This window comes from Nocardioides glacieisoli (genome assembly GCF_004137245.1).
In the GTDB taxonomy this organism is placed as follows: Bacteria; Actinomycetota; Actinomycetes; order Propionibacteriales; family Nocardioidaceae; genus Nocardioides; species Nocardioides glacieisoli.
Genome location: NZ_SDWS01000002.1, coordinates 55,832 through 168,066, shown reverse-complemented (window position 1 = coordinate 168,066; position 112,235 = coordinate 55,832). Strand labels below are relative to the sequence as shown.

Sequence of the window (112,235 nt, the reverse complement as noted above, 5' to 3'; positions counted from 1 at the left end):
ATCGTGGAGATGACGGCGGCCGCGACGACGAACGATGCGATGTCGACGAGCGCGACGACCCAGCCGCCCAGCCAGGCGAACAGGGCGGCACCCAGCAGCGGGCCGAAGAGGCGGTAGGACTCCTTGATCGTCTGGATGCTCGAGTTGGCGTCGACGAGCAGGTCGTCGGGCATCAGCTCCTTGAGCAGCCCGTTGATGCCGGCGGGCAGGACCACGAAGCTGATGCCGTAGACCCCGGCCACGGTCCAGATGATCCAGACGTCACCGGCGTCGCGGACCAGCAGCAGCGGCATCACGGCCACCGCGGACAGCAGGTTGCCCCACACGAGCATCGGCTTGCGCTTGATGCGGTCGATCCACACGCCCACCAGCGGCGCGAAGATCGCCGGGATGCACATGAAGAAGAAGGTGAAGCCCGCCATCGCGCTCGAGCCGGTCAGCGTCTTCACCCAGATGCTCAGGACGAGCAGCATGATCGAGTCGCCGAGTATCGACGTGGACAGTCCGGCGAAGAGTCGGCTGAAGCCCGGCTGGGCGAACGCCGCCTTCACCGGGTCACCTCGACAGCGGCGCCCCACGCGACGATCTCGCAGAGGCGGGCACCCTCGGGTCGTTCGCCGGTGGCGAGGCGCTCCGCATAGGTGCCGGCCACCTCCTGCAACCGGGTGGTCAGGTCGGCGAGCTCCTCGGCGGTGAGCCAGGCGACGTTCTGCGACATGCCGGCGCTTTCGCGCCACGTCGCGCTCTCCTCGCGCTCGCTGGCGTCGAGGAACCGGTCGACCCACCGCTCCATCAGCATCCGGCTCAGCGCCTGGCCGGCGCGCAGTTCATCGGGGGTGACGTCGTCGTCCTCGGCCCAGGACATGCCGATGTGCCGCATCTGCCACGGACGCTGCCGCCCGGCCCCGCCGGCCGCCTCCTCGATGAAGTCGTGCTCGGCGAGCTTGCGCAGGTGCCACGAGCAGTTCGCCGGCGACTCGTCGAGGCGGTCGGCGAGCTGGGTGGCCGTCATCGCGCCCTCGACCGACAGCAGCTCGATGATGGCCATGCGCACCGGGTGCGCGACGGCTTGCAGGGCACGGGGGTCACGCAGGCGACGGGGGGGACTCACCCGTCGAAAGTACTCTTTCGAAAGAAGTGTTGCAACAGTCTGTTCAGCCGCACCGTGAAGGCAGTTGGCGCCAGCGTCGGGTCGCGCTGAGCGTGCAACGCGTTCGCTCGGGCTCGAACTGCCTGCATGGTGCGCGACCTCGGGCGTGAGTCTCTCGGAGACTCAGGTGCCAGCGGAGCCGCAGTCGGCGCACTCACCGAAGATCGCGAGGTGGCCGACGTCGACGACGAACCCGTCGGCCGCGAGGGCATCGACCACGGGCTGCACGACAGCGGGGTCGTACGACCGCACCTTCTGGCAGCGGCGGCAGACCACGTGGACGTGCTCGTGCTCGAGGGCGGAGTGATAGGTCGGCGCCCGGTCGCTGAGGTGCGTGTGGCGCACCAGCCCGAGCTCCTCGAGCACCTCGAGCGTGCGGTAGACGGTCGAGGCGTTGACCGAGCTGACCTGGCTGCGCACGTGGGCGAGCACCTCGTCAGGCGTCGCGTGGCGCAGCTCCACGACCGCCCGCAGGATGAGCTGGCGCTGCGGGGTGAGCCGCAGGCCCTGCTCCCTCAGCCGGGTCGCGAGGTCGTCGTTCATGCCCTCTGCAGCCGTCCCCAGGTGTGCGGCTGGAGCTCCTGGCCGACAGCCGCCATGTCGTAGGCGTAGAGGAGGTCTCCCTCGACGTTGCCGTACATCCGCGACCCCGCGGTGACCTCCTTGGCGGTCTCGGTGAAGGAGACGCCGGCGGTGTGCATCTCGACCTTTCCGGCATCGGCCGCGCCGTACCAGATCTCCGAGAAGCCGATGTTGTGCGACAGCAGGAACTCGACCTTGCCGGGCTCGGGGCAGCGCAGGAAGCCCGTCTCCATCGCGGCGTCGCGGACGAACTCGCCGTCCTCGTCGACGATCCACGCGCGCGACATGTAGTGGAAGAACGGCCGGCCGTCGTGGGTGAAGATCAGCTCCTGGCCGAACTGGAAGGACTCGATCGTCGGGTACGCGCCGTGGCCGTTGCCGCGCCACGTGCCGAGGAGCCAGGCGACGGGGCCGCAGTTGGGGTGCAGGTTGTCCGGCAGCTCGAAAGGCATGGCAGCACTCTAGTGTTCGACCATGGCTCGCTCACTGGTCGTCAAGGTCACCTGCGGCGCCGAGGAGGCGGAGCGCCTCAACCAGGGATTCACCGTCGCCGCCGCGGCTGCCGCGGCGGGCGCGGAGGTCTCGCTGTGGCTGACCGGCGAGGCCGCCTGGTTCGGCGTCCCGGGGCGGGCCGAGGACTTCACCCTCGACCTCGCGACCCCGCTCGACCAGCTGCTGTCGGTCGTGCTCGACAGCGGGTCGGTGACGGTCTGCTCGCAGTGCGCCGCCCGGCGCGGGATCGTCGAGGCAGACCTGCGCGAGGGCGTCCGCATCGCGGGTGCGGCCGTGTTCGCCGAGCAGGTGCTCGGCGACGGCGTGCAGGCGCTCGTCTACTGACGCAGCACGCCTCGAAATACGTCATCCGGCGTTCACCTCCCGGTGCCACACTGGGCCCATGCCGGACCCCGCCACCCTCGCCAGCACCACCTCGCCGTCCGTCGACGAGGGTCCGGTCACGGAGCCCTTCGGCCACCCCACCGACACCTACGACGTCGAGCCGCCCTACACGCCCGACGCGGCCCAGATCGAGGCCGTGGAGAAGTTCGACGACCGCTTCATCGACCGCGAGGTCTCGTGGGTCCACTTCAACCAGCGGGTGCTCGAGCTGGCCGAGGACCCGCGGCTGCCGCTGCTCGAGCGGGTCCGGTTCCTCGCGATCTTCGCCAGCAACCTCGACGAGTTCTTCATGGTCCGCGTCGCCGGCCTCAAGCGCCGGATCGCCGCCGGTGTCGCCGTCCGCGCGGCCAGCGGGCTGATGCCGCGCGAGCAGATCGAGCAGCTGTGGTCGAGCAGCCGTGACCTGATGGAGCGGCACACCCGCGCCTTCGCCGACCTGCTCCCCGAGCTCGGCGCGCAGGGCATCGAGATCGTCCGCTGGGCCGAGCTCGACCGCGAGGAGCAGAAGGTCTGCAAGAAGCTCTTCAAGGACCGGATCTTCCCCGTCCTCACCCCGCTCGCCGTCGACCCCGCCCACCCCTTCCCCTACATCTCCGGTCTGTCGCTCAACCTCGCGGTCGTCGTACGACACCCCAAGACGGGCACCGAGCACTTCGCGCGGGTCAAGGTGCCGCCGACCTTCGGTCGGTTCATCGAGCTGGGCAACCAGCGTTTCGTGCCGATCGAGGACGTCATCGGCGAGCACCTCAAGAAGCTCTTCAACGGCATGGAGGTGCTCGGCGCGCACACCTTCCGGGTGACCCGCAACGAGGACCTCGAGGTCGAGGAGGACGACGCCGAGAACCTGCTGAAGGCGCTCGAGAAGGAGCTGCTGCGCCGCCGCTTCGGCGCGCCCGTGCGGCTCGAGGTCGAGGAGTCGATCGACCCGAAGGTCCTCGACCTGCTCGTCTCCGAGCTCGGCGTCGGCCGCGACGAGGTCGTCGCGCTGCCCGGTCCGCTCGACCTCACCGGGCTGCACTCGATCGCCGACCTGCCGCGCGACGACCTGAAGTACGCCGCCTTCCTCCCGTCGACGCACCCGAGCCTGGCGGAGGTCGAGTCCGCGTCCCCCGTCGACGTCTTCGACTCGGTGGCGCGCCACGACGTGCTGCTGCACCACCCCTACGACTCCTTCGCCACATCGGTGCAGCGCTTCCTCGAGCAGGCGGCCGCCGACCCGCACGTGCTGGCGATCAAGCAGACGCTCTACCGCACGTCGGGCGACAGCCCGATCATCGAGGCACTCATCGATGCCGCGCAGGCCGGCAAGCAGGTCCTCGTGATCGTCGAGATCAAGGCCCGCTTCGACGAGCAGGCCAACATCCGCTGGGCGCGCAAGCTCGAGCACGCCGGCTGCCACGTGGTCTACGGCCTGGTCGGCCTGAAGACCCACTGCAAGCTCTCGATGGTCGTGCGCGACGAGCCCGAGGGCATCCGCCGCTACGTCCACCTCGGCACCGGCAACTACAACCCGAAGACCGCGCGCATCTACGAGGACCTCGGCCTGCTGACCGCCGACCCGGAGATCGGCGAGGACGTCGCTCTGCTCTTCAACAACCTGTCGGGCATCAGCCGCAACCGCACCTACGACCACCTGCTCGTCGCGCCTCACAGCGTCCGCGACGGCCTGATCGCCCAGATCCACCAGGAGATCGCCCACCACCAGGCCGGCCGCGACGCCGGCATCCGGATCAAGGCGAACTCGGTCGTCGACGAGGCGGTCATCGATGCGCTCTACCTCGCCTCGCAGGAGGGCGTGCGGGTCGAGTTGATCATCCGCGGCATCTGCTCGCTGCGTCCCGGCGTGCCCGGCCTGTCGGAGACCATCCGGGTCCGGTCGGTCCTGGGCCGCTTCCTCGAGCACAGCCGGGTGTTCTGGTTCGAGAACGGTGGCGAGCCGGCTGCCTGGATCGGGTCGGCCGACATGATGCACCGCAACCTCGACCGCCGCGTCGAGGTGCTCGTACGCCTGCGCGACGAGCACGTGGTCGACGAGGTGCGCGCCCTCCTTGACCTGTCGCTCGACCCCGGGACGACCGCGTGGGACCTCGACTCGGAAGGCGAGTGGCACCTCCACACCGGCGAGCGGCACCTGCAGGACGAGCTCATCGCACGCCAGCGCCGACGCCGGCGCTGACCGGCGTCGAGGGTGGTGTCAGGGCAGGAAGATGCGGGCCACCCAGTAGCAGACCGCCGCGACGAACGCGGCAGCCGGGAAGGTCAGCACCCAGGCGGTGAGGATCGACTTCGCCACGCCCCAGCGCACGGCTGAGAGGCGCTTGGTCGCGCCAACTCCCATGACGGCTGACGTGATGGTGTGTGTGGTCGAGATGGGCGCCTCGAAGACGTAGGCCGTCGTGTAGAGCACCGAGGCCGCGACCGACTCGGCGGCGAATCCGCGGGGCGGGTCGAGGTGGATGATGCGTCGACCGAGCGTGCGCATGATGCGCCACCCGCCGGACCAGGTGCCCAAGGAGATGGCGGTCGCCGCCGCGATGATGACCCAGAGCGGGAGGCCGTCCGACTCGGCGACGTAGCCGCCGGTGAGCAGGGCCAGGAAGATCACGCCCATCGTCTTCTGCGCGTCCTGGAGACCGTGGCCCAGGGCCATCGCGGCGGCGGAGATGGTCTGCGCGACCTTGAAGCCGCGGTTGGCCTTGCTCGGGTTGGCGTTGCGGAACATCCACATGATCGCGACCATCAGGGCGAACCCGAGGCTGAAGGCAACGACCGGCGAGATGAACATCGGGAGGACGACCTTCTCCAGCACGACCGCCCAGTTGGCGGTAGCGCCCGCGGCCACGGCGGCGCCCACGAGGCCACCGATGAGTGCGTGCGAGGACGACGACGGCAGGCCGTAGTACCAGGTGATCATGTTCCACGAGATGGCACCGAGCAGGCCGCACATCACGATCACCAACCCGTGCGTGCCGGGGCCGGGGTCGATCGTGTCGGACACGGTCTGGGCGACCTTCTGGCCCAGGAACGCGCCGACGAAGTTCATGACGGCCGCCATGGCGAGGGCCACCCGCGGCTTGAGCGCGCCGGTGGAGACCGACGTGGCGATCGCGTTGGCAGCGTCGTGGAACCCGTTGGTGTAGTCGAACACCAGGGCCACGACGACCACCGCGATGATGATCGCGATTTCCATCGGGTCAGGACTCCTTGACGGCGATCTGCTCCACGATGTTGGCGACCTTCTCGAACGCGTCGATCGCCCCCTCGAGCGACTCCACGATGTCCTTGAGCTTCAGCACCTCGAGCGCCTCGAACTCGCCGCTGAACAGGTTGGCGAGGATGCGCCGGTAGGACTTGTCGCCGGTGTTCTCGAGCCGGTTGATCTCGATCCAGTACTCGTCGAGCGAGGCCATCGACTCCAGCGACGGCATCGCCGCTGCGGTCAGCTCGGCGCACCGCTGGAGCACCTCGACCTGCTGGGTCGTCTCGGGCGGCAGCGACGTGACCTCGTAGAGGAGGACGAGGTCGACGGCCTCGTCCATCATGTCCATCACGTCGTCGAGCGCCGAGGCGAGGTTGTAGATGTCCTCGCGGTCGAACGGCGTCACGAACGTGCTGTTGACGCGCCGCACGATCGAGTGGGTGGTCTCGTCGGCGGCGTGCTCGGCCTCGCGCATGCGCTGGGCGATGTCGGCCTTCGAGCTGCCGTCGGACAGCATCTCGCTGAGGAGCTGTGCTCCGACGACGAGGTGGTTGGCGGCTTCGCTGAACAGGTCGTAGAACGAGCTGTCGACAGGGCGGAACTTCAAACGCACGGTGAACTCCGGAGGGGGGACGGATGAACCGTGCTTCATGCTAGGGGGTGAACGACTCCGCGACGCAACTCCTGCCCGCCGTTCGGCGCGTGCCCGTCGTCACGGCCGCACCTCGTGCCCTTCCCGACGCGTGGGCGGATGCCCCGTGAGGAGCGGCTCCGAGAACCCCCGATCACGGAGCCGCCGTCACCGGGCACCCGCCCGCCGCGCTGAGAATGGCGAGGTGCGCCGCGCCGATCAGCCGAAACGACCGGAGATGTAGTCCTCGGTGCGCTTGTCACCCGGCGCCGAGAAGATCGTCGAGGTGAGGTCGTACTCGACGAGCAGGCCCGTCCGGTTGCCGGTGGTCTCGTCCGGTCGCGCGGTGAAGAACGCTGTCCGGTCGGACACACGCGCCGCCTGCTGCATGTTGTGGGTCACGACGATGATCGTGTACTCGTTGCGCAACGTGAGCATGAGGTCCTCGACGCGCGCGGTGGCGATCGGGTCGAGGGCCGAGCACGGCTCGTCCATGAGGATCACGTCGGGCTTGGTGGCGATGGTCCGGGCGATGCAGAGCCGCTGCTGCTGCCCGCCGGAGAGGCCGTACGCCGACTGCTTGAGCTTGTCCTTCACCTCGTCCCACAGGGCGGCACCGTTGAGGGCCTCCTCCACGAGGTCGTCCATGTTGTCGACCTTCATGCCGGTGACCCGGGGGCCGTAGGCGATGTTGTCGTAGATCGACTTGGGGAACGGATTGGGCTTCTGGAAGACCATCCCGATCTGGGTGCGTACGGCGATGGGGTCGACGCGCTTCTCGTAGATGTCCTGGCCGTGGTAGAGCACCTCACCGTCGACGCGGGCGCCGGGCACCAGGTCGTTCATCCGGTTGAGGCAGCGCAGCACGGTGGACTTGCCGCAGCCGGACGGGCCGATCATCGCGGTGATCTCGTGGCGACCGTAGGACAGGTTGACGTCGTGCACGGCGTGGAAGTCGCCGTAGAAGACGTTGAGGTCGCGCGTCTCCATCACCGGGTTGACCGGCTTCGCGGGAAGTCGGCGCTCGTTGTCGACGTGGGCCTCCCCGAGCGAGCTCATGTTGGGGAAGGTGTCGGCAGAAGTGGCTGAAGCCATGTCGGAAGTCTCTCTCACCAGGATCGCTGGAACTTGTTGCGGATGAAGATGGCCAGTGCGTTGAGGCCGAGGACCATCACCAGGAGCACGATGATCGCTGCAGACGCCGCCTGCTGGAGCTCTTCGCGCGAGTTGGACGTCAAGGAGTAGATCTGCATCGGCAGGGCCGTGATGCGGCTCATCACGCCCTCGGGGTCGAAGAGCACCGAGCCGGCGAGACCGACGACGACCAGCGGCGCGGCCTCACCGATGGCGCGGGACAGGCCGAGGATGGTGCCGGTCGCGATCCCCGGGATGGCTGAGGGCAGGGTCTGGCGCCACGTCGTCTGCCACACGGTGGCGCCGAGGGCGAGCGATCCCTGACGGATCTCCCGTGGCACTGCGCGCACCGCCTCGCGGGTCGTGATGATGATGACCGGCAGGATCAGCAGGGCGAGGGCCAGGGCGCCGCCGAGCACGATGCCGGCGTTCTGGAAGCCGAGCAGCGCCATGATCGCGACCGCCAGCAGCCCGTAGACGATGGCCGGGACGGCGGCCAGGTTCTGCAGGTTGACCTCGACGAACCGGTTCCACCGGGTGGTGGGGTCGGCGAACTCCTCGAGGTAGAGGGCTGCCGAGATGCCCAGCGGAACCGCCAGCAGGGCCGTGAACACCATCAACCACAGGCTGCCCAGGATGCCGGCGCGAAAGCCGGACGACTCCGGCCGCACGATCGAGGCGTAGTTGGTGAGCAGCTCGCTGTCGAAGCGGGTCGACCCGTCGATCGCGGTGTTGACGATCAGCGCCAGCAGCACCAGGACCCCGAAGAACATGGAGAACCACAGGGCGATCAGGAAGGCGAGCGAGACGGGTGTCTTGTCCTTGCTCTTGCCGGTGGCCAGGGTGACCTGGCGCGCGGTGGTGGCGGCGATGCTCATCAGTAGACCTGCCTGAAGCGACGGACGAAGCTGATGCTGACGAGGTTCAGCACCAAGGTGATGACGAAGAGCAGCATGCCGACGGCGAAGAGGTTGTTGTAGGCGACCGAGCCCACCGGGTTCTCGCCGCCCGCGGTGGTCGCCATGAAGCCGGTCATCGTCTGCATGCCGTCGCGGGGGTCGAGGCTGAACTGCTTCAGCGCTCCCGCGGCGAGCGTCACGATCATCGTCTCGCCGATGGCCCGAGACATGCCGAGCACGACGGCAGCCGCCACTCCGGACAGGGCCGCCGGGAAAACGACGCGCAGGCTGGTCTGCATGCGGTTGGCACCCATCGCCAGCGATCCCTGCCGCATCGCCTGCGGGACGGCCGAGAAGGCGTCCTCGGCCAGCGAGGCGATGGTCGGGATGATCATCACGCCGAGCACGAGGCCCGCCGCGAGCGCGTTGGTGAAGCCCACGTCGAGGGCAAGGATCTCCTGCAGGAGGGTCGGCGTGACGAAGGTGAGGGCGAAGAAGCCGTAGACCACCGACGGCACGCCCGCGAGGAGCTCGACGGTCGGCTTCAGGATCTTGCGCGCGCGCCGCGAGGCGTACTCCGACAGGTAGAGGGCCGCGCCGAGACCGAGCGGCACCGCGACCAGCAGGGCGATCAAGGTGACCATCAAGGTCGCCGTCACCAACGGGAGCACGGCATAGGTGCCGTCGAAGGCGAAGAAGTCGCCGAACGGGACCTCGCTGAAGAACTCGGTCACGGGCTGGATCAGCGCCGCGATGATCCCGAAGGTGATGGCGATCGAGGCGTAGGCCGAGAGCTGCAGGACGACGGTGATGACCCGCTCACCCGGCCGGGACTTGGGACTGAGGTCGACCGCGGCCGACAGGCCCGTCCCGGAGGACGGACCTGTCGGACCCGCGGTGGCGCTGGTGCTCATACGAGGGGTGTCAGGTCTGTTCAGGACCCGATGGACTCGAGAGTGGACTGCGTCTCGGAGTACAGCTCGTCGCTCAGCGGGATGTACTGACCGATCTCGGCGATGTCGGAGAGGTTCTCGATGTAGAAGTCGACGTAGGCCGCGACGGCCGCGTTGTCGGCGTAGGACGAGTTGCTCACGTAGATGAAGAGCGGACGGGCGAGGGGCGTGTACTCGCCGGCCTGGGCGGTCTCGGCGGAGGGAGCGACACAGCCGTTGCCGTCGTCGATCTGCAGGGCCTTCAGCGTGTCCTGGTTCTCCTCGTAGTAGGTGTAGCCGAAGAAGCCGACCGCACCCTCGGTGCCGGAGACACCCTGGACGAGCACGTTGTCGTCCTCGGAGGACTCGACGTCGTCACGCAGCACCTCGGACTCGTCACCGACGACGTCGGCGGCCATGTAGTCGTAGGTGCCGGAGTCGGTGCCCGGGAAGAAGAAGGAGATCTCCTGGTCGGGGAAGCTCGGGTCGATCTCGTTCCAGTTGGTCGCGGTGGCCTTCGGGCCGACGAGGTCGATCAGCTGGTCGGTGGTGAGGCAGTCGACGTCGAGGTCGGCGTTGACCGCGACGGTGAGGGCGTCGGTGGCGACCTGGAGCTCGGTGTACTCGACACCGTTCTCCTCGCACACGGCCATCTCGTCCTCCTCGATCGGACGGGAGGCGTCGGAGATGTCGGTGTCGCCGGTGCAGAAGACCTCGAACCCACCACCGGTGCCGGCCTCGCCGACGGTGACCTGGATGTCGGGGTTCTCCTCGTTGAGGAGCTCCTGGGCAGCGACGCTCATCGGGTAGACGGTCGACGATCCGTCGACGGCGACGGAGCCGCTGACGGCGCCGCTCTCGCTGTCACCGGAGCCGGTGTCGCTGCCGGCGTCGCCTCCGCCACAGGCGGCCAGGGTGAGGGCGAGGACGATCGCGCCGGACGCAGCGGCCCAGCGGTTGGAAGTGCGGTTCACTTCGGTGCTCCTGAAAGTCTGATGTGTGCTGACAGCCAGAAGGTAGGGACGTCAGGAGAACGACCACGCCGCCGTCGGTGAACGCAGCGTGAACTCGACCGGACCGGATGGCGTCGCCCTCGCGGGCGTGAGACGGCGATCACATGAACTCGGCCACGCACCCTTGACCCCACCTGTCCCGCGGGTCTATCAGGGCTGGCGGACCTCGGTGGCGACGACCCTGCCCCTGCGGTGGTGGACCACCAGGATCGCGCCCGGCTCGAGCTCGACGTCCCCGATCCCGAGCGCGTCGACGACGGTCGGCAGCACCGGGCGGTGGCTGCACAGCACGACCCCCTCGGAGCCGTGGAGCAGTGCGTCGACGATCTCGACGACTCCCTCGGCGCTCGCGTGCTCCTCGCTGAGCTCGTCGTAGATCTTGGTCGGCCACCCGGTCGTGTCGACGTAGGGCCTCACGGTCTGCAGGCACCGCACGCTCGACGAGGTGTGCGCCGAGGTCACGTCGAAGGCGGCGAGCAGCGGCACCAGCCGCTCGGCCTGCGCCTCGCCGAGCTGGACCAGGGGGCGCAGCCGGTCGTCCTTGCGCCAGCCCCCGCGCGAGCGGGCCTTGGCGTGCCGCAGCACCACGAGTGCGTGCGTACGCCGTCTCAGCGGGCGCGCCTCGGCGAGGGTCTCGCGGTCGTGGGGATAGGTCAGCCGGGTCATCGCGGCCTCCCACGGCGCCCACTCCACGACGTCGATCTCGGCGTTGGGGCGGTAGCCGCTGACGTCGTCGCTGCCGACGACCTTTGCGGTCCAGTAGTCGACGTGCTTCCAGCGGCCGTTGGACATCCGGTAGCGCTGCGCGGCGAGCGCCGGCCCCAGGCGGACGTCGAGCCCGGTCTCCTCGGCGACCTCCCGCACGGCTGCGGTGACCTCGTGCTCGCCCGGATCGAGCTTGCCCTTGGGGAAGGACCAGTCGTCGTACTTCGGGCGGTGCACGAGCAGCACCTCCCACTCCTTGCGACTCCCCCCGGTGGCCTTGCGCGTCACCACGGCACCGGCAGCACGCACGTCGCGGGGCTCACCCAGGGGCATGACCCGTAGTCTCACACCCACCCACCGTCCCTGAGGAGACCGTCCGTGTCGCGTCGTGCCGTCGTCACCGTCGCGGCCGTGCTCGCGGTCGTCGCCGCCGCGCTGGTGGCCTGGCGGGTGCTGACGCCGACGACGCCCCTGGCGGACGCGCTGACCTATGCCCCCGACGCCACGAGCCGCGCGACGTGGACCGACTGGGAGGGCGTACGCCGCGAGCTCGACGCGGACGTCGACGCCGGCTCGTCGGCCGAGGAGGTGGACGCGTTCGTCTCGGACGCCTTCGCCGCGGACCTGTCCGCGATGTCGGCCCTCGGCACGTCGGCCGGGACCATGCAGACCGAGCTCGGTTTCTCCCCCGCGACGCTGCTGTGGGAGCTGCTCGCACAGTCGCCCGCCGGGGCGGTCGAGGTGCTCGGCGTCGGCGCGGACACGTCGTTCGACGGCCTCGCCGAGCGGCTCACGGACGCCGGGTGGACCGAGCCGGAGGACGAGGACGGCGTCTGGATCGGCGGGCCGGACGTGGTGGCGAGGGTCGGCTCGCTCACCCCCGAGCTCCAGCACTTCGTCCTGCTGGCCGACCGCGGGGTCGTCCTGGCCTCCGACCAGGCGCCCTACCTCGAGCAGGTCCGCGAGGTGGTCGACGGCGACGCCGACGCGGCGGCCGGGCTCGGCGACCTCGCCTCGACGCTCGGAGAGCCGCTCGCCGCGGCGGTCTACGACGGCACGTATGCGTGCGAACGGCTCGCGATGGCCCAGGCCGACGAGGACGCCCAGGCCGAGGCGGACCAGCTGGTGGCCGCCGCCGGCGGCGTGCACCCGCTCACCGGGTTCGCGATGGGCGCGCTGGCCGGAGGCGAGCTGCGGGCCGTGCTGCAGGTCGAGGACGCCGACGACGCCCCGGGGGACGCGGACGCGCGGGCGCAGCTCGCGGCGGGGCCGGCACCGGGCCAGGGCGGAGACTTCACCGACCGGTTCTCGGTCGAGGCGGCCGGGTCGGACGGGCGCGAGATCACCCTCGACCTGCAGCCGGAGGAGGGGGCGTACGTACTCTCGGACCTGACGAGCGGTCCGGTGCTGTTCGCGACCTGCTGAGCGCGGGCTGGGGCCGGTGGATCAGGGGCGGCGCGGGTCGGGCGGGCGCGGGACGACGCCGAGCAGCTTGTCGATCTCGTCCTGGGAGAGGTGCTCCTCGGACTCGCTCGCAGCGATGATCAGCGTGGTCGTCAGCTCGACCTCGTTGAGCAGGTCGCCGTCCTCGAGGGTCACGTCGAACTGGTCGTGCACGTCACCCTCCTTCATCTGCCGGTCATCCGACTGTAAGCGTCTGGACCAATTGTGACGGACCGCACCGCCCGACGACATGGCCCGAAAGGGCCAGAGTTGCCCTTCCACGTGTTGCTCGGAGCAGTCTCTTCCACAAGCAGGTTCGGCCCCACCCCCCGAGGGGGATGGGGCCGATCCTCGATCAGATCTGGAACAGGTCCAGTCTCAGCCGATCAGAGCGGGCGGACGTTCTCCGCCTGCGGGCCCTTCGGGCCCTGGGTGACGTCGAACTCGACCTTCTGGTTCTCGTCCAGCGACTTGTAGCCGTTGGTCTGGATGGCCGAGTAGTGCACGAAGACGTCGTCGCCGCCGTCCTCCTGCGCAATGAAGCCGAAACCCTTCTCGGCGTTGAACCACTTCACGGTGCCTTGAGCCATGTGCTCGGTACTCCTGTTATCGGAACGAGAAGCCGCCACTTCGACGACTCCGCACCAAGTGCGGTGACACGTCGCTCCGACTCACAAGCTGGAAGGCCCGAAGAGGGAAACGCCGTTGGATCACAAACTCCGCTGGCGTCAACCTGCTGGAACTTGCACCTGTTGCACCACGAACCTTACCAACAAATCGAGCGACGTCACGGTCCGCACTCCACCTGTTCATGAACAGCGGGCCAACGGGTGCGCCGAGGGCCACGTCGGCGTCCCCTGACACCATCGTCGGGTGCCCCTCCCCCGCGTCGCCGTCTGCGGCATCAGCCTCGAGGCCTCCACCTTCTCCCCCGCCCTCACGACCGCAGCGATGCTGGCTCCGCGCCGCGGCCGCGAGGTGCTGGACGCGTGGGAGTTCTGGAGCGAGGGCGGCTCGCTCGCCGAACGCGCCGAGTGGATCGGCGTGCTCCAGGCGCGCAGCATCGCCGGGGGCGCCATCCCGGCCGACGACTACGCCCTCCTCAGGGCCGAGATCCTCGCCGGGCTCGTCGCGCTGGTGGCCCAGGCGCCGCTCGACGGCCTCGTCCTCGACCTCCACGGCGCGGCCAGCGTCGTCGGGATGGACGACATGGAGGGCGACCTCGCCGTCGCCGTACGGGCCGTGGTCGGGGCCGACTGCCTGATCAGCACCGGGATGGACCTCCACGGCAACGTCTCGCGGACGCTGGCCGAGACCGTCGACCTGCTGACGACCTACCGCACCGCGCCGCACGTCGACTGGCAGGAGACCAAGGAGCGCGCGGCGCGCAACCTCGTCGACCGGCTCGCCCTGCCGCTCGGGCAGCGGCGGCCGGCGAAGGCGTGGGTGCCCGTGCCGATCCTGCTCCCCGGCGAGATGACCAGCACCCGGCAGGAGCCCGCGACCGGCCTCTACGCCCGCGTGCCCGAGATCGAGGCGCTCGACGGGATCCTCGACGCGGGGATCTGGATCGGCTATCCGTGGGCCGACGAGCCGCGCAACTGCGCCGTCGTGATGGTGGTCGGCGACGACGCCGACCTGGCCCTCTCGTCGGCGACCGCACTGGCGGGCGAGCTGTGGGAGCGCCGCGAGGAGTTCGGCTTCGTGGCGCCGACCGGGACCTTCGACGAGGTGCTCGCCGCGGCGATCGCCTCGCCGGTCGCGCCCTACTTCGTCTCCGACTCGGGCGACAACCCCACCGCCGGAGGGGCCGGCGACGTGACCTGGACGCTCACGCAGCTGCTTGCGAACGAGGAGCTGGCGGCGAGCGGCAAGCGCGCGATCTACGCCTCGATCCCCGATGCGATGGGCGCTCTCGCCGCCGCCGAGGCCGGCGTCGGGGCGGACGTTCGCTTCACGCTCGGCGCCCGGGTCGACGACCGACCCGCGCCGCCCGTCGAGGTCTCGGGCCGGGTGGTCATGGTGGTGCCGAGCGAGGACAACCTCGAGATCGTCGTGCGCACGCCGGCGGTGGACGTCGTGCTGACCCGGCGGCGCCGGCCCTACCACCTGGAGTCCGACTTCACCCGGCTCGGCCTCGACCCCCGCCGGGCCGACGTCGTGGTCGTGAAGATCGGCTACCTCGAGCCCGAGCTCTTCGACATGGCCACCGACTGGATGCTCGCCCTCACGCCCGGCGGGGTCGACCAGGACCTGGCGCGGCTCGGCCACGAGCGCATCCAGCGGCCGATGTTCCCGCTGGACGACGTGTCCGCGGTCGACCCGCTGGCGGACGCGGTGCTGTTCCGCGGGGACCGCTAACGACCGAGCGCCGCCATCACCTGGCCGAGGACCTCGGCGCTGGTGACGCTGCGGCGGCCGTCGTCGTAGCCGGCCGACCTCCCGGCGGGCACGACGGTGCCGGGCGCGCGCAGGTGCACCTCGCGAGCGCCGGTCTCCTCAACGATCCGGGCCACGTTGGCCGGGCGGACACCGCCACCGACAGCGATCCGCAGGTCGTCGCCACCACGCTCGACGAGGCTCCTGAGCACCGGCAGGTGGTCCAGCGCCGGCCCGGGACCGCCAGAGGTGAGGACGCGGCTGATGCCGAGGTCGCCCAGGAGCGCCAGCGACGACGGCTTGTCCGGGACGGAGTCGAAGGCCTTGTGGAAGGTGACCGGGGCGTCCCCGGCCGCGTCGACGAGACGTCGTACGGCGTCGGGGTCGACGTCGCCCGCCTGGGTCAGCGTGCCGATCACGAAGCCGACCTCCACCGCAGCCGGCACGGCGGCGAGGACTGCCTCGATGTCGGCGGCCATCACGCCCACCTCGGCGGGAGAGTGCACGAAGTCGCCCGCGCGGGCGCGCAGCAGCACGCGGTGCTCGAGGTCGGGCGCGTGCTCGATGCAGTGGAGGACGAATCCGAGCGTCGGCGTCGTACCGCCGTCGGCGAGCCCGGCGCACACCTCGATCGCCTCCGCACCGGCGGCCGCGGCGATCGCCGCTCCCCCGACGTCCTCGAGGCAGACCTCGACCAGCGTCATCCGGGCACTCCGCGCAGCCGGACGGACAGGCAGGTCACGCAGCCCTCCATCTTCTCGAACTCGGAGATGTCGACTGTCACGACGTCGAGCCCGCGGTCCCGGAAGAGAGCGGCCGACGCGGGCGCGGACGAGGCCATCAGGACCGTGGAGCCGCCGAGCAGCACGACGTGGGCACCCGACTCCTCCGGCACGGCGAGGAAGTGCCCGGCCCACACGTCGGGGTCGTCGACGAGCGGGAGGTGCCCGACGACGGTGCCGTCGGGCAGCGCCGTGACCGCGGACTTGAGGTGCAGCACCTTCTCGATTGGTACGCCGACCACCTCGGCACCCGACGGTGCGAGGAGCTCGCGCAGCTGGTCGACGCCGGCCTGATTGGTCCGGCCCCCGAGGCCGACCCAGACCGTGCCGCCGTGCTTGAGCACGTCGCCGCCGTCCAGCGTCCCGGGGGCTTCGATGTGGGCGACGCGGTAGCCATGGGCGCGCACCGCGGCCTCGGCCGCCTCCGTCTCCCCGCGGCGCTCGTCGGCGCCGGGGCGGGCGATCACCGCAAGGTCGCCGAGGACGACCATCGTGTCCTCGACGAAGACAGCGTCGGGCAGCTCGTCGGCGGGGGCGACCTCGGTCGTGGTCCAGCCGGCCGCGTGCAGCGCGTCGACGTACGCCTCCCACTGGCACCGCGCGAGCTCGATGTCGACCTCGCTGCGCTCGATGTGGGTGACGAGTCCGTCGCCCAGCCGCGACGACGGGCGACGGACGAGGGCGTGGCGGGAGTCCATGCGCCGAAAGGTACAAGAGCGCTCGTGCCACGATGGTCGGCATGCAGCGCGAGGGGGAGGCATCGCACCCGGTGCGCGCGACGTGGCACCGGTGGCGGAGCACAGCAGCGTGCGTCGGCATCGGGGTGCTGAGCGTGGTGGCCCTCGTCTGGCTGGGCGACCGCAGCCAGCAGACCCGGCTCGGCCAGTCCCTGGACCAGGCCGGCATGGACGTGGTGGTCGGCGACCAGGCGGCGACGCGGGGCCTGGTGGGCGTGCTGGGCAACGTGTCCCTCGGCTCGATCGCCGTGGCCGTGCTGGTGCTGGTGGGCACCGCCGTGGTGCGTGAGAGGTACGCCGCAGCCGCGGCCGCCACCGTGCTGGTGATGGGTGCCAACGTGACGACCCAGGCGATGAAGGCGCTGACGGAACGGGCCGACCACGGCTACCTCACGGTCGAGAGCTTCCCCAGCGGCCACGCGACGGTCGTGGTGTCGCTGGTCTTCGCCGCGCTGGTGGTCGCTCCGGAGGCGGTGCGCACCACGATGTCGCTCATCGGTTCGGGTGCGATCACCGTCATCGCGGCCGCGACCCTGGTCGCCAGCTGGCACCGACCCTCGGACGTCATCGGCGCCCTGCTGGTCTCGCTCGCCTGGGGAACGGCCGTGCTTGCGACCTGGAGCCTGCTGCGCGGTGGGATGCCGGGTGTCGCGTCCGCGCGCCCGCACCGCATCTTCGCGACCACCGGCGTCGTGCTGGCGGTCGCCGGCCTCGTCGCGGGCGGCGTACGTCCCGGTCGTGGCTGGATCGACTTCCTGGACGCCGGTGTCGTCCTCGCCGGGATCGGGCTGGCGGCGGCCCTGGCCGTCACCACCTTCGCCCAGCTGGCCGGCCCCATGGCGACCGGCGCCGACACCGCGGGACCGACGCCCGGGGCCTGGCTGGGGCGCGTCAGGTCGTGGCGCGCTCCTCGACCGGGACCTCCGTGATGGTGCCGTTGCGGCGCCCCTCGCGGAACGACCGCAGCTCGTCGCGCACCTTGGGCAGCAGGAGGTAGCAGGCCAGGAGGTTGACGATCGCGCAGACGAAGAGCATCGAGTCGGCGAACGTGAGCACCGAGGTGAAGGTGATGACGCTGCCGATCACGGTGAACGTGCAGAACACGAGCTTGAAGATCGCCTCGCTCCGCTTCGAGCGGCCGAAGATCTCGGTCCAGGCCTTCATCGTGTAGTAGGACCACGTGATCAGCGTCGAGAAGGCGAAGAGCGCCACCGCGATCGCGAGGATCACCGGGAACTGGGGAAGGAACGTCTCGAACGCCCGCGAGGTCACCACCACGCCGTCGGGGGTGGGTCCGCCGCCGGCCACGACCTCGCGCTGCTCCGCGTAGTAGGGAGCGTCGGCGATCACGATCGTCAGCGCCGTCAGGGTGCAGATGATGACGGTGTCGATGAACGGCTCGAGCAGGGCGACGAAGCCCTCGCTCACGGGGTGCTTGGTCTTGACCGCGGCATGGGCGATCGGGGCCGACCCCACGCCGGCCTCGTTGGAGAAGGCCGCTCGCTGGAACCCGATGATCAGCACGCCGACCGCGCCGCCGGCGACACCCTCGGGGTCGAACGCACCCGAGACGATCTCGGCGATCGCGGCGGGCACGTTGCCGATGTTGCCGAAGATGACCAGCAGGCAGGTGACGAGGTAGAGGATTCCCATCGCCGGGACGAGCCGCGAGGTCACCTGGGCGATCGAGGTGATCCCGCCGATGATCACGGCGCCGACGAGGAACGCCAGCACGAGGCCGAAGATGAGGGCCGAACCGGACGAGCCGAGCAGGCCGTCGTCGCCGCCCGTGACCTCGCGCGCCTGGGCGAAGGTCTGGTTGGCCTGGAACATGTTGCCGCCGACGGCCCCGAAGAGGAACAGCGCCACGGCGAAGACGAGCGTCAGCGTGCGTGAGGCGCCGCTGCCGAAGCGTTCGAACGCCACTGGGAGGTAGCGGAAGGGTCCGCCGGTGACCGACCCGTCCTCGTGGACCTCGCGGTACTTCACACCGAGGGTGCACTCGACGAACTTGGTGCACATGCCCAGCAGCCCGGCGATGATCATCCAGAACGTCGCGCCGGGGCCACCGAGGGTGACTGCGGCGCCGACACCGGCGATGTTGCCCAGCCCGACCGTCCCGGACACCGCCGACGACAGCGCCTGGAAGTGGGTGACCTCGCCGGGGTCGCTCACTCGCGAGAACTTGCCGCGCACGAGGTCGAGGCTGGTGCGCCACGACACGAACTGGATGCCCTTGAAGTAGACCGTGAAGACCGCTGCCGCGACGACCAGCCACAGCACGATCAGTGGGAAGGTGACGCCGCCGATGGTGGGTGCGTAGAAGATCACGGAGGCCACCGCGGAGGCGATCGGGTCGAAGGCGGAGTTGATCGCCTCCTCGACGTCCGCGAGCCACTCCCACTGGCTGTCGGTCGCCATCAGCGTGCCCAACGCCGGTCGAGGAAGTACGGATCCGGGTAGCCGTCCTCCCAGAAGGGCGTGTAGCCGAAGTAGCTGTAGACGGGCCGGTAGTCGACGGGACCGGGCGGTTCCGGGTCGTAGTCGAAGCCCGACTCGACGTGCAGGTCGCTCCGTTCGAGCCGTACGGCGCCGTGCACACGCGACACGGCGTCCACGGGGACCAGCCGGTGGTGCTGCGCCAGCCCGAGGACCCCGCCGGAGGCGACGACGAGGAGCCGCGCGCGTCGCTGCTCGGGATCCACGAGGATCTCCTCGACCTCACCCACCCGGTGGTCGCGCACGTCCATCACGGGCATCCCCCGCACGTCGTCCTGGTCCTCGGCGAGCGTCAGCTCGCCGGTGCCGAGCGGCACGAGCTCGTGGGTCGTGGTCATCGGTCCTCCTGGCGACGTGGGTCGAGTGCACGAGGTTTGCAGGGGCAGATGACGGCGGGCCGATCACGCCCATTGCAGTTCCGTGACAATGCCTGGTCGACCCGCGCACGCACCCGGTCGTCGGCCACGATGGTTCGATGGATCCCATGACCACGCGCGTGCTGGTGCTCGAGGACGACGTCGCCCTGCGCACCTCGCTGCGCCTGGTCCTCGAGGACGACGGATACGAGGTCGCGGAGGCGGGCGACGCCGAGGCGGCCCTCGAGCTGGTGGGCGGGACGGACGTCGACGTGATGCTGGTCGACCTGATGCTCGGCGGCGTGGACGGGTTCACCTTCATCCGCCGCGCGCGCCCACTCACCGAGGCGCCCATCGTGGTCATCAGCGCCCGCGACGGCGTGGAGGACATCGTCTCGGCACTCGAGGCTGGGGCCGACGACTACGTCACCAAGCCCTTCGACGTCGCCGAGGTGCAGGCCCGCCTCCGCGCCCTGCTCCGTCGGCCGGCCCTGGCGCAGGCCGCGTCAGCGCCCGGGGAGCCGCAGGACGGCGCGGCCGCAGCCGAGGTGTGCGTGCTCGATGCGGAGGAGGGACCCCTGGTCTTCGACCGCGCGGCGGCCCACCTGCGACGCGGCGAGCGCGAGATCCACCTCACGATGACGGAGTACAAGCTGCTCATGGTCCTCTCGGAGAACGCGGGTCGTGTCCTCAGCCGCGCGGCGCTGCTCGACCACGTGTGGGACCGCGGCTTCTTCGGGGACGAGCGGATCGTGGACGTGCACGTGCGGCGGCTGCGCAAGAAGCTCGAGATCGACCCGGCCGAGCCCCGCACCCTCGTCACGGTCCGGGGGCTGGGCTACCGGCTCGACACCCGGTGATCGGTCGGCCGGCCCGTCCGGGCCTGCGCTCGTCGGTGACGGCAGCCTTCGCCCTGGGCGCGCTGCTGCTGTCGGTGCTGCTGTCCGTGGGGACGTACGTCTCCGCGCGACAGCTGCTGCTCGAGCAGCGGGAACGGACGGCTCTCCGGCAGGCCTACGCCGACGCGGCGCTCGTCCGGGACGGGCTGGCCACCTCCGGCACGAGCGTGAGCGAGGCCCTCGGCGCGGTGGCGCCGCCGGCGGGCGCATCGATGTACGTCCACCGGCGCGGCCAGTGGTACTCCTCGAGCCTCGACCAGCCCGGGGAGGCGCTCACCGCGGTCGTGCGCCCGACCGTGGACGGCGGGTCGGCCGGCCTGGGCTGGACGGGGCGAACCGATCCCCACGCGGTGGTGGTGGGCATCCCGCTGCCCTCCGTCGACGCGCAGTACTTCGAGGTCTCGGTCGCCGACGAGCTCGACGCGACCCTTCGCACCCTCGCCCTGGCGCTGGCGGTCTGCGCCGTGCTCACGACGCTCGCCGGCGCCGCCCTCGGACGCGCCGCGAGCGGGCGGGTGCTCTCCCCGCTGCGGGAGGTGACGGGGGCCGCCACGGACATCGCGGCCGGCGACCTGGGCCGTCGGCTCGCGGACACCGACGACCCGGACCTGTCGACGCTGGTGGCCTCCTTCAACCAGATGGTCGACGCGTTGCACGAGCGCATCGAGCGCGACGCCAGGTTCGCCGCGGACGTGAGCCACGAGCTGCGCACACCGCTGACCACGTTGACGACCAGCCTGGCGCTGCTGCAACGGGCGCGTGACCTCGGCCCACCGTCCCAGCGCGCCGTCGAGCTGATGGCCGACGAGCTGACCCGGTTCCGGCGTGCGCTGGAGGACCTGCTCGCGCTGGGTCGGCTCGAGTCCGGCATCGACGAGGCCGATCTCGTCGTCACCGAGGTCGACGAGCTGCTTCGCCACGCGCTTGCGACGAGCAGCAGCCCCGACCTGCTCCGCGACACCCCCGGCACCGGTCCGGGGACGAGCGTGCGCGTCGACCGACCACAGATGGTGCGTGCCCTGGTCAACCTCGTGCGCAACGCCGAGCTGCACGGAGGCGGGCTGGCCGACGTGCGCGCCGTCGCGGAGGGAGACCATGTCGACATCGTGGTCCGCGACAGGGGTCCGGGGGTGCCGCCGACCGAGCGCGAGCGCATCTTCGAGCGGTTCGCCCGTGCCGGCGGCACCAAGACCGGGACGGGCAGTGGTCTGGGGCTGAGCATCGTGGCCGAGACGGTGCACCGGCACGGCGGCAAGGTCTGGTGCGCCAGCGCGGACGGCGGCGGAGCGGAGTTCGTCGTACGCCTGCCGCTGTCGGACACCGGGGAGGTGCCCCCGTGAGCCCCGAACGTCCCCGCCCACGGATCGCGCTCGCGTCGGCAGTGGCGATGGCGCTGTCGGTGCTGGGTGGGTGCGGCCTGCCGGACGAGGAACGCACGCAGGTCGTGGAGGACGCGTCGGTCCCCTACGACCTGCTGGGCGAGGGGGAGGCCACGCCGAGTGCGCCGAGCGAGGATCCAGCGGTGCCGCGCGAGGTGCCGGTGGTGTTCTGGCTCGGCCCGGACGAGCGACTGGCTCCCTCGGCGGTCGACGTGTCGTGCGAGGGGTCGCCGGCGGACGTCGCACGAGAGGTGCTCGACGCGCTCGCCGGTGCGCCCAGCACCACCCAGAGGGACAGCGGCCTGGCGTCGGCCATCCCGTCGACGGCGAGGCTCGGGCTGGTGCGGGTCGAGGAAGGGGTGGCCGAGGTCGACCTCGACCCCGTGGCCATCGGTGACGCCGAGCGGCTGCCGCTTGCCGTCGGACAGGTCGTCCTGTCGGTGACGTCGGCGCCGGGTGTGGAAGCCGTCGAGCTGGTCACCTCGGGGCGGGCGGTCGACGTCCCGCTGCCCGGTGGCGCACTGGCGACCGGCGCCGTCACCGCGGACGACTACGCGGTCCTGCTGCCCCCGAGGCTCCGGTCCGCGGTCGCCGACTCGGGTGACATCGGCTGCCCCGATCCCCCCTCATGACGAACGTGTGACAGCTCGGCGACGGCCCGCCGACGGTCCGCTGCCACGTCTGCCACCTTCCTTGCCCCCTCACTGCCGGGCTGTCTTGATGGAGGTCACGCAGGGCATCACCGAGGTGCCGCACCGAGCGACAGGACAGACATGATCTCCATGACTCCCCGAGCACGACGCGTCGTCCGACAGGTGACGTCGCACCCGCGAGTGGGTCGTCACTCCGGCCTCCGCATCGCATCGCGCGGGGCGGACACCCGGGGTCTCGGTGTCGGCACCGTCGCAGGTCCGGAGCCCGGTGACCGCGTCATCGAGGACGACGAGACCCGTGTCTACCTCGACCGCGAGGCCGAGCCGCGGGTCGTCGGTCACCTCCTCGACGCCGTCACCGAGGAGAGCGGGCGGGTCCGGTTCGTCGTGAAGCCCCGCTGACTCGCCCGCACGCCCGCCGCAGCCGTGCCGGTCAGCCGTTGTCGACCTTCAGCGGCGCGAGCGTGCCCAGCGACTGGGCCACGACGACAGCGTCGTCGCCGGGCTCGAGGCGGAAGTCCGGGCCGGGGTTGACGAACGACGCGGCGTCACGGCCGACGGCGAGGAGCGTGGCGTTGTGGTCGCTGCGCAGCCGCGACGAGAGGTCGTCGACGGACAGGCCGATGTAGTGCTCGGGGAGGGTGACGCGGTAGAGCTCGGACCCATCGCCGCCGGACACGATGTCGGTGACGATGCCCGCGATGCCCGGGTAGAGCGACGACCGGGCGAGGAGCCGGGATGCGATGCGCGAGGTCACGACGATCTCGTCCGCACGCGCCCGCTTGAAGTGCTCGACGTGTGCCGGGTTGTTCGCCTCCACGACTGTGCGCACCTGCGGGGCGATCGTCTCGATCGCCATCACGGTGAGGATCGAGCGCATGTCCGCGTCGTTGCTGGCGTCTGCGGGGCAGATGATCGCCGCCATCGCCTCCTCGATGCCGGCCCGCCGGAGGTCGTCGGCGTTGGTGCAGTCGCCGCTGACGAAGTAGGCGAGGGCACCGGCCGGGTTCTTGTCCGAGTCGTGCACGACGACGACCTTGGGGGTGTACTCGTCGGTGGAGAGCTCGGTGATCAGCTCACGTGCGGTGGAGTTCCACCCACACACCACGATGTGGTCGCGGTAGCCCGATGCACCCATGCCCTGACCTTCTTTCAGCAGGAAGTCGATGACGAAGCCCACGAGCGCGCCCGTGATCGTCGCGACGATCGCGACACCGAAGAGCACGAGCAGCCAGCTCACGAGGTAGCCCGCCGGGGAGGTGACGTAGGAAGCGTCGCCCGCACCCATCACCGTCGTGACGCCCCAGTAGAAGGTCGCGCCGAACGACTCGGTGACGGACCCGACCGAGTCGCGATCGCCCTCGATGGCCGTGACGAGGACCGACGCGACGCCCACCACCGCGAACAGCCCCATCATCAGGCGGAGGAAGAAGCCGCGCTCCATGCCGGAGGTGAGCCGCTGGACGTGGAAGCCGATGCGGCGGAGCACGGGCGAGGAGAACATCCCGCTCAAGCGGTGTGCCAGCCGTCCCCTCATGGCATCCCTCGACCCCGTCGGCAGCGGCGCCTCCGCTGACGCTCGGATGCTGCCAGCAGTCCGGCGCCGCTGACTAGGTCACGCACAGGTGGTCCAGACCCGACCCCGACGACCTTCTGAGATGATCGACGCCGGCACGGAGACCGTGCCGAGGGCCTCTAGCTCAATGGGTAGAGCAGCGGACTTTTAATCCGTTGGTTCAGGGTTCGAGCCCCTGGAGGCCTACTGCACCGAGTGTATTGCTTCGCCTGATGGGTGACGTTCGGCCTTCGGTTGAGGCGTTACACATCTTCGGGTGATGGGTGACAGCTACTCCGGTTGATTGGTGACACTCCCTTGATGAGGGAGTTGAGCGTGGCAGAGCAGCGATATCGGGCCGTGCTGGCGGTGGTCAGTGACGGCGAGACGGTCTCGAGCGTGGCGGCCAGGTTCGGCGTGCACCGCAAGACGGTGCACGGCTGGCTGGCCAGGTACGAGGCTGAGGGCCTCGAGGGGCTGACGGACAGGTCGCACCGGCCGCGGTCGTGTCCGCACCAAACTGGTGCCGACGTCGAGGCGGTCATCGCCACGATGCGGTCCTCGCACCCGGGCTGGGGTCCACGCCGACTGGTGCACGAGCTGGCCAGGGCCGGTGTGGACCCGCTGCCGTCGGAGTCCGCGGTCTACCGGGCGCTGGTCCGGTTGAACCTGATCGACCCCTCGGGACGCCGGCGCCGTGACCGGAAGTGGAAACGGTGGGAACGCGGGCTGCCGATGGAGCTGTGGCAGATGGACGTCGTGGGCGGGTTCGTCCTGGCCGACGGACGCCGGGCCAAGGCGCTGACCGGCCTCGACGACCACTCCCGGTTCTGCGTCAGCGCGCACCTGATGCTGCGGGAAAGCTCCCCGAACGTGTGCGACGGCCTCGCTGCAGCCCTGCGTGCCCATGGGGTGCCCGGACAGATCCTGACCGACAACGGGAAGGTGTTCACCGGCCGGTTCAACCAGCCGCCGGTGGAGGTGTTGTTCGACCGGATCTGCCGCGAGAACGGCATCGAGCACCTCCACACCCAGCCCCGATCGCCCACCACGACGGGCAAGGTGGAGAGGTTCCACCGCGCGTTGCGCACCGAGTTCCGTACCGACCGCATCTTCACCGACCTCGCCACAGCGCAGGCCGAGCTCGACCAGTGGGTCCACGACTACAACCACGACCGCCCCCACCAAGCACTCGACATGGCCACCCCGGCTTCCCGGTTCCTCAGACCCGACACGGCACCCGTGACCCCGATCAGACCCACCACCCGGGTCGGTCGACCTGCCGAGGACCGCCACGACGGCACCTGGGTCACACGCCGTGCCAGCGCAGTCGGCGTGGTCTGCGTCAGCTGGCAACAGGTCTGCCTCGGCGTCGCCGCCGCAGGAAGGCCCATCGACGTGTGGGTCACCGACAACGTCCTGCAGTTCTACGACGGCGACCAGCTCCTACGCACCCACAAACGCGAGAGCACCGGGGAGGTGAGAGTCAAGCGATCCACAGCACCACAACGTCGATCTACAGTGACACCGAGTGTCACCGATCAACCGAACTAGATCTGTCACCCATCACCCGAAGGTCTTCAGGCCTACTGCACCGAGCTCCGGCCGTACGCCCTCGTCGACATGGCTCGGCTCACCCGGACCGGGTCGCCCGGCGTCGACCCAGCACCAGCGCCACAGCAACGCTGAGCAGGAGCACCACTGCGGGGATCGCGATCCCGGGACCGTCGTCCTCCGGCTCGGCGGCGGAGCGGGCCGGGGCGGGGGCCTGGTCGGCACCGGGGGCGAGGACCGAGAGCTCGCCGACCTCGAAGCGCACGTCACCGCGCACGTCGTGGCCGTCCTCGGACACGACGAAGTACGACATCGTGTAGTCGCCCGCAGGCCCGGACCAGAGGGTCTGTGTCACCTCGGGGCCGTTCGCCGTGGCCGTCCCGTTGGCCACGCTGCCGTCGGGACCGACGACCGCGATCTCCTTCACCTCCTTGACCGGCGCCGAGAACGTGAGGAAGGCGCGCGACGGCATCACCTCCACCAGGCCGTCAGCGGCCGGCTGTGACGAGACGAGCTGGCCGTGCGCACCCGCGGGCTGCGCCGGTGTCCAGCCGAGGAGGGCCGCTGCGAGCGTGGCGGCCAGCAGGAGGACGGCGCGGCGCTGCCCGAATGGAGCGACGGGCAGCCCGGCGTTGCGCCCGGGGTGGCTACTGGTCATGCGAGCTCAGGAAGTGGTCGAGAAGGCGGCGTCGAAGGCGGCGTCGGGTGCGTCGAACGCGAGGCGGCGGACGAACTCCAACGCCTCCGGGGCACCGACGAGGCGGTCCATCCCGGCGTCCTCCCACTCCACCGAGATCGGGCCGTCGTAACCGATCGTGTTGAGCATCCGGAACGACGCCTCCCACGGCACGTCACCGTGCCCGGTCGACACGAAGTCCCACCCACGACGCGGATCAGCCCACGGCAGGTGCGAACCCATCCGCCCGTTGCGGCCGTTGCCGACCTGCTTCTTCGCGTCCTTGCAGTCCACGTGGTAGATCCGGTCCTTGAAGTCCCACAAGAAACCCACCGGGTCCAGGTCCTGCCACACGAAGTGGCTCGGGTCCCAGTTCAACCCGAACGCCTCACGGTGGCCGATCGCCTCCATCGCCGCAACGGTGGTCCAGTAGTCGTAGGCGATCTCCGAGGGGTGCACCTCGTGGGCGAACTTCACACCCTCGCTGTCGAACACGTCGAGGATCGGGTTCCACCCTCCTCGCCGACGTACGGCTCCACGTGCTGGGCCACTGCGGGCACGTGCCCAGCCTCGAGCACCCCGAGGAGTTCCGCCGTGTCGTGTCGGCGTTCCTCCGCCACGGGCCCCGGTCCGGCGTCACCGCTCGCGACAGCTGAGGAGAGCGCGGCGTGCTCGAACGGCTGGGCCGGTGGGTGCACCGCCGGCGCGTCGCGGTCCTGTCCGTCTGGGCCGCCCTGGTCGTCGCCGGGGCGGTGCTCGGGGGCGCGGTCTTCGATCGCGCCGAGGACGTCGGCCTGCGGGCGGGTGCGGAGTCGACGACGGTCGACCAGCGGCTCGAGGCCCTCGACGCCGAGGGCCCGCAGGTGGTCGTGGTGCTCTCCGGTGCCGACCCCGTCGACGCGGTTGTCAGCGAGGCGACCAGCCAGGTGGTCTACGCGGTGCGCGAGCTCCCGGGCGTGGTCGACCTGCGCGATCCCTGGACGACCAGCTCCTACGACCTCGTCGCCGAGGACCGCAGCAGCGCCGTCGTGCAGGTGGAGCTCGACCCCGCGCTCACCGACGACCGGGCGCTCGACCTTGCGGACCGGATCACCGACGCCCTGCGCACGACGCCGTTCCCGGACGTCGCTGCAGGCGGCGACCTGCTGGCCGAACGCACCTTCACGGACCAGGCGGTGCAGGACGCCGCCCGCGGCGAGGGTGTCGCGCTGGTGGTCCTGACCCTCCTCCTCGTGCTGGCGCTGGGTGGCGTCGTCGCGGGGATCCTGCCCGTCGTGGCCGCGCTGGCGGCCGTCGCCGTGTCGCTCCTGGCCCTCCTCGGCGTGGCCGACCTGTGGTCGGTGAGCGACTTCGCCGTCAACGTCGTGACCGTGCTGGCGCTCGGTCTGGGCGTCGACTACTGCCTGCTCGTGCTCGCCCGGTTCCGCGAGGAGCGTGCCGCGCTCGGCGACCGGCCGGACTCGGCAGCCGTGCTCGGCCGCACGCTCGCGACTGCCGGGCACACCGTGCTCGTCTCCGGCGCCACGGTCGGCTGCTCGATCGCAGCGCTGCTGCTCCTCGGCGACCCGCTGCTGTCCGGCATGGCGGTGGGCGGCGTCGTCGCGGTGGTCGTGGTGACCGCGATCGGCCTGACGCTGGCACCGGCGCTCCTCGCCGTGTGCTCGCGGTGGATCCCACCGGCCGGTCGAGGCGCGCTCGGACGCCCCGCGCGCCCGCCCGAGCGGTCGGTGCTCGCTCGGCTGGCCCGCGTGGCCCAGGCCCGGCCCTGGCCCGTCCTCGTCGTCTCCGCCGGGCTGCTCCTCGCGCTGTCGGTCCCGCTGCTCGGTCTCCAGGTCGGCGCGTCCGACGCACGGTCGCTGCCACCGGGCAGTGCGGCGCGCGAGGTCGTCGAGGTGGTGGAGCGCGACTACCCCGACGTCCGGACCGCACCGGTCGAGGTGCTCGTGGACGCGCCGTCGGGGGACGAGCGGATGACCCGCCTGTCGGAGCAGGTGACCGCCCTCGCCGACGTGAAGGACGTCGTCCTGCGCGACGGTCTCCCCGACGGCTGGAGCCACCTCTCCCTCACCCCGCGCGGCACCACCAGCGGACCAGCGGCGCAGCGCGTCGTCGAGGACGTACGCGCCCTCGGTGACGACGTCGACCTCCAGGTCGGCGGCCCTGCGGCCGAGCTGGTGGACGCCCGCTCGGCACTCGCGGACCGGCTGCCCTGGGCCATCGCGACGGTGGTCCTCGTCGCCGGGCTCCTCCTGCTGCGCCTCACCGGCTCCCCCGTCATCGCGCTCAAGACGCTCCTGCTGAACCTGCTCTCGCTGACCGCGACCCTCGGCGTCGTGACGCTCGTGTTCCAGCACGGTTGGGGTGGGCCGCTGCTCGGCGGCACGGCGACCGGCACCCTGGACCTCACCTCGCCGCTGCTGCTGTTCATGTTCGCCTTCGGGCTCTCGATGGACTACCACCTCTTCCTCGTCGCGCGCATCAAGGAGGAGTGGGACGCCCGCGCGACACGGCCCGGCTCGCGCCAGGACAACGACGCCGCCGTCCTGGCCGGGATCACTGCCTCGGGTCCGGTGGTCACCCTCGCGGCACTGGCCATCTCGGTGGTGTTCATCGGCTTCGCGGCGGGCCAGCTGGTCGCCGTCAAGGAAGTGGGCGTCGGCATGACCGTGGCGATCCTGCTCGACGTCACGATCGTCCGGGGGCTGCTGCTCCCGGCGGCGATGACCTTGCTCGGCGAGCGCAACTGGTGGCGACCGCGTCTGGTCCTTCAGCGGACGGAGACCGAGCCCACGCGGTAGCTGCCCGACGAGGTCCGCCCGGCGTTGGCGAGGTACATCGGCGCGGAGTAGCCGGTCGGGTCGACGACGCTGACGGACACGTCGTACCTCCCCTTCCGCAGGCCCGGCACCGCGACGCGGGTCCGGCGGCGCGAGGAGTCGATGACACCGCGCAGCTGATCGCCCAGCGACACCGTGGTCGCCGTCCCGTTGCGCGTGAAGGTGAGGCGGACGTCCCAGCGGTCGTACGTCGGCGCGCTCCCCTGGTTGACCCACGAGGTCCGCACGGCGATGCGGTCACCGGCATCGATCGAGCGCGGGAGGGTGAGCGAGCGGAGGCGGAGGCGGTAGCCCGCGGTCGCGAGCGCCGTGGCGTACGCCGAGCGCTGACGGGCGTCGAGGGACGCGTGGTCCCACGGCATGTTGCCGGACGACAGCGTCGAGACGTGGAAGCGACGGACCTGCTGTGCGCCGAGCACCGGGTCGGCCCGGGTGCACCACTCGGAGAAGAACGGCCGGGTGCGCCAGGCCTTCTGCAGCCGCTTGTCGACGGCGACCATCGAGTACATGTCCGGGCAGCCGAGGCTGTCGGTGCGGAGGCCGAGGTTCGGGTTGGCCCTGAGCGCGGCCAGGGTGAACTCGACCGGCGTCATCGTGTTGATGAGGACGTGCTTGGTCGGGAACGCGTTCGTCACGGCCTCGACGACCGCGAGCCCGTTGGCGTCGGAGATCCGCGCACCGTCGCCGACGTGCCACTCGCCGTAGCTCCCGTAGCCGCCGACGTCGACGTAGCCCAGCCGCGGGTCGTCGCCGTAGCGACGCCCGAGCTCGGCCATCAGCTCCTGCCACTGGGCGAGGAAGGCGGGCGAGTTCCAGTCCGGGACGTCGGTGCCGGGCTGGAGCGCGACGAACGGCGGCGTGACCGCGGGGAAGTCCGCGCGGAAGTTCATCCAGCATCCCGGGCAGTAGGCCATCACCCGGAAGCCGAACTTGCCGCCGCGGGCGCCGGCATCGGCGAGCCCGGCGTCGATCAGGGAGAAGTCCCAGGCGTTGTCGGCCTTCTCGATCCGTCCCCAGTAGACCTGGTCGCGGTAGTAGACGTCGTTGGACGTGACCGTCGAGGGCGTGGGCTCGGCCCCGAACCAGCGGTACTGCCCACGCAGCGGGTTCGGCAGGTCGGCACCGGCGCCGGCCGGGGCCAGCGCGAAGGTGCGCTCGGACACCGGTGGTCGCCCGGTCGACGGCGACGCGGCCAGCGTGAGCGCGACGACGAGCGCCGCCGTGCTCGCCACGAGGGCACGCCAGGGCATCCTCGTCAGCCGGTCTCCGTCACGCGTACGCACGAGGGAGAGTCTGCAACGAATCCCGCAGAATTACCGAAGGAACCGTCAAGTCGCCACCCGGAGGCGGCTCAGGCGTCGGTGGCCACCCCGCGCACACCGGAGTCGGTGAGCTCCGCCTCGCGCGCCGCGGCCGTCTCCAGCTCCTGGCGGCGGGTCTCCTCCATCATCGCCCGCGTCGCGTCGTAGATGCCCGGGTCCGACACCAGGTCGGCCGCACCGCGACGCAGCCGGGCCAGCGCCGCACGGGCGAAGATCTGCTGCTCGGTGGTGGTCCGCTCGGAGCGGTTGTTGCTGATGAAGGTGATCGCCCAGCGCATCAGCGCCGAGACCTGGTTCTTGAAGCCGGTGAGGTAGACGAGGTGCACCCCGAGCCACATCAGCCAGGCGACGATGCCGGTGAGCCGGAGCTTGCCGACCATCGCGACGGCACGGAAGCGGCTGATGATCGCCATCGAGCCCTTGTCGAAGTACTTGAACGGCGGCTGCGGCGCCTTGCCCTCGAGCCGGTTGCGGATCTCCTTGGCGGCGTACTTCGCGCCCTGGATGGCGACCTGCGCGACGCCGGGCAGGTTGTCGAGGGCGATCATGTCGCCGACGACGAAGACCTCGGGGTGGCCGGGGAGCGTGAGGTCGGGGTTGACGCCGATCCGGCCGGCGCGGTCGAGCGGGGCGCCGGACTGCTCGGACAGGGTCTTGCCGAGGGGGTTGGCCTGCACGCCGGCGGCCCAGATCTTGGCGACGGAGTCGATGCGCTCGGTGCGGCCGTCCTTGAACTTCACCTCGAGGCCGCGCTCGTCGACCTCGGTGACCATGCCGCCGAGCATCACCTCGACGCCGAGCTTCTCGAGCTCCTTCTGCGCCTTCTCGCCCAGCTTGGCGCCGAAGGGCGGCAGCACCTGCGGCGCGGCGTCGACGAGGACGACGCGCGCCTTCCTGGTGTTGATGGCACGGAAGTCCTTGCGCAGCGTGTTGTGCGCCAGCTCGGCGATCTGGCCGGCCATCTCCACGCCCGTCGGACCGGCGCCGACGACGACGAAGGTCAGCAGGTGGTCGACGTCGTCACCGCGGGTGGCACCGAGCTCGGCCATCTCGAAGGCGCCGAAGATGCGGCCGCGGAGCTCGAGGGCGTCGTCGATGCTCTTCATGCCGGGTGCGAACTCGGCGAAGTGGTCGTTGCCGAAGTAGGACTGGCTGGCACCGGCTGCCACGAGCAGGGAGTCGTACGACGTGACGGTGTCGCGGCCCAGCACCTGCGAGGTGACCGTCCGGGCAGCGAGGTCGATGCCAGTGACCTCGCCCAGGATCACCCGGGCGTTGTCCTGACCGCTGAGGACCTCGCGGGTCGGCGGGGCGATCTCACCCTCGGAGAGGATGCCCGTCGCGACCTGGTAGAGCAGCGGCTGGAAGAGGTGGTGCGTGGTCTTCGCGATGACGGTGACGTCGACGTCGGCGCGGCGCAGGGCCTTCGTCCCGAAGAGCCCGCCGAAGCCGGAACCGATCACGACCACCCGGTGCCGCGGGGCCTGCGTCGTGCTCATCGGAGCTCCTTTTTCTCGGTGCGAGGTCGAGGGTCATTTACCTGATGCTGACGCTGTATCACCATTGTCCTCCCGGGGCCGACGAGCAGGCGAAACGCCGGACGCGTCTCGTTGCTCACATCCACTACCCAGAGTCGCGAGAAACTAGTGTGGTTGTCGAGGTTTGAACTACCCCTGGCTGGGGTAACCATCGCCCCACTGGACTGCCCACCCCCTCGAAAAGAGTCCCAGTGCCGCTGAGCTCCGAGTTGACCCTCGCGTCGTCGCCGCGCGCTGCGGCCGACGCCCGGCGCTGGGTCAGCGACGTCTTCGTGCGGCTCGAGCGCGACGACCTCGTGGAATGTGCCGAGCTCGGCGTCTCCGAGCTCGTGGCCAACGCCGTGCTGCACGCCAACGCGCCGTTCAAGGTGCGGGTGCGCGGCACGATCAGCCACCCGCGCATCGAGGTGATCGACGGCTCCACCAGCCCGCCCGTCCCGCCGGTCCCGCTCGCCGGTGACGACATCGACCTGCTGCTGACCTTCGGTCGCGGTCTGTCGATGGTGGCGCAGTGCGCGACCGCATGGGGCGCCACGATCGAGGCCGACAGCAAGATCGTCTGGTTCGAGCCGGCTGCCCAGATGAGCGACGAGGGTGGCGCGGAGTGGGTGATCGACGTCCACGACCAGAACCCCCCGGAGCCCGTCAGCGAAGACGCCGTCGAGATGCGGCTGCTCGCCCTCGACGTCCCGCTCTACTCGTCGTTGGCCCGGCAGTACCACGAGCTGCGCCGCGAGCTGCGGCTCCTGTCCCTCTCCCACCAGTCCGACTACCCGCTCGCCGGTGACCTCACCTCGATGTTCGCCACCTTCGAGCGCCAGTTCCCCGACACCTTCAGCGAGCAGATGCGGGCCGCCGAGCGCCAGGCCATGCCCCGCGTCGACCTGGTCTTCCCGATGGTGCGCGAGGCCGGCCCGATCTTCGTGACGATGACCGAGATGTTCGACGTCGCCGACGCGTTCTGCCGTGCGGAGCGCCTGCTGTCGATGGCCCGCACCCCGTCCCAGCGGGCCCTCCAGAACTGGTTGCTCACCGAGCTCGTGCAGCAGCTCGGCGGCGCCAGTGCACAGCCGTGGAACCCGCAGGCGCACACCAAGCCGTCGACCAGCCAGGTCGGGTGAGCGCGCGCCGCCCCGGCGCCACCGACCTCCTCGTCGTGTCGGTCGGCGGCGCCGCCGGCGCCGTCCTCCGGTTCGCGATCGACACCGCGGCTCCCGACTCGCTCTTCCCCTGGCCGACGCTCGCGATCAACGTTGTCGGGGCGTTCGTCCTCGGCGTGCTGCCCGCACTCGCCGTCGTACGCCGCTCGCGCAGGGTCGCGCTCGCCCTCGGCCCGGGCGTGCTGGGCGGGTTCACCACGGTGTCGGCGTGGGCCGGACAGGTCCGCGAGCTCGCGGACGACGGCCATGCCGGCCTGGCGGGTCTCTGCCTCCTGCTCACGTTGGCCGCCGGACTCGCAGCGGCCGCGCTGGGCCAGCACCTCGCCCGCCGCGCCGAGCCGGAAGCGACGATGGGGTGAGCGCCCTCCTCGTCGCGCTCGGCGCTGCCGTGGGGGCACCCCTGCGCTTCGCCCTCAGTCGCGCGCTGGACGGGCGGTTCCCCATGGGCATGCTGCTGGTCAACGTGCTGGGCTCGGGCCTGTTCGGGGTGTTCGCGGCGATGTCGCTGGGCGACGCCGGCTGGGCGCTGCTCGGCACCGGGTTCTGCGGCGGCTTCACGTCGTTCTCGACCTTCGCGGTGCAGTCCGTGGAGCGTCCGGCGCGCCCCGCGACGACGTACGTCGTGGCGACGGTCATGCTGTCCGTCGGCGCCTGTGCTGGCGGCTGGAGCCTCGTCAGCGCCCTGGGCTAGGCCAGTGGACGGCAAAAGTTCGTCCAACCCTCATGCGGGCGTCAGCCCCACCCGAGGTCGTGCAGCCGCGCGTCGTCGAGACCGAAGTGGTGGGCGACCTCGTGCACGACGGTGATCCGCACCTCCTCCTCGAGGTCCTCGACGGTGTCCGCCATGTCGAGGAGCGGTCCGCGGAAGAGCAGGATCCGGTCGGGCAGCATCCCGGCGTGGTTGGCCGGCCGCTCCGTCAGCGCCAGTCCGTCGTAGAGGCCGAGCAGGTCGGGGTCGTCCTCGGGGGCCTCGGCCTCGACGAGCACGACCACGTTGTCGACGAGCTGCGCGAGCTCGTCGGGAAGGCCGTCGAGGGCGCGACCGACCATGGCGTCGAACGCGGCGGGATCGAGGTCGATCGGCATGGGAACACCCTAGGAGCCGCAGGAAATCAGGTCAGGCACCCGAAATGCCGAACAGGCTGAGCCTGGTGGCTCAGCCTGCGTCGCATGCGATGGCGACCCCGACGGGACTCGAACCCGCGGCCTCCGCCGTGACAGGGCGGCGCGCTAACCAACTGCGCTACGGGGCCAGATGTGGTGCTGGGTGTACTGGTGAAGCGGGTGGAACTCTAACCCAAGGACTTCCGGGACCACCAATCGGCGTCCGACCTCGATCCTGGTCGCACCCCCAACCGGATTCGAACCGGCGCTACCGCCGTGAAAGGGCGACCCAGGGATCGTCGGACAATGTTGGAGATCAATGAACCCGCAGGTCGGAGCCGCAACCGACAATCGGTCGTCGTTGGCGGATTCTGCTTGTTTCTGGACCTCGTGTTGCCCCAGTCTTGCCCAGAAGCCACGAACTGTGGACCGTTGCTATAGCATCCACTGCTATAAGCGCAGCATGACCAGTCGCAGTGACGTGCTGCGCGAGGTGATGCGCGAGACAAGCACCACGCAGTCCGACCTGTCCAGGTTCAGCGGCGTGCGGCAACCGAGCATCAGCGGATTCCTCTCCGGCAAGGTCGACCTCAGCGACGGCCAGCTCGACCGTCTCTTGTCGTGCATGGGCTACCGCCTCGAGGTCGTGCGACGCTCCATCGTTCCCACGCTGACTCGCTCCGAACGCCGCTCGTGGCTCCTGCACCGGCGGCTCTCAACGCTCCTGAACCATCAGAGCTTCGGGGAGTGGTGCCCGACGCTCGAGCGCAACCTGGATCGCCTCCGCGACCGGGTCACGGGTCAGCCACACGTTCGCAACCTCGACCGCTGGCGACACTTGGTCAACCGCGGAGACCTCCCAAGCCTGCACCGCGTCCTGACCGGGCTCGATCGCGACTCGATCGAGATGCGGGAAGTCTCCCCTGTGACCGGACTGCTCCCGGACGAACAGCGCCGCGAAGTCCTGAAGATGGCGGGATGACGCGACGCGCGGCCACCAAGCCGTACTCCGCCAGCTCGAGAACCGCCTCGTCGGCATCCGCCACGGCTGCCTCAAGACCGACACCATCATGACGAAGTCTGGCCGGCATCAACGGCCGCTGCGGCTTGACGCCCCGCACGCCGTGAGATGTCTGGGCATCTGCGTCACTCAGGCGACAGCGCGAACCAGCTTGCGGTTGAGGAACTCCTCGATGCCGTAGCGGCCAAGTTCGCGTCCGAACCCGGAGCGCTTGATGCCACCGAAGGGCAACTCTGCGCCCTCGGCCCCGACGCCATTGATGAAACCATGCCGGCCTCGACCTGATCAGCGACCCGCACAGCTTGTTCGGGGGGAGTCGTGAAGAGGTAGGAGCCAAGGCCGTAGGGCGTGTCATTGGCGATCGCGACTGCCTCCACCTCGTCGCGAGCCTTGAACACCATGGCAACCGGACCAAAAAGCTCAGCCCAATATGCCTCGTGCGCGGGCTGCACGCCGGTGGGCACGCCTGGCGCGAACCAGGCACCCCGGCGCTCGCCGGCGCTCGCGAGCGAGGCTCCTGCGGCCACGGCGCTGGAGACCTGCGCCTCAAGCCTCTGCGCAGCGGTCTCCGACGACAGCGGGGCGGCCGCGTTGCCAGCATCCGCTCGGTGTACCGGGTGAGGAAGTCGTCGTACAGGCTCTCGTGGACGATCACCCGCTTGCCGGCATTGCAGGCCTGTCCAGTGTTGTCTAGCCGCGCGGCAACCGCAGCCTCGACGGTGGCGTCGAGGTCGTCGGTCGAGAGGACGATGAAGGGGTCCGAGCCACCCAGCTCGAGGACGACCTTCTTCAGGTGACGGCCCGCTACCTCGGCGACCGCGGCGTATGCCCGCTCCGAGCCTGTCAGCGACACGCTGGATGCGCGCGTCGGCGATGACCCGCTCGACCTGCTCGTTGCTGGCATAGATGTTGACGTATGCCGCTGCGGGAAAGCACGCGTCGGCGAAGATCTGCTCGAGCAGCGCTGCCGACCCTGGGCACTGCGGGGCGTGCTTCAGCAGGATAGTGTTGCCCGCCGCGAGGTTCGGCCCGGCGAACCGGGCAACCTGATAGGCCGGGGAGTTCCACGGCATGATGCCCAGGAGCACGCCCAGCGGACGCTTCTTCACCACGGCCGAGCCCGCGCCCTCGAGCAGCGCAATCGGCTCGTCCGCCAGAAAGGCCTCCGCGTTCTCGGCGTAGTAGGCGTAGATGGCGACATTGAAGTCGGCCTCGCCGAGCGCGTCCTCGGGAGGCTTGCCCACCTCGCGGACCATCGCCTCAGCCAGCTCCTGCCGGCGCTCAGTGTGCAGCTCGCCCACCCGGCCGACCAGTTCGGCCCGCTCGCCGACCGTGGTCGTACGCGCCAACGCCCGATAGGCCCCGTGAGCCCTCCCGACCGCGTCCAACACTTGCCCGTCTGTGTACGTGGGATACGTCTCGACCTGCTCGCCATTGGCAGGGTTCACGACGGCGTACTGAGTCATGGTTTCCTCCACCTTTGTGTTCAGGATCGTGCTGGGTGAAACCGGTCGCGGTTGTGCGCGCTGCAGAACGTTGGTCTGTACGCGGCGATCATCGGAAGACGACGGTCTTGGTGCCATCCAGGAGTACGCGGTGCTCCGCATGGGCAGTCACCGCACGCGCCAGGGCCAACGCCTCGAGGTCGCGCCCGATTGCGGTCAGGTCGCTCGCTGAGCGAGTGTGATCAACACGAGCGAAGTCCTGTTCGATGATGGGGCCCTCGTCCAGGTCGGCGGTCACGTAATGAGCGGTCGCGCCGATCACCTTCACGCCTCTGGCATGGGCCTGGAAGTACGGCCGGGCGCCCTTGAAGCTCGGCAACAGGCTGTGGTGAATGTTGATGGCCCGTCCTTCGAGCTCGCGGCAGAGGTCATTCGACAAGATCTGCATATAGCGCGCGAGCACGACAGAGTCGGCCTCGTACGTGGCGACCAGCTTCCGCAGCTCATCCTCGGCGGCCTGCTTGCTGTTGGCGGTGACCGGCACGTAGTGGAACGGAATGCCCTGCCATTCGACGAGGTCACGGAATGTCTCATGGTTGGACACGACGCCGACGATCGTGGCCGGCATAGAGCCGCTGCGGACCCGATGCAGGAGGTCGTTGAGGCAGTGGCCCTGCTTGGACACCATCACCAGCATCCGCAACGGGACAGACGGGTCGTGAATACGCGCTTCGGCAGCGAGAGGTGCTGCCACGCTGCTCTGCAGCTCCAGTTGGAGATCTGCGATGTCGAAGACCTCGTGGTTGGCCGCATGGACCCTCATGAAGAACAACCCGGTGTCGACGTCGCCGAACTGCTGACTGTCACGGATGGTAAAGCCTCGGTCGGCCAAGAAGCCGGCCACGAGCGCCACAATGCCGGGGCGGTCTTCGCACGACAGGGTAAGAACGATGTCATTCATCAGGATTTGGGCCTTTCAGACTTCGGGTCGTAGAGCGGACGTAGAGACGCCCGAGCGGGCACGCGGCGACCTGCGACTTCAACGGTGTAGGCGCCCTCTTCGAACCATCCGCGGGCCACTACCTCAGGAGCGGTCACCCAGCCGAGCGCTGTCGCACCCCCCAGCGTGTGGCCATACATGGCCGAGGCCACCCGTCCGACGAGGACGCCATCGCGGAAGATTGGCTCGTCGTGGAACAGAAGAGACTCCGGATCGTCGAGCACGAATTGAACGAGTCGCCGATCAACCCCAACCGCGCGGATCTTTTCCAAGGCTTCGCGCCCGATGAAGCCTCCCGGCTTGTCCCACTTGACCGTGAAGCTCAGACCAGCCTGGATCGGGTCGTCCCCGCTCGAGACGTCGTGACCCCAGCTGCGGTAACCCTTCTCGATGCGCAAAGAGTTCATAGCGTGGTACCCGACCGGTCTCAACCCGTGCGGCTCGCCCGCGGCGCCGAGGGTCTGCCAGATGTGATGTCCCATCTCGCTGGGGATGAGCAGTTCCCATCCGAGCTCGCCGACGTAAGTAACGCGAGTGGCACGAACGAAGCCGAACCCCAGGTCGATCTCGCGCGACGCGCCGAACGGAAACGCGGCATTGGACAGATCGGCGTCGGTGAGAGGCTGCAGCAGCTCGCGCGACTTCGGACCCATCACAGCGAGCATCGCCATGGTTCCGCTGACGTCGGCCACCGTGCAGAACTCCTCGTCGAGGATGTGGCGGCGCAGGTGTGCGAGGTCGCGATTCACCGTTGCGGGACCGGACAGGACCAGGAACTCGGTCTCGGCCACCCGGGTGACCGTGACATCTGCCTCGATGCCGCCCTCATCGTTGAGCCACTGCGTGTAGGTAATGGTGCCGATAGGGGTGTCGACGTTGTTGACCGAGACTCTGCTGAGGACCTGCACGGCGTCACGTCCTTGGACGAGCAGCTTGCCGAACGAGGACGTGTCGATCATCCCGACCGCTTCTCGGATGGCGCGATGCTCGTTGGCCGAGTACTCGAACCAGTTCGGTCGTTCGAAGGAGTACTCGTAGTGGCGGGCGACGCCGTCGGGGGCGTACCAGTTGGCGCGCTCCCATCCGGCGAGCTCACCGAACACTGCGCCGGCCTGCTGAGTCGCTGCGTACAACGGGCTCAAACGAAGGTTCCGCGCCGTCGCCCGCTGTTGGAATGGCCAGTGGACCTCATACGCCATGTCGAGCGATTCAACAACCCGCGCCTCGAGGAAGCGTCGATTCGTCTCGTGACGCTGCACGCGAGCGAGGTCGGCCTCGGGCAGGTCGACGGAGGAGCGTCCCTCGACGATGAGGTCGGCGAGAACCGAGCCAGAACCTGGACCGGAGAGAAACCCAACCGAGTTGAAGCCCGCGGCTACGAAGTAGTTTCGAAGCGCGGGCGCTTCACCCAAGTGGTACATGCCGTCAGGCGTGAAGGATTCGGGCCCGCTGAAGTGCAGCCGAATGCCTGCATCTGCGAGGACGGGCATCCGTTCGACCATCTTCTCGTAGAACGGACCCAAGTGGTCCCAGTCCTCCGGAAGTTGAATGAATCCTGTGTTAGGCGGGATTCTCACGGATGCCCAGGGGTAGCTGCCCGGCTCAAAGAATCCGACCATGAGGGCACCGGCCTCGTCCTTGACGTAGGCGTGCTCATCGCCGCTCTTGATCGTTGGCAAGTTGCGGGGCAGATCGGGGATCGCTTCGGTGACCACGTAGAAGTGCGCGAGGGCCTGGAGCGGGACTTCGACTCCGGCGGCGGCGCCGAACTCACGCCCCCACATGCCCGTTGCGTTGACGACGTACTCGGCTTCGATCGTTCCCGACGTCGTCTCGACACCGGTGACACGGCCGTGGGCGGTCGTGACGTCGGTGACAGTGACTCCCTCCACGATCCGCACGCCGCGGGCAGTCGCGCCCCTAGCCAGAGACATGGTTGTGTCGGTCGCGCTGCCGCGACCGTCTCGGGGAAAGTAGAGACTGCCCAGCACCCCTTCGGGATTGAGCAGAGGGTGTCGATCGATCGTCTGGTCGACATTGAGCAACTCCGTGTCGATGCCGTTGCCGCGCATCACGCTGGCTTGATGACGGAGCTCCTCGAGCCGCTCGGGAGACGTCGCGATGTTCATCGTCCCGGTCTGGACGAACCCGGTGGAGAACCCGGTATCGGACTCCAGGTCGCGGAAGATGTCCAGGCTGCGCTGTACCACCTCGCGCGTGCCCCAGGTGCCCCGCGCCTGCGTGATCAAACCGGCGGCGTGCCACGTCGTGCCGGAGGTCAGCGTGTTGCGCTCGAGGAGCACGACGTCGGTCCACCCGCGACGAGCCAAGCTGTAGGCCGTACTGGTCCCGATGATGCCGCCGCCCACGATCACGACCTGCGCCCGAGCCGGAAGCTGTTCTCCCATGGTCCACCCCTTCTTAGGCCTCCAGCGTGAGGCACCCGGCGTGGGCGCTCCATGCGTCGAAGGGCCGAGATGACGCAGATCACTTGTGCGATCGACCAAGTGCATCCCGTACCGTTCGCGGCCCAGGCCGTTCCTCCCAAGATCGGATGTCGGGGATTCGAGACACGAGATCCGGGTGTCGCACATCGCGCACTGAAGCAGTTGGCGCGACCTGTAGAACGAGCAGCGTCTTGAGCCTTCTGTGCGTCTCGTCTCCTTCGAGAGCAACCGTCGGAGCGACTAGACGATCGCTGAATCGGACGGGGTCGACTCGTGCGATCCGCCACTAACACCGGAGCCAGCGATGCGCGAGCCTCAGATGTCACATCAACAACCGCTGCCGCGCGCGCGGTTGACAGGAAGGGGACCTGATGGAGCACCGAGCGACCGTCATCGATGGCACCCGAGCCGCAGCCGCAGTGAAGGAGGGCCTGCGCGGCCGGGTCGAAGCTCTGACTGCCGCAGGTCGCCGTCCGGGACTGGGAACCATCCTCGTAGGTGAAGACGCAGGGTCGCAGTCGTATGTCGCAGGCAAGCACCGGGACTGTGCCGAGATCGGAATCGACTCCCTTCGAGTCCAGCTCCCCGCTTCAGCGTCACAGCGGGACGTGCTGACGGCGGTGCACAGTCTCAACGACAACCCCCGGTGTTCGGGATTCATCGTCCAACTCCCACTCCCCCCTCACATTGACACCCACGCAGTTCTTGGCGCGGTCGACCCGGACAAAGACGCCGACGGCCTTCACCCGACAAACCTCGGTCGTCTCGTGCTCGGGCAACCCGGCACCCTGCCGTGCACCCCCAGTGGAATTCTCGAACTACTGCGCGGTGCGGACGTAGCTATCACCGGTTCGCAGTTCTGCGTGATCGGGTGTGGCACCACCGTCGGCCGACCACTCGGACTCATGCTCACCCGTCCCAGCGAGCACGCGACAGTCACGATGTGCAACGAGGCGACGATCGACATCGCTGCGCACACGCGTGTGGCTGACGTCGTGATCGCCGCCGCTGGTGTAGCGCATCTGGTCCAGCCCTACTGGGTCAAGCCGGGCGCAACCGTGCTTTCGGTCGGCATCACCCGCACCGTCGAAGGAATTCTCGGAGATGTCCACCCTGACGTCGAGCAGGTTGCCGGTAAGTGGTCCCGTGCCACTGGCGGTGTGGGCCCGATGACGCGCGCGATGCTGCTCAAGAACGTGGTGGAATTGACAGAGCGGTCCGCCGGACAGATGACCAGCGTGCCGACCGCGTCATGACCGACCTGTAGGTAGATCCGCGACGGACCTGAGCGCGTACGAAGACCTGGCCGGTTTGAGCACTGGCCAGGTTCTTCGACATCGTTGAGACAGCGTGCGGGTCAGCGTGGCCACCATGCGGAGCGAGGTCGGCTCAGCCGCGTTGGCGGCCGGTGCTCACATCAGCAACGACGTCAAGGGACGAAACGATTCCGCCATCGTCGGGGTTGTCGGGGAGCTGCCAGCAATCTCTCGGCACTTCGCGCGCTCGGTCATCCCTGCACATCGAGTACCTCCCGAAAGCGCTTCTCGGCAACGGACGTTGAGACCGCTGTTGATCCGCGGGATGGCGACGACCTCACCCGATCACCTCTGCGCATGGGGCGGTGCAGGGCGTCGAGTACCTCCGGGTGCACGACGTGATCGCGAGCCAGCGAGCCCTTGCCGTGGTACGCGCTTGGCAGGCGCACACGCCCACGGCAGCGCGTCTGGCCTCCAGCTGAGGACTGCTAGCTGTGATGCCCAGGCCCGTCGGTCGAAGTCGTGCCACGACACGATCCCACTTGTAGATGGACCGAGTCGGCGTCGACGACAACGCCGTCAAGCCTCGGGAGTGAAGCTCTCCTCGTCGGAGTACGGGAACCACCAGAAGTCCTGCTCGGACGCGGCCGGATCGACCATGACCATCTTGGTGTGTCGGAATGTGTCGAGGCCCTCCGCGCCTAGCTGGCGGCCGAGCCCAGACATCTTGCGCCCACCGAAGGGTCCCGCGTCGTTGTCCAACAACGGCGCGTTGACCCACACCATGCCGGTGACGATCTCGTTGGTCGCGCGGTGCATCTCGACCGGGTCGCTGGTGTAGATCGTGGCGCCGAGACCAAATTGCGAGGAGTTCGTCAGCTCCAGTGCCTGGTCGAAGCTGTCGACCTTGCACAGCGGTGCCAGGGGACCGAAGATCTCTTCGGTCATGACGTCCATGTCGGGCGTGACCTCGGTGAGCACCGTCGGCTCATGGAAGAACCCCTGTTGCAGCTCGACCGGAAGGCCTTCGGGGCGGCCACCTCCCTGCACCACCTTTGCCCCCTGCTCGAGCGCCCGCGCGAGAACCTTCTCGAAACGCGCCAGCTCGCCGGCATGTTCCATCGGGCCTAGGTCAACCTTGCCGAGTCCGTTGCCGATCCGAAGCTTGCCGGTCTCCTCCACGACCATCGCCGCGAACTCGTCGTAGACCGCTTCGTGCACGAAGATCCGCTCTGCGGAGGTGCACACCTGACCACAGTTCAGGAAGGCCGCGAACGTGGCAGCGCGAGCCGCAGTTCGCAGCTGTGCAGAAGGCATCACGATGAAGGCATCGTTCCCAGACGCCTCCACTAGGCAAGGCTTGAACTGCTCTGCACACGCCTTGGCGATCGCCTGCCCGGTGGGAACGCTGCCGGTGAAACCGATCATGTGCGTTTCCGGGTGGGAGACCAGCTGCCTGCCGACCTCGCCGCCGCCCGTCACGCACTGGACGAGGCCGGCGGGGAGCGCCTCGAACGCCTCCATGAACTTGAGCGTCGTGAGCGAGGCGTATTCCGACGGCTTCACGATCACTGCATTGCCGGCGGCGAGTGCAGCAGCGGCCTCCCACATCAGCAAGAGCACCGGGAAGTTCGCCGGGAGAATGACCACTACAACCCCCATCGGCTCCTTGAGGGTGTAGTGCATTTGGCCGGCTACCGATGTGCCGATGACGGAACCGACGGAGTGCCGGCCGATCTCTGCGTAGTAATCGGTTGCGCTGACCGACCACATCATCTCGTCGGAGCTCTCCTTGAACGGCTTGCCGGTCTCTCGAGTCATGATCTCGGCGACCTCCGGGCTGATCCGCCGCATCGCCGAGGCGACCTCGTGGAGCAATTCGGAGCGGTGCAGCCCACTCTCGGCCCACCAGGCCTTCTGCGCCACGTTGGCGGCTCGGACGACATCACTGATCTCGGCAGCCGTGACATGCGGGAACGCACCGATCTCCTGGGCAGTTGCCGGGTCGACGACGGGCGTCGTGGTCCCGCTGACGCTGGCGACGAACTCGCCCTGCGTGAAGAAGACTCCGCTGAGTCGGTCGAGTTCTTCCTGTGCATCCATCGGTCTGCGCTCCGGAACTAGAAGGGTCGTCCGATCAAGCATGTGACCTGCACCATCCGGAACCAATTCGTTGGAGATACGAACAGTCGGCGCGCGTTCGTACGACGAGACAAGTCGCTTCCCGTCCATATGAGGGCCGCCGCCTGCGTATAAGCGATACTGGGAACGTGAGCCTCACCGTCGGTCAGCTCGTCGACATACCGTCTCTGCGCACTCGCGTGCTCGCGGGGGACTCTGGTTCCGGCCGTCCGGTCCTCTGGGCGCATACATGCGAGCTCCCCGACCCCTGGAACTGGCTCGGCACGGGTGAACTACTCCTTACCGACGGCTACAACTTCCCGGTAGACGGCCCGAGCCAGATCGAATACATCACCCATCTGGCTCACGCCAACCTGTCTGGCGTCGCGCTGGCGGAGGGTCTACACGCCGCCCCGCTGACCCCTGAGGCCGCGAAGGCAGCTGACGATCTAGCCTTCCCGGTCCTGGAGACGGCCTACGCCGTCCCGTTCGTCACCGTGGCCCGCACCGTCGCCGAGAGCAACAGCGAAGTGGCCAGCGGCAGGCTCGTACGCATATTGCGTGTCTACGATGTGTTGCGACGGTCGAGCCAGGCGAGCACCCACCAGAACGACTTGCTCGACGCCCTTGGGCGTGAGTGCGGTGCGGACCTGCACGTCCTCGACGTGCGACAGGGACGGTCTCTGCTGGCGGCGTCGACGCCTCTCGAGGAGGAGATCCGAACCTCGCTCGTCCGGGCCCTCGAGTCGCACACCGGACCGCTGCCCGCGTTCGTACGCGTGCCCCATGCCTCAGGGTCTCTGCTGGGCCTACCCGTCGACACGTACGGTCGAGCACTTCTGCTGGCGATTCCGGCCGCCGAAACGGACGTTGACCTAGTCGTCCTCCAACACGTGGCGACCATCGCTGGCCTCGAGGTGGACCGGCGCGCGGCTGCCGCGCTGCGCCGGCGCGAGAATGGCGCGCGCTTCTTCCAGCGGCTCCTGGATTCAGCGGTCGACGTCAACACGGCGGCCGAGCGCCTCTCTGCGCTCGGCCTCGGCGATCGACCCTGGCGAATCCTCTGCTTGGGGACCGAGTGTGAGATCGAACCAGACGACCTTCAGCTGCGGCTCGGCGCGCGCCAGATACCGCATCTCATCGCCCGCTCGGGTGACAACCTCATTGTTCTCGTCGCCGCCTCTTCGATCGGCGCCGACGTCTTCGGGCTCGCCGACACAAGCGAAGCCCGGGTCGGCTTGAGTCAACCAGTGCAGAGCATCGGCCGCGTCGGTGATGCGGCTCGCGAAGCACGCTGGGCGCTGGAGACTGCCCGCTCAACCGACCAGACGGTGGTGCTCTACGGCGAGGAGTCACCCCTGTTCATGCCTCGAACCGTCGCTGAGGGCGAGGCCGTCGTGCACGCGGTGCTGGGCCCCCTCGTCGACTACGACCAGGAGACCGATTCGCAACTGCTGCGGTCTCTGGAGGTGTACTTCGAGAGCGGCCGTTCATGGCAAGCCGGGGCAGCTCGCCTAGGGATCCACAAGCAGACGTTGGTCTACCGAATGCGTCGTGTCGAGGATCTGACCGGCACCCGGCTGGCCGACATGGACGACCAAACCCGGCTGTACCTGGCTCTAAAGACCCTTCGGCTGCTTCGTACGGGTTGACGCCAGCTGATCGGCTCCACGCAGGCGGAAGCTCCCCTCGACCATGCTCTCGAAACGCCGGGTCGACGCAAGGAACAGGGACAGCAGTTCACCGTCAACAAGGTGCTCGACAGCGTTGTCAGGGGTTCTTGTCCTCGACGCTGCGTCGCCTGCAAGCTCATCCAGTTGGACCTGTGAGGTTGATAAGAAGCACTCCCGCCAGGACCAGCACGATGCCGAAGATCGCGGTATGGGTCAGATGCTCATCGAAGAGCACCGTGCCGGCCACTGCCGCGGCCAGAGCCCCGAGTCCTGCCCACATCGCATAGCCGGTTCCCAAGTTCAGACCGAGCTTCAGAGCGAAGCCGAGTGCTATGTAGGAGGTCGCGTAGCCGACGAAGACCAGGATACTGGGAACGAGCCTCGAGAAGCCGTCGGCGCTTTTGAGCATGACGGTGGCAGCGACCTCGGCGACGATCGCGACGAGGAGCAGGAGCAGAGGGTACATGTCATCGATTCGGGTAGGTGCGAACCTGCCGTCGCCATCGACATCGGCATGGCGATGGCCGTTCTGGTCCGAGTGATTTGGTCTGCGCGAGGTATAACACTGGTAGCGCGATGCGCCAGTGACTACTGGGCCAGCGTTCGAACACCGGCACTCATGTTGCCCCCCTCCGCACAGTCAGCCCGGTCCTGCGCGCCCCTACGTTGCAAGCGCCCCCTTTGGGTGCCCGCTGACCGAGTCTGCCGAGCGCGCCCCGACGCAACAGCGGCTTCCGCCGTGCCCTCACGCCCATCGAGCGGGTGTGCCGCGTAGAGATCGGTGTCTGGGCATCGCAGCCTCTCCGCTCAACGGGCCAGCTGAACACAATCGCCTACGGACACGGTGCCGGGCGTAACGACCTCGGCGTACACGCCTAACAGAACGCTGGGGCCCGCTTCACTCGGAGTGGCGCCGCGGACCTCGCGGATCCGGCGCTGTACGCGAAAATCTCGGTTGCCGTCATCAGGTCGATTCTCCACCGCGAGACAGCGCGGGATTCCACCACGAAGTCGCAGTTCGCAGGCGCCCACTGCAAGGACGCGCGCAGACCAGCCATCTTCGGCGAACGGGCGGCCTCCGAGGTCGAGCGTCATGTTCAGCCGGAAACGCCTTGGATCGACTGGCCGCCCATCCGGTTCAGATCCGAGCGCGTGCAAGGAAGCAGTGGATAGCAGTGTCACCGGATACACATCGAAGCCACCGCCGGTGGTCGCGCAGCGTGCGAGGCGGAGCCGCCGACCGGCGAGCCTGGACACGAATTCATCCCACGGCCCTGGCGTCCAGTAGCCGTCGACGACACGTTCGTCGAACTCGAACTGCCGAACCGAACCTTCGTCGCGCACTTCCGCAACGCACTCAACCTTCTCGGCGCGGCCGATGCACAACACGCGCGTGCCCGGATCGTATGCGGTCCACAACCCAAGAAAGATTGGGTCCTTGGGCACGGAATAGAGGCGCTCATCAACGTCGACCAGGAAAAACTCGCGGTTGCCTTCGATGCCTGTCGGTGTGACCTGCACCGTAGGGACACTTCGTAGAGCAAAGCCCTTGGTTGCCGCGATCTGCAGGGCCGCGACCGAGCCCACCGTCTCGAAGGTCAACGGTCACGCCGCCTAGAGTCGCCGAAGTACCGCATGTTGTTCCTTTCCCGGACTTTGAACATTGTGTCGTTTGCTTGGTCGGGACGCCGGTCATTCTCATCACACGCAGTAACGCCGACTGTTGGTGTGCTTCGCTGCAGCCGCTGCGGGGACGCGTGCCACCATCGCTAGGCTCCGCGAGCCGCTTTCAACAGGTCTGCGGAATTGAGCAGCTTGACGCGGGTGCGTCCGGTAGCTGCGCCGGCTCCGAGCTCAGCCTCTTCGATCCGGCGCCAGCCCGCGCGATCAACCAGGTACGGTTGACGTGACCTGATGAGATCGGCGAAGTCGGTCGAGCTTCCGACTGGTTGTGGCACTCGACCGTCTGCCAGGTCCTCCAGCAACGAGGCGACGGTCTCAGCCGAGTCGGTTCGGTTCGTCCCGATCACTCCACTGGGACCTCGTTTGACCCATCCTGCGCAGTACAGTCCGGGCAGCGGGCGTCCTGTGTCAGGGTCGACGATCCTTCCGGCGTCGTTGGGGATGATGCCGGCCGAGCTGTCGAACGGGATTCCGGGCATCGAGCGGGCTCTGAAGCCAACGGCGCGGATCACGAGGGATGTCTCCACTGCCTCCGAGGTTCCGTCGGCTTCTGTCAGGACGACCCCGCGGACTGCGTCCTCGCCAATCAGCGCGGTCGGCTTCAAGCGGTACCGCATGATGATGCGGCGTGGAGAGACAGGTGTGCGGCGCGCCGCCGCGTCAATGACTCCTCTACGCCGGGCGAAGTTGAAAGATGACTCCTCCAGGCCCGCGGTCACCAACTCCTCGTCGGTCACAGAAACTTCCGCGGGGTAGGCGAGGAGGTCGACCCCTGGCAGTCGTTCGAGAGCGAGCAGCTCGGCCGTGCTGTAGGCGCCGAACACTTGCCCTCGCCGGCCGACCACCATGACCTCTTCAATCGCGCTTCCGCGAAGCGCCTCCAACGCGACGTCGGACATCGTGGTCTTCTCGTACGCCGATGCTGGTCGTGCTAGGACCCGGGCGACGTCGAGCGCGACGTTACCGTTTCCGATGACGACGGCTCGTTTGCCCGACAGATCGAAGTGCCTGTCCGAGTAGTCGGGATGGCCGTTGTACCAGGCTACGAACTCACGCGCGGATACGGATCCCTCCAGGTCCTCGCCCGGGATTCCAAGTTTGCGATCATCCGCGGCGCCCACAGCACAGATGACCGCGTGATGATGAATCAACAGTTCTGCGACGGAGACGTCGCGTCCCACTTCCACATTGAACAGACACTCGACATTCGGGCGCTGAAGCACACGGGAGAACCTCTCGCCGATGAGCTTCGTCCCCTCGTGATCGGGTGCCACGCCAGCGCGTAACAGCCCAAGAGGCGTCGGTGTCCGCTCGAGAACCGTGACGCTCACGCCTACCATCTCGCTCAACTCGGCGACGGCGTACATTGCGGATGGTCCGGCTCCTATCACGGCCACGCGGAACTCGGTTGTTGCATCTGGGAGGCGATGGCGCTTGACCGGAAGCGGACGCACATCTTCCAGCGGGTGCAGGGCGAAGTAGTCCGCGTTGATATCGCGGAAGTCCGCCAGCGGGGGTGGAAGATCCTCCTCTGGGAAGATTGCGTCTACCGGGCACTCGTAGGCGCACGCGCCGCAATCGATGCACGTTGCCGGGTCGATGTACAACTGCTCAGTGGTAGCGAAGTCACTGTCGCCCGGGCGCGGTCTGATGCACTGCACAGGGCATACGGCAACGCAGGAAGCATCGTTACAACATGCCTGTGTGATCACGAACGTCACGAGAAACTACGACCGCCCTTCTTACTCCTTGCGTTGCGGTCCGGACTGCAACCAGCGTCGGTGCTTGGCGCAGTCCGGCGGATCATGTTCGTTCGAGGCGGCGGCGAGGTCTGTCAGAGATCCAGCACGAGACGTTCACCCTGCGAACGGGAGACACAGATCATCATGTAGCAGTTGCTCGCTCGATCTGCATCGCTGAGGACCACGTCTCGGTGTTCTGGGATGCCGGACAGAACCCGGGTCTCACAGGTTCCGCACGTGCCTTCCTCGCAGGAGGACATGGCGTCGATGCCAGCCGCACGCACGGAGTCGAGAATGGACTGGTCCGACCCGACCACGACTTCCTTCTTGGCCCGGGCCAGTTCGACGACGAACGTTCCGTTGTCCTGGTCCAAGTCTGCTGCCGTGAAGCGTTCGACGCGCAGCGACCCGGCGGGCCAGGCAGCGGCTGCGTCGTACAAGGCATTGAGCATCCCCGCGGGCCCGCACGCGTAGATCAGGGTGTCGTTACGCGGCTCGCCGATGTAGCCAGCGAGATCTGGTCGACCGTGTTCGTCTTCTGCGCAAACTGTTACTTGCTCGTACACCGACAATTGCTGGAGGAACGCCATCGATGCGCGGCCGCGACCCCCGTAGAGCATCCGCCACCGAGCGCCGCTCGACTCGGCTGCCTCCACCATCGAGACGAGAGGCGTGATGCCGATCCCCCCTGCAACGAATACGTAGTTGGATGCTGGGTCGAAGTCGAAGTTGTTGCGCACGTGGGTGATCGGAAGCTCCGTCCCCGGGGTCGCGTGGTCGTGCAGCCATGCGGAGCCGCCGCGCGAGGGCTGCTCCCGCTGCACGGCGATCGACCATGCGCTGTCGTCTCGGGCTCCACAGAGTGAATACTGTCGTTGTAGTCCGTTGGCAAGGTCCAAACTCAGGTGCGTACCGGGCGACCACTCGGGCAGTGCGCGTCCATCCGGTCGGACCAGGTCGAGCCGGACAACTCCATCTGCGATCTCCTCACGGCGCTGGACGGCCAGCAGCGCGGGCACATCACCGGTGGAGCCGGTAAAGGGTGTGGTCTGCAGGTGTTGTAGGTCTAGCATCTCTCCGGCTCTCTCGAAAGTGCCGACGATGACGTCGACACGAGGGCGCAGGCGGCTCAGGCGTTCTCGAAGGAGTTCAGCATCAGCGACTGCATGTGCTGCAGAAGGCGCTCCCCGCCCTTGACCAGGTTTCGGTTCGCCGGTCCCGAGTAGGCGGGGTTCAGGCCGCGCTGCATGTTCTCCATGACGGCCTGATCCTCCTGGGTGATGGTCGAGTAACCCTCGTAATAGGCTTCGATTTCAGCGTCAGTCACAGACTCGTGGAAGTAGTGGACACCGGATGCGAGGGTCTTGGTCGCGCTGAGCGGTTCGAAGGTCCAGAAGTCGTAGACGATCCCGCCGGCCCGCACCGGGAGGGTGTGTGGGAACAGGAACCACTGCTGGTAGTTGCCCACCCGCTGCTCGACCTGTGCGGGGCCCCACTGGTAGGAGTAGTTCTCGAACTCGTGGTACTCGTAGACGGGCATCTTGACGTTGTACGTGCGCGCGAAGTTGGGGTGGGTCAACGTGCAGTGCGTGCACTCGATGGAGTTGTCGACGACGAGCTTCCAGTTCGCCTCGATCGTGTAAGGCTCACGCGGAACCCGCCGGAATCCCTCGCCCATGTGCCATCCTTCCTTGGCCGCCTGGGTGGGCAGCTCGTGGAAGAGTTCCATGAATGCCGGAGCGTTCACGTCGAGGTTCGCGAAGACCAACGGTCCCCAGTAGTCGACCTTGATGGGCGTCAGCGAGAACATGCACTTGTCAAAGCCGACCTCGTCCTGCGCGTATGGTGCGCTGCGCAGGGAGCCGTCGAGATCGTAGTTCCAGCCGTGATATCGGCACAGCAGGCTCTTCGCATTTCCTTGCGGCTCGCTCTTCACTAGGTGCCCGCGGTGCCGACAGGTGTTGAAGTACCCGCGGATCCCGTCCTCGGTGCGCGTCAGCAGAACAGACGCACCGGCAATGGTCGCGGTGACGAAGTCCCCGACGTTGGCAAGCTGGTCGAGGTGTCCCACGTGGTACCACGACTTTCGGAAGATCAGTTCCTGCTCGAGCTGCAGAACCTCCTCGGCGTTGTACCAGTGCGTCGGCAGCCCGCTGTTGGTGGCGATCGCGTCCTTGAGCTCGGCGGCGAGCTGGTCACGGGTAAGGGTCACGGTTCTCTCCTGGTCATCGGTCTTGGTGAGCGCGTCTATGTCGGTCAGCACGGGCGGTGATCTGAGTGCCGCGGCCAATCGGATTTGGGCGAGGCCCACTTGCGGCTCTTGTCCCATTCCTGCACGACGAGCTGCACGTCAGGCTGAGCCAGCGGCAGTGGTCACCGACAGGTCGACGAGCCGCGCAGTTGTGCTTCGTTCGGTTGACCACGTCTGCTCTTCCAAATTCGTCGAGTTGCAGTGCTTGATCATTACAATCGGTCACCTCGTCTCTGTCAAGGGCGACTTTCAGTCATCAGTCAGGCCACGAGCGGCCCTCGACCGTCAGCGGGTGGAGGCCCTCCGCCGACCAGCAGCGGTGCTCCTACTCCACGTCCTGGCAACATGAGGGCTGCGGGAGTAGAACTACCGAGGCGACCGGGCGCTGATAGGTGGAATGAGCTGACGCTCAGCGCGCAGCAGTCGGGGGATTGAAGTAGAGATTGCTGACGATCGCGGTCTCGAAGCTTCCCAGGGATCCCATGGTCAGGACCTGCTCCTCAATCATGCGGAGTACATCCGCCTCGTCTCGGCACACAGCCTCGACGAGCACAGCCCACCTGCCGGCCGCGCTCGCCACGAACGTCACCGACGCGATCTGCGCAAACGCTGCAGCCAGTTCGCTGAGGGGCGTCCCGGCAGTTGGCGTTGCGAAGATCCAGACATTCGTGCGGAAGCCGAGCGTGTTCGGATCGACAACGCCCATGATCCGCAGATGACCTGCATTGACGAGCCTGCCGACCCGCTTGCGGACCTGGGACTCGGACATGCCGAGGTCCGTCCCGATCGACTTGAACGGTTGCCGACCGTCTCGGTTCAGGGCGATCACGATGCGGGTGTCGACGCCGTCCAGCGGCTCTGCTCGCTCTCCGACGGCCGGGACGCCCTCGACAGGCCGCGTGAAGTCGGGCTGCAAGTAGTGGAGGTGGAAGTACGGCGACACCTCCAGAGATTCCACCTCGGGCGCCATGTGCAGCTTCGTCTCCACGACCTCCGCCATGACGCCCGGACTCGGGGCGAGGACTTCGACGAGGACCTGGAAGCGCCCCATGCAGGTCGCGACGTAGTCGATCTCCGGCACTTGGAGCAGGGACTCAGCGAAGCGCGAGACGGAGACGCCGGACTTCACCCGGATCGACACCAGACACATCGACCGCAACCCGAGCACGCTCGGGTGGGTCACTGCTCGAATTCTCACGACTCCGCTCGATACGAGCTCGCCGACTTTCCGCCTGACCGTGGCGACCGGCTCGTCCAGGGTGCGCGCGATGTCCACCGAGCTCGCCCGGCCATCCCCCTGCAGAACCCGGATGATGTCGATGTCCAGCGCATCCAGAGAAGCTCCGGCCAGGCCCCAGGTGGGCCTGGGGTCGACCATTCGGTGCGGAGGAATTGCTAGGTCCACTGCTCGCCCATCAATCCCGTCTTGGTTGCCAGCTCGAGCTCCTCGAGCACGGCCGTCGCTGAGGTCCACCCGCCGTGTTAGTTGACGGGAACGTGGTCAGCGTAGTCCGTGGATACCTTCGTGAAGGCGTCGACCGGACTCTCTGCAACCTGGTCCTCCCCCACCACCCGGAGGTCCTCCGGCGAGAGGTGGACCGAGACCTTCTCGCCCATCCTTCGGAGGTGATGAACGCCGTCATTGGGGACGGCAGCCTGGAGGGTGACGTTTGCGTCGAGCTCGATGAGGTAGTGCGTCGCAGCGCCGAGGTAGGAGACATCGACGATCGCGCCACTGAGGGACCCGACGCTACCGGCCCCGCTCACGCGCACACGCTCAGGTCGGATCGAGAGGTCGACTGAGCTGCCGAGTGGGGGGGATCCGCGCATCGCGAACTCCGCATTCGCGAAGCGAGCGACCCAGCCCTCGGCGGCGCGGTCAACCCCGGCCCGGATCATGTTCGAGATGCCCATGAACTGCGTGACGAAAGGCGTCTCCGGCCGTTCGTACACGGCCGATGGCACGTCGACCTGCTCGAGACGCCCGTTCTGGAGCACGGCGATTCGATCACTCATCGTCATCGCCTCTTCCTGGTCGTGAGTGATGTAGACGAACGTCGTTCCGACTTGCCGATGCAGCTCCTTCAGCTCCACCTGCAGCTGCCGCCTCATCTTGGCATCGAGTGCGCTCAGCGGCTCGTCGAGCAGAAGCACATCCGGACGCAGGACCAGTGCACGGGCGAGCGCCGCGCGCTGTTGTTGCCCTCCGGAGAGCTCGGACGGCCGCCGGTGACCGAGGGTCGACAGCTCGACCAGCTCGAGAACCTCATCGACACGTCGATTCAGCTCCTGCTTGCCCACCCGTGCGCGGCGGAGGCCGAAGGCGACATTCTGGCGGACCGTGAGGAAGGGGAACAGCGCGTAGTTCTGGAACACCGTGTTGACCGCACGCTTGTTGGGCGGCAGATCGGTGACGTCCTTGCCGTCGATGAACACCCGACCCGACGTCGGTGCCACGAACCCTCCGATCATCTTCAGCGTGGTCGACTTGCCACAGCCGGAGGGGCCGAGAATGGAGAAGAACTCACCTGCTTCGACCCAGAGGTCAAGGTGGTCGACCGCCACCTGATCGTCATAGCTCTTGGTAAGGCTCTCGAGGACAAGCTCGCCGTTGACCATGGACAGATCTCCTAAGCGCTCAGCGCAACAGTGCTGGTGATATGGGACTCAACGGACTCCCGGCGGGTGGCCCACCGGTACATGAGCGACGCAAGCGCGACGACGACCAGGGTGCTGAGGACGAGGACCGTTGCAAGTGCATTCAAAGCTGGTGTGGCATTCCCGCCGCGCGCATTCTCATACAGATACATCGGGATGGATACCGTGGAGGAGTCCGCGGACAGATACTGGGTGATGACAAAGTTGTCGATCGAGAAGGCGAAACTGATCATCGCCCCCACGAGGACCGCTGGCAGCAGCAGCCTGAAGAGCACCAGAACGAGTGCGGCGATGGGGCCCGCCCCGAGGTCACGTGCGGCTGCCTCGAGGCCGTCGCCGAGCACGGCGATGCGCCCGCGGATGATGACCACCACGAAGCCGACGGTATAGGTGACCTGGCCGACGACCTGAGCGGTGGTGCCGAGCTCGATGGCGGAGAACGGCCACACCATGATGAAAGTCAGGCTCAGGTAGAGGCCGACTGCGAGAATCAGCTCCGGGGTGACAATCGGGATCATCAAGATGAAGTTGACCGGTCGCCGGCCGATACCTCTGATACGTGTGACGGCAAGCGCCAACAGAGTCCCCAGCACCGTGCTGAGCACGGTCGTCATAGCAGCCAGCTCGAGGCTGTGCGTGAGAGCCGAGGTGTACTCCTCGTTGTCGAACAACGACAGCGGAGTTCCGCTCCACCACTGCGTCGAGAAGCCGTGCCACTCACTTCTCGACCGTGATGCGTTGAACGAGAAGGCCATCGCACTGACGACCGGGAGCAGGTTCCAGAGGATGTAGGCCCAGACGAGCAGTGCCAGTGGGCGCGGGAACCTGACCCCCTTTGGCTTCGAGTTCGTCATGCTGCCACCGCCTTGGTCGCCTTCGACGAGGAGTAGAGGTAGTACGACAGCAGGAGGATCAACGCCAGCTGGAGGAGGAGAGCGAGACTTGCGCCGACATTTTGTTGCGGCCCGCCTTGGGCAAGGACTTGGATCTGATTTCCGATCATTGCTGTTGCGGGTGAGCCAGACATGAGGTTGGTGGTGTAGAAGTCGCCACACATCGGCAGGATCGCTACCGTGGACGCCGCGATGAGAGGAGCCTTGCTCAGGGGAAGGATCACTCTGATGAACGTCTGGACGCTGCTCAAGCCCAGGTCTTTTCCGGCGTCGATCAGTCGGTCGTCGATCCGATCGAGTGAGGCGAGCAACGGGAGGATGAAGTAGGGCAGATATCCGTAGGCCAGTGAGATGACCACCACGAAGGAGTGCCCTTCCAGCCAGCCGTATGGTTCGTCGAGGATGCCGATGCTCATCAGCAAGCGGTTGGTGTAGCCGTCGGTGGACAGCAACCCGATCCACGCAAGCATCCGCATGAGGTAGCTGGTCCAGAAGGGGATCGTGAGCAGGACGATCAGAAGAACCTTCCACCGCCCTGCTTGCTTGGCGATGTAGTACGCGACCGGATACCCGATGAGGACACAGAGCACCAGCGCCCCGAGGACGTAGGTCACCGTGTTCATCAGGACTTTCGCGAAGATACCGCCGGGCGCCATCTCCCGCACTACCGCCGACAGAGTTTCGAGGTTCCAGTACCGCGGGTCCCACTCGGGCACCGGCAGCATGGAGTCACTCACGTAACCCATGGACACGGCCACGATCGTGTAGGCCGGCACCAGCACCCAGAGGGCAAACCAGGCGACTCCGGGTGCGCCCAGTGCGTGCCAGAAACCTCGTGGGTAGGCGGCGTCTGCGTCGGGCGCCGAGCTCAGGCGTAGGATTTTACGGCCAGCCAAGCGTTTTGCCACGCGGTCTCACCCTCCTTGCTGAGCGGACCGTGAAAGACGCCGTTGGCGATCTGCTCCGGCGAGGGCAGGGCCGTCAGCAATCGCGCGTCCATGATGCCGTCTGCGACCACGTTCTCCATCTCCATTCCTCGCACAGGCGTGATGACTCCGGAGTACTGCACTGTGTTCACTCCCTGCTCACGCTCGAGCAGGTGGTCCATCCACAGGTGCGCCGCTACCGGATTCTTCGCGTTGCGGCTGATCACCCATGAGTCCGACGTGACCATGGCCCCGTCCTCGGGCGCCCAGAACTTCAACACCTCCGGAGAGATGTTCTTCGGGAGATAGAACTCCGCGAAGTACACGTCAGCGCCCCAGGCCTGCTCGATCCAGTTCGTGCCTTGGGCGAGCGTTTGGTACGCATCTGTGGAGAGCCGGAGTCGGGTCCGCTCCGTGAGCTCGCGGAGCGCTTCGACCGCGGCGTCGAGATGAGCCTTCTCCGTCGTGTTGATGTCCGACACGCCGTTTCGCAGCAGGGTCATGGCCAGCGCGTCTCGCATGTAGTCGAAGAATTGCACCTTCCCCGCAATGCCGTCGAGCTGCCAAAAAGCGTCGTAGGGGTTCTCGAAGGAAGCTGGGTCGAAGTCGGGCAAGTGGTCCTCGCGCCAGGCGATGCCCGTGCTCCAGTAGTAGCCCGGAGTGGTGTACGACGCGTCGGCGTCGTACCAAGGACTCTGCAGGTGGTCCCAGACATTCGCCTCATAGTTGGGTAGGTAGGAGGAGTTCACCGGTTGGATGACCTTGTTGGCCACCAAGATGGGGAGTTGCTCCATGGAGCATTCATAGACGTCGAAGTCCATGGATCCGGAAAGGATCTTCGGCAGCGCCTCGTCGGGAGAGCCGTAGAAGGTCGGTCGGACCTCGATGCCGTACTTCTCCTCGAAGGACGCGAACGTCTTCTTCGGGACCGTTCCAGTCCAGCAGTAGACCTTGAGCGGTCCCGCCTCGGGGTTCAAGCCTGATTTGATGGCCTGGTTGTCGTCGTAGAGCGGCAGCTTGACCGGGGAGTCAGGTCGCGCCAGGTCGATTCCGCCCGGACCCTGGGTTGCAGCGTTCCCGGTCGTGGACCCGCCTTCGCGCGTGGCGCACGCCGCGAGGGCGAGCGCTCCGGCGCCGAGTCCCAGGCCCTGGAGCAGCCCTCGCCTGCTCATGGCCACCGGGGTGCCCAGAGGCGCGCGCCTCACCGGACTCCCACCCTCACTCGTGCGGTCACAGCCGGCGTTTCACTTGGCATGTCTACTCCAGGAGAGGTGGGGGCGGGGCGCTTCTTCAGAGTTGCATTCCGTCACCCGAGAACGGTTGAACTATTAGAATCGGTCGTTCACGTGCTTGTCAATGACTTTTTTCCGTCCCGTTGGGTCTAGTTGTCCGCACGAATGGGTCATTTGCGTGTTTGCAGGGGAGCTGCGCGCGCTCACCCGACAGGATCGCTGGTGCCAGGGCTCCCTACGTGTCCCGCCCACCCGCCGGCTCCAGCCCCGGCGTATCAGCAGTGGCCCGTGAATAAGCTCGAAGCGACGACTGGCGAGGGTTCACCGCCCAACACTCAGAGCATGGCCGCTACTTAGCCGTCGAGTTGGCCATCGACGGCCTGCCCCTTCGCCTCGGGCCTATGGACGAGCGCCTGGACGTGATATCTCGAACAAGCTACGTCGACTGCACTCCCCCAGACGCGTGCTGGTGTCGACCTCGGCACGGGCCTCGTGGTCACTCCTCGACCCTAGACCCGACGGGAGGAGCGTTGCCAAGGCTACGCTGAGCACCTGAGGGGTCACGGTCCGGTCGCGCGCATCATCGACTCCGGGGACCCACTAGGTCGGCACCTGCGTGGGCTGCGACGTTCACTCGGTGCTGCCAGCTCTCGGACCGGCCAGCCAACCAGACGAGAGCGGATCGGGCGTCGGCCAAGGGGCGCGGCCAGCGAGTGCCGACCTTGCCGTACAGACGTGAGTACTTCTGGGTTGCGTCGGAGACACCCCGCTGGCGCTGCTCCCAGGCTCGGAGACCGGCGGCGATGTCGTCGTGCTGTGCGAGGACGGAAGCCATCGAGAATCCGTTGACCATGGCCACGCACGCGGCCTGCCCCAGGTTCGGCGCCATGGCAGTGGCCGCGTCGCCCACGATCGCGCCACGACCGTTCACCCAGCTATGCGTGCGCACGTCATGGAAAGCTGCCCACCGCGACTGGTCGGGAATTCGGTCGATGTAGTGCCGTACGTCCCGGAAGGAGTCACCCCAGGCAGCGTGGTCGAAGGGTTGCGCTCGACCGGCGAGGTCCTTGGCCGGGCAGCACGTGTAGATGTAGACCTGGTCCGGCGTCACCGGAACGATGCCGACGCGACGCCCCCCGTTCCAGTACTCAAGTGCCTCGCCAGCGACGTCGGTGGGACGGCGCGGCACCAGGTGACGCATGCAGCCGTCTTCGAGGTCACGGACGACCAGGTCCAGGCCCAGTGAACGGCGGACCGAGGAGTACACGCCGTCGGCGCCGACGACGAGGTCCGCCTCCCTACTCTCGCCTGACTCGAGCAGGAGGTGGCCCTCGGGCGTGGCACCGGATACCTGCGAGTTGGTCTCGATCTGCACGCCCGCTCGGCGAGCCGCCTGGGCCAGCGCCTGGTGGAGCTCGGTGCGCTTGACAGTGATCAGTCGCGTCGCTCCATCCTTCATCCAGTCGTCCTGGATCGGCCGTCCGCGCTCGTCAAAGAGCCGCCAGCTGCCGATGGGGTCACCAAGGGCGACTGCGTCGTCGTAGGCACCGATACGTTCCAGCACCCGCAGCGCGTTCTCCCAGAGGAAGATGCCTGCTCCGATCTCACGTAGCTCGCTCCCGCGCTCGTGCAGACGTACGGACCAGCCGTGCTGGGCGAGTGCAGTTGCGACGGTCAAGCCCGCCAGCCCGCCGCCTGCCACCTCAGCGTGACGAGTTGAGGACACGTGATCTCCTAAAGTTCGGGGGTGGGGCCGGGAAACGTGTCGGCGACCCATTCATCAAGGCCTATTCAAGCACACTTCCCCGCTGTATGGTCTTTTTCTGTCGCCACACCCGCGAGAACCGGTCTGATTCGTCGTGCAGGTGTATCCAATATCGCTAGAGTGTCGCCACCACCTCCCCCAACCCCGGAGCGCCGAATCCATGACCCCCGCACCAGTCGCCGACACTGTCCTCCTCTCGAACAACGTGCTGTGGCTCAGGGACGAGGAACCCGTCGGCCCCGGCTTCGTGGCCGTGAAGGACGGCGTGATCTGCGGGACGGGCCATCGCGACGACGCGTCGTTGTACATCGGTGCGGACACGTTCGTGCGGGACTTGGGCGCCCGGGCACTGGCGCCCGGCTTCGTCGACGTGCATGCCCACATGGAGGTCGCCGCTCGGGTTCACTATCAGACCGTCGACTGTCGGGCTCCCGCTTGCGGGACGATTCCGCAGGTTCTCGACCGCCTGCGCGCGCACCTGAGCGACGCGGTCGACGGCTGGCTGGTGGGGCAGGCAAACCTCTTCTTCGACCAGAAGCTTGCTGAGAAGCGCCTGCCCACCCGCCAAGAGCTGGACAGCGTCAGTACCGACGTCGCGATAGTGCTGCGCGCCGGCGGCCACATCAGCGTGTTGAACTCGCGAGCACTCCTGCTGGCCGGAATCGACGCGTCTTATGAAGCTGCCGACCACAGCATCACGGGCCTGCCGACTGTCGTCCGCGACGATGATGGCCAGCCGACGGGTGTCGTCAAGGAGATGGACAACCTCCTCCCGATGCCCAGCCTCCCCGCCGACGAGCTCCCCGCGGCCATTGGCCGGGGCGTTCGCGAGCAGTTCAGCCGTTTCGGGGTGACGACGATCGGCGAGATCTCCGAGTCGATGGAGGGGCTCACCGCGATGGACCAGCTTCATCTCGCTGGAGACCTCGGTGCGCGGATCCGCGTCTATCTGTGGGTACCGGGCACCACGACTCTGGACGAGGCCTGCACGATGGCCACGGACTCACCGCTGCAGGCGTCTCCGGACCTGATCAGGATCCATGGGGTCAAGATGTTTGCCGATGGGGGATTCTCTGCGCGTAGTGCTGCGGTCAAGCAGCCCTACGTCGATGAGCACGGGTTCTGCGGTGAGGTCGCACTGAGCTCAAAGCACATCGCGGAGGCGTTGACCCGCACCGCCGCCGCGGGGCTGCAGCTGGCCGTGCACGCAAACGGCGACCGTGCACAGGAGTCGGTGTGCGACGCGATCGTGGCAGCGGGCGGTATCCCAGAGGGCGCGCCGCGGACCCGCATCGAGCACGCCGGCAACTTCCTGCCTGAGCCCGAGCCCACCATCCGCGCCTGGAAAGCAGCTGGGATCGTCCCGGTGCCACAGCCGGTGTTCCTGTACACGTTCGGCGACTTCTTTCCCACTTACCTCGGAAGGTACGGCGAGCAGGGCAGGTTCCCGTTCAGGGACCTTCTCGACCAGGGCTGGTCGCTCAGTGGCAGTTCCGACGTGTGGATCGGATCGGAGCAGCAGGCGACCAATCCATTCTTCAGCATCTGGTGCACGCTGGCCCGGCGGTCGTTCTTCGATCAGGTCATCGACGGGGACCAGACGATCACTCTCACCGAAGCACTCCGGATGCACACGATCGGCGGAGCCCGGGTGCTTGGCGAGTGCGAGTTGTACGGATCGTTGGAGGTCGGGAAGCATGCCGATGTGATCGTCCTGGACCGCGACCCCTATTCCGTTGGAGTGGACGATCTCCTAGACATCAAGGTTGACGAGGTCTACCTCGGTGGGCGCGAGGTCTACAAGCGCAGCCCAGTGGACGCCTCCTGATGCGCGCGCAGGTCACAGGCAGCGCCATGTTCGATCGGCGGCGGGGATCGCACTCGTTCACGTACGGTGCCGAGCTGCCTGTTGCCGTGTCGGGAGCCAAGCTGTCCCGACACTTCTCGACGCTGGACCGGCAGCTGATTTCAATCCTCCAACAGGACGGCCGGAGGACCTTCGCAGCGATCGCGCGGGAGGTCGGTGTACCAGAGAAGACGGTGCGGCGTCGTGTGAAGGAGCTGGTTGACAGCGGGGCAATCCAGATCACGACCGTTGCCGATCCCAGGCTTTTCGGCTTCCACATGATCGCCATGATCGCGATTACCATCGACCCCGGTGTACCGGTCACCGAGGTCGTGGGCTCTTTCCTCGACCTCGAAGCGGTGGACTACGCGGTCATCACAACTGGCCGCTACAACGCCCTCATCGAGGTTTTGTGCCGGGACAGCGAAGAGCTGCTTACGTTCGTCGATAGTGAACTTCCAGCTCGTCCGGGCATCAGGTCAGCGGAGGTGCTCCCGTACCTCGACCTCCACTTCCAAGAGCCGTCATGGGAAGCCGCTCAGTCCAAGCCGCGTCGAGCCCCTCGCGGTCCGGGCCTGGCGCTCCAGCCAGTCGATCAGCAGATCATGCGCGTCCTCCATACCGACGGTCGAATGCCGTTTGCCGGCGTGGGTCAGGCGGTCGGACTCTCGGAGTCGCAGGTCCGCAAGCGCGTCAGCCGCCTTGTCGACCGTCAGGCCATGCGCATCACCGCCGTTGTCAATCCGCGACATCTAGGGTTCGACACGGTGGTCTGGGTGGCCATCAAGACGACTCGCGAGCGCCGTGCTTCCGACGTGGCCGAGGAGCTGACTCACCTTCCGTTCATCACCTACGTCGCCATCACAGCTGGGCGCTTCGACATCCTGGCGGAAGCAGTGTGCCGGACCGCCGAAGACGTCATGCGCCTCGTGGAGCACGACTTCGCGCAGGTCGAAGGCCTCGCCGACACCGAGGTCATGTTCTGTCTCGATCTCTACTACGAAGCGATAAACCTGCCCGGTGACAGCATTGCGGCCGCCGGCGCCGCAATCGCTGAAGCCCATCGGCCGCACTGACCCGAATGTGCCGCTGCCTGGGCTGAGCAACAGGACCGCTTCTATGCTGCCTGTGCGACCGGTCGACCGGCTCATTGCGCGCTGTCACACCCTGAGTACGACATCTCCTGGCGCGCCCGAACACCGACCGGGGCCTTGTCACGTGAGCCAGATCGGCTGTGTGCCCGTCCAGTCGGCTGACGGCGCCTCAAGCGGGCCAGTCGACACTCAGATACTGGGTCTCCTGGTACTCGCGAAGCCCGTCGCGTGCACCTTCGCGGCCGATGCCGCTCTGCTTCACACCACCGAAGGGCGCCGACGGGTCGGAGACGAGACCGCGATTGATCCCGACCATGCCGGCCTCGACCTTCTCAGCCAGACGCACTGCGCGCCCGAGCTCACCGGCGTAGACGTAGGCCGCAAGGCCGTACTCAGTGTCGTTCACGTGCCGCAGGAGGTCGTCCTCATCGGTCCAAGCGACGACGGGAAGGACGGGGCCGAAGATCTCTTCACGGAGGATGGCCGCGTCGGCGGGGACTTCGGCGAGCACTGTCGGTGCGACGAAGTGGCCGGCCGCGTTGGGAAGCACGGCGCGGCCGGCGATGCGAGCTCCCTCTTGCACGGCGTGGTCAACGGCCGCTGTGACGCGCTGCACGGACGCAGCGCTGATCAGCGGTCCGATGGCGCAGCCGTCGGCGGCAGGACCGACGGTGAGCTTCTCGACCTCGGCGACGAGCCGGGCGGTGAAGTCGAAGGCCACGTCGCGGTGGACGTAGAACCGATTCGCGGCGGTACAGGCCTGCCCTCCGTTGCGGAACTTGGCGATCATTGCGCCGGTTACGGCAGCGTCGAGGTCGGCGTCCTCGGTGACGATGAAAGGCGCGTTGCCGCCCAGCTCCATCGAGGAGTTGAGGACTCGGTCGGCCGCCTGGTGCAGCAGCATCCGCCCCACCCCGGTTGAGCCGGTGAATGAGACCTTGCGGACGCGCTCGTCGGCGAGCCAGGCCCCGACGACTCCAGCGGCGTCGGTCGTCGGGACGACGTTGACGACGCCATCCGGGACGCCGGCCTCGGCGAGGAGGCGTGCGACGGCCAGCGCAGTCAGGGGCGTCTCCGCGGCCGGCTTCAAGACGACGGTGCACCCAGCCGCGAGCGCTGGGCCGATCTTGCGGGTGGCCATCGCCGCGGGGAAGTTCCATGGGGTGACCAGTGCTGCGACGCCTACTGGAACGTGGCGGACCAAGGTTCGGGTGCCGCCTGCCGGGGACTCGCCGTACTCTCCGCCTGGGCGGACGGCTTCCTCGGAGAACCAGCGGAAGAACTCTGCAGCGTAGGTGACCTCGCCTGCGGCGTCGACCAAGGACTTGCCGTTCTCGGCGGTGATCAGCGCCGCGAGCTGCTCGCGGTCGCGCAGCATGAGTTCGTATGCGCGCCGAAGAACGTCGGACCGGTCCCGCGGAGAGGTCGCCGCCCAGGCGCGGAACGCCGCGGCAGCGGCGTCGACCGCCGCCCGGGCACCACTCACGTCGTGGTCGCGGACCTGGTCGAGGACTTCGAGGGTGGCGGGGTCCTGGACGGCGAAGGTGGCGACGAAAGTGTTGGTCATGGGTAGAGCCCTCTCTGGCGGTGCGCCTCGGCCACACGGCGTACGGCGAGGCAGGTGGCGGCGGTGCGCAGAGACAGGTCGTGTCGACGGGACTCCGCCAGCACTTCCTGCCACGCGCTGGACATGCGGTCGGCGAGCCGGGCTTCGACCTCGACTTCGCTCCACCAGTAGGCCTGGTTGGCCTGGACCCACTCGAAGTAGGACACGACGACCCCGCCCGCGTTCGCGAGGATGTCGGGGACGACGAACACGCCGCGCTCTCCGAGCACGCGGTCGGCCTCGGTGGTGGTGGGTCCGTTGGCGCCCTCGACGACCACGCGGGCGCGGACCGCGCCGGCGTTGCCGCCGTGCAGCACGCCCTCAACGGCGGCCGGGACGAGGAGGTCGACGTCGAGGGTGAGGAGTGTCTCGTTGTCGATCATGACGGCGTCCGCGTAACCGACGACGGTTCCAGTCCGGTCGACGTGAGCTTCCAACGCGGGAAGGTCGACGCCCTCGGCCGCCCAGATCGCGCCGTACTGGTCGCTGACGGCGGTGACGGTCACCCCGGCGTGGTCGAGGAAGCGGGCGACACCGCGGCCTACCTTGCCGAAGCCCTGCACCGCGGCGGTGGCCGACGCGGGGTCGGTGCCGACGTGGCGCAGCGCGGCCAGGGCCGTGAAGACGACGCCGCGGGACGTGGCGTTGGCTCGCCCCAGCGAGCCGCCGAGGCTGATCGGCTTGCCGGTCACCACGCCGAGGACGGTGTGACCGCTGGCGACGGAGTAGGTGTCCATCATCCAAGCCATCGTCTGTTCGTCGGTCCCGATGTCAGGCGCAGGAATGTCCTTCGTCGGGCCGATCAGCGGCATGATTTCGGAGGTGTACCGACGAGTCACCCGCTCGAGTTCGGCGGCCGAGTAGCGCCGGGGGTCGATCACAACGCCGCCCTTCGCGCCGCCGTACGGCACGTCGAGTAGGGCGCACTTCCAGGTCATCCACATCGCCAGCGCCCGAACCTCGTCGAGGTCGACGTCGGGGCTGTAGCGCAGGCCGCCCTTGGCCGGCCCACGGGAGAGGTTGTGCTGGACGCGATGGCCGGTGAGTACCTCGGTGGAGCCGTCATCACGGCGCAGCGGGATGCTGACGGTCACCTCACGGCGAGGCGCCGCGAGCACCGCGACCTCGTCGGGGTCGTAGCCCAGGATCGTGGCGGCCTCGGCCAGTTGCGCGCGGGCCTCGTCGAGAGGACCCATCTCGGCCGGGGCCTCAACAGTTGAGTTGGCACTCATGGGGTGTCCGCCAGGACGTCGGCGAAGACGTCGAGTGCCTCGTGGAGCAGCGCATCGGTGATGGCGAGCGGAGGCAGGAGGCGAAGCACATTGCCGTGGGTTCCGCAGGTGAGCAGGATGACGCCGGCACGGTGGGCCGCCGCAGCAACCTCCTTGGTGAGTGCAGCATCGGGTGTCGTGGTCCCCGGCACGACCAGCTCGACGGCGATCATTGCGCCCCGTCCGCGGACCTCGCCGATTCGCGCGTCGTTTGCGGCAAGCCGGTGCAGCCGCTCCTTCATGAGGCGCTCGACCTGACGCGCTCGATTGGCGAGGTCCTCGGCCTCGATCGTCTCGATGGCGGCGAGCGCGGCCGCACAGGCGAGCGGGTTCCCACCATAGGTGCCACCGAGGCCGCCGGAGTGCACGGCATCCATGAGCTCCGCGCGGCCCGTGACCGCCGAGAGCGGGAGACCGCCAGCGATGCCCTTGGCGGTCACGATCAGGTCAGGCACGACGCCCTCATGGTCGCAGGCGAACAAGTCGCCGGTGCGGGCGAAACCGGTCTGCACCTCGTCAGCGACGAAGACGACACCGTTCTCCCGGCACCACGCCACCAGCGCCGGCAGGAAGCCGGGCGCGGGCTCGATGAAGCCGCCCTCACCCTGGATCGGCTCAATGACCATGGCCGCGAGGTTCTCGGCGCCGACCTGCTTCTCTATCAGGTCGAGCGCGCGCGCGGCGGCGACCTGGCCGTCGACCGTCTTGTCGTCGCGGAAGGGGTAGGACACCGGCGCGCGATAGACCTCAGGAGCGAACGGCCCGAAGCCGTGTTTGTAGGGCATATTCTTCGCCGTCATCGCCATCGTCAGGTTTGTGCGACCGTGGTAGGCGTGGTCGAAGACGACCACCCCGTGCTTGCCGGTCGCGACTCGTGCGATCTTGACGGCGTTTTCCACGGCTTCGGCGCCGGAGTTGAACAGTGCCGTCCGCTTCTCGTGGTCACCGGGGGTGAGCCGGTTGAGCGCCTCGGCCACGGCGACATACCCGTCGTATGGCGTGACCATGAAGCAGGTGTGGGTGAACGCCGCCACCTGTTCCTGGACGGCCTCGACCACCCGAGGGGCGCCGTTTCCCACCGTCGTCACGGCGATGCCCGAGCCGAGGTCGATGAGGTGGTTGCCGTCGACGTCGATCACCACCCCGCCGCCCGCCCTCGCAGCGAAGACCTGCATCGTCGTACCGACACCCGAGGCGACGGCGGCGGTCTTGCGCTCCATCAGGGCGCGCGAACGCGGGCCGGGGAGCTCCGTGACGAGCGCGCGGTGCTGCGATACACCGGCGACAGTAGGCGACTGGTCGGTCATGAGCATCCCTCTCAATGTTGGATGCACTCAGCCTGAACCCGCGGCCCTATGCTGTCCAATAACTGTTTCTACTCACCTCGATGCCTCGGAGGCATGATGGAGCTGCGTCACCTGCGCTACCTGGTTGCTGTGGCCGACCACGGCACGGTCAGTCGGGCGGCGGAGCAGATGCACGTCACCCAGCCGGGTCTCTCGCGCCAGCTGCGTCGACTCGAGCAGTACCTCGGCGTCGACGTCTTCGACCGCTCCGCCGGCCGACTTTCGCTCACCAGCGCGGGCCGAGCGCTCGTGCCGTTGGCTCGGGACCTGCTCGGCCAGGCCGAGTCGTTCCGCGTCGCCGCGACCTTCCACGCCGAGGGCCGGCTCGAGCGGCTCACCGTCGGTGCACCGACGGTCACCCTGACGGACGTCGTCGCACCGTTCATCGCCACCCTCGCGGATGAGGACCCCACCGCCGATGTCCTTTCCGCCGATGGGATCTCCAGCGTTGAGGCACTGACTCGTGGCGCCGACCTCGCGATCGGTACGGCGCGGCCTCGCCCGCCGTACCGTTCCCACCCGCTGGCGGTTTTGCCGGTGTGGGCCTACGTGCCGCAAGACCACGCCTGGGCAGCGCGACGCCGGGTCACTATCGCTGAGCTGGCTGGTCAGCCGCTGGTCATTCTGCCTGCGGCGTTCACCGCTCGGCAGGCGCTCGACGACGCGCTCGCCACAACCGGGGACACATGGGACTCGCTGGTCGAGGCAGCCAACGGCACCGTCGCCCAAGCCCTCGCGGCAGCCGGCCGTGGCGTCGCCGTGGTCTCCGACGACCCGCGCTACAACTTGGTGCCCCTCCCGGTCGAGCTCCCCGGCCAGGGGCATCTGAGCATCCGCCTTGTGTCAGTCTGGGACTCTCGGCATACGGCCGCCCCCACTCTCGAGGCGTTGGCGCGGCGCCTGAGCACCTTCACCCGCGAGCGGTACGGCGCGCCCGCGGGCTAACTCCACATCGTCTGCCTGCGGGCCGAGTCACTCGAAGACGCTCGACGACCTCCCGCGCGATCGGCGAGGAGGTGTCCCCAGACCTCGCCGAGCTTGAGACCGTCTCCGTCGTACTCGCAACGCATTTCCGCCGACTCTTGATCCTGTCGCTCTCCCCGACCCCTTCGGCCTCGCGTTCATCGATACCCGTTGACTCCTCACGGTCCCCAGAATTGCCCACCCTTGACCCGGCTCTTCATGCCCTCAGCGCCTACCTTCCGAGCGGCACGCATGCTACGAATGTTCGTAGATGGGTCGCCCCGGCAGGTGCGACCCACGCGGCATTTCTAGGGGTCCGTTGGTTGCCGACGGGCGTCGTTGAGGTGGGTGGCGCGGGTGCATGGCGGGGTGAAGTTCTACCGTGGCGCAGCCAAGGCGGCACGCGCTTATGTCGAGCGGGACCGGTCCCGTGCGGATGACTACTACCTCGGTGAGGGCATCGGGGTCGCCACCCGACTGGCCGCCACCCCGGACGGTGTCGAGCATGTCGGTGAGTTGACGGGCGACGCGTACGAGCAGTGGGTGGCCGGGATCGACGTCGAGACCGGTCAGCCGAAGGGCCGACTCCGCAAGGATCCGAATGCGCTGCGGTTCGTCGAGGTCACCGTCAACGGACCGAAGACTTGGTCGCTGGCTGCTGCCCTGCATCCGGAGATCTCCGTGGCACTGGATGCCGCGCAGGACCGGGCCGCGGTCGAGATCGTCGGCTGGATCGCCCAGCACGCGACCACCCGCGTCGGCCCCCGGGACCGGCAGGTGCAGGTGCCGGTGGAGCGCATCGAGGCGGCGGTGATCCGGCACTACACCTCCCGGGCCGGTGACCCGCACCGCCATCTGCACCTCCAGGTCAACGCGCGGGTGTTCGCGGCCGGTGGATGGCGGGGTCTGCACTCGGTCGGAATTCGGGACTCGATCGAGGCGATCAACGGCATCGGGCACGCCGCCGTGGCGACTGACCCGGTGTTCCGGGCGGTGCTCGCCCAGCACGGGTTCACCGTCGACCCCGGCTCTGGGGAGATCAACGAGTTGGCGCCGTACGCCGGCGCGTTCAGCGCCCGGACCGCGCAGATCCGTCGCAACGTCGACCGGTACGAAGCCGAGTGGCGCCACGAGCATCCTGGCGAGGAGCCGGGTCTGCGGCTGCGGGAGTCCTGGGATCGGCGTGCTTGGGCGCAGGCCCGTCCGGACAAGATCGTCCCGACGAACGGCGCCGAGCTGGTCGCGCGCTGGGTCGAGGAACTGCGGGACCTCGGCTACCAAGACCCTGCCGACCCAGCGGTGTTGGACGCCCAGCAGGTGGGGTGGATCGACCGTGACGGTGCCGCGGAGTGGGTGATCTCCCAGCTGGGGGCGAAGCGGTCGGCGTGGAACGCCGCCGACATCCGCGGCCACGTCGAAGTACTCCTGGCCCAGACCGGGCTGGTCGCGCAGCATGCTGCCCGGGTCGAGCTCGCCGAGGACATCACCGCCCGCGCGATCGTGCAGTGCGCTCGCTTGCTGCTGCGTCCGGATGTGCCCGAACATGTCCGCGCCTACACCTCACCCCACGTGCTGGAGGTCGAGGCCGAGCTCATCGCCCGGATGGCACGACGCTCAGAAGGGCCAGCTCGTCGGATCCGATTCCCCGGTCGCGGCCTGGTGCGGATCGACCCGACGCAGGCGGCGGTGGTCGGTGCTCTGTGCGGTGACGGGCAGTTGCTGGTCGTCGAGGGAGCCGCCGGAGCAGGCAAGACGACGGCCCTGCGGACGACCCAGGCGCTGCTGGCCAGGCAAGGACACCGGTTGGTGGTGGTCACGCCCACGTTGAAAGCAGCCGAGGTCGCCGCCGCCGAGACCGGTGCTGACGGACACTCCGTCGCCTGGCTGATCCACCAGCACGGCTGGCGCTGGGACAACGAAGGTCACTGGACCCGGCAACCCGACCACACCCCCGCGCCGCAGGCACTGCTCCAGCCAGGGGACCTGCTCCTGGTGGACGAGGCGGGAATGCTCGACCAGGACACCGCCCGTGTCCTACTCACCATCGCCGACGAGACCGGTGCCCGGGTCGCGCTCATGGGGGACCGACACCAACTCCCCGCCGTCGGCCGCGGAGGCGTCCTCGACCACGCCGCGGCCTGGGCGCACCCGGCCTTTGTGATGTCGATGGACACGGTGCACCGGTTCACCGACCCCGACTACGCCGCCCTCACTCTGCGGATGCGCACCGGCGACGACCCGGGCGGCGTGTACGACGAGCTCCATCGGCGCGGTCAGATCGTGATCCACCCCTCCGAGGTCGAGCGCACCGCAGCACTCGCCCAAGCCGGTGCAGAAGGAGCCTTGGTCATCGCTGACCGTCGCGAGCAGGTCGCCGATCTCAACGCCGCGATCTGCGACCACCGCGCCGATGGACGGCACGGTCGAGCACGCGAGATCCAGTGGGTGGTCACGACCAGCGCTGGCGAGCGGATCGGACTCGGGGACCGGGTTGCGACCCGCCGCAACGATCCCGCCCTGCAGGTCGCCAACCGACAGACCTGGACCGTCACCGGTGTCGGTGATGACGGCAGCCTCACTCTTCATGGCCGTGGTCGTGACCGGGAGATCCCCGCGCAATACGCGGCACGGTTCGTCGAGCTCGCCTACGCCACCACCGTCCACGGCGCCCAAGGCGACACCGTCGACCGTGCCCACGTGGTCATCGGCGAGCACACCGGCGCCGCCGCCGCGTACGTGGCCATGACCCGCGGGCGTCACAGCAACACAGCCCACCTCGTCGCCGAGTCCCACCAGGAGGCAAGGCAGCAGTGGATCGAGGTGTTCGGCCGCGACCGCGCCGACCTCGGTCCCGCCCACGCCCGACAACTCGCCAACGAGGCGATCGACCGCTACGGCGCGGCCGCCCAACTGCGTCCAACGCCACGACTCCCCACCCCGAGGTCCCGGCCGCCCAGCTCGCAGCCCTCCGGAATCGGCTTCTGACAAGCCGGTCCAGCCAACAAATGGGGGGAACCTGCTGACCTGCGCAAACGCAGGTTCCCCCCTCAGGTTCCCCCCTCCGGTGACCCCGATTCGGGCGTACCTGAGCGCCGATGCTGATCAACGCGTACAGGTCGTGCGCGACGACATCCAGATGGAGGGCCTCATGACCGCACAACCCATCGCTCCGCGACCCCGAGAGAATCCCGGCGAGGAGATGCTCACCCTGCAGGAAGCCTGCGCCTTCCTGCGCGTCCCCGAAGGCACCCTGCGCTACTGGCGCCACCTCGGCTGCGGGCCCCGCAGCTTCAAGGTCGGCCGCCACGTCCGCTACTGGCGCGCCGATCTCGTCCTCTGGCTCGCCGAGCAGGCCAACCGTCCACAGCACCACGACTGAAACCGACCCGATGTCGGAGCACGGCGAGACGATGGAGAATGCCCAGGAGGGAGCACGACCATGGCCAGCATCGAGAAGCGGACACGCAGCGGACAGACCTCGTGGCGAGCGCACTACCGAACGCCCGCGGGCGCCCAGCGCAACAAGACGTTCTCCCGCAAGGTCGACGCCGAGAGGTTCCTGGCCAGCGTCGAGAACGCGAAGGTCACCGGCACCTACGTCGACCCGGCGCTCGCGAAGGTCACCGTCGGCGAGTGGGCCGAACTCTGGCTGGCCGGGCAGGCACACCTCAAGCCGACCACACGCTCGCGGTACGCCGGGATACTGCGCACCCACATCCACCCCCAGTGGGACCGGGTCAAGCTCTCCAACGTCTCCCACGGTGACGTGCAGGCGTGGGTCACCGAGCTCGCGCGGCACCACTCCCCAGCCACCGTCCAGAAGATCCACCGCGTGCTCAGCCTCGTCCTCGACATGGCCGTCAAGGACGGTCGGCTGGCGCGCAATGTCGCTAGTGGCGTCAACCTGCCGCGCGTGCGCAAGCACGAGCACCGCTACCTCACCCACGAACAAGTCGAGGACCTCGCCACCGCGACCGGCTACCCCGCCGATCCGAACAAGCACAGCAGCCTCGACACCCGCACCAACGAGACCTACCGGCTCGTCGTGCTGTTCCTGGCCTACACCGGCGTCCGGTTCGGTGAGATGGCCGCGCTGCGCGTCGGCAGGATCGACCTGCGACGCAACCGCGCCATCATCGCCGAGTCGGTCACCCCGGTCCAGGGCCTGGGGCTGGTCTGGGGAACTCCCAAGACCCACCAGCGACGCGAGGTCCCCATCCCGAAGTTCCTCGCCGCCGACCTCGCACGCCACCTCCACGGCAAGCAGCCCGACTACCTAGTCTTCGCCGGCATCCGCAACGGCCAACCCCTGCGAGTGAGCACCTTCCGCACCGCGTTCGGCACGGCCGCCCGGGCCATCGGCGTACCCGACCTCCACCCGCACGAACTCCGGCACACCGCCGCAAGCCTCGCCATCGCCAGCGGCGCCGACGTCAAGGTCGTCCAGCAGATGCTCGGACACGGCTCGGCAACGATGACCCTCGACACCTACGGCCACCTCTTCGAAGACCGGCTCGACGAGGTCGGCGACGCCATGGACCGGGCCCGCGACGCAGCCCGCGAGCGTCGTACCCGACTCCACGTCGTTGCCCAAGCCGATCCTGCTGTTGCCCCAGTGTTGCCCCAGCCCAAATCGGCCGGAAATGCCGAAGAGGCCCTGCCCAGCGTCTCCGCAGGTCAGGGCCCCCATTCGGCGCTGCACCCCCAACGGGATTCGAACCCGTGCTACCGCCGTGAAAGGGCGGGGTCCTGGGCCGCTAGACGATGGGGGCCAGCTTGCCTGGGCGAGCCCATCCAAGCGTCGTCAAGCATAGGGGCAGGCGTGGCCGCTCTCCCAACCCACGCCCGTACGAGCCGTGCTGTCCGACACAGTGCCGGGAAGAGGCGCGAAGTGTCGGTGCGCTGACTACGCTTGACCCGTGAGCCCGGGGGCGCGTCAGCTGCACTTCCTCGTTGTCGACGACAACGAGGACATCCGTGACGTGTTCTGCCGCCTCGTGCAGCGTGCGGGACACCTGGCCTCGACGGCTGTCGACGGCCTCGAGGCCGTCGAGATGCTCCAGCAGGAGACCTATGACGTGATGCTCCTCGACCTCACGATGCCGCGGATGAACGGCGTGGAGGTGGTGCGCTGGATGCGGGACCACCCCGAAGTAGGTGCTTCGATGCGGATCGTCGTGATCAGCGCGTGGGCAGGTGAGCACAGGGCGGCCCTCCAGGAGCTCGGTGTCGAGAATGTGATGCAGAAGCCGCTGCGCATCCAGCAATTGACTGATCTGATAGCGGAGACGCTGCCCGACCCTGAGTCCTGACTCCCGCCCTGACAGCTTCACGGGGGTTCGGTCTACGGGTGGCGTCGGAGCGTGCCCGTCCGGGTGCGCTTCTCGTCAATCCCCCTGGAGAAGCAATCATGATGAACCGCATTCGCACCCGCATCGAGTCCACCCGTGCCAACAACCAGCTGCAGTCGTTCTACATGTGGCGTCCGGCCCCGCCGCGTCGCTGACGACGGGTTGTGACACACCGGAAGTGATGCACACACGGTGATGCACCTGGACAGCGTCGAGTCGGCCGGCGGTCGGCTCGGCGCTGTCCTCTCCGCCCCACGGTCGGGGGCCGCAGTGGCCCTCGACCGCCACGGTCCCTGGCTGGTCACGACCCCGGTGCTGGCCCGCCGAGTTCTGACCGAGCCGGGTCGTTTCGACTTCCCCGGCGACGTGAGCCGCAGCGGCGACCTCTCCTCGAGCCGTGGAGAGACGCGCTCGGGACACGTCCTGTTCGCGCCGCTGACCCCTGACCAGGTCGCCCGCGGTGTCGACGTGTTCTCCAGCGAGTGGGACGCGGCACTCCGGGATCACGACAGCCGCGCTCCAGGGACGGCGTACGACGCCATGCTCCTGCTGCGCCAGCCGGTGGCCCGGTCCACCGTGGGCGCAGTGCTGGACACCGACGTCGGCACCCGCGACCGGGTGGCGGACCTGACGCTCGGCTGGATCGACGCCCTCGCCCCGGTCATCTCCGCCCACCGGCCGCCGGGACGCTGGAGCCGTGCACGCCGTCGCGAGCGGCGAGCGCGGTTCGCCCTCGACGACGCCCTGTCCGCCGTCACCGGGCTCCCTGCGCCTTCCGAGCAGGTGGCCACGATGCTGGCCGCTGGCGTCCAGGTGCCGATCGCGGCGGGCGCGTGGCTGCTCGCCTGGCTCGCCGCCGACACCTCCGACTCCGTCGATCCGGTCCACGCCGTCTGGGAGACCCTCCGCCTGACCCCACCGACGTGGGTCACCGCCCGGATCACCACCGAGCCGGTCGACCTCGGCGGCACGGAGGTCCCCGCAGGGCGGGTCGTCCTGGTCAGCCCGCTCCTCCTCGGCCGGCTCACCGAGCTGGTCCCTGGCGACCCCGAGCTGGTCGCCGGGTTCGATCCTGCGCGGTGGGAGGACACGACGAAGCGGCCGGGCGCCTGGCTGCCGTTCGGTGCAGGACCGCACGCGTGCCCCGGCCGCACGCTCGGGATGGCCCAGCTGGTCCACCTCGCCACGTGGGCCGGGCAGCACCGGCTCCGCCTCAGCGAGCAGGTGGGAATCGACCAGAGCAGGGGCATCGCACCGCTACCGTGTCGTTTCACCATCGATGCGTGGGGAGGGCATGCGTGACCGAGCACCCCGCCCTGCAGGACACCAGTGGCAGCGGACCTGTCTCTGCAGAGGCCGCGAGCCTGGCGAGCAGCATCATCAGCGGCGAGACAGGACTCGACGCCGCTCTCCAGCGCGCCGCTGCCCACCTGTTGAGCGAGCCCCGGGTCGAGTCGGTTGCCGGCGTGCTCACCAGCTTCGTGCCAGAGGACACGGCCGGGTGGAATCCGCTCGGCCGCCGCGCCTGGGTGCGGGAATGGACGCGACCCGGCCGCGCGCAGTCCTTCCTCCCCCCCGCCGGCGCCGGCCCGGAAGCGGCCCTGACCATGCCGTGGCTCTCACAGCGCGCCCGCACCGGCATCGTGGCGCTCAAGGACCGCGACCTCCTTCCGGACGAGGCCAGCCAGGACCGTGACGAGCTGGTTCGGGCGGGCGTGCGCAGCCTCGTTGCCTCGACCTTCACCTCGCGGGGCGAGATGTTCGGCAGCCTGTCCCTCGTCGGCGTCGAGTCCGGCACCTGGCCAGACCACCTGATCGACGACTTCCGCCTGCTCAACGCCGCGATCACCTCCCGGCTGACCCTCGAGCAGGCTCGGCGGGCGCTGGCCGAGGCGATCGACGCCAGCGTCGAGGCGCAGCTCGGCTACCAACAGCTCTTCGGCGCGGTCGGGCACGAGCTGCGTACGCCGGTGTCCGCCGTCCTGGGCTACAGCGAGGGACTCCTCGACGACGCCGTGCACGGCACCCCTGACGACGTGGTGTCCGGGATGTTGCGTGACGGACCGCGGATCGTGCGGGCGTCGGAGCAGCTGCTCGCCATCGTCGACAGCCTGCTCGGCGCCGGGCGCGCGCTCGCCAGCGACGACGCACGCCAGGACGTGGGGGTGGCCGACGCGCTCGCCGACGTCGTCCACTGGCACCGCACGCCCGCCGCGACCGCCGGGGTGGGGATGACGGTCGACGTCGACCCCGACCTGACCGTGTGGGCCCACGCGTCGGGCGTACGCCAGGTCCTCACCAACCTCCTGGGCAACGCGATCACCCACCACCGTCCGGAAGGCGGCACCGTGCACCTCTCGGCCGACCGGCTCGTCGGCGAGAGCGGCCACCCGATGGTGCGGATCATCGTGCGGGACGACGGCCCCGGCCTCGAGGCCGACCAGCTGGCCCACGCCTTCGAGCCCTTCGTCCGCTTCGCGGCCGTGGGGGTCGCGGGCACCGGGCTCGGCCTGTCGATCTCGCGGACGATGGCCGAACGCGACGGCGGGGCGGTGCGCGGCGAGTCCACGCCCGGCACCGGCTCGACGTTCTGGCTGGAGCTCCCGTCCGCCGCACTCCCGTCCGTGCAGCCCCAAGCCGGTTGAGCCGATTCCGACTGCACCAGCGGCCTCATGTATCCTCGTCGCGCTTGGGCAGGTAGCTCAGTTGGTACGAGCGATCGCCTGAAAAGTGATAGGTCGGCGGTTCGACCCCGCCCCTGCCCACAAGCACAGAAGGGCCCCGACCACGTCCCGGTCGGGGCCCTTCTGCGCGATCCGGAAGGATGACGCCCGTGCTTCCTCGCCTCGAGATCGTCGGCCGGCTGCGGCCGGTCGACCTCGTCGCGCCCGGCTCGGTCCAGCTCGAGGCCACCTCCGGCGGCACGATGGCGATGCCGGCAGTGGCGCCGTACGTCGCTGCGACGGCCGAGGCGCGCGACCGCTCCTGGCTCGCCCTGCACCTGGCCGACCATCGCATCGGTGCGGAGGTGCGCGACGGGTCGGTGTCGCTGACCCTCAACCACTCCCACGGGACGCGCGAGCTGCGCAGCCGCCGGTTCCACCGATCGGAGGACCCGACCGACCTCGGCCTGACCCTGACCGGCACGCACGTCACGGCCTGGACACGCGAGGCCGGCTCGTGGGTGGCCCGGGCCCGGCACGACCTGCGTGAGGTGCTCGACACCCGCGACGAGGCCGCACTCGCCGACCTCCGGGTCGAGCTCCCGACGTGGGGCGGCACTGCTGGCGGCTTCGGCCAGCTCGGGCTGCGCGACGTCCGGTTCGTGACCGACGTGGCCGGTCGGCCTCTGAGGGAGAACGGCGCCCTGTGGCTGACCGCCACGTCCGCCGGCCCGGGATTCTTCGACACGGCTCACACCAGCGTGTGGCGCTTCGACCCGGAAGCGGTCGAGGTCGTCCACGCCGGCGACCTCTTCTTCCGCCGGCCCGACCGGCCCGGCGTCTACGGCGACCACGCCACCCACCTCGTGAGGACCGACGACGGGTGGCTGGTGGCGACCAGCACGTGGGGCGACTTCGAGACCCCGACGACGCGCGCCGGTCGGCGTACGCCGGCGGGGTTGCGGGTCACGCTCGCCGAGTCCGACGCCGACCTCCTGCGCGGCACCCACGTCCTCGACACCCGCGAGCTGCCGCTCCCGACGGACGGCCTCGCCTCGATCGCGACCTGGGACCCGCACCTCGTGCACCGCGACGGCGAGTGGCTGGTCGGCTTCGTGAGCGCGCGGAGGTTCTTCGACTTCCACCCCGCCCTGGCCTCGGGCCCGTCCCTCGACGACCTGCGGCTGCGCGGAGCGGCCACCGACCGCACGTCCACCGAGGGCACGACGCTGGTCGAGGTCGACGGACGGATGGTGGTGCTCGCGAGCGACGGTCGCGACTCCGGGCGCGGCGTGCGCGCCCGGTTCCCGGTCTTCGACCTCGCCATGTCCGACGTCGGGCTGCTCGACGCGCCCTACCCGACGAACCTGCCGTGGCCCTCGCTCGCCGAGGTCGACGGCGCGTGGCTGCTGGCGACGTTCAACGGGAGCAGGGCCGGCGGCGACCTGCTCGGCTACGGCACCCACGGCGACCTCATGGTGATGCGGTCGCAGTGATGCCTGCGACGTGATCCGGCGGCGATACGCTTGGTCGTGACGGCGGTCACCACCCCTCGACCGCTCCGACCAGGTCCGCACACCCCGCGGCCGCACCCACCAGAAAAGGACGCATGAGCATGTCTGGAGCCGCCACTTCCGGCGTCGACGTCTTCGAGCTCGGCAGCGAGCACGAGCAGGTCGTCTTCTGCAACGACAGCGCGACGGGCCTCCGGGCCATCGTCGCCCTCCACTCCACGGCACTCGGCCCCGGCCTCGGCGGGACGCGGTTCTACCCCTACGCGAGCACCGACGACGCGATCGTCGACGTGCTCAACCTCTCGCGCGGGATGTCCTACAAGAACGCGCTCGCCGGCCTCGACCTGGGCGGGGGCAAGGCGGTCATCATCGGCGACCCGGCCGTGCTGAAGACCGAGGCCCTGCTGCGCGCCTACGGCCGCTTCGTGCAGTCGCTCAACGGCCGCTACTACACGGCCTGCGACGTGGGTACGTTCTCGGTCGACATGGACCACATCGCCCGTGAGTGCGACTACGTCACCGGCCGCACGGTCGCCCACGGCGGCGCGGGCGACAGCTCGGTGCTGACGGCGTACGGCACCTTCCAGGGCATGCGTGCCGCGGCCGAGCAGGTCTGGGGCGAGCCCACGCTCGCCGGGCGCACCGTCGGCATCGCCGGCGTCGGCAAGGTCGGGCGCCACCTCGTCCGCCACCTGATCGAGGACGGCGCGTCCGTGGTCGTCACCGACGTGCACGCCCCGTCGGTCGAGGCGATCCGCGCCGAGTACCCCCAGGTCACCGCCGTCGCGACCACCGACGAGCTGGTCGCCAGCGAGATCGACGTCTACGCGCCCTGCGCGATGGGCGGCGCGATCAGCGACGAGGTGCTCGACGTGCTGCGCGCCACGATCATCTGCGGGGCCGCGAACAACCAGCTCGCCCACCCCGGCATCGAGAAGCAGGTCGCCGAGCGCGGCATCCTCTACGCCCCCGACTACTGCGTGAACTCCGGCGGGGTCATCCAGGTCGCCGACGAGCTCGAGGGCTTCTCCTTCGAGCGCGCCCAGCAGCGCGCGAGCGGCATCTTCGAGACGACCCGCCAGGTCTTCGAGCTCGCCCAGGCCGACGGCATCACCTCCGCCGAGGCCGCCGACCGCCTTGCCGAGCGCCGGATGCGCGAGGTCGGCCGCCTCCGCGGCATCCATCTCTGACCGACCGGGCGATCCCTCGCGCCCCCGAGCGCTGACCGGGCGATTCCTCGCGCGACCAAGCGCTGACCGGGCGATTCCTCGCGGTAGCAGCGCGAGGAACTGCCCGGTCGGCGCATTCCAGCGCGAGGAACTGCCCGGTCGGCGCATTCCAGCGCGAGGAACTGCCCGGTCAGCGTGTCCGGGCGCGGACGTACGCCGCAAGACCCGGTCGCCCGGGTGGTGATCAGGTGCGATCAGGTGCGGTCAGTCAGTCCGCACGTCGACTGCGGTCGGCATAGTCCGACCACTCGTCCTCGTCCGGCTCAACTTCAGCCGGCGCGGGATGAGATTTCTCGCTTCCGTGCAGCTCATTCGCCAGCGCCCCGAAGTCGGTCTCGTGAGTCCGGTACTTCAGGTCGCGTGCGACCTTGGTCTGCTTCGCCTTAGCTCGGCCGCGCCCCATAGGGTCGACCCCCTCGCACACTTGGCCGGGGCTGCCTGAGGCGCGCCCGGTCTGATCGGTCACATATCGTGAGGACAACGCTACCTGAGCGGTGGGTGTTCCCGCACACCACCTGCCGCATTTCGCTGACGGCCGAGAGGAAACTCGTCCGGACCCGCCTCACCAGCCCGGGTGCTGGCCCTCCAGGCGAACGCGGCCGCCGTGCTCGTCGTCGAGGCGTACCTCTCCGGCGACCCAGGCGTTGATGCCGTGGCCGGCGAGGACGGCGATCGCCGCGTCGACGGAGTCGGGAGCGGTGAGGGACACCATGCCGACCCCGCAGTTGAGCGTCGCCTCGAGGTCGGGCTGCGACACCGAGCCGACCTGTCGTACGACGTCGAAGACCGGCTGCGGCGTCCACGTCGAGCGGTCGAGCCGCACCGACAGCTCGGCCGGGAGCACCCGTTCGAGGTTGGCGGCGAGCCCGCCACCGGTCACGTGCGACATGGCGTGGGTCTCGGTGCGGTCGGCCAGGTCGAGGCAGGCCTTGGCGTAGATGCGGGTCGGCTCGAGCAGCTCCTCGCCGAGCGTGCGGCCGAAGTCGTCGACGTGGCGGTCGAGCGTCCACCCGGCCTGCTGCAGGAGGACGTGGCGCACGAGCGAGTAGCCGTTGGAGTGCAGGCCGCTGGCCTCCATCGCGATGACCACGTCACCGGGGCGCACCCGCCCCGGGCCGAGCAGCTTGCTCGCCTCCACGACACCGGTCGTGGCGCCCGCGACGTCGTAGTCGTCGGGGTCGAGCAGGCCGGGGTGCTCGGCGGTCTCGCCGCCGATGAGGGCACAGCCGGCGACGACGCAGGCCTCGGCGATGCCCTTGACGATCGCCGCGATCCGCTCGGGCACGACCCGGCCGCAGGCGATGTAGTCGGTCATGAAGAGCGGCTCGGCGCCGCACACGACGAGGTCGTCGACGACCATGCCGACGAGGTCGAAGCCGATCGTGTCGTGCACGTCCATCAGCTGCGCGATCTGCACCTTGGTGCCCACACCGTCGGTCGAGGTGGCCAGCAGCGGCTTCTCGTAGCGGGTGAGCGCCGTGGCGTCGAAGAGCCCGGCGAAGCCGCCGATGCCTCCGATGACCTCGGGCCGGCGGGCCTTGTCGACCCACCCCTTCATCAGGTCGATCGCGCGGTCGGCCGCCTCGATCGAGACCCCGGCTGCGGCGTACGCCCCGGGAGAGGACTCGGTGGGCTGGTCGGTCACGGGGCTCCTCGGGGGACGATGGCGGCGGGGTGCGGTCAGGGGTTGTTGAGGACCGGGAGTGCGCGGCCCATGGTCGGCGACTGCAGCGTGGACTCGAGCAGGTGCTTGCCGAGCAGGCTCTCGTCGGGGAGCTCGACGGGGTAGTCGCCGGTGAAGCAGGCGGTGCACAACGTGTCGCGCGTCTGCTTGGTCGAGTCGATCATGCCGTCGAGGGAGATGTAGCCCAGCGTGTCGGCACCGACGCTCGCGGCGATCTCCTCCGGCGTCAGGCCGTTGGCGATCAGCTCGGCGCGGGTGGCGAAGTCGATGCCGTAGAAGCACGGCCACTTCACCGGCGGGCTCGAGATCCGCACGTGCACCTCGCGGGCGCCTGCCTCCCGCAGCATCCGCACCTGCGCGCGCTGGGTGTTGCCGCGCACGATCGAGTCGTCGACCACGACGATCCGCTTCCCGCGGATCATGTGCTCGAGGGCGTTGAGCTTGAGCCGGATGCCGAGCTGGCGAAGCGTCTGGCTGGGCTGGATGAACGTGCGTCCGACATAGGCGTTCTTCACGAAGCCCTGGCCGAACGGGATGCCCGACTCCTCGGCGTACCCGGCCGCGGCGGGCGTGCCCGACTCGGGCACCGGGATCACGAGGTCGGCCTCCACCGGGAACTCGCGGGCGAGCTGGCGGCCCATCTCGACGCGCGACTCGTGGACGCTGCGCCCGCTGATCGTGGCGTCGGGGCGGGCGAGGTAGACGTACTCGAAGACGCAGCCCTTGCGGTCGGCCTCGGCGAAGCGGTGGGAGCGCAGGCCGTTCTCGTCGATGACGACCATCTCACCGGGCTCGATCTCGCGGACGACGCTCGCGCCGATCGTGGCGAGCGCGGCGTCCTCGCTGGCGACCACCCAGCCGCGGTCGAGGCGGCCGAGCACGAGCGGCCGGATGCCCTGCGGGTCGCGAGCGGCGAAGAGCGTGCCCTCGTTCATCCAGACGAAGCAGAAGGCACCGCGGACCTTCGGCAGGACCTCGAGGGCTCGCTGCTCGAGCGAGGTGTCCGGGTGGTGCGCCAGGAGCGCCGTGACGAGGCTGGTGTCGTTGGTCGAGGTCTCCACGTCGCGCGACTGGAGCGGCAGCTCGTCGTCGGGCCCGGGCAGGTCGCGCACCATCTGGGCGAGCTCGTGGGTGTTGATCAGGTTGCCGTTGTGGCCGAGCGCGATCGAGCCGTCGACGGTGGGGCGGAAGGTCGGCTGCGCGTTCTGCCAGGTGGAGGCACCGGTCGTGGAGTAGCGCGAGTGACCGATCGCGAGGTGGCCCTTGAGCGACTCGAGCGTCGACTCGTCGAAGACCTGCGAGACCAGGCCCATGTCCTTGTAGACCAGGATCTGGCGGCCGTTGCTCACCGCGATGCCGGCGGACTCCTGGCCTCGGTGCTGGAGGGCGTACAGCCCGAAGTAGGTCAGCTTGGCGACGTCCTCGCCCGGCGCCCAGACACCGAACACGCCGCAGGCGTCCTGCGGGCCCTGGTCCTGGGGGTCGAGCGCCGTCGTCAGGCGGCCGTCGCCACCAGTCCGCTTGCTCATCTGGTAGGGCACGACCCGCAGTCTACGGCCGACGGCTCACATCCTCGACGCGCCGTCCGTGATCGCCTCGCGGATCCGGGTGTAGGTCCCGCAGCGGCAGATGTTGCGGATCGTGTCGAGGTCGGCGGAGGTGACCTGGCGGCCCTCGGCCTTGACCCGGTTGACCAGGGCCACGGCCGCCATGATCTGGCCGGGCTGGCAGTAGCCGCACTGCACGACGTCGCGCTCCAGCCACGCCTCCTGCATCGGGTGCAGGCCGTTGGCGCCGCGCTGCTGCTCGGTCACCTCGCCCGGGAGGCCCTCGATGGTGGTCACCTCGTCCTCGCTGCCGATACTTCCGACCGGCACGGCGCACGGGTTGAACGCCTTGCCGTTGATGTGCGACGTGCAGGCCTTGCACACGTTGATCCCGCAGCCGTACTTCGGGCCGGTGATGCCCAGCAGGTCGCGCAGGACCCACAGGAGTCGTACGTCGTCCTCGACGTCGACCGTGACGCGCTCGCCGTTGACGATGAAGGTCTGTTCAGGCACGAGGTGCTCCTCAGGAGATCAGGTCGAGGCCGTTGGTGGGCGACTCCGGGACCGGGGGGACGAAGGACTTGGGCTCGAACGAGAGCTGGTCGTGGTTGATCGGGAACTGCGTCGGCATGGTGCCGGTCGCCCGGGCGTACGCACACGCGACCGCGGCGAACGTCGCGGCGACGCCTGCCTCGCCGGCGCCGCCGGGGACCTTCTCCTCGGACGGCACCACGATCACGCGGACGTCGGGCGGGGTGTTCCACTGCCGCGTGTAGAAGTAGTTGTCCCAGCTCGCCTCGAGGAAGTGCCCGTCGCGCAGGTGGAGGCTGGACGTCAGGGCCAGCGCGATGCCGTCGTTGATCCCGCCCTGCATCTGCGCCTCGAGCCCGCGCGGGTTGATCGCGAGGCCCACGTCGATGGCGAAGGTCACGCGCGTGACACGCGGTCCGGTGACCGCGTCGCGGATCTGCCGGCCGGTCGTCGCGGGGCGGGTGTCGATCTCGACCAGGCAGGCCGAGACGCCCTTGTACTCCTTGTGGATCGCGATGCCCTGCGCGGTGCCGGTGGGCATCGACCGACCCCACTCGCCGGCCTGGGCGACGGTGTCGAGGACCGTGAGGAGCCGCTCGTTGCGCTGGAACTTCCGGCGGAACTGGTAGGGATCCATCCTCATCTTCGCGGCGAGCTTGTCGACGACGAGCTCGCTCGCGACGCGGACGTCGGGCGAGTAGATGTTGCGCATCGACCCCGTGTTGAAGCGGTCGTCGGTCTCGACGAGCGTCTGGGTCACGGCACCGAAGTCGTAGGGCACCTCCTGGGTGAGGGCGAAGATTGTCTCGGCGAAGCCGAGGTTGCCGACGCCGCCCGGGAGGTCCGCGGCGGCGGCGGTGATGATCTCGCCCAGCCCGTGGCGGAAGTCGGTCTCGACGCAGGTGAGCGACTGGTTGAACGCCAGCACGTTGGTGCCGCTCACCGTGGCCTGGACGCGGCAGGTGCCGAGCGGGTGCGTACGCCCGACGCGGGCGTCGTCGGCGCGGTGCCACATCAGCTTGACCGGCGCGCCCATCTTCTGCGAGATCTCGGCGGCCTCGAGCGCGGCGTCGAAGAAGAGCCGACGCCCGAAGGACCCGCCCGCCGTGACGACGTTGACCTTCACCTTGTCGGGGCTCATCCCGAGCTTGAGGGCGATCTGCTGCTGGGCGACGATCGGCGACTTCAACCCCGACCAGATGGTGGCGCCGTCGGGCCGGACATCGGCGATGGCGCTGTTGGTGTCCATCGCGGAGTTGCTGCGGAACCAGAAGGTGAAGTCGCCCGAGACGGTCTGGGCGAGCGGGGTGTCGGGGAGCTTCGGCATCGGCAGCTGCGCGGAACGGACCTTGCGCAGGATCGTCGCGTCGCTCTCCCCCGCGACCGGCCCGGCCTTCCAGGCCACGTCGAGGGCGCGCACGGCGTCGATGCACTGGCCGAACGTCGCGGCACGCACGGCGACGCCGGTGCTCACCTGGGCGACGTGGGTGACGCCGGGCATCGCCTCGACCTGGGCCTGGTTGCGTACGGACACGGGCGTGCCGTTGAGCGTGGGCGCCCGGCACACCATGGTCGGCAGCGCGTCGGGGACTGCGACGTCGGTGGTGTAGTCCTTCTGGCCGGTGACGGCGGCCAGGGCGTCGATGCGGTTGGTCGGCGTGCCGATCACGCTGAACTCGGCCTCGGTCTTCAGCTCGACCTCGACGGCCCGGCTCCCGGCGCTGCCCGCGGCCTTGACGGCCAGCTCGCCGTAGGTGACCGAGGATCCGTTGCGCGCCGTGATCACGCCACCCTTGGCGACGAGGCCGGCCACGGTGTCGCCGAGGACGATCGCTGCCGCGTCGAGCAGCGTGACGCGGGCGACGGCGGCCGCGACCCGGATGGGGGTGTACGTCGAGATCGTGGTGTTGGAGCCACCGGTGAGCTGGTTGAAGAGCAGCTCGGGGCGCGCCGGCGCGAGCGTCACCCGCACGCGGTCGACGGGCAGGTCGAGCTCCTCGGCGATCAGCATCGCGGTCGAGGTGGTGATGCCCTGGCCGACCTCGGCGCGCGGCAGCTCGAAGCTCGCGGTGCCGTCCTCGTTGATCGTGACGGTGATCAGGTTCGCGGTCGGCCGCGCGGCGTCGGTGAGCATGTCGTTGAGGTCGTAGAGCTCGGCCGGCTGCGGCAGCGTCGGGATCTCCGCGTTCGCGGGCGGGGGGTCGGCGAGCACGAGGTCGGCGGCGGCCACGAGCGTCGCGCCGCCGATGACGTAGCCGACGAACCGCCGGCGGTCGACGGCGTACGGCACCGGGGTGGCGGAGGTCTCGAAGGGTTCGCGTTCGCGGGGGTCAGTGGGCACCGAGTTCACCCGATCTGTCGACCGCGGCGGCCTGCTGCGGCGGAAGGTCCCTCCCCAGGAACGCCCTCCACTGTGACAGTCATGCTGTCACCGTTCAAGGTCTGTCCCACCTCGCGATACCTGCCGAGGTGACGATCGGCGTGCGCCGCGTCCTCAGATGTCGGGGAGGAGGGTCTGGATGCGGTGGAGGGCGAGCCGCGCAGCCGCGCGGGTGGTGGCCGGCATCGGCAGAGCGTCGAGGAGACGGTGCGGGCGCGTCCACGCCGGGTCGGAGGGCAGCGCGCCCTCGGGTCCGTCGTACGCCGGATCGCTCGCGAGGCCGACTGCCTCGGCGAGGCCGAGCAGGGGCGCACCGTCGCGCGGCGCCCAGGTCTGGCCGGGGCGGCAGACCATGTCGTGGTGCAGCGACTCGATCAGCGACGTGACCGTGTGGAACGGCGCGGTCGTGGCCAGTGCGGTGGCGAGCCCGACGAGCCCGCTGGGGGCGACCGGTGCGGGCAGGCGCACGCGGGAGAGGCCGGCGCCGCGGGAGCAGGCCCTCATCAGGCGGGGGTAGGTGAGGACGTCGGGGCCGCCGATGTCGACCGCGCCGCGCGGACCGTCGTCCTCGAGGGCCTCGGCGATCGCGCGGAGCACGTCGGAGACGGCGATCGGCTGGACCGAGTGGTTCATCCAGAGCGGCACCGGCTGCACGACGAAGAGCGTCGCGATCTGGCGGATGATCTCGAACGAGGTCGACCCGGCGCCGATGACGACGCCGGCTCGCATGGCCGTGGCCTCCGCGCCGGTGCGGAGCAGGATCCGCTCGACCTCGAGGCGGCTCGTGATGTGGGCCGACAGCTCGCTCTCGGGCGCGTCGGGCACCAGGCCGGACAGGTAGACGAGGCGGCGTACGCCCTGCTCGTCGACGGCGGCCGCGACGGTCTCGGCGCCGAGGCGGTCACGGTCGGTGAAGTCGCTGCGCTGCAGCGAGTGGACGAGGTAGACGACGGCGTCGACATCGCGCACCGCCTGTGCGACCGATGCCGCGTCGGTCACGTCGCAGCGGACCGCCTCGACCCGCTCGTCCCAGCCGAAGCGGTCGGGGTCGGGCGGCGAGGACGACGCCGCGACGACCTCGTGGCCGAGGTCGAGCAGGTGCGGGACGAGGCGCGAGCCGACGTAGCCGGTGGCGCCGAGGATCAGAACCCTCACGCTTCGCCCAGGTGCTTGAGCAGGTTGCGGGAGAAGACCGCGCCCATGTGCTTCACGACCCCGGCCATCACGCGCTCGACCGCCGGCCGGGCCAGACCGGGGAGCGGGAGGCTGCAGGCGATCTCGAGGTCGATGCCGACCTCGGTGCCGCCGCCCGCGTGGTCGGAGAGGACGTAGGTGCCGTTGACCGAGGTCATCTCGTCGGACCGCGCCGGATCATGGGTGAACTCGATCCGCTCCTCGGGGTGGAGCTCCATCACCTCCGTGAAGGCCGGCGCCACCGACAGCCCGAGCACCGGGATGGTGGCCAGGCGCCACACCCACCGGTCGCCGTCGACGGTGATCGAGGTGACGTAGGGAGTGATCTTCGCGATCAGGTCGGCGTCGGTCAGGGCGGCCCACACCTCGCTCCGCGACGAGCGAAGCACGGCGGATGAGCTGTTGCGCGCACGGAAGGTGGCCATCAGCGGGGGAGCTCGCCGAGGTTGCGCAGCAGGAAGGCCTCGGCCTTGACGACCTTCTCGAACTCCGCGAGGTGCAGGCCCTCGTTGGCGCCGTGGGCGCGGGTGTCGGGGTCCTCGACGCCGGTGACGAGCACGCTCGCCTGCGGGAAGGCCTCGAGGAACTCGGCGATGAACGGGATGGAGCCGCCGACACCCATGTCGACGGGAGCCGTGCCGTCCCAGGCCTCGGCGAACGCGGCACGCGCGGCGTCGTACGCCGGTCCGCTCGCGTCGATCTGCGTCGCCTCGCCGGTGTCGACGACCGTCGTGGTGAGGGTGGCGCCCCACGCGACGTGCTTCTCGAGGTGGGCCTGGAGGGCCTGCACCGCGTTGGCGGTGGTGTCGCCGGGAGCGATTCGGAGGCTGATCCGGCAGCGGGCGGCCGGGACGAGGGTGTTGGAGGCGCCCTCGACCTTGGGTGCGTCGAGGCCGGTGATCGAGAGCGCGGGCTGGGTCCAGAGCCGCTCGACGACGCTGCCGGTGCCGATCCACTCGATGCCCTCGGCGGCGCCGGACTCGGCGCGCAGCCGGGCCTCGGGATACTCCACGTCGGCGGCCGGACCGGAGTGGAGGCCCTCGATCGCGACGCTGCCGTCGTCGTTGTTGAGGCTGGCGATGAGGCGGCTCAACGTCATGATCGAGTCGGGCACGAGGCCGCCCCACATGCCGCTGTGCACGGCATGGGTCAGAGTGCGGACCTCGACGTCCATCCGCACCAGGCCGCGCAGGCTCGTGGTGAGCGCGGGCTCGCCGATGTCCCAGTTCCCGGAGTCGGCGATGACGATCACGTCGGCCTCGAGGCGGTCCTTGTGGGCGTTGAGCAGCTCGACGAGGGTGTCGGAGCCGACCTCCTCCTCGCCCTCGATGAACATCACCAGGTTGACCGGCAGCTCGTCGCCGAAGATCCGGACCGCGCCGAGGTGGGCGGCGATGCCGGCCTTGTCGTCGGCGGCACCTCGGCCGTAGAGCCGGTCGCCGCGCTCGGTGGGCTCCCACGGCGGGGAGTCCCAGTCGGCGTGGTCGTTCTCCGGCTGGACGTCGTGGTGGGCGTAGAGCAGGACGGTGGGCGCACCCTCGGGGCCGGCCTTCTTCGCGATCACGGCCGGCGGGGCACCGTCGTACGCCCGCACGATCTCGGCCTCGAAGCCCTCGGCCGCGAAGAGGTCGCGCGTCGCCTCGGCGCTGCGCTCGACCTCACCGGCGCGAGCCGGGTCGGCGGACACCGACTCGATGCGGACCAGGTCCTCGAGGTCGCGGCGGATGCCGGGCATGACCTCGGCGAGACGAGCGGGGATGTCGACAGTCATGTGGACACCCTAGGACGGGGTCCTCAGGCGTCCATCGACGCCCACTCGCCGCTGCGCTTCTCCATCATCAGCTGGCGCTCGAGGTCGGCGAAGCCCAGCCGGCGGTAGATCCCGATCGCGTCCCCGTCGGTGTCGGCGACGATGACGAGGGTGCGTACGCCGAGCCGGTCGAGGCCGTGCTGACCGGCCGCGTGGACCACGGCCGCGGCAAGGCCCTTGCGACGGTGGTCGGTGTGCGTCTCGACGCTCTGGTAGCGCGCGACGCCCTCCTCGGTGACGAAGATGCCGGCCGTCGAGACGAGCGCGCCGTCGACGAACGCGCCGAACCGAGTGCCGCGACCGGCGTCGACGAGCCGGCGCTCCTGGGCGTTCTTCTGGCGGGCGAACGTCATGAACGCCTCCTCGGACGTCTGCGGGTAGAGCTGCTGGCTCAGCCGCGCCCGCGCCTCCCAGTCGTCGTCGCTCGTCAGCTCGTGGAGCTCCGCCTCGACCTCACGGGGTGCGACGAGCGAGCCGGCCGTGAGCACCGTGGCGACGTCCACCGTCATCCCGGCGGCCTCGAAGGCGGCGCGTGCCTCGTCGGTGAGGTCGGCGGTGTCGATGCCGATGCTGACGTGGTCGGCCAGCGGGAACTCGGTGTGGAACGCGCCCACCACCTCCTTCTCCCCACCCGGCACGGGCGGCTGGGCGAGGAGGATGAAGTTGCCCCAGAAGTAGGACGGGTTGTCCGGCGAGCGGACCACCAGGTGCGTGCCGCGGTCCTCCACCACGCTGCCCGAGGAGGTCAGCAGGGCCAGGTCGGTGCGGAAACCGAGGGAGCTCACGTGCATGGTGCGGAGGCTAGTCCGTCGTGAGGGGCAAGTAGGTCGACAGGTCGGTGCGCTCGCCGCTGGCGACGACCTTGCCGCTGTCGACCGCCTCGTGCCAGGTCGTACGACCGGTCGCGACCGCGAGCCAGGTCTCGGCGTCGGTCTCGACCACGGCCGGCGGGGTGCCCCGCGTGTGACGGACACCCGGAACCACCTGCACCGCGGCGAAGGGCGGTACCCGGACCTCGACCGACCTGCCGGGGGCGCGCTGCTCGAGGACGGCGAGGTAGTGCTTGACCAGCGCCTTGGTGTCGGAACTGGTGTCGGCGACCGCGAGCTGCTCGGGGGTGAGGACCTTGAGACGGGCGGGCACGTGCCGAGGCTATCCGGCGGCGGTCCTCCACAGCCCTGTCGGAATAGTCCGCTGCAGATGGCCGGTGTTGTTGGCTCCGAGCCCGGCTCTTGCAGCGGACTATCCCGGTGGGTCAGCCGATGGTGTCGAGGACCTTCACGCAGGCAGCCCAGGCATCGCTGGTCGGCTCGATGACACCGAAGTGCCCGCCCGCCACCTCGACGAGGGTCGCCTCGGCACCGGCCGCGGTGGCCGCCTCGACGTAGGTCGTCGCCTGGCTGAACGGCACGATGTCGTCGTCGGTCGCGTGGACCGCCCACATCGGCACGTCGAGCGGCACCTGCGTGAGCGGGTCCGCCTGGTCGTACGCCGTCTCGCCGGCGTCGCCGAGGAACGCGGCTGCGGCGTCGGCGCCGAGCCCGTCCGCGACCGCGGCCTCGAGGTCGAGCACCCCGGCCTGGCTGATCACGTGGGTGAGGGCCGGTCCGTCGGCCCAGCGGTCGAAGCGTTGGCGAGCGCCCGCCCAGGTGGCGAGGTGTCCGCCGGCGGAGTGGCCGAGGGTGATCACCGGCCCGTCCGCGTCGGCCGCGACCGCACCGATGGCTGCGTGGATGTCGTCGAGGGTCTCGGGGAAGCCGCCGCCGTTGCCGACCCGGCGGTACTCCACGTTGGCCGCGGTCCAGCCGCGCCCGACGAGGTCCAGCGCCAGCGGGGCGCCGTACTCCGCGCCGTACTCGGCCTTCCAGAAGCCGCCGTGGATCACGACGACGAGCCCGCGGCTCGTGCCGTCGGGCGTGTGGACGTCGACCCACTGACTCGGGTCGTCGCCGTAGGTGATCCGCTCGAGTCCGCCGGCCACTGGTTGCTCCCCTGCATCGGTCGTCCGCGAGCCGGGCGGCCCGGGCTCGGAGGCGCATCCCGCCAGCGCCGCGACGCCGAGCCCTGCGAGCAGGGCGCGCCGGTCGAGCCGGAGGTGGGCCATGGCCCAGAGACTAGGGGCTGGCCGTCCGCGAGAACCGCGCCCCGACCTCGGCGACCTTCTCGGCCAGCTCGGGCGGGGACTCGACCACGAACTCCGCGCCCGAGCCTGCCACGACCATCACCGGCCAGTCGAGGTCGTCGACGTTCATCTCCAGCAGGCACCCGTCGCCGTCAGCGGTCACGGTCCCCCACCGGCCCACCTGCGTCGCGAGGTCGTCGGCCGGCATCGCCAGCCGCACGCGTACGGCGTAGCGCTGGGGCATCCGGCGGATGCCCTGCTGCACGAAGGCGAGGGCGTCGGCGGCGGGGAGGTCGCGGGCCCGGAAGCGCTGGCCGGTCGGCTCGGGGGCGGAGATCCGGTCGAGGCGGAAGCTGCGCCAGTCCATCCGGTCGCGGTCCCACGCGACGAGGTACCACCGGCGGCCGAGGCTGACCAGGCGGAGCGGCTCGACCCGGCGGTGGGTCACCTCGGCCTCGCGCGCGGTGTAGTCGAAGCGCAGCAGCTCGCTGTCGCGGCAGGCCTGGGCGAGGGTGGTGAGGACCGTGGCGTCGAAGACCGGCGCGCCCTCCCACGGTCCGGGCGCGTCCGTCTGGCTCGCGACCGCGTCCATCTGGCGGCGCAGCCGTGGCGGCATCAGGGACAGCACCTTCGACAGCGCCTGCACCGACCAGTCGTCCATCCCCGCGACGGCGCCGGCCGCCGCCGTACGCAGCCCGACGGCGATCGCAACGGCCTCCTCGTCCTCGAGGAGCAACGGTGGCAGCGACCCGCCGGCCCGGAGCTGGTAGCCGCCGGCAGCACCGCGGACCGCGTCGACGGTGTAGCCGAGCTCGCGCAGCCGGTCGACGTCGCGGCGCAGCGTGCGCGCGCTCACCTCGAGCCGGTCGGAGAGCTCCGGCCCCGGCCAGTAGCGGTGGGTCTGGAGCAGCGACAGCAGTCGCAGCATCCGTTCGCTCGTGCTCATGAGTCCGAGAATAATTCACAATGCGGTCAGGAACTGACCTGATGCGTTCGTAGCGTCATCCCCATGACCACCACCCACACAGGACCGGCGATCGTGACCCGTGGCCTGACCCGCCACTTCACCTCGCGCAAGCAGACCGTCGAGGCCGTCCAGGGCCTCGACCTCGAGATCGGGCAGGGCGAGCTGGTCGCCTTCCTCGGGCCCAACGGGGCCGGGAAGTCGACCACGCTCCGGATGCTCACCACCCTCATCCCACCCACCTCCGGCACCGCATCGGTCGCCGGCCACGACGTGGTGACCGGCCAGCGGGACGTGCGCCAGGCGATCGGCTTCGTCGGCCAGGGCAACGGCGCCGGCCACCGGCAGCTCGGTCGCGACGAGCTGATCAGCCAGGGCCGCGCCCACGGCCTGTCGCGCGCCGACGCCCACCGCCGCGCGGGCGAGCTGATCGCCGACCTCGACCTCGAGGCCGTCGCCGACCGCAAGGTCTCCTCGCTCTCCGGCGGCCAGCGGCGCCGGCTCGACATCGCGATGGGACTGGTGCACCTGCCGCGCGTGCTGTTCCTCGACGAGCCGTCGACCGGCCTCGACCCGCAGAACCGGATCAATCTCCAGGAGCTGATCCAGCGCCTCCACGCCGAGACCGGCAGCACCGTCGTGCTCACCACCCACTACCTCGAGGAGGCCGACGCGCTCGCCGGTCGGGTGATCGTCGTCGACCACGGCCGCGTCATCGCCGACGACTCGGCGGCGCGGCTCAAGAGCGGGCTCGGTGACCTCGTACGCCTCGGCTTCGGGTCGGCGTCCGACGCGGCCCGCGCGGCCGGCCGGCTGTCACGGGTCCCGGACTCCCGCGTCGACACGTCAGCCGAGACCGTCGACCTGCGGGTCAAGGACGGCTCCGCGATGGTCGGTGAGGTGCTGGCCGACCTGGCCGCGGACGGCGTACCCCCGACGCGGGTGGAGGTCGCCCGGCCCACCCTCGACGACGTCTTCCTCGACCTGACCGGTCGCAGCCTGCGCGAGACCCAGCAGACCCCCGAGCCCACCGCCACCGAGATCGAGAGCGAGGTCGCCGCATGACCACCTTCGTCGCCGACACCCTGAACGTGATGAACCGCGAGCTCAAGCCTGTCTGGCGCGAGCCGATGGCCGTGGTCTTCGCGATGATCCAGCCGCTCGTGTTCCTGGGGCTCTTCGCGCCGCTGCTGCCGGAGATGGCGACCGGCGGCTCGGCCCTGCAGTGGTTCGTGCCCGGCATCGTGGCGATGACCGCGCTGATGGGCGCGTCCTTCACCGGCTCGAACCTGATGGAGGAGATGCAGTCGGGCTCGCACGAGCGCCAGCTGGTCTCGCCGCTCGGCCGCCCGGCGCTGCTCGTCGGCCGCGCGCTCAAGGAGGTCGTGCCGATGCTGATGCAGGTCGCGATCATCGTCGCGGTCGTCACGCCGTTCAGCTTCGACCTCCACCTCGGCGGGGTGCTCGCGGCGGCCCTCGTCCTGTCGCTCTTCAGCATCGGCGTCGGCGCGCTGTCGTTCGCCCTGGCGCTGGCGTCGAAGGGCCAGGACTGGATGTTCTGGACGATCCAGCAGACGCTGCTCTTCCCGGCGCTGCTCACCGCCGGCGTGCTGCTGCCGATGGACGGCGCGCCCCAGTGGCTGGAGATCGTCTCGACGCTGAACCCGATGACGTACGTCGTCGACGCGGTGCGCGCGCTCTTCGCCGGCACCTACCCGGCCGACGTGGTCGCGCAGGGTGTCGCAGGCGCGGCGGTCGTGGCGGTGATCGGGCTCTGGGTCGGCGTACGGGCGATGCGTCGCTCGAGCTGAACGATCTGTCTCCGTTGGCGGTCACCGGATATCCGGTGACCGCCACGCTTGTCAGCCCAGATCTGGGGGGCGAAGCGTGGAACTTGGGTCCGGAGGTCGCCTCAGGAGCCGAGGGCCGCCGGCAGGGTCGCCTGCCAGGCCGCCTTGGCCTCGGCGACGGGGAGGACGAAGACGCCCTCGACCGAGAGGATCTCGCCGCCGGTCTGCCCCAGCGGCGTGATCGGTACGCCGTACTGCTCGGCGAGCGCGACCAGCGTGTCGACCTGAGCGTCGGTCGCCGTCACCAGCACCCGGGCGGTGGACTCGGAGAACAGGGCGACGAAGGGATCGCCGGCGAGCGAGACCGAGGCGCCGATGTCGCGGGCGAAGGTCGCCTCGAGCAGGGCCTGGGCGAGGCCGCCGTCGGAGAGGTCGTGCGCCGAGGTCACCACGCCGTCGCGCGACGCGTCCTGCAGCAGCGACGCCAGCGCCTGCTCGGCGGCGAGGTCGAGCCGCGGCGGCAGGCCGCCGAGGTGGCCGTGGACGACGTGCGCCCACTCCGACCCGGAGAGCTCGTCGCGGGTCTCGCCGAGCAGGAAGACCCGCTCGCCCGCGGCCTGGAACCCGGTCGGCGTACGACGCGTGACGTCCTCGATGACGCCGAGCACCGCGACCACGGGGGTCGGCAGGATCGCCGTCTCGCCGGTCTGGTTGTAGAGGCTGACGTTGCCGCCGGTGACCGGCACGCCGAGCTCGAGGCAGGCGTCCTTGAGGCCGCGGCAGGCCTCGGCGAACTGCCACATCACGTCCGGGTCCTCGGGCGAGCCGAAGTTGAGGCAGTCCGACACCGCGAGCGGGCGCGCGCCGCCGGTGGCGACGTTGCGGTAGGACTCGGCCAGGGCCAGCTGCGCGCCCGTGTAGGGGTCGAGCTTGGCGAAGCGGCCGTTGCAGTCGGTGGACACCGAGACGCCGAGGTTGGTGTCGGCGTCGACGCGCACCATGCCGGAGTCGGCCGGCTGCGCGAGGACGGTGTTGCCCTGCACGTAGCGGTCGTACTGGTCGGTGATCCACGACTTGTCGCAGAGGTTGGGCGAGGCGACGAGGCGGAGCACGGTGTCGCGGAGCTCGTCGGTGGACGGCCGCGCCAGGCGCGAGGCGTCGTCGGCCTGCAACGCGTCCTGCCAGTCGGGCCGGGCGAAGGGGCGGTGGTAGGTCGGGCCGTCGTGCGCCACCGACCTCGGAGGTACGTCGACCACGCGCTCGCCGTGCCAGTCGATGTGCAGCCGCCCGGTGTCGGTGACCTCGCCGACCACGACCGCCTCGACGTCCCACTTCTCACAGATCGCCATGAACGCGTCGACGTCGCCGGGCTCGACGACCGCCATCATCCGCTCCTGCGACTCGCTCATCAGGATCTCCTCCGGGCGGAGGGTCGAGTCGCGCAACGGGACTTTGTCGAGCTCGACGTGCATCCCGCCGTCACCGGCGGAGGCGAGCTCGGAGGTCGCGCACGAGAGGCCGGCGCCGCCGAGGTCCTGGATGCCGGCGATCACGCCGGCCTGGAAGAGCTCGAGGGTGCACTCGATGAGCAGCTTCTCCATGAAGGGGTCACCGACCTGGACGCTCGGCCGCTTGGCGGGCCCGCCCTCGTCGAAGGTCTCGCTCGCCAGGACGGACACCCCGCCGATGCCGTCGCCGCCGGTGCGCGCGCCGTAGAGCACCACCTGGTTGCCGGTGCCGGTCGCGTTGGCGAGGTGGAGGTCCTCGTGGCGGAGCACACCGACGCAGAGCGCGTTGACGAGCGGGTTGCCGGCGTAGGTCTCGTCGAAGACCGCCTCGCCGCCGATGTTGGGCAGGCCGAGGCAGTTGCCGTAGCCGCCGACGCCGGCGACGATCCCGGGCAGCACGCGCGCGGTGTCGGGCGCGTCGAGCGGGCCGAAGCGCAGCGGGTCCATCACGGCGACCGGCCGCGCGCCCATCGCGAGGATGTCGCGGACGATGCCGCCGACCCCGGTCGCGGCGCCCTGGTAGGGCTCGACGAACGACGGGTGGTTGTGGCTCTCGACCTTGAAGGTGACCGCGTAGCCCTGGCCGATGTCGAGGACGCCGGCGTTCTCACCGATGCCGGCGAGCATCTTGCCGACGGGCGTCTCCTGCGGGATCTCGGAGAACTGCTTGAGGTGCACCTTGGTCGACTTGTAGGAGCAGTGCTCGCTCCACATGACCGAGTACATCGCCAGCTCCGAGCTCGTCGGGCGGCGGCCGAGGATCTCGCGGATCCGGGCGTACTCGTCGGCCTTCAGGCCGAGCTCGGCCCACGGCTGCTCGTGCTCCGCGTCGGCCGACGCGATCGCGACCGTGTCGAGGGTCCCGGAGGCACCTGAGCTGGTCGGCTGGGCAGTGGGCGTAGAACGGGGGGCGGCGCTCGTGTCGGGCACGGCAGCAATCTACCGGCGGCTGCGCCGTCCTACTTCAGCAGTCCGTCGGCGACGACCTCGAGCATCGGGCGCACGGCCACGGGGTCGAGCTCGGACTGGTCCGCGACGGCGGCGATGCCGCCGACGAGGCGCGCGACCTGCAGCGGCGTGACGTCGTCGCGTACGGCGTCCTCGTCCCGCAGCCGGTCCAGGACCCGGCCGCCGGCGGACTGCAGCACCTGGCACTTGGTGCGGATCGGCGAGGCGTCGTCGCCCATCGCTCCGGTGATCTTGGCCGGGCCGCCCTTGTGCACGCTGATCAGCCGGACGTACTCCTCGAACCAGTTGAGGAGCACCTCGCGCGGGCCGCCCTCGTGGGTGAGCGCCTTGTCGGCCGTGTCCTCGACGTGGTCGACCCACGCCTGCATCACCGCGTCGATCAGGTCGTCACGCGTCGGGAAGTGCCGGTAGAGCGTGCCGGGACCGACCCCGGCGTCCTTGGCGATCTGGTCGAGCGAGGTGTCGTAGCCCCGCTGCCGGAAGGCGGTGCGAGCGGCCTCGACGATGCGGTCGTAGTTGCGCTTTGCATCGGCACGCACCGGAAATCTCACCTCGAGGCTTGCTAAACGGAGACAGTCTCCGTATTGTCGTGGAGGAAGCGGAGTCACCCTCCGGATCTACTGTACCTCGGCCCACGGGGCCAGAACAGGACCCATCCTCATGTCATCCCTCACCGCCCGCGAGCTCCCGACCGAGCTCCCGCCGCACGCCGGCCGCGCAGCCGCCGGCATCGCGATCGTCCTGGTCGCCCAGCTGATGATCGTGCTCGACGCCACCGTCGTGAACGTGGCCCTCCCCCGCATCGACGAGGACCTGACCTTCGGACCGGCGGGCCTGTCGTGGGTGCTCAACGCCTACACCCTCGCCTTCGGCGGACTGCTGCTCCTCGGCGGGCGACTCGGCGACGTCTTCGGTCGCCTGCGCGCCTTCCAGGCCGGCCTCGCGATCTTCACCGTCGCCTCGGCGCTCGGCGGGTTCGCGCAGACCCCCGGCCAGCTCGTCGCGACCCGCGCCCTCCAGGGCGTCGGCGCCGCGCTCGCCGCGCCGAGCGTGCTCGCCCTCCTCACCACGAGCGCTCCCGACGAGGCGGCCCGCAACCGCGCCTTCGCCCTCTTCGGGGCGGTCTCCTCCGGTGGCGCGTCCATCGGCCTCATCCTCGGCGGCCTGCTGACCGACGTCGGGTCGTGGCGCTGGACGCTCTTCATCAACGTGCCGCTCGGACTCGTCGTCCTGCTCCTCGTCGGCCGCTTCGTCGACGAGACGCCCCGCCGCTCCGGTCGCTTCGACCTCGTCGGCGCAGCGAGCGCGACCATCGGCGCGGTCTCCCTCGTCTGGGCGCTCATCGGCGCACCGGAGCACGGCTGGGGCTCCGTGCGCACCGTCGGCGGGTTCGTCCTCGGCGCCGCGCTGCTCCTGCTGCTCGCCCGCACCGAGGCGCGGCACCCGCACCCGATGGTGCAGCCGCACCTGGTCCGCAGCCGTCGTCGCGTCGGCGCGCTCGTCGCGATGGCGCTGATCATCGGCGCGAACCTGTCGATGTTCTTCCTCGTCGTCCAGTACATCCAGCTGGTGCTGGGCTTCGGCCCGCTCGCCACCGGGATCGCGTTCCTGCCCTTCACCCTCGGGATCTTCGGGATGTCTCGGATCACGCCGTGGCTGATCGCCCGCGTCGGACCGCGCGCGATGCTGCTGGCCGCGACGTCGGGACTCGTGGTGGCGTACGCCTGGCTCAGCGGCGCCGGCACGGACGGCACCTATCTCGGCACGGTGCTCGGCCCGACGCTGATCGCCGGGCTCGCGACCGGGCTGGCGTTCATGCCGATCACGGCCACGGTGCTCGCGGGTGTCGAGCACGAGCACGCAGGATCCGCGTCGGGCCTGCTGCAGACCACGCAGCAGCTCGGCAGCGCGGTCGGCGTCGCGGTGATCGTCTCGGTGTACGCCGCCGGCGCGGAGCCGGGCCAGTTCGTCCCGGGCCTCCAGCCGGCGCTGCTCACCTCCGCCGGCTTCGCGGCCCTGGCGCTGCTCGTCGCGGCGACCGTGCTCCGCAGCCCGCGGGCCGAGGTCGAGGCGCTCGCCGCCGAGCAGGAGCCCGAGCTGGTCGCCGAGGCGGCCTGACCCCAGTGCCGACCGGGCACTTCCTCGCGCTGACACGCGGCGACCGGGCGATTCCTCGCTCTCGATCGCGAGGAAGTGCCCGGTCAGCGCTTTCGATCGCGAGGAAGTGCCCGGTCAGCGCTCGGCGGCTCCTCCCCAGGCGCGACCTCCACGACGATGATCGCCGGCCGCTCGTCCTCGCCGGCCCGCTCGTCCTTCCTGTCCTTCTTGCCGGCGCTGCCCGACGGGTCGGGCTTCCCGGTCCGCTCCGCCTCGCGCTCGGCCTTGCGCGCGGCGCGCTCGGCGCGCTTGTCCTCCAGCGCGGCGCGCTTCGCGTCCCGCTCGGCCTGCTTGGCCCGGGCCGCCGCGGCGGCGTCGTCCTCGCCCTCGAGCCGCGGGGTCGAGAGCCGCCGGGCACCGGCGCGGCCGCTGGCCATGCCACGCGACATGGTGCCGGCGCGTGCACCCATCGCCCCCATGCCCATGCCACCCATCGGCGGCGTCGTGCCGGTGGCCGCGTTGCGGCCGCTGCCGCGGCCGGTCAGACCGCCCGCCGCCGCGGCGACGAACGGGGTCAGCGCCGCGGCGGACAGCCCGGTCAGGTGCGGCATGTCGACCGAGATGGGGGCGACGGGCGGCAGGCCGGCCGCCGTGACGCCGGACTGCGCCGAGCCCGGCACCGACGTCGAGGGAAGCACGGTGCCTACCCCTGACTCCTCCACGACGGATCCGAATCCGGGCCCGATGCCGGGCCCGACCCGGCGACCGAACATGCCGCCCGTCAGGGTGGTGAGCTCGGTGCGGACCATCACGAACTCGGCACGGGACGCGCGCAGGCGCGAGCTCTCCTGGTCGAGGGAGAGGGCGAGTCGGCTGCGGATCTCCTCGGTCTCGACCTTCCCGTTGTCGACCTTGCCGCGGCCCTCGTCGTCCTCCGGCGAGAAGACGAGGACGCGCGACTCACCCACCACCTGGTGCGGGATCAGCGCGACCTTGGTCCACGCCTGGTCGAGCTCCTTCTGCGACGAGGTGAGGATCGAGCTGATCGCCCGCAGGGAGCCGGAGATCTGGCCGGCGAGCGTCGTGAACCGGTCGAGGTTGACCAGCACCTGGCGCCGGTGCTGCTCATAGCTCTCAGCGGCTGCCGCGTCCCAGCCCTCGGTCGCCCGCAGTGCGGCGTCGACGATCTCGTCCCCGCGGCGAGCCATCAGCGCGCCGACCTCGACCCACCGCGCGGCCGCGACCTCGAGCGGACGCACGTCGGCGCGCAGCTCCCACGGGTTGGCCGGCACGGTCAGCGACCTCCGCGTCCCGGCATCGTGCCGAAGCCCTCGTCCGAGATCTGGTGGGCGGCACGCGCCAGCTCGGAGGCGACCGCGTCGTCGGCGCGTACGGCGTCCTGCGCGGCGTCGACCAGCCCCGTGATCCCGACGTCGAGCGCCTGGGTCAGGGCGGTCACGACCTCGCCGGCGTCGGCCAGCGAGTCGGCGTAGGACGCGGTGACGTTCTGGGCGCCGGTCGCGTCGCCGAGCCCGGCGCACGCCTCGGCCAGGTCCTCGGCGGCGGCCTGCCAGTCGAGAGCCATCGCGGTGAGGATGCCCTCCGAGGACGCGGCGAGCTCGACCAACCTGGTCGGGTCGACCTGCATCAGGGCTCGCTTGCCACCTTCGCTCACTCCAGCGGGATACCCGCGCACGTGAGGCCCAAACACCCGACCTCGAGCGCTGGGTAAACAAATGTGGAGGGGCGGTTTCGCGGCCGGTCGTTCGGGGAACGTCGACTGGCACAGCCCCCTGCCACTCGGACGCACCCAGGAGCCGCGATGAACGCCGTGATGACCGTCGACCTCTCCGAGCTCGACGCCTGGTCCGCCCAGGTGCAGCGGGCCAGCGACGACCTCACCGGCATCGCCCGCAACGGCGGCAACGCGCTCGTGCAGACGGACTTCGGGCCGATCCTCGAGACGATGATGGGTGCCTACAACTCGTTGCTGCCCTCGGTGCACCAGTCGCTCGAGGACAACGGCACCGGGATGCGTGACCACGCCGAGGCGCTCAGGGCGACCGCCCGCGACTTCACGCTGACCGAGGACGGCGTCGTACGCCGCCACAACGCGCAGGGCACCGACGGCCGCGACGGCACGGTCAACTTCTTCGATGTCGCCGACACCACGATCCGGCGCGCGGGGCCGACCGAGACGAGCCTGCCGCAGATCAGCTTCGGCTTCCCCTACGACACCGTGTGCGACCTGGTGCGGATGCTCACCGGCTTCGACATCCGCGCCGAGCTCGCCGAGAAGATCGGCGGCGACGTGGTCGGCGCCTCCTCGCAGGGGTCGTCCTTCGGTGCCCTCGGGCAGTCGATGAAGGGCGTCGCGAGCAACCTGCAGAGCGGCGGCCAGACCATCTCGAACACCTGGCAGGGTGGCGCCTCGGACGCGGCGATCAAGCAGATCGGCACCTGGGTCGGCTCGCTCAACACGCAGGCCGGCCAGCTCGTGCAGATGGGTCAGAACGTCGTCCAGATCTGCAAGGACGCCTGGCAGACCGCGCTCTCGGTGGTGCAGTGCGTGAAGTCGGCCGTGCAGACCGTGTCGTCCGCGCTCGCCACGATGAGCATCCCGGGCGTCGGCTGGGCACGCGTCGTGCAGGCCGTGTGGCAGGCGTTCCAGGCCGTGATGAAGGCCTACAAGGCGATCATGAAGCTGATCAACATCCTCAAGCAGGTCAAGTCGTTCATCGAGACCGTGAAGAACTTCTTCGACGGTGACAAGGCGCCGGTCTCGACGCCGACCGCCCCGACCTCGACCGGTGCGCCGAGCAGCGTGACCCGTGATCCGAGCTCGATCACGACGCCGACGATCGGCCAGCGACCGGCAGCGGTGACGGTCGTCCCCGCGTAGCCTCGCCCCATGAACGATCCCCGCAGCCAGCAGGAGATCCTGGCCGCCATCAGCGAGGCCCGCGAGGACCTGTCGACCAGCCTCGCCGACCTCACGGAGACGGTCGACGCGTTGAACGCGCGGCCCCTGCTGACACCCGAGGAGAAGGAGGCGCTCGAGGCGCAGGCCTCCTCCGGCGAGCTCGGCGAGGACATGAAGACGCTCGTGGAGAAGATCCGGGGTGGTGAGGACAGCTGGGAGCAGGTGTTCTCCGGCGACTCCCCCAACGCCACCCTCCTGCAGGGGCACCTCAACCGGATGGTCGAGGAGCACAAGGAGGACATCGCACTCGCTTTCGAGGAGCTGGTCGAGGCCGAGGAGGCCAAGGGCAACTTCCTCCTCGACGAGGTGCCGACCAGCGAGAGCTGAACTACGGCGCTGTAGTTCAGCCGTTGCTCTGTGACGGGTGTGACGGGTGTGGTTTCCTTTTCGGGCCGCACCTTCCCCAGTCGTGGAGCCACCATGCGTATGCCCGCCCCGAGCCGTGCCTCGCGACGGCTCGTCGCCGCCCTGGCGCTCGTCCTCGCCGTGCCCCTCTCCGGGATCGCGCCGGCGACCGCCGACGACGCGGGGACGACGCCTCGCCTTGCCTCGCAGCGGCAGATCGCGCTGGCCACGCCCGGCGACTTCACCGGGCACGGCTTCGACCAGTGCGTCGCCCCGACCCAGACCGCGATGGACACCTGGTGGGCGAAGTCGCCCTTCTCCGCGGTCGGCATCTACATCTCCGGCGACTCCCGCGCCTGCCGTACGCAACCCAACCTGAGCCCGGCGTGGGTCGCCGCGCAGGTCGCTCGCGGGTGGCGGCTCCTGCCGATCGCACTCGGCCCGCAGGCGTCGTGCCAGCCGCGGTTCCCGCGCTACAAGGACGACTTCAAGATCTCCAACAAGCCCGCGAACGCCTACGCCGCGGCCGCCGCCCAGGGCACCGTCGAGGCCGACAAGAACGCCGCGGACGCGATGGCGTACGGCATCGGGCCGGGGAGCACGATCTGGTACGACCTGGAGGGCTTCGACCTCACCAACACGGCGTGCCGCGAGTCCGCGCTGGTCTTCACGTCAGCCTGGGTGAGCCGCATCAAGGCGCACGGCTACGTCGCCGGCTTCTACTCCAGCGCCAGCTCGGGCATCAAGATGCTCGACGACGCGCGCACGCAGCGTCCCGGCCAGTTCTCGCTGCCGGACCGGATCTGGATAGCCCGGTGGGACGGCAAGGCCGACACCTCGACGACGTACATCCCCGAGGACGGCTGGCGTCCCGGTGGCCGGATGAAGCAGTACCGCGGCGGCCACAACGAGACGTGGGGCGGCGTCACGATCAACATCGACAGCAACTTCATCGACCTCGGTGCCGGATCTGTGCCCGCACCCGAGGGTCGCTGCCCCGGGACGCGGCTCGGCTACTGGAAGTACCCGACCCTCACGCCGACCTCGGCGCAGCCGACCCGCGTCAAGGTGCTGCAGTGCCTGCTCACCGAGCAGGGCACCTACTCGGGTCCGGTCAACGGCTCGTACGACGCCGCGACGATCGCGGGTGCGCGGGCGTGGCAGGCCAGCCGGCGGTTCACGCCGAGCGACTCCTTCGAGAAGCGGCACTGGACCGCGCTGCTGTCGGCGGGTGTACGCACGATCGTCAAGCGCGGCTCGGTCGACGAGTCGGTGCACCGGCTGCAGCGCGCGCTCAACGCCGCGGGCGCCGGCCGGTTCCGCGCGAGCGGCGTGTTCGACGCCAAGACCGAGGCCGCCCTCCGCAGCTACCAGTCGCGGTTGCGCATCACGGTCTCCGGCGTGGCGACGCCGCAGACCTGGAACAAGCTCCAGCGCGGGCTCTGACCCGTCAGGCCGGCGGTCCGACGACCAGCGCGGCACCGGTGAGCGCGGCGACCGCGACGACCAGCAGGCCGGCCGCGAGCCGGTGGTGGCGCAGCAACCAGCAGACCGCGCGCTGGGGAGCCGTCGGGCTGTCGTGGCGCGAGAGCCACTCGTCGCCGAGCAGCCCGCGCCGGTCGGCGTACCTCTCGAAGAGCAGGGTCGCGAAGGGCGGCACGGCCGCGACCAGTCCGAGCGCGAGGCGAGACAGCGACCACCGCTGGTCGACCGCGACGACGACGGTGACGAGGCAGTAGGCGATGAACACGACGCCGTGCACCATCCCGAAGACCTGGACGCCGAGCTCGGTGGTCTCGGTGACGTACTTGAGGAACATGCCCGTCAGCAGCAGCGCCCAGGTGATCGCCTCGGTGACCGCGAGCCCGCGGAAGACGCTGCGCGGGGTCCAGGTGCTCATGCGAAGACGTGGGCGGCGAGCGAGGTGAAGAAGCCGAGGCCGTCGGTGCCGGGACCCGTCAGGTCCTCGACCGCGTGCTCGGGGTGGGGCATCAGGCCGACCACGTTGCCGCGCTCGTTGGAGATGCCGGCGATGTCGCGCAGCGAGCCGTTGGGGTTGTCGTCGAGGTAGCGCGCGACGACAAGGCCCTCGCCCTCGAGCCGGTCGAGGGTGGGCTCGTCGGCGACGAAGCCGCCCTCGCCGTTCTTCAGCACGATCGTGACCTCGGCTCCGGCGGCGTACGACGACGTCCACGGGGTGTCGACGCGCTCGATGCGCAGCCGCTGGTCGCGGCAGACGAACTTGCGGTGGTCGTTGCGGATCAGCGCGCCGGGCAGCAGGTGGGACTCGCAGAGGATCTGGAAGCCGTTGCAGATGCCGAGGACCGGCATCCCCGAGCCGGCGGCCGCGATCACCGAGCTCATGACGGGTGCGAAGCGGGAGATCGCGCCGCAGCGGAGGTAGTCGCCGTAGGAGAAGCCGCCCGGCAGCACGACCGCGTCGACGCCCTTGAGGTCGTCGTCACCGTGCCACAGCGCCACGGCCTCGTTGCCGCCGATGGTGACCGCGCGACGCGCGTCGCCGTCGTCGAGCGAGCCGGGGAAGGTGACGACTCCGACCTTCATGCCTGCTCTCCGGGGGCGTGCACCTCGAAGTCCTCGATCACCGGGTTGGAGAGCAGCTTCTCGGCCATCGCGCGGACCTCCTCGAGGAGGGCGTCGCTCGGCTCGCCGTCGAGCTCGATCTCGAATCTCTTGCCCTGGCGTACGTCACTCACGCCGGCGAAGCCGAGGCGCGGGAGGGAGCCCAGCACCGCCTTGCCCTGCGGGTCGAGGATCTCGGGCTTGGGCATGACATCGACGACGTAACGCGCCACGGGGTGCTCCCTGCTGGGCCGGTCTGGACGGTGCGCCACCATTCTAGGGAGTTTCGCGCACCACTTCGGGGTCGGGTCCGAGCACCGGAGGCGCGGGCGTTGCCTCCGCCCGGATCGGGGTACGTCCGACCATGATCCGCTTGGGCATCTCGGGGTGGCGGTACGCCGGCTGGCGCGGCGTCTTCTACCCGGAGGGCCTGCCCCAGCGGCGCGAGCTCGAGCACGCGGCGGCGCGTCTCACGTCTGTCGAGGTCAACGGCTCGTTCTACTCCCTGCAGCGCCCGTCGAGCTGGCGGTCGTGGGCGTCCCAGGTGCCCCAGGACTTCGTGTTCGCCGTGAAGGGCCCGCGCTACATCACGCACATGAAGAAGCTCGTGGACGTCGAGGCGCCGCTCGCGACCTTCCTCGCGACCGGCGTGCTGTCGCTCGGTGACCGGCTCGGCCCGCTCCTGTGGCAGCTGCCGCCACACCTCGGGTTCCACCCCGACCGCCTGGCCGCGTTCTTCGACCTGCTCCCCCGGCGCACGTCGGACGCGTCGGCGTACGCAGCCGCCCGCCACGACCCCACCAAGCTGCGGGAGCCGGCCGACACCGGCAATCCCGTCGATCAACCGTTGCGGCACGTCCTCGAGGTGCGGCACGACTCCTTCCGCACGCCGGAGTTCTGCGAGCTGCTCCGCGCTCACGACATCGGGATGGTCGTCGCCGACTCCGCGGGGACGTGGCCGATGTTCGACGAGGTGACCAGCGACCTGGTCCACGTGCGCCTGCACGGCGACGAGGAGCTCTACGCGAGCGGCTACAGCGACGAGGCGCTCGACCGCTGGGCCGAGAGGGTGCGTGAGTGGGAGGCGGCTGGCCTCGACGTGTACGTCTACTTCGACAACGACGCCAAGGTGCGCGCCCCCTTCGACGCGATGGCCCTGCAGGAGCGGCTGGGGATCGACCCGCAGCACTAGCAGGCGTACGTCACTCCCGGCGGCGGACGGCGACCACGATCAGGCCGACGCCGAAGCCGGCGAGGATCGGACCCAGCACGGCCCACAGCGTCTGGTCGGTCATGGCGCTGCCCTGGATGTAGCCGAGGCCCTGGAGGGTCCAGATCGCGCCGACGACGATCATGATCGCGCCGAGGGCGATCGGGAGCGGCCGCATCAGCTGAGCTCGCGCTTGAGGATCTTGCCGGTCGCGGTCATCGGGAGGGCGTCGACGAACTCGACGATGCGGGGGTACTTGTAGCCCGCCATCTGCTCCTTGCCCCACGCGACCAGCTCGTCCTCGGTCACGGTCGCGCCGTCGGTGCGGATCACGACGGCCTTGATCTCCTCGCCGTGGCTCTCGTGGGGCACACCGATCACGGCGGCGAGCGAGACGTCGGGGTGCGTGAGGAGGACCTCCTCGATCTCGCGCGGGTACACGTTGTAGCCGCCGCGGATGATCATGTCCTTGGACCGGTCGACGATGTAGTACCAGCCGTCGTCGTCCGTGCGGCCGAGGTCGCCGGAGCGGAACCAGCCGTCGACGATCGCCTCGGCGGTCGCGTCGGGCCGGCCGTAGTAGCCCTTCATGATGTTGGGACCCTTGATCGCGATCTCGCCGACCTCGGCGTCGTCGGCGAGGTCCTCGCGGATGCCCGGCTCGGGGTTGATCAGCTTCATCTCGACGCCGGGGATGGGCTTGCCGATGGAGCCGACGCGCGCGGGCTCGCCCCACACCGAGAAGCTGGCGACCGGCGAGGTCTCGGACAGGCCGTAGCCCTCGAGGATCGTCACGCCGAAGCGGCGCTCGAACTCCTTGTGCACCTCGATCGGCAGCGCGGACCCGCCGGCCGCGGCGACGCGCAGGGTGTCCGCCAGCTTCTTCACCTCGACCCCGGAGTCGTCGAGGGCGCCGAGCAGCCCCCAGTACATCGTCGGGACGCCGGCGAAGAACGTGACGTCCTCGGAGTCCATCAGCGCGAGCGCCGGTCCGGCCTCGAAGCGCGGCAGCAGCACCACGGTGCCGCCGTAGGCGAATCCGGCGTTCATGATCACGGTCTGGCCGAAGGAGTGGAACAGCGGCAGCACGCACAGCAGGGTGTCGGGGTTCTCGGCGTCGGCGCCGAAGAGCTCCTCGCTCGCGAGCGCGTTGCTGATCATGTTGCGGTGCATCAGCTCGGCGCCCTTGGGCTGGCCGGTGGTGCCGGAGGTGTAGAGGATGACGGCGGTGTCGTCGTCGTCCACCTCGACGGAGTCGAACTGCGGCGACTGCCCCTGCAGCGCCTGGCCCAGCGTGGTGGTGCCCTCGATCGGCGACTCAGCCGCGGGATCGGCGGTGATCACGAAGAAGTGGTCGCACGAGTCGGTCTGCTCGAAGCCGGCGTGGCCCTCCGCGCCGATCGGCAGCTCAGGGGTGCCCTGGAAGCAGAAGTACGCCTTCGCGTCCGAGTCGTCGAGGTGATAGGCCACCTCGCGTCCCTTGAGGAGCACGTTGAGCGGCACGACCGTCGCCCCGGCCTTGAGGATCCCGTAGTAGACGATCGGGAAGTAGGGCAGGTTCGGGCAGCTCAGCGCCACCTTGTCGCCGGGCTCGATGCCGCGCGAGACCAGCAGGTTCGCCACCTGGCTGGAGGCGGCGTCGACCTGGGCGTAGGTGAGGCGGGTGTCACCCAGCACCACCGCCGTACGGTCCGGGTGGGCCTGTGCGGAACGCTCGAGCAGCGAGGAGAGATTCGACATGGCGCCAACCTACTCAGGGCATGTGAGCGCCGTCACCGGCTCGTCCGCGAGGCGAGGATGCGGCCCGCCTTGCGCAGGTCGACCGCGATCGCCTTCGACGCCAGCAGCCCGGCCGCTCCCGCCGGGACGGCCCAGGCGCCCTGTCCGCTGACCTCCCCGGTCGCCCGCACGCGGCACCCGCCGGGGACGTCGGTGAAGTGCAGCGCCAGGGTGGCGGTCACCCCACGCCAGTGGCCGGTCTCGGCCCAGGCGCGGAACGGCTCGAACACCGTGGTCTCGAGGTGAGGTCGTACGCCGACTGCGGTGGTCTCGCTCCACGTCTGGCCGAGGTGCGGCTCCTCGTCGGGCGGCACCGCCACCGAGAGCAGCGACGACTGCCACTCCGGCCGCTTGCGGGGGTCGGAGAGGTAGCGGAAGGCGGCCTCGGCACTCACCGGCAGCTCGACCGTGGCGTCGATCGGTCGCGAGGTCAGAACGTCTCCCCCGTCAGCAGCTCGTAGGCCTCGACGTACCTCGAGCGGGTCCGCTCGACGACGGCGTCGGGCAGCGGGGGCGGCGCCTCGCCCGAGAAGCGGTCCCAGCCGGACTCCCCGGTCAGCCAGTCGCGCACGATCTGCTTGTCGTACGACGACTGGGTGCGACCCGGCTGCCACTCGTCGGCCGGCCAGAAGCGGCTCGAGTCGGGGGTGAGCACCTCGTCGGCGAGGACCGTGGTCCCGTCCGGGCGGCGGCCGAACTCGAGCTTGGTGTCGGCCACGATGATGCCGCGCTCGCGGGCGAGGTCGTGTGCCTTGCCATAGACCTCCATGGTCAGCATCCGCAGCTCCGCGGCGGCGTCGTCGCCGACGGCCTCGCAGACGGCCTCGTAGTCGACGTTCTCGTCGTGGTCGCCGAGGTCGGCCTTCGTGGCGGGGGTGAAGATCGCCTCGGGCAGCCGGCTGCCGTCCTGCAGACCGGCCGGCAGGGCGATGCCGCAGACCTGGCCGTCGCGGTGGTAGTCGAGCAGACCCGAACCGGTGAGGTAGCCGCGGGCCACGCACTCGACCGGGAACATGTCGAGCCGTTCGCAGACCACCGCCCGGCCGGCCACCGAGGCGGGCACGTCGGTCGACACGACGTGGTTGCCGATGAGCCCGGAGAGCTGGTCGAACCACCACAGCGACATCCGGGTGAGGATCTCGCCCTTGTCGGGGATGGTGCTGTCGAGGACGAAGTCGTAGGCCGAGATGCGGTCGCTCGCGACCATCAGCAGCCGGCCCTCGTGCTCGCCCGAGTCGATCCGGTAGAGGTCACGGACCTTGCCGGAGTGGACGTGGGTGGTGCCCTCGATGTCGGGTGCCGCGGGGATCATGATGTCGGCCACGTGGCCAGCCTAGTCACGATCCCGCACGGCTCAGCGGTGCAACCACCACGACATGCGTCGGGTCAGCCACGGGAGCACGAGGTAGGTCATCAGCGGGGTCATCACCAGGATCGTGGTGAAGACGCGGAGCACGAGCGGCCAGTCCGCCAACGCGGTGTGGGCGACGGCGACGTTGACCGCGAGGCTGAGCGGGAAGAAGCCCATGAAGATCACGATCATCTGCTTCCACCGCGGCGGTGCCGTCGGCGCAGCGCTGAGGGACTCGACCGAGGCCGGCTCGTCGAACCAGCCCTCGATGCCCGTACGCCGTTCGCGCCTCTTCTCCTCGACACTGCCCTGGGCGGCCTCGAGCCACCACGCGCGCTGCGGGCTGGCCTCCCAGGCGGCGAGCGAGTCGGCGTCCGCGAAGCGGTAGAGCATGTGCCAGTCGGCCGAGTCCGCGCTCGGCCGCACCCAGCCCGATCCGAGGAAGCCGTCGAACTTCTCGGCCATCGACGTCCCTGCCTGCATCCAGGCCAGCATCTGCGTGGTGTGCGACGGATCGACGTGGCGCGTGACGGACACGGTGACAGGGGCGCTCATCCCCCCAGTGTCGAGCGGACGGTGGGCGTGCGGGAAGCCGACGGTGACGAGATCCCGGCCACGTCCGCCCCTTCAGCTCTCCGCAGTGACCCGGTATTGTCGAGTGAGTCGATAGACATTACTTCCCCGGGAGGGACGCATGACCCGAGCACCGCGACCGGACTTCCTGGTGATCGGCGCACCCAAGGCCGGCACCACGGCGCTGCACGCGGCACTGGCGCAGCACCCGGACGTCTTCGTCTCCGACCCCAAGGAGCCGAAGTACTTCCTGTGCGACCAGGCTCCCCCGCCGGCCTGGGGCGGACCCGGTGACAAGCACTCCCAGCAGGAGTGGATCTGGCGGGCCGACCACTACTTCCCGCTCTTCGAGCCGGCGGGTGAGCACCAGCTGCGCGGGGAGAGCACGCCGTTCTACCTCTGGAGCCCGGGTGCCCACCGCCGCATCGCCGAGGCGCTGCCGGACGTGAAGCTGGTGGCCGTCGTGCGCGACCCGGTCGACCGGGCGTACAGCAACTGGATGCACCTCTGGTCCGACGGCCTCGAGCCCGAGTCGGACTTCGTCACCGCCTTCGAGCGCGAGGACGAGCGGGTCCGCGCCGGCTGGGCGCCGTTCTGGCGCTACCGCGAGCTCGGCCGCTACGGCGAGCAGCTCCGGCACCTCCATGCCTACGTCGACCCGGAGCGGATCCTGGTCGTCCGCTACCGCGACCTCATCGACGAGCCGGGGCGGACCGTCGACCGGGTCAGCCGGTTCCTCGGCATCCGCGAGGGCCTCGTCGACTCCATCCCGCGCGACAACGCTCGCGGGTTCGTTGCCCCCGGCCTGCGCGCGAACGTCTTCGGGCCCGTCGTCCGCGCGGGCGCGCGGCTCGGCCAGTTCGCACCGCCCGAGGTCTGGCGCAGCATCCACCCGCTGTCGATCGCGCTGCTCGGCGACAGCAGGTCAGCCCACCGCCCCCGCCTGGACACGATGCGCCGCCAGCGCCTGCTGGAGTCGTACGTCGACGACATCGCGCTGCTCGGCGAGCTGACGGGGCAGGACTTCAGCGACTGGCTCTCGCCGGCGGACCGCGGGTCCTTCGACGAGCGAGCGACAGTCACGAGGCTCAGCGCACGCAGGTGACCAAGTCGTGCGCGCCGTCGTCGCGCGCGGCCTCGACGTAGTAGCGGACGCGCCCGTCGGGCAGCGGCACGGCGGTCGCGTAGCGGAAGGCGCCGTCGGAGTGAGGCGAGCTGATCGGCGGCTGGTCGAGCCGCGTCAGCGCGGTGCCGTCCCACGTCGCCACCCCGGTCGTCTCGAACCAGTTGGACTCCGCATCGGGGCGACCGTCGTAGAGCACCGAGCCGTCGGGCAGCACGGCGCTCACGCGGGCACCGCGGGCGTCCCAGTGGCCGTCGCGCCCGGCGAGCACCTCGCCCTGGTCGGTCCAGTCGAGCCCGTCGGCGCTGGTGAGCCGCCGGGTGGTCATCCGGTCCTCGTGGCCGGGCTCGTCGAGCGGGTGGCAGCACAGCCACATCTCGTAGCCGTCGTCGCCGACCGTGATCACCGGGTCCTTCACCGCGGTCGCGGCGTCGCCCTCGTGCACGCGACGTCGTACGCCGTCGGGCAGGCCCTCGACCGTGTCGGCGGTCAGGCTGTCGACCCACCAGTGCTTGGAGTCGGGGGTGGCGCACGAGAGGTAGAGCCGCCAGCCGCCCTCGCGCAGCGGCACCAGGACGGGGCGCTCGAAGGACTCGGCACCGAACGCCTCGCGCGCCACCTCGGTGACGGGCTCGAAGGTGAGGCCGTCGTCGGACCTCGCAACGACGACCGATACGCCGCGGCCGTCCGTCAGCGGACGGCGTACGCGCCAGGTGAGCCAGAAGACGTCGTCGACCAGCACCGCGCTCGCGGCCCCCGCCCAGTTGCCGGCACCGGGCCCGGGTGCGGGCACCACGACCTGCACGTCGTCGTAGGTGGGCGGGGCTGCGGTGGCCGTCGTCATGAAGCCATAATAGTCGACTGGATCACTTCACAATCAGTACTGCGTCTCGAACGACGTCGCGCCGCTCCCCTCTGCGTCCCGCACCGCCACGTCGGTGACACGCGCCATCGACGGCCCGGTTCGGCACCAGGCGACGAGGGCGTCGACTGCGTCGTCCTCGCCCTCGGCGTGGACGAGCACCGAGCCGTCGGGCTCGTTGCGCACCCAGCCGGTCACACCCAGCCCCCGCGCCTGCTCCTGGGTGTACCACCGGAACGAGACACCCTGGACCCGTCCGGTCACCCGCGCCTGGACAGCCTTCATGTGCCGATCATGCCCCGACGGGCGAGGCCGGCGCACGGCTGCGGGTGCAAGGCTGGAAGGGATGACGCAGAGCGAGGAGACGCACGCGAGCGACGAAGCGGCGTACGAACCCGATCCACGCCGCTGGCGCGTGCTGGCCGTGTCGCTCGTCGTCGGCTTCATGTCTCTGCTGGACGTCACGATCGTCAACGTCGCGGTCCCGTCGATCCGCGCGGGCCTGGGCACCAGCGCGGCGACCATCCAGTGGGTGGTGTCGGGCTACGCGCTGGCGTTCGGCATGACGCTGGTCGCCGGCGGGCGGCTCGGTGACGCGCACGGTCGACGCCGGCTGATGACGATCGGGCTGACCGGCTTCGTCGTCTCGAGCCTGGCCGTCGGGCTCGCGCCCAACGCGGCCGCCATCGTCGTCGCGCGGCTCGTGCAGGGCGCGAGCGCCGGGTTGCTGACGCCGCAGAACTCCGGCCTGATCCAGCAGCTCTTCCGCGGCGAGGAGCGGGGTCGCGCCTTCGGGATGTTCGGCTTCACGGTCGCGGTCGCCTCAGCGGCCGGCCCGCTGATCGGTGGGCTGCTGATCGGGTTGCTCGGCGAGGAGAACGGCTGGCGCTCGCTCTTCCTCATCAACGTCCCGATCGGCCTCGTCGCCCTCGTGCTGATCCGGCGGATGGTGCCCGACAACGACGCCGGCGGCGCCGCGGAGAAGGACCCGCGGGTCGACCTGCCGGGCGCGCTGCTGCTCGGTCTCGCGGTGCTGGCGGTGCTCTACCCGCTGATCAGCCTGGAGGGCGGCGCCGGACTGCCACTGGTGCTGCTGCTCGCCTTCCCGCCGCTGGCGTGGGCCTTCGTGCGGTGGGAGGTGCGGACGGTAAGTCGCGGCCACCCGCCGCTGCTCGACGTCTCGCTGCTGCGCGGACTGCCCGGCTACGCCAACGGGCTGCTGGTCGGCACCCTCTACTTCACCGGCTTCACCGGGATCTTCCTCGTGCTGTCGGTGCACCTGCAGGAGGGCGAGGGGTTCTCGCCGCTGCAGGCGGCGCTGCTGATGACGCCCTTCGCCTTCGGCGCGGCCACCACCTCGCCGCTCGCCGGCAGGCTGGTCGGGCGGCTCGGCCGCAAGGTCACGCTGGCGGCGCTCTCGGTGATGATGACCGGCACCGCGCTCGCGGCGCTGCTGGTGACGCAGCCGACCGACCGGCTCTGGTGGACCCTCGCGCCGGCGATGTTCCTCGCAGGCGTGGGCGGCGGCGGGGTCATCTCGCCGAACTTCACCCTGTCGCTGGCCGAGGTGCCGCCCCAGATGGGTGGCGCTGCCGGCGGGGCCCTCCAGACCGGTCAGCGCATCGGGTCAGCGCTCGGCGCGGCCCTGCTGATGACCGTCTACCAGGCCGTCGACGCGAGCACGTCCGCGCCCGTCGCGGCGCGCACGGCCCTGCTCGCGGCGCTCGTCGTGCTCGCGGTCGCCTTCGCCGCCGCCGTACGGTCCTGGCGGCTCGGGGACTAGAGGCGATCGCGCCCAAGTCGCCAACTCATCGGTTGGCGCGCCAACTCACCGGTTGGCGAGTTGGGTGCCCGGATCGGCCACCACACCCCGCCCAAGTCGCCAACTCACCGGTTGGCGCGCCAACTCGTCGGTTGGCAAGACGGCCCCAGCTAGAGGATCGCGCCCGGGACGTACGCCGCTGCCTCGGGGTGACGCGCCGCGAGCGCCTCGACCCGGGCGACGACCGCGCGGGTCTGGGCGACGGCAGCGCCGGTGAACTCGATCGGGTCGGCGACGAGCGCCTCGATCTGCTCACGGGTGAGGCCGAGGCGGGCGTCGGCGGCGAGCTTGGCGAAGACGTCGTTGTCGACCTGGCCTGCGCGCATCGCGAGGGCGGTGCCGACGGCGGCCTCCTTGATCGCCTCGTGGGCGGCCTCGCGGCCGACGCCGTTGCGGACCGCGGCCATCAGCACCTTGGTGGTGGTGAGGAAGGGCAGGTAGCGGTCCAGCTCGCGCTGGATCACGGCCGGGAAGGCGCCGAACTCGTCGAGCACGGTGAGGAAGGTCTGGAAGAGGCCGTCGGTGGCGAAGAAGGCGTCCGGCAGCGCGACCCGGCGCACGACCGAGCAGGACACGTCGCCCTCGTTCCACTGGTCGCCGGCGAGCTCGCTGACCATGGACAGGTGGCCGCGCAGGATGACCGCGAGGCCGTTGACCCGCTCGCAGGAGCGGGTGTTCATCTTGTGCGGCATGGCCGACGAACCGACCTGCCCCTCCTTGAAGCCCTCGGTGACCAGCTCGTGCCCGGCCATCAGCCGGACCGTCGTCGCGAGATTGGACGGGCCGCTCACCAGCTGCACGAGCGCGGCGACCACGTCGAAGTCGAGCGAGCGCGGGTAGACCTGGCCCACGCTTGTGAGCGTCTGCTCGAAGCCGAGGTGGGCGGCCACGCGCTGCTCGAGGTCGTCGAGCTTGTCGGCGTCACCGTCGAGCAGGTCGAGCATGTCCTGCGAGGTGCCCATCGGCCCCTTGATCCCGCGCAGCGGGTAGCGCGCGAGCAGCTCCTCGACCCGCTGGACGCCGATCAGCATCTCGTCGGCGACGGTCGCGAAGCGCTTGCCGAGGGTGGTCGCCTGGGCAGCGACGTTGTGCGAGCGGCCCGCCATCACGGTGGCCTCGTGCTCGGCGGCCAGCCGGCCGAGCCGGACGAGGGCGGCGACGGCGCGGTCGCGCACGACCTCGAGCGAGCGGCGTACCTGCAGCTGCTCGACGTTCTCGGTCAGGTCACGCGAGGTCATCCCCTTGTGGATGTGCTCGTGCCCGGCGAGGGCAGAGAACTCCTCGATGCGGGCCTTCACGTCGTGGCGGGTGATGCGCTCCCGGGCGGCGATGGAGTCGAGGTCGACCTTGTCGATGACCGACTCGTAGGCCTCGACGACGCCGTCGGGGACGTCGATGCCGAGGTCGCGCTGGGCCTTCAGCACCGCGACCCAGAGCTGGCGCTCGAGGACGATCTTGTGCTCGGGCGACCAGATCTCGGCGAGGTCGGCGCCGGCGTAGCGGGTGGCCAGGACGTTGGGGACGCTCACGCCCCGATTGTCCCATCCGCGGGCGTCCAGTCGTCCCACGGCGCCCACCAGCGGTCATCGGCGTCGAGCAGCGCGGCGACCTCCGCACCTGCGGTCAGGACGGCGAACACCTCGTCCTGGGTGATGCGACCCGCGGCCAGCGACGGCGCGAGGTCCTGCACGTCCTTCCAGCGCCACGGCTCGCCCGCTGGGATCACGATGTCGAGCTGGAGGTCGTTGACGTCATGCCGTCGGGCTGGCGGACGTAGGGCGTCTCGAAGTTGACGTACCACGACAGGTGGGCGCCGTCGGCGTCGAAGAACTTCCACACGGCGTACCAGTCACCGGTGCGGCGGAGCTTGAGCACCGACGTCCCCTGCCACGCGTCGAGGTGGCCCCACGGGTGCGGTGTCGGGTGCGGCGGGAACGATAGGGGCGTGCCGCTGGGCTGGAAGGTGGCAAGGACGCCGTCGGGGCCGACGTCCGCCA

102 protein-coding genes, 5 tRNA genes and 5 pseudogenes (2 of these 112 running past the window's edge) are annotated in these 112,235 nt (G+C 69.5%); 39 read left to right on the top strand and 73 right to left on the bottom strand.

Features of this window, described 5'->3' with window-relative positions; genetic code table 11:
* From EUA06_RS04935 to EUA06_RS04920, 4 genes are all read right to left on the bottom strand, one after another.
* On the bottom strand, window positions 1-551 hold the start of the coding sequence (locus tag EUA06_RS04935; RefSeq protein WP_165354260.1) for an MFS transporter. It extends 730 nt beyond the left edge of the window; only the first 551 of its 1,281 coding nucleotides appear in the window; its start codon is at window positions 549-551; its stop codon lies beyond the left edge, outside the window.
* Window positions 548-1,111, bottom strand: a complete 564-nt coding sequence (locus tag EUA06_RS04930) for an ArsR/SmtB family transcription factor (protein WP_129473910.1) — start codon at window positions 1,109-1,111, stop codon at window positions 548-550. Before EUA06_RS04930 ends, EUA06_RS04935 begins: the two co-directional genes overlap by 4 nt.
* 162 nt (window positions 1,112-1,273) lie before the next feature.
* A complete protein-coding gene (locus EUA06_RS04925) occupies window positions 1,274-1,693 on the bottom strand; it encodes a Fur family transcriptional regulator (protein WP_129473909.1) in 420 nt (139 codons plus the stop codon).
* On the bottom strand, window positions 1,690-2,184 hold the full coding sequence (locus tag EUA06_RS04920) for a heme-binding beta-barrel domain-containing protein (protein WP_129473908.1): 495 nt from the start codon (window positions 2,182-2,184) through the stop codon (window positions 1,690-1,692). Before EUA06_RS04920 ends, EUA06_RS04925 begins: the two co-directional genes overlap by 4 nt.
* Before the next feature lie 22 nt (window positions 2,185-2,206).
* Between EUA06_RS04920 and EUA06_RS04915 the strand changes: the two genes are divergently transcribed.
* Together EUA06_RS04915 and EUA06_RS04910 are read left to right on the top strand one after the other, a co-directional pair.
* Complete coding sequence (locus tag EUA06_RS04915) at window positions 2,207-2,569, top strand: DsrE family protein (RefSeq protein ID WP_129473907.1); 363 nt, start codon at window positions 2,207-2,209, stop codon at window positions 2,567-2,569.
* Between the two features lie 58 nt (window positions 2,570-2,627).
* Complete coding sequence (locus EUA06_RS04910; RefSeq protein WP_129473906.1) at window positions 2,628-4,805, top strand: RNA degradosome polyphosphate kinase; 2,178 nt, start codon at window positions 2,628-2,630, stop codon at window positions 4,803-4,805.
* An 18-nt stretch (window positions 4,806-4,823) separates the two neighbouring features.
* Here EUA06_RS04910 and EUA06_RS04905 read toward each other — a convergent pair whose 3' ends face one another.
* The 7 genes from EUA06_RS04905 to EUA06_RS04875 all read right to left on the bottom strand — a co-directional run bounded on the left by EUA06_RS04905 (window position 4,824) and on the right by EUA06_RS04875 (window position 11,475).
* A complete protein-coding gene (locus EUA06_RS04905; RefSeq protein WP_129473905.1) occupies window positions 4,824-5,819 on the bottom strand; it encodes an inorganic phosphate transporter in 996 nt (331 codons plus the stop codon).
* A gap of 4 nt (window positions 5,820-5,823) precedes the next feature.
* Window positions 5,824-6,441 (bottom strand): DUF47 domain-containing protein, encoded by a 618-nt coding sequence (locus EUA06_RS04900; RefSeq protein WP_129474386.1) that lies wholly within the window; start codon window positions 6,439-6,441, stop codon window positions 5,824-5,826.
* Between the two features lie 237 nt (window positions 6,442-6,678).
* Complete coding sequence (gene pstB / locus EUA06_RS04895) at window positions 6,679-7,449, bottom strand: phosphate ABC transporter ATP-binding protein PstB (protein WP_242498017.1); 771 nt, start codon at window positions 7,447-7,449, stop codon at window positions 6,679-6,681.
* Between the two features lie 119 nt (window positions 7,450-7,568).
* Window positions 7,569-8,471, bottom strand: coding sequence for a phosphate ABC transporter permease PstA (pstA, locus tag EUA06_RS04890; protein WP_129473903.1), 903 nt, complete (start codon window positions 8,469-8,471; stop codon window positions 7,569-7,571).
* Entirely contained in the window at window positions 8,471-9,406 is a 936-nt protein-coding gene (gene pstC, locus EUA06_RS04885; protein WP_129473902.1) for a phosphate ABC transporter permease subunit PstC, read from the bottom strand. Before pstC ends, pstA begins: the two co-directional genes overlap by 1 nt.
* Before the next feature lie 20 nt (window positions 9,407-9,426).
* A complete protein-coding gene (locus tag EUA06_RS04880; RefSeq protein ID WP_129473901.1) occupies window positions 9,427-10,398 on the bottom strand; it encodes a PstS family phosphate ABC transporter substrate-binding protein in 972 nt (323 codons plus the stop codon).
* 189 nt (window positions 10,399-10,587) lie between these two features.
* Window positions 10,588-11,475 (bottom strand): NUDIX hydrolase, encoded by an 888-nt coding sequence (locus tag EUA06_RS04875; protein WP_129473900.1) that lies wholly within the window; start codon window positions 11,473-11,475, stop codon window positions 10,588-10,590.
* Window positions 11,476-11,520: 45 nt separating this feature from the next.
* Here EUA06_RS04875 and EUA06_RS04870 point away from each other — a divergent pair, with 45 nt between their 5' ends.
* Window positions 11,521-12,567: a hypothetical protein gene (locus EUA06_RS04870; RefSeq protein ID WP_129473899.1), complete on the top strand. Its 1,047-nt coding sequence runs from the start codon at window positions 11,521-11,523 to the stop codon at window positions 12,565-12,567.
* A gap of 21 nt (window positions 12,568-12,588) precedes the next feature.
* Here the strand turns inward: EUA06_RS04870 and EUA06_RS22310 are convergent, their stop codons facing one another.
* Both EUA06_RS22310 and EUA06_RS04865 read right to left on the bottom strand, forming a co-directional pair.
* The gene (locus EUA06_RS22310; RefSeq protein WP_165354259.1) at window positions 12,589-12,759 is read right to left on the bottom strand and encodes a hypothetical protein; all 171 of its coding nucleotides are present in this window, start codon (window positions 12,757-12,759) and stop codon (window positions 12,589-12,591) included.
* Window positions 12,760-12,971: 212 nt separating this feature from the next.
* Window positions 12,972-13,175 carry a cold-shock protein gene (locus tag EUA06_RS04865; RefSeq protein WP_045548871.1) on the bottom strand — a complete coding sequence of 68 codons (204 nt, stop codon included), beginning with the start codon at window positions 13,173-13,175 and terminating at the stop codon, window positions 12,972-12,974.
* A 283-nt stretch (window positions 13,176-13,458) separates the two neighbouring features.
* On the opposite strand from EUA06_RS04865, the gene EUA06_RS04860 reads away from it, so the two are divergent.
* A complete protein-coding gene (locus EUA06_RS04860) occupies window positions 13,459-14,946 on the top strand; it encodes a M81 family metallopeptidase (protein WP_129473898.1) in 1,488 nt (495 codons plus the stop codon).
* On the opposite strand, the gene EUA06_RS04855 is transcribed toward EUA06_RS04860, so the two are convergent.
* A complete protein-coding gene (locus tag EUA06_RS04855; RefSeq protein WP_129473897.1) occupies window positions 14,943-15,668 on the bottom strand; it encodes a copper homeostasis protein CutC in 726 nt (241 codons plus the stop codon). The genes EUA06_RS04860 and EUA06_RS04855 overlap by 4 nt on opposite strands.
* Window positions 15,665-16,444 (bottom strand): dimethylargininase, encoded by a 780-nt coding sequence (gene ddaH / locus EUA06_RS04850; protein WP_129473896.1) that lies wholly within the window; start codon window positions 16,442-16,444, stop codon window positions 15,665-15,667. Before ddaH ends, EUA06_RS04855 begins: the two co-directional genes overlap by 4 nt.
* A 41-nt stretch (window positions 16,445-16,485) precedes the next feature.
* On the opposite strand from ddaH, the gene EUA06_RS23175 reads away from it, so the two are divergent.
* The gene (locus tag EUA06_RS23175) at window positions 16,486-17,412 is read left to right on the top strand and encodes a phosphatase PAP2 family protein (protein ID WP_165354258.1); all 927 of its coding nucleotides are present in this window, start codon (window positions 16,486-16,488) and stop codon (window positions 17,410-17,412) included.
* On the opposite strand, the gene EUA06_RS04840 is transcribed toward EUA06_RS23175, so the two are convergent.
* Together EUA06_RS04840 and EUA06_RS04835 are read right to left on the bottom strand one after the other, a co-directional pair.
* A complete protein-coding gene (locus tag EUA06_RS04840; RefSeq protein WP_129473894.1) occupies window positions 17,375-18,904 on the bottom strand; it encodes an alanine/glycine:cation symporter family protein in 1,530 nt (509 codons plus the stop codon). The two genes, EUA06_RS23175 and EUA06_RS04840, sit on opposite strands and share 38 nt — an antisense overlap.
* The gene (locus EUA06_RS04835) at window positions 18,904-19,320 is read right to left on the bottom strand and encodes a PRC-barrel domain-containing protein (RefSeq protein WP_129473893.1); all 417 of its coding nucleotides are present in this window, start codon (window positions 19,318-19,320) and stop codon (window positions 18,904-18,906) included. Before EUA06_RS04835 ends, EUA06_RS04840 begins: the two co-directional genes overlap by 1 nt.
* Window positions 19,321-19,457: 137 nt before the next feature.
* Here EUA06_RS04835 and EUA06_RS04830 point away from each other — a divergent pair, with 137 nt between their 5' ends.
* The 4 genes from EUA06_RS04830 (at window position 19,458) to EUA06_RS04815 (ending at window position 22,671) form a co-directional block, all read left to right on the top strand.
* Window positions 19,458-20,198, top strand: coding sequence for a response regulator transcription factor (locus EUA06_RS04830; RefSeq protein WP_242497979.1), 741 nt, complete (start codon window positions 19,458-19,460; stop codon window positions 20,196-20,198).
* Window positions 20,195-21,577 carry a HAMP domain-containing sensor histidine kinase gene (locus EUA06_RS04825; RefSeq protein WP_165354257.1) on the top strand — a complete coding sequence of 461 codons (1,383 nt, stop codon included), beginning with the start codon at window positions 20,195-20,197 and terminating at the stop codon, window positions 21,575-21,577. Before EUA06_RS04830 ends, EUA06_RS04825 begins: the two co-directional genes overlap by 4 nt.
* Window positions 21,574-22,248 (top strand): GerMN domain-containing protein, encoded by a 675-nt coding sequence (locus tag EUA06_RS04820; RefSeq protein ID WP_129473891.1) that lies wholly within the window; start codon window positions 21,574-21,576, stop codon window positions 22,246-22,248. The genes EUA06_RS04825 and EUA06_RS04820 overlap by 4 nt, the downstream gene beginning before the upstream one ends.
* A 150-nt stretch (window positions 22,249-22,398) precedes the next feature.
* On the top strand, window positions 22,399-22,671 hold the full coding sequence (locus tag EUA06_RS04815) for a hypothetical protein (RefSeq protein WP_165354256.1): 273 nt from the start codon (window positions 22,399-22,401) through the stop codon (window positions 22,669-22,671).
* 31 nt (window positions 22,672-22,702) lie between these two features.
* Here EUA06_RS04815 and EUA06_RS04810 read toward each other — a convergent pair whose 3' ends face one another.
* On the bottom strand, window positions 22,703-23,806 hold the full coding sequence (locus tag EUA06_RS04810; protein WP_129473889.1) for a potassium channel family protein: 1,104 nt from the start codon (window positions 23,804-23,806) through the stop codon (window positions 22,703-22,705).
* A gap of 152 nt (window positions 23,807-23,958) precedes the next feature.
* Between EUA06_RS04810 and EUA06_RS04805 the strand changes: the two genes are divergently transcribed.
* Together EUA06_RS04805 and EUA06_RS04800 are read left to right on the top strand one after the other, a co-directional pair.
* Window positions 23,959-24,031, top strand: a tRNA-Lys gene (locus EUA06_RS04805).
* 114 nt (window positions 24,032-24,145) lie between these two features.
* Window positions 24,146-25,378 (top strand): IS481 family transposase, encoded by a 1,233-nt coding sequence (locus EUA06_RS04800; RefSeq protein ID WP_129473888.1) that lies wholly within the window; start codon window positions 24,146-24,148, stop codon window positions 25,376-25,378.
* A 79-nt stretch (window positions 25,379-25,457) separates the two neighbouring features.
* On the opposite strand, the gene EUA06_RS04795 is transcribed toward EUA06_RS04800, so the two are convergent.
* On the bottom strand, window positions 25,458-26,036 hold the full coding sequence (locus tag EUA06_RS04795; RefSeq protein WP_129473887.1) for a copper resistance CopC family protein: 579 nt from the start codon (window positions 26,034-26,036) through the stop codon (window positions 25,458-25,460).
* A gap of 6 nt (window positions 26,037-26,042) precedes the next feature.
* Window positions 26,043-26,561, bottom strand: a pseudogene (locus EUA06_RS04790) (sugar phosphate isomerase/epimerase family protein); the annotation flags it as partial.
* Window positions 26,562-26,722: 161 nt separating this feature from the next.
* Here EUA06_RS04790 and EUA06_RS04785 point away from each other — a divergent pair.
* Window positions 26,723-28,852 (top strand): MMPL family transporter, encoded by a 2,130-nt coding sequence (locus tag EUA06_RS04785; protein ID WP_129473886.1) that lies wholly within the window; start codon window positions 26,723-26,725, stop codon window positions 28,850-28,852.
* On the opposite strand, the gene EUA06_RS04780 is transcribed toward EUA06_RS04785, so the two are convergent.
* Window positions 28,822-30,174, bottom strand: coding sequence for a DUF4832 domain-containing protein (locus tag EUA06_RS04780; RefSeq protein WP_129473885.1), 1,353 nt, complete (start codon window positions 30,172-30,174; stop codon window positions 28,822-28,824). The two genes, EUA06_RS04785 and EUA06_RS04780, sit on opposite strands and share 31 nt — an antisense overlap.
* Window positions 30,175-30,242: 68 nt before the next feature.
* Entirely contained in the window at window positions 30,243-31,712 is a 1,470-nt protein-coding gene (locus tag EUA06_RS04775; protein ID WP_129473884.1) for an NAD(P)/FAD-dependent oxidoreductase, read from the bottom strand.
* Window positions 31,713-31,942: 230 nt separating this feature from the next.
* Here EUA06_RS04775 and EUA06_RS04770 point away from each other — a divergent pair, with 230 nt between their 5' ends.
* The 3 genes from EUA06_RS04770 to EUA06_RS04760 are packed head-to-tail and all read left to right on the top strand — an operon-like array spanning window position 31,943 to window position 33,602.
* Complete coding sequence (locus EUA06_RS04770; protein ID WP_129473883.1) at window positions 31,943-32,872, top strand: ATP-binding protein; 930 nt, start codon at window positions 31,943-31,945, stop codon at window positions 32,870-32,872.
* Window positions 32,869-33,270 carry a fluoride efflux transporter FluC gene (locus tag EUA06_RS04765; protein ID WP_129473882.1) on the top strand — a complete coding sequence of 134 codons (402 nt, stop codon included), beginning with the start codon at window positions 32,869-32,871 and terminating at the stop codon, window positions 33,268-33,270. Before EUA06_RS04770 ends, EUA06_RS04765 begins: the two co-directional genes overlap by 4 nt.
* On the top strand, window positions 33,267-33,602 hold the full coding sequence (locus tag EUA06_RS04760) for a fluoride efflux transporter FluC (RefSeq protein WP_129473881.1): 336 nt from the start codon (window positions 33,267-33,269) through the stop codon (window positions 33,600-33,602). Before EUA06_RS04765 ends, EUA06_RS04760 begins: the two co-directional genes overlap by 4 nt.
* Before the next feature lie 41 nt (window positions 33,603-33,643).
* Here the strand turns inward: EUA06_RS04760 and EUA06_RS04755 are convergent, their stop codons facing one another.
* From EUA06_RS04755 to EUA06_RS22305, 3 genes are all read right to left on the bottom strand, one after another.
* Window positions 33,644-33,997 carry a metallopeptidase family protein gene (locus EUA06_RS04755; RefSeq protein WP_129473880.1) on the bottom strand — a complete coding sequence of 118 codons (354 nt, stop codon included), beginning with the start codon at window positions 33,995-33,997 and terminating at the stop codon, window positions 33,644-33,646.
* 90 nt (window positions 33,998-34,087) lie between these two features.
* A tRNA-Asp gene (locus tag EUA06_RS04750) sits at window positions 34,088-34,164 on the bottom strand.
* A 93-nt stretch (window positions 34,165-34,257) separates the two neighbouring features.
* A tRNA-Glu gene (locus EUA06_RS22305) sits at window positions 34,258-34,355 on the bottom strand.
* Window positions 34,356-34,496: 141 nt separating this feature from the next.
* On the opposite strand from EUA06_RS22305, the gene EUA06_RS04745 reads away from it, so the two are divergent.
* On the top strand, window positions 34,497-34,997 hold the full coding sequence (locus EUA06_RS04745) for a helix-turn-helix domain-containing protein (protein WP_207208215.1): 501 nt from the start codon (window positions 34,497-34,499) through the stop codon (window positions 34,995-34,997).
* 164 nt (window positions 34,998-35,161) lie between these two features.
* Here the strand turns inward: EUA06_RS04745 and EUA06_RS23290 are convergent.
* The 4 genes and pseudogenes from EUA06_RS23290 to EUA06_RS04730 form a co-directional block, all read right to left on the bottom strand.
* Window positions 35,162-35,940: pseudogene (locus EUA06_RS23290) on the bottom strand (aldehyde dehydrogenase family protein).
* 16 nt (window positions 35,941-35,956) lie between these two features.
* A pseudogene (locus EUA06_RS23285) lies at window positions 35,957-36,502 on the bottom strand (aldehyde dehydrogenase family protein); the annotation flags it as partial.
* 88 nt (window positions 36,503-36,590) lie between these two features.
* The gene (gene purU / locus EUA06_RS04735) at window positions 36,591-37,442 is read right to left on the bottom strand and encodes a formyltetrahydrofolate deformylase (protein WP_129473879.1); all 852 of its coding nucleotides are present in this window, start codon (window positions 37,440-37,442) and stop codon (window positions 36,591-36,593) included.
* A complete protein-coding gene (locus EUA06_RS04730) occupies window positions 37,442-39,889 on the bottom strand; it encodes a GcvT family protein (RefSeq protein ID WP_129473878.1) in 2,448 nt (815 codons plus the stop codon). The genes purU and EUA06_RS04730 overlap by 1 nt, the downstream gene beginning before the upstream one ends.
* A 410-nt stretch (window positions 39,890-40,299) precedes the next feature.
* On the opposite strand from EUA06_RS04730, the gene EUA06_RS04725 reads away from it, so the two are divergent.
* Window positions 40,300-41,184: a tetrahydrofolate dehydrogenase/cyclohydrolase catalytic domain-containing protein gene (locus EUA06_RS04725; RefSeq protein WP_129473877.1), complete on the top strand. Its 885-nt coding sequence runs from the start codon at window positions 40,300-40,302 to the stop codon at window positions 41,182-41,184.
* A gap of 579 nt (window positions 41,185-41,763) precedes the next feature.
* On the opposite strand, the gene EUA06_RS04720 is transcribed toward EUA06_RS04725, so the two are convergent.
* The gene (locus EUA06_RS04720; protein WP_129473876.1) at window positions 41,764-43,287 is read right to left on the bottom strand and encodes an aldehyde dehydrogenase family protein; all 1,524 of its coding nucleotides are present in this window, start codon (window positions 43,285-43,287) and stop codon (window positions 41,764-41,766) included.
* A gap of 167 nt (window positions 43,288-43,454) precedes the next feature.
* Here EUA06_RS04720 and EUA06_RS04715 point away from each other — a divergent pair, with 167 nt between their 5' ends.
* Window positions 43,455-44,957 carry a PucR family transcriptional regulator gene (locus EUA06_RS04715; protein WP_165354255.1) on the top strand — a complete coding sequence of 501 codons (1,503 nt, stop codon included), beginning with the start codon at window positions 43,455-43,457 and terminating at the stop codon, window positions 44,955-44,957.
* Between the two features lie 157 nt (window positions 44,958-45,114).
* Here the strand turns inward: EUA06_RS04715 and EUA06_RS04710 are convergent, their stop codons facing one another.
* The 11 genes from EUA06_RS04710 to EUA06_RS04660 all read right to left on the bottom strand — a co-directional run bounded on the left by EUA06_RS04710 (window position 45,115) and on the right by EUA06_RS04660 (window position 58,089).
* Window positions 45,115-45,444 carry a DMT family transporter gene (locus EUA06_RS04710; protein WP_129473874.1) on the bottom strand — a complete coding sequence of 110 codons (330 nt, stop codon included), beginning with the start codon at window positions 45,442-45,444 and terminating at the stop codon, window positions 45,115-45,117.
* 341 nt (window positions 45,445-45,785) lie between these two features.
* Window positions 45,786-46,580, bottom strand: a complete 795-nt coding sequence (locus EUA06_RS04705) for an MOSC domain-containing protein (RefSeq protein WP_129473873.1) — start codon at window positions 46,578-46,580, stop codon at window positions 45,786-45,788.
* Window positions 46,581-46,747: 167 nt separating this feature from the next.
* The gene (locus EUA06_RS04700) at window positions 46,748-48,373 is read right to left on the bottom strand and encodes an FAD-dependent oxidoreductase (protein ID WP_277985661.1); all 1,626 of its coding nucleotides are present in this window, start codon (window positions 48,371-48,373) and stop codon (window positions 46,748-46,750) included.
* A gap of 122 nt (window positions 48,374-48,495) precedes the next feature.
* Entirely contained in the window at window positions 48,496-49,476 is a 981-nt protein-coding gene (locus EUA06_RS23170; protein ID WP_129473871.1) for a PDR/VanB family oxidoreductase, read from the bottom strand.
* Window positions 49,477-49,532: 56 nt separating this feature from the next.
* Window positions 49,533-50,666: an aromatic ring-hydroxylating oxygenase subunit alpha gene (locus EUA06_RS04690; RefSeq protein ID WP_165354254.1), complete on the bottom strand. Its 1,134-nt coding sequence runs from the start codon at window positions 50,664-50,666 to the stop codon at window positions 49,533-49,535.
* A 397-nt stretch (window positions 50,667-51,063) separates the two neighbouring features.
* Window positions 51,064-52,032, bottom strand: a complete 969-nt coding sequence (locus EUA06_RS04685) for an Lrp/AsnC family transcriptional regulator (protein WP_129473869.1) — start codon at window positions 52,030-52,032, stop codon at window positions 51,064-51,066.
* A 104-nt stretch (window positions 52,033-52,136) separates the two neighbouring features.
* Window positions 52,137-53,273: an ABC transporter ATP-binding protein gene (locus EUA06_RS04680; protein ID WP_129473868.1), complete on the bottom strand. Its 1,137-nt coding sequence runs from the start codon at window positions 53,271-53,273 to the stop codon at window positions 52,137-52,139.
* Window positions 53,274-53,284: 11 nt separating this feature from the next.
* Entirely contained in the window at window positions 53,285-54,166 is an 882-nt protein-coding gene (locus EUA06_RS04675) for an ABC transporter permease (RefSeq protein WP_129473867.1), read from the bottom strand.
* On the bottom strand, window positions 54,163-55,113 hold the full coding sequence (locus tag EUA06_RS04670) for an ABC transporter permease (protein ID WP_129473866.1): 951 nt from the start codon (window positions 55,111-55,113) through the stop codon (window positions 54,163-54,165). The genes EUA06_RS04675 and EUA06_RS04670 overlap by 4 nt, the downstream gene beginning before the upstream one ends.
* A complete protein-coding gene (locus EUA06_RS04665) occupies window positions 55,074-56,303 on the bottom strand; it encodes an ABC transporter substrate-binding protein (RefSeq protein WP_129473865.1) in 1,230 nt (409 codons plus the stop codon). Before EUA06_RS04665 ends, EUA06_RS04670 begins: the two co-directional genes overlap by 40 nt.
* 640 nt (window positions 56,304-56,943) lie before the next feature.
* Window positions 56,944-58,089: an FAD-dependent monooxygenase gene (locus EUA06_RS04660; protein ID WP_207208214.1), complete on the bottom strand. Its 1,146-nt coding sequence runs from the start codon at window positions 58,087-58,089 to the stop codon at window positions 56,944-56,946.
* A 199-nt stretch (window positions 58,090-58,288) separates the two neighbouring features.
* Between EUA06_RS04660 and EUA06_RS04655 the strand changes: the two genes are divergently transcribed.
* Both EUA06_RS04655 and EUA06_RS04650 read left to right on the top strand, forming a co-directional pair.
* A complete protein-coding gene (locus tag EUA06_RS04655; RefSeq protein WP_129473863.1) occupies window positions 58,289-59,956 on the top strand; it encodes an amidohydrolase in 1,668 nt (555 codons plus the stop codon).
* Window positions 59,956-61,050, top strand: coding sequence for an Lrp/AsnC family transcriptional regulator (locus EUA06_RS04650; protein ID WP_207208213.1), 1,095 nt, complete (start codon window positions 59,956-59,958; stop codon window positions 61,048-61,050). The genes EUA06_RS04655 and EUA06_RS04650 overlap by 1 nt, the downstream gene beginning before the upstream one ends.
* Before the next feature lie 187 nt (window positions 61,051-61,237).
* Here EUA06_RS04650 and EUA06_RS04645 read toward each other — a convergent pair whose 3' ends face one another.
* From EUA06_RS04645 to gabT, 3 genes are read right to left on the bottom strand one after another with little or no spacing between them, the layout of a single operon-like run.
* Entirely contained in the window at window positions 61,238-62,635 is a 1,398-nt protein-coding gene (locus tag EUA06_RS04645; protein ID WP_129473862.1) for an NAD-dependent succinate-semialdehyde dehydrogenase, read from the bottom strand.
* Entirely contained in the window at window positions 62,632-63,906 is a 1,275-nt protein-coding gene (locus EUA06_RS04640; RefSeq protein ID WP_129473861.1) for a Glu/Leu/Phe/Val family dehydrogenase, read from the bottom strand. The genes EUA06_RS04645 and EUA06_RS04640 overlap by 4 nt, the downstream gene beginning before the upstream one ends.
* Complete coding sequence (gabT, locus tag EUA06_RS04635) at window positions 63,903-65,252, bottom strand: 4-aminobutyrate--2-oxoglutarate transaminase (protein WP_129473860.1); 1,350 nt, start codon at window positions 65,250-65,252, stop codon at window positions 63,903-63,905. Before gabT ends, EUA06_RS04640 begins: the two co-directional genes overlap by 4 nt.
* Window positions 65,253-65,300: 48 nt before the next feature.
* Here gabT and EUA06_RS04630 point away from each other — a divergent pair, with 48 nt between their 5' ends.
* The 4 genes and pseudogenes from EUA06_RS04630 to EUA06_RS23345 form a co-directional block, all read left to right on the top strand.
* On the top strand, window positions 65,301-66,236 hold the full coding sequence (locus EUA06_RS04630) for a LysR family transcriptional regulator (protein ID WP_242497977.1): 936 nt from the start codon (window positions 65,301-65,303) through the stop codon (window positions 66,234-66,236).
* Window positions 66,237-66,623: 387 nt separating this feature from the next.
* A complete protein-coding gene (gene mobF / locus EUA06_RS04625) occupies window positions 66,624-69,239 on the top strand; it encodes a MobF family relaxase (RefSeq protein WP_242497976.1) in 2,616 nt (871 codons plus the stop codon).
* Window positions 69,240-69,372: 133 nt separating this feature from the next.
* A complete protein-coding gene (locus EUA06_RS04620) occupies window positions 69,373-69,633 on the top strand; it encodes a helix-turn-helix domain-containing protein (protein ID WP_242497975.1) in 261 nt (86 codons plus the stop codon).
* 60 nt (window positions 69,634-69,693) lie between these two features.
* A pseudogene (locus EUA06_RS23345) lies at window positions 69,694-70,698 on the top strand (tyrosine-type recombinase/integrase); the annotation flags it as partial.
* 255 nt (window positions 70,699-70,953) lie between these two features.
* Here EUA06_RS23345 and EUA06_RS04610 read toward each other — a convergent pair.
* A tRNA-Glu gene (locus EUA06_RS04610) sits at window positions 70,954-71,026 on the bottom strand.
* 147 nt (window positions 71,027-71,173) lie between these two features.
* Here EUA06_RS04610 and EUA06_RS04605 point away from each other — a divergent pair.
* From EUA06_RS04605 to EUA06_RS04580, 6 genes are all read left to right on the top strand, one after another.
* A complete protein-coding gene (locus tag EUA06_RS04605) occupies window positions 71,174-71,566 on the top strand; it encodes a response regulator (RefSeq protein WP_129473858.1) in 393 nt (130 codons plus the stop codon).
* A 234-nt stretch (window positions 71,567-71,800) separates the two neighbouring features.
* Entirely contained in the window at window positions 71,801-72,907 is a 1,107-nt protein-coding gene (locus tag EUA06_RS04600; protein WP_242498013.1) for a cytochrome P450, read from the top strand.
* On the top strand, window positions 72,904-74,250 hold the full coding sequence (locus EUA06_RS04595; RefSeq protein ID WP_129473856.1) for a sensor histidine kinase: 1,347 nt from the start codon (window positions 72,904-72,906) through the stop codon (window positions 74,248-74,250). The genes EUA06_RS04600 and EUA06_RS04595 overlap by 4 nt, the downstream gene beginning before the upstream one ends.
* A 46-nt stretch (window positions 74,251-74,296) precedes the next feature.
* A tRNA-Phe gene (locus EUA06_RS04590) sits at window positions 74,297-74,370 on the top strand.
* A 68-nt stretch (window positions 74,371-74,438) separates the two neighbouring features.
* The gene (locus EUA06_RS04585) at window positions 74,439-75,764 is read left to right on the top strand and encodes a hypothetical protein (protein WP_129473855.1); all 1,326 of its coding nucleotides are present in this window, start codon (window positions 74,439-74,441) and stop codon (window positions 75,762-75,764) included.
* 113 nt (window positions 75,765-75,877) lie between these two features.
* The gene (locus EUA06_RS04580) at window positions 75,878-76,972 is read left to right on the top strand and encodes a Glu/Leu/Phe/Val family dehydrogenase (protein ID WP_242497973.1); all 1,095 of its coding nucleotides are present in this window, start codon (window positions 75,878-75,880) and stop codon (window positions 76,970-76,972) included.
* A 247-nt stretch (window positions 76,973-77,219) separates the two neighbouring features.
* On the opposite strand, the gene EUA06_RS04575 is transcribed toward EUA06_RS04580, so the two are convergent.
* From EUA06_RS04575 to EUA06_RS04520, 12 genes are all read right to left on the bottom strand, one after another.
* Window positions 77,220-77,414, bottom strand: coding sequence for a DUF3073 domain-containing protein (locus EUA06_RS04575; protein WP_129474379.1), 195 nt, complete (start codon window positions 77,412-77,414; stop codon window positions 77,220-77,222).
* Window positions 77,415-77,573: 159 nt separating this feature from the next.
* On the bottom strand, window positions 77,574-78,656 hold the full coding sequence (gene purM, locus EUA06_RS04570) for a phosphoribosylformylglycinamidine cyclo-ligase (protein WP_129473854.1): 1,083 nt from the start codon (window positions 78,654-78,656) through the stop codon (window positions 77,574-77,576).
* Window positions 78,657-78,691: 35 nt separating this feature from the next.
* Complete coding sequence (gene purF, locus EUA06_RS04565) at window positions 78,692-80,224, bottom strand: amidophosphoribosyltransferase (protein ID WP_129474378.1); 1,533 nt, start codon at window positions 80,222-80,224, stop codon at window positions 78,692-78,694.
* Window positions 80,225-80,260: 36 nt separating this feature from the next.
* Complete coding sequence (locus tag EUA06_RS04560; RefSeq protein WP_129473853.1) at window positions 80,261-80,755, bottom strand: (2Fe-2S)-binding protein; 495 nt, start codon at window positions 80,753-80,755, stop codon at window positions 80,261-80,263.
* Window positions 80,756-80,765: 10 nt separating this feature from the next.
* Window positions 80,766-83,114, bottom strand: coding sequence for a molybdopterin cofactor-binding domain-containing protein (locus EUA06_RS04555; RefSeq protein WP_242497972.1), 2,349 nt, complete (start codon window positions 83,112-83,114; stop codon window positions 80,766-80,768).
* 153 nt (window positions 83,115-83,267) lie between these two features.
* Complete coding sequence (locus tag EUA06_RS04550) at window positions 83,268-84,308, bottom strand: NAD(P)H-binding protein (RefSeq protein WP_165354253.1); 1,041 nt, start codon at window positions 84,306-84,308, stop codon at window positions 83,268-83,270.
* Window positions 84,305-84,772, bottom strand: a complete 468-nt coding sequence (locus tag EUA06_RS04545) for an SRPBCC family protein (protein WP_129473851.1) — start codon at window positions 84,770-84,772, stop codon at window positions 84,305-84,307. Before EUA06_RS04545 ends, EUA06_RS04550 begins: the two co-directional genes overlap by 4 nt.
* Window positions 84,772-86,118 (bottom strand): dipeptidase, encoded by a 1,347-nt coding sequence (locus tag EUA06_RS04540; protein WP_129473850.1) that lies wholly within the window; start codon window positions 86,116-86,118, stop codon window positions 84,772-84,774. The genes EUA06_RS04545 and EUA06_RS04540 overlap by 1 nt, the downstream gene beginning before the upstream one ends.
* Before the next feature lie 23 nt (window positions 86,119-86,141).
* The gene (locus EUA06_RS04535; RefSeq protein ID WP_129473849.1) at window positions 86,142-86,948 is read right to left on the bottom strand and encodes a GNAT family N-acetyltransferase; all 807 of its coding nucleotides are present in this window, start codon (window positions 86,946-86,948) and stop codon (window positions 86,142-86,144) included.
* 10 nt (window positions 86,949-86,958) lie between these two features.
* Complete coding sequence (locus tag EUA06_RS04530) at window positions 86,959-87,300, bottom strand: sterol carrier family protein (protein ID WP_129473848.1); 342 nt, start codon at window positions 87,298-87,300, stop codon at window positions 86,959-86,961.
* Between the two features lie 112 nt (window positions 87,301-87,412).
* On the bottom strand, window positions 87,413-88,261 hold the full coding sequence (locus EUA06_RS04525; protein ID WP_129473847.1) for a prolyl oligopeptidase family serine peptidase: 849 nt from the start codon (window positions 88,259-88,261) through the stop codon (window positions 87,413-87,415).
* A gap of 10 nt (window positions 88,262-88,271) precedes the next feature.
* Window positions 88,272-89,225 (bottom strand): helix-turn-helix transcriptional regulator, encoded by a 954-nt coding sequence (locus EUA06_RS04520; RefSeq protein ID WP_207208212.1) that lies wholly within the window; start codon window positions 89,223-89,225, stop codon window positions 88,272-88,274.
* A gap of 63 nt (window positions 89,226-89,288) precedes the next feature.
* Between EUA06_RS04520 and EUA06_RS04515 the strand changes: the two genes are divergently transcribed.
* On the top strand, window positions 89,289-90,308 hold the full coding sequence (locus EUA06_RS04515; protein ID WP_129473846.1) for an ABC transporter ATP-binding protein: 1,020 nt from the start codon (window positions 89,289-89,291) through the stop codon (window positions 90,306-90,308).
* Complete coding sequence (locus EUA06_RS04510) at window positions 90,305-91,054, top strand: ABC transporter permease (RefSeq protein ID WP_129473845.1); 750 nt, start codon at window positions 90,305-90,307, stop codon at window positions 91,052-91,054. Before EUA06_RS04515 ends, EUA06_RS04510 begins: the two co-directional genes overlap by 4 nt.
* A 101-nt stretch (window positions 91,055-91,155) precedes the next feature.
* Here EUA06_RS04510 and purL read toward each other — a convergent pair whose 3' ends face one another.
* Window positions 91,156-93,384, bottom strand: a complete 2,229-nt coding sequence (purL, locus tag EUA06_RS04505; protein WP_129474375.1) for a phosphoribosylformylglycinamidine synthase subunit PurL — start codon at window positions 93,382-93,384, stop codon at window positions 91,156-91,158.
* A 116-nt stretch (window positions 93,385-93,500) separates the two neighbouring features.
* Complete coding sequence (locus EUA06_RS04500) at window positions 93,501-94,049, bottom strand: TetR/AcrR family transcriptional regulator (RefSeq protein WP_129473844.1); 549 nt, start codon at window positions 94,047-94,049, stop codon at window positions 93,501-93,503.
* 121 nt (window positions 94,050-94,170) lie between these two features.
* Here EUA06_RS04500 and EUA06_RS04495 point away from each other — a divergent pair, with 121 nt between their 5' ends.
* Window positions 94,171-95,628, top strand: a complete 1,458-nt coding sequence (locus tag EUA06_RS04495) for an MFS transporter (RefSeq protein ID WP_129473843.1) — start codon at window positions 94,171-94,173, stop codon at window positions 95,626-95,628.
* 83 nt (window positions 95,629-95,711) lie between these two features.
* On the opposite strand, the gene EUA06_RS04490 is transcribed toward EUA06_RS04495, so the two are convergent.
* Entirely contained in the window at window positions 95,712-96,899 is a 1,188-nt protein-coding gene (locus tag EUA06_RS04490) for a hypothetical protein (RefSeq protein WP_129473842.1), read from the bottom strand.
* 2 nt (window positions 96,900-96,901) lie between these two features.
* Window positions 96,902-97,282, bottom strand: a complete 381-nt coding sequence (locus EUA06_RS04485; protein WP_129473841.1) for a hypothetical protein — start codon at window positions 97,280-97,282, stop codon at window positions 96,902-96,904.
* 147 nt (window positions 97,283-97,429) lie between these two features.
* Between EUA06_RS04485 and EUA06_RS04480 the strand changes: the two genes are divergently transcribed.
* The 3 genes from EUA06_RS04480 to EUA06_RS04470 all read left to right on the top strand — a co-directional run bounded on the left by EUA06_RS04480 (window position 97,430) and on the right by EUA06_RS04470 (window position 100,381).
* On the top strand, window positions 97,430-98,509 hold the full coding sequence (locus EUA06_RS04480; protein WP_129473840.1) for a WXG100 family type VII secretion target: 1,080 nt from the start codon (window positions 97,430-97,432) through the stop codon (window positions 98,507-98,509).
* A 9-nt stretch (window positions 98,510-98,518) separates the two neighbouring features.
* Window positions 98,519-98,917, top strand: coding sequence for a hypothetical protein (locus tag EUA06_RS04475; protein ID WP_129473839.1), 399 nt, complete (start codon window positions 98,519-98,521; stop codon window positions 98,915-98,917).
* Between the two features lie 99 nt (window positions 98,918-99,016).
* A complete protein-coding gene (locus EUA06_RS04470; protein WP_165354252.1) occupies window positions 99,017-100,381 on the top strand; it encodes a glycoside hydrolase domain-containing protein in 1,365 nt (454 codons plus the stop codon).
* Between the two features lie 4 nt (window positions 100,382-100,385).
* Here the strand turns inward: EUA06_RS04470 and EUA06_RS04465 are convergent, their stop codons facing one another.
* From EUA06_RS04465 to purS, 3 genes are read right to left on the bottom strand one after another with little or no spacing between them, the layout of a single operon-like run.
* Complete coding sequence (locus EUA06_RS04465) at window positions 100,386-100,835, bottom strand: DUF3817 domain-containing protein (RefSeq protein WP_129473837.1); 450 nt, start codon at window positions 100,833-100,835, stop codon at window positions 100,386-100,388.
* Window positions 100,832-101,500, bottom strand: a complete 669-nt coding sequence (gene purQ / locus EUA06_RS04460) for a phosphoribosylformylglycinamidine synthase subunit PurQ (protein ID WP_129473836.1) — start codon at window positions 101,498-101,500, stop codon at window positions 100,832-100,834. The genes EUA06_RS04465 and purQ overlap by 4 nt, the downstream gene beginning before the upstream one ends.
* Window positions 101,497-101,751, bottom strand: coding sequence for a phosphoribosylformylglycinamidine synthase subunit PurS (purS, locus tag EUA06_RS04455; RefSeq protein ID WP_129473835.1), 255 nt, complete (start codon window positions 101,749-101,751; stop codon window positions 101,497-101,499). Before purS ends, purQ begins: the two co-directional genes overlap by 4 nt.
* Before the next feature lie 131 nt (window positions 101,752-101,882).
* Between purS and EUA06_RS04450 the strand changes: the two genes are divergently transcribed.
* The gene (locus EUA06_RS04450; RefSeq protein ID WP_129473834.1) at window positions 101,883-102,710 is read left to right on the top strand and encodes a DUF72 domain-containing protein; all 828 of its coding nucleotides are present in this window, start codon (window positions 101,883-101,885) and stop codon (window positions 102,708-102,710) included.
* A gap of 10 nt (window positions 102,711-102,720) precedes the next feature.
* On the opposite strand, the gene EUA06_RS04445 is transcribed toward EUA06_RS04450, so the two are convergent.
* The 5 genes from EUA06_RS04445 to EUA06_RS04425 are packed head-to-tail and all read right to left on the bottom strand — an operon-like array spanning window position 102,721 to window position 106,413.
* On the bottom strand, window positions 102,721-102,906 hold the full coding sequence (locus EUA06_RS04445; protein WP_129473833.1) for a hypothetical protein: 186 nt from the start codon (window positions 102,904-102,906) through the stop codon (window positions 102,721-102,723).
* Complete coding sequence (locus tag EUA06_RS04440) at window positions 102,906-104,468, bottom strand: long-chain-fatty-acid--CoA ligase (RefSeq protein WP_129473832.1); 1,563 nt, start codon at window positions 104,466-104,468, stop codon at window positions 102,906-102,908. Before EUA06_RS04440 ends, EUA06_RS04445 begins: the two co-directional genes overlap by 1 nt.
* A gap of 32 nt (window positions 104,469-104,500) precedes the next feature.
* The gene (locus EUA06_RS22300) at window positions 104,501-104,926 is read right to left on the bottom strand and encodes an SRPBCC family protein (RefSeq protein WP_277985660.1); all 426 of its coding nucleotides are present in this window, start codon (window positions 104,924-104,926) and stop codon (window positions 104,501-104,503) included.
* Between the two features lie 11 nt (window positions 104,927-104,937).
* Window positions 104,938-105,819: a phosphoribosylaminoimidazolesuccinocarboxamide synthase gene (locus tag EUA06_RS04430; RefSeq protein WP_129474374.1), complete on the bottom strand. Its 882-nt coding sequence runs from the start codon at window positions 105,817-105,819 to the stop codon at window positions 104,938-104,940.
* Window positions 105,820-105,861: 42 nt separating this feature from the next.
* A complete protein-coding gene (locus tag EUA06_RS04425) occupies window positions 105,862-106,413 on the bottom strand; it encodes an antibiotic biosynthesis monooxygenase (protein ID WP_129473830.1) in 552 nt (183 codons plus the stop codon).
* Window positions 106,414-106,552: 139 nt separating this feature from the next.
* On the opposite strand from EUA06_RS04425, the gene EUA06_RS04420 reads away from it, so the two are divergent.
* A complete protein-coding gene (locus EUA06_RS04420; RefSeq protein ID WP_129473829.1) occupies window positions 106,553-107,536 on the top strand; it encodes a sulfotransferase family protein in 984 nt (327 codons plus the stop codon).
* On the opposite strand, the gene EUA06_RS04415 is transcribed toward EUA06_RS04420, so the two are convergent.
* Both EUA06_RS04415 and EUA06_RS04410 read right to left on the bottom strand, forming a co-directional pair.
* Complete coding sequence (locus tag EUA06_RS04415) at window positions 107,520-108,398, bottom strand: hypothetical protein (protein ID WP_129473828.1); 879 nt, start codon at window positions 108,396-108,398, stop codon at window positions 107,520-107,522. The two genes, EUA06_RS04420 and EUA06_RS04415, sit on opposite strands and share 17 nt — an antisense overlap.
* A 33-nt stretch (window positions 108,399-108,431) precedes the next feature.
* Window positions 108,432-108,701 carry an acylphosphatase gene (locus tag EUA06_RS04410; RefSeq protein WP_129473827.1) on the bottom strand — a complete coding sequence of 90 codons (270 nt, stop codon included), beginning with the start codon at window positions 108,699-108,701 and terminating at the stop codon, window positions 108,432-108,434.
* Window positions 108,702-108,762: 61 nt separating this feature from the next.
* Between EUA06_RS04410 and EUA06_RS04405 the strand changes: the two genes are divergently transcribed.
* Entirely contained in the window at window positions 108,763-110,199 is a 1,437-nt protein-coding gene (locus tag EUA06_RS04405; protein ID WP_129473826.1) for an MFS transporter, read from the top strand.
* Window positions 110,200-110,348: 149 nt separating this feature from the next.
* On the opposite strand, the gene purB is transcribed toward EUA06_RS04405, so the two are convergent.
* Complete coding sequence (gene purB, locus EUA06_RS04400; RefSeq protein ID WP_129473825.1) at window positions 110,349-111,767, bottom strand: adenylosuccinate lyase; 1,419 nt, start codon at window positions 111,765-111,767, stop codon at window positions 110,349-110,351.
* Window positions 111,764-112,235: pseudogene (locus EUA06_RS23440) on the bottom strand (DUF402 domain-containing protein) (it continues 52 nt past the right edge of the window). Before EUA06_RS23440 ends, purB begins: the two are co-directional and overlap by 4 nt.

What these genes read in the sequence shown, in the direction of transcription:
- EUA06_RS04575 (WP_129474379.1), bottom strand. Translation starts at nt 77,414, where the DNA reads ATGGGGCGCGGCCGAGCTAAGGCGAAGCAGACCAAGGTCGCACGCGAC.
- EUA06_RS23175 (WP_165354258.1), top strand. Translation starts at nt 16,486, where the DNA reads ATGCAGCGCGAGGGGGAGGCATCGCACCCGGTGCGCGCGACGTGGCAC.
- EUA06_RS04480 (WP_129473840.1), top strand. Translation starts at nt 97,430, where the DNA reads ATGAACGCCGTGATGACCGTCGACCTCTCCGAGCTCGACGCCTGGTCC.
- EUA06_RS04810 (WP_129473889.1), bottom strand. Translation starts at nt 23,806, where the DNA reads ATGAGGGGACGGCTGGCACACCGCTTGAGCGGGATGTTCTCCTCGCCC.
- EUA06_RS04725 (WP_129473877.1), top strand. Translation starts at nt 40,300, where the DNA reads ATGGAGCACCGAGCGACCGTCATCGATGGCACCCGAGCCGCAGCCGCA.
- EUA06_RS04475 (WP_129473839.1), top strand. Translation starts at nt 98,519, where the DNA reads ATGAACGATCCCCGCAGCCAGCAGGAGATCCTGGCCGCCATCAGCGAG.
- EUA06_RS04905 (WP_129473905.1), bottom strand. Translation starts at nt 5,819, where the DNA reads ATGGAAATCGCGATCATCATCGCGGTGGTCGTCGTGGCCCTGGTGTTC.
- EUA06_RS04520 (WP_207208212.1), bottom strand. Translation starts at nt 89,225, where the DNA reads ATGAGCACGAGCGAACGGATGCTGCGACTGCTGTCGCTGCTCCAGACC.
- EUA06_RS04650 (WP_207208213.1), top strand. Translation starts at nt 59,956, where the DNA reads ATGCGCGCGCAGGTCACAGGCAGCGCCATGTTCGATCGGCGGCGGGGA.
- EUA06_RS04510 (WP_129473845.1), top strand. Translation starts at nt 90,305, where the DNA reads ATGACCACCTTCGTCGCCGACACCCTGAACGTGATGAACCGCGAGCTC.
- EUA06_RS04540 (WP_129473850.1), bottom strand. Translation starts at nt 86,118, where the DNA reads ATGACTGTCGACATCCCCGCTCGTCTCGCCGAGGTCATGCCCGGCATC.
- EUA06_RS04720 (WP_129473876.1), bottom strand. Translation starts at nt 43,287, where the DNA reads ATGGATGCACAGGAAGAACTCGACCGACTCAGCGGAGTCTTCTTCACG.
- ddaH (WP_129473896.1), bottom strand. Translation starts at nt 16,444, where the DNA reads ATGGACTCCCGCCACGCCCTCGTCCGTCGCCCGTCGTCGCGGCTGGGC.
- EUA06_RS04680 (WP_129473868.1), bottom strand. Translation starts at nt 53,273, where the DNA reads ATGGTCAACGGCGAGCTTGTCCTCGAGAGCCTTACCAAGAGCTATGAC.
- EUA06_RS04665 (WP_129473865.1), bottom strand. Translation starts at nt 56,303, where the DNA reads ATGAGCAGGCGAGGGCTGCTCCAGGGCCTGGGACTCGGCGCCGGAGCG.
- pstA (WP_129473903.1), bottom strand. Translation starts at nt 8,471, where the DNA reads ATGAGCATCGCCGCCACCACCGCGCGCCAGGTCACCCTGGCCACCGGC.
- EUA06_RS04675 (WP_129473867.1), bottom strand. Translation starts at nt 54,166, where the DNA reads ATGACGAACTCGAAGCCAAAGGGGGTCAGGTTCCCGCGCCCACTGGCA.
- gabT (WP_129473860.1), bottom strand. Translation starts at nt 65,252, where the DNA reads ATGACCGACCAGTCGCCTACTGTCGCCGGTGTATCGCAGCACCGCGCG.
- EUA06_RS04545 (WP_129473851.1), bottom strand. Translation starts at nt 84,772, where the DNA reads ATGGCCACCTTCCGTGCGCGCAACAGCTCATCCGCCGTGCTTCGCTCG.
- EUA06_RS04755 (WP_129473880.1), bottom strand. Translation starts at nt 33,997, where the DNA reads ATGCCGATCGACCTCGATCCCGCCGCGTTCGACGCCATGGTCGGTCGC.
- pstC (WP_129473902.1), bottom strand. Translation starts at nt 9,406, where the DNA reads ATGAGCACCAGCGCCACCGCGGGTCCGACAGGTCCGTCCTCCGGGACG.
- EUA06_RS04440 (WP_129473832.1), bottom strand. Translation starts at nt 104,468, where the DNA reads ATGTCGAATCTCTCCTCGCTGCTCGAGCGTTCCGCACAGGCCCACCCG.
- EUA06_RS04640 (WP_129473861.1), bottom strand. Translation starts at nt 63,906, where the DNA reads ATGAGTGCCAACTCAACTGTTGAGGCCCCGGCCGAGATGGGTCCTCTC.
- EUA06_RS23170 (WP_129473871.1), bottom strand. Translation starts at nt 49,476, where the DNA reads ATGCTAGACCTACAACACCTGCAGACCACACCCTTTACCGGCTCCACC.
- EUA06_RS04710 (WP_129473874.1), bottom strand. Translation starts at nt 45,444, where the DNA reads ATGTACCCTCTGCTCCTGCTCCTCGTCGCGATCGTCGCCGAGGTCGCT.
- EUA06_RS04865 (WP_045548871.1), bottom strand. Translation starts at nt 13,175, where the DNA reads ATGGCTCAAGGCACCGTGAAGTGGTTCAACGCCGAGAAGGGTTTCGGC.
- EUA06_RS04645 (WP_129473862.1), bottom strand. Translation starts at nt 62,635, where the DNA reads ATGACCAACACTTTCGTCGCCACCTTCGCCGTCCAGGACCCCGCCACC.
- EUA06_RS04535 (WP_129473849.1), bottom strand. Translation starts at nt 86,948, where the DNA reads ATGCACGTGAGCTCCCTCGGTTTCCGCACCGACCTGGCCCTGCTGACC.
- EUA06_RS04840 (WP_129473894.1), bottom strand. Translation starts at nt 18,904, where the DNA reads ATGGCGACCGACAGCCAGTGGGAGTGGCTCGCGGACGTCGAGGAGGCG.
- EUA06_RS04580 (WP_242497973.1), top strand. Translation starts at nt 75,878, where the DNA reads ATGAGCATGTCTGGAGCCGCCACTTCCGGCGTCGACGTCTTCGAGCTC.
- EUA06_RS04495 (WP_129473843.1), top strand. Translation starts at nt 94,171, where the DNA reads ATGTCATCCCTCACCGCCCGCGAGCTCCCGACCGAGCTCCCGCCGCAC.
- EUA06_RS04525 (WP_129473847.1), bottom strand. Translation starts at nt 88,261, where the DNA reads ATGGCCCACCTCCGGCTCGACCGGCGCGCCCTGCTCGCAGGGCTCGGC.
- EUA06_RS04445 (WP_129473833.1), bottom strand. Translation starts at nt 102,906, where the DNA reads ATGCGGCCGCTCCCGATCGCCCTCGGCGCGATCATGATCGTCGTCGGC.
- EUA06_RS04450 (WP_129473834.1), top strand. Translation starts at nt 101,883, where the DNA reads ATGATCCGCTTGGGCATCTCGGGGTGGCGGTACGCCGGCTGGCGCGGC.
- EUA06_RS04875 (WP_129473900.1), bottom strand. Translation starts at nt 11,475, where the DNA reads ATGCCCCTGGGTGAGCCCCGCGACGTGCGTGCTGCCGGTGCCGTGGTG.
- purQ (WP_129473836.1), bottom strand. Translation starts at nt 101,500, where the DNA reads ATGAAGGTCGGAGTCGTCACCTTCCCCGGCTCGCTCGACGACGGCGAC.
- EUA06_RS04465 (WP_129473837.1), bottom strand. Translation starts at nt 100,835, where the DNA reads ATGAGCACCTGGACCCCGCGCAGCGTCTTCCGCGGGCTCGCGGTCACC.
- EUA06_RS04830 (WP_242497979.1), top strand. Translation starts at nt 19,458, where the DNA reads ATGGATCCCATGACCACGCGCGTGCTGGTGCTCGAGGACGACGTCGCC.
- purU (WP_129473879.1), bottom strand. Translation starts at nt 37,442, where the DNA reads ATGAATGACATCGTTCTTACCCTGTCGTGCGAAGACCGCCCCGGCATT.
- EUA06_RS04405 (WP_129473826.1), top strand. Translation starts at nt 108,763, where the DNA reads ATGACGCAGAGCGAGGAGACGCACGCGAGCGACGAAGCGGCGTACGAA.
- EUA06_RS04795 (WP_129473887.1), bottom strand. Translation starts at nt 26,036, where the DNA reads ATGACCAGTAGCCACCCCGGGCGCAACGCCGGGCTGCCCGTCGCTCCA.
- EUA06_RS04800 (WP_129473888.1), top strand. Translation starts at nt 24,146, where the DNA reads ATGAGGGAGTTGAGCGTGGCAGAGCAGCGATATCGGGCCGTGCTGGCG.
- EUA06_RS04730 (WP_129473878.1), bottom strand. Translation starts at nt 39,889, where the DNA reads ATGGGAGAACAGCTTCCGGCTCGGGCGCAGGTCGTGATCGTGGGCGGC.
- EUA06_RS04655 (WP_129473863.1), top strand. Translation starts at nt 58,289, where the DNA reads ATGACCCCCGCACCAGTCGCCGACACTGTCCTCCTCTCGAACAACGTG.
- EUA06_RS04685 (WP_129473869.1), bottom strand. Translation starts at nt 52,032, where the DNA reads ATGGTCGACCCCAGGCCCACCTGGGGCCTGGCCGGAGCTTCTCTGGAT.
- EUA06_RS04420 (WP_129473829.1), top strand. Translation starts at nt 106,553, where the DNA reads ATGACCCGAGCACCGCGACCGGACTTCCTGGTGATCGGCGCACCCAAG.
- EUA06_RS04600 (WP_242498013.1), top strand. Translation starts at nt 71,801, where the DNA reads ATGCACCTGGACAGCGTCGAGTCGGCCGGCGGTCGGCTCGGCGCTGTC.
- EUA06_RS04425 (WP_129473830.1), bottom strand. Translation starts at nt 106,413, where the DNA reads ATGAGCGCCCCTGTCACCGTGTCCGTCACGCGCCACGTCGATCCGTCG.
- EUA06_RS04630 (WP_242497977.1), top strand. Translation starts at nt 65,301, where the DNA reads ATGCTGTCCAATAACTGTTTCTACTCACCTCGATGCCTCGGAGGCATG.
- EUA06_RS04410 (WP_129473827.1), bottom strand. Translation starts at nt 108,701, where the DNA reads ATGAAGGCTGTCCAGGCGCGGGTGACCGGACGGGTCCAGGGTGTCTCG.
- EUA06_RS04470 (WP_165354252.1), top strand. Translation starts at nt 99,017, where the DNA reads ATGCCCGCCCCGAGCCGTGCCTCGCGACGGCTCGTCGCCGCCCTGGCG.
- EUA06_RS04910 (WP_129473906.1), top strand. Translation starts at nt 2,628, where the DNA reads ATGCCGGACCCCGCCACCCTCGCCAGCACCACCTCGCCGTCCGTCGAC.
- EUA06_RS04815 (WP_165354256.1), top strand. Translation starts at nt 22,399, where the DNA reads ATGACTCCCCGAGCACGACGCGTCGTCCGACAGGTGACGTCGCACCCG.
- EUA06_RS04925 (WP_129473909.1), bottom strand. Translation starts at nt 1,693, where the DNA reads ATGAACGACGACCTCGCGACCCGGCTGAGGGAGCAGGGCCTGCGGCTC.
- EUA06_RS04430 (WP_129474374.1), bottom strand. Translation starts at nt 105,819, where the DNA reads ATGATCCCCGCGGCACCCGACATCGAGGGCACCACCCACGTCCACTCC.
- pstB (WP_242498017.1), bottom strand. Translation starts at nt 7,449, where the DNA reads ATGGAGACGCGCGACCTCAACGTCTTCTACGGCGACTTCCACGCCGTG.
- purF (WP_129474378.1), bottom strand. Translation starts at nt 80,224, where the DNA reads ATGAGCAAGCGGACTGGTGGCGACGGCCGCCTGACGACGGCGCTCGAC.
- EUA06_RS04415 (WP_129473828.1), bottom strand. Translation starts at nt 108,398, where the DNA reads ATGACGACGGCCACCGCAGCCCCGCCCACCTACGACGACGTGCAGGTC.
- EUA06_RS04835 (WP_129473893.1), bottom strand. Translation starts at nt 19,320, where the DNA reads ATGACCACGACCCACGAGCTCGTGCCGCTCGGCACCGGCGAGCTGACG.
- EUA06_RS04920 (WP_129473908.1), bottom strand. Translation starts at nt 2,184, where the DNA reads ATGCCTTTCGAGCTGCCGGACAACCTGCACCCCAACTGCGGCCCCGTC.
- EUA06_RS04855 (WP_129473897.1), bottom strand. Translation starts at nt 15,668, where the DNA reads ATGACGCTGGTCGAGGTCTGCCTCGAGGACGTCGGGGGAGCGGCGATC.
- EUA06_RS04515 (WP_129473846.1), top strand. Translation starts at nt 89,289, where the DNA reads ATGACCACCACCCACACAGGACCGGCGATCGTGACCCGTGGCCTGACC.
- EUA06_RS04915 (WP_129473907.1), top strand. Translation starts at nt 2,207, where the DNA reads ATGGCTCGCTCACTGGTCGTCAAGGTCACCTGCGGCGCCGAGGAGGCG.
- EUA06_RS04775 (WP_129473884.1), bottom strand. Translation starts at nt 31,712, where the DNA reads ATGAGCACGACGCAGGCCCCGCGGCACCGGGTGGTCGTGATCGGTTCC.